The sequence below is a fragment of the Pseudoalteromonas sp. AOP31-A2-14 genome (assembly GCF_052378035.1).
In the GTDB taxonomy this organism is placed as follows: domain Bacteria; phylum Pseudomonadota; class Gammaproteobacteria; order Enterobacterales; family Alteromonadaceae; genus Pseudoalteromonas.
In genome coordinates, this window is the sequence record NZ_JBQSXI010000001.1 from 505,686 (window position 1) to 621,028 (window position 115,343).

General features: G+C 40.8%; 107 protein-coding genes, 2 pseudogenes and 1 riboswitch (2 of these 110 cut by a window edge). Of the genes and pseudogenes, 73 read left to right on the forward strand and 36 right to left on the reverse strand.

From position 1 onward, the window contains the following. Positions 1–327: the end of a glutathione S-transferase family protein gene (locus ACT3S9_RS02345; RefSeq protein WP_441835416.1), read on the forward strand. It extends 654 nt beyond the left edge of the window; 327 of the gene's 981 nt are visible here — the last part of the coding sequence; its start codon lies off the left edge, out of view; its stop codon occupies positions 325–327. A gap of 77 nt (positions 328–404) precedes the next feature. On the opposite strand, the gene ACT3S9_RS02350 is transcribed toward ACT3S9_RS02345, so the two are convergent. The 3 genes from ACT3S9_RS02350 to ACT3S9_RS02360 are packed head-to-tail and all read right to left on the reverse strand — an operon-like array spanning position 405 to position 1,479. Further along, entirely contained in the window at positions 405–659 is a 255-nt protein-coding gene (locus ACT3S9_RS02350) for a hypothetical protein (RefSeq protein ID WP_441835417.1), read from the reverse strand. Between the two features lie 29 nt (positions 660–688). Continuing rightward, on the reverse strand, positions 689–1,138 hold the full coding sequence (locus ACT3S9_RS02355) for a hypothetical protein (protein WP_441835418.1): 450 nt from the start codon (positions 1,136–1,138) through the stop codon (positions 689–691). 5 nt (positions 1,139–1,143) lie between these two features. Further along, positions 1,144–1,479, reverse strand: coding sequence for a DUF883 domain-containing protein (locus tag ACT3S9_RS02360; RefSeq protein ID WP_441994520.1), 336 nt, complete (start codon positions 1,477–1,479; stop codon positions 1,144–1,146). An 836-nt stretch (positions 1,480–2,315) separates the two neighbouring features. Here ACT3S9_RS02360 and mraZ point away from each other — a divergent pair. The 16 genes from mraZ (at position 2,316) to lpxC (ending at position 20,084) form a co-directional block, all read left to right on the forward strand. Beyond that, entirely contained in the window at positions 2,316–2,774 is a 459-nt protein-coding gene (gene mraZ, locus ACT3S9_RS02365; protein ID WP_441835420.1) for a division/cell wall cluster transcriptional repressor MraZ, read from the forward strand. A gap of 28 nt (positions 2,775–2,802) precedes the next feature. Further along, positions 2,803–3,738, forward strand: a complete 936-nt coding sequence (rsmH, locus tag ACT3S9_RS02370) for a 16S rRNA (cytosine(1402)-N(4))-methyltransferase RsmH (protein WP_441994521.1) — start codon at positions 2,803–2,805, stop codon at positions 3,736–3,738. Further along, positions 3,738–4,064 carry a cell division protein FtsL gene (gene ftsL, locus ACT3S9_RS02375; RefSeq protein ID WP_441835422.1) on the forward strand — a complete coding sequence of 109 codons (327 nt, stop codon included), beginning with the start codon at positions 3,738–3,740 and terminating at the stop codon, positions 4,062–4,064. The genes rsmH and ftsL overlap by 1 nt, the downstream gene beginning before the upstream one ends. After that, positions 4,061–5,878 carry a peptidoglycan D,D-transpeptidase FtsI family protein gene (locus ACT3S9_RS02380; RefSeq protein ID WP_441994522.1) on the forward strand — a complete coding sequence of 606 codons (1,818 nt, stop codon included), beginning with the start codon at positions 4,061–4,063 and terminating at the stop codon, positions 5,876–5,878. The genes ftsL and ACT3S9_RS02380 overlap by 4 nt, the downstream gene beginning before the upstream one ends. Beyond that, positions 5,871–7,349 (forward strand): UDP-N-acetylmuramoyl-L-alanyl-D-glutamate--2,6-diaminopimelate ligase, encoded by a 1,479-nt coding sequence (murE, locus tag ACT3S9_RS02385; RefSeq protein ID WP_441835434.1) that lies wholly within the window; start codon positions 5,871–5,873, stop codon positions 7,347–7,349. The genes ACT3S9_RS02380 and murE overlap by 8 nt, the downstream gene beginning before the upstream one ends. Beyond that, complete coding sequence (locus ACT3S9_RS02390; RefSeq protein WP_441835424.1) at positions 7,346–8,734, forward strand: UDP-N-acetylmuramoyl-tripeptide--D-alanyl-D-alanine ligase; 1,389 nt, start codon at positions 7,346–7,348, stop codon at positions 8,732–8,734. Before murE ends, ACT3S9_RS02390 begins: the two co-directional genes overlap by 4 nt. Continuing rightward, positions 8,728–9,810 (forward strand): phospho-N-acetylmuramoyl-pentapeptide-transferase, encoded by a 1,083-nt coding sequence (gene mraY / locus ACT3S9_RS02395; protein ID WP_441835425.1) that lies wholly within the window; start codon positions 8,728–8,730, stop codon positions 9,808–9,810. The genes ACT3S9_RS02390 and mraY overlap by 7 nt, the downstream gene beginning before the upstream one ends. After that, positions 9,811–11,148 (forward strand): UDP-N-acetylmuramoyl-L-alanine--D-glutamate ligase, encoded by a 1,338-nt coding sequence (murD, locus tag ACT3S9_RS02400; protein WP_441835426.1) that lies wholly within the window; start codon positions 9,811–9,813, stop codon positions 11,146–11,148. It abuts the gene before it with no gap. Next, positions 11,145–12,320, forward strand: coding sequence for a cell division protein FtsW (ftsW, locus tag ACT3S9_RS02405; RefSeq protein WP_444750708.1), 1,176 nt, complete (start codon positions 11,145–11,147; stop codon positions 12,318–12,320). The genes murD and ftsW overlap by 4 nt, the downstream gene beginning before the upstream one ends. Beyond that, complete coding sequence (gene murG, locus ACT3S9_RS02410) at positions 12,317–13,423, forward strand: undecaprenyldiphospho-muramoylpentapeptide beta-N-acetylglucosaminyltransferase (protein WP_441835428.1); 1,107 nt, start codon at positions 12,317–12,319, stop codon at positions 13,421–13,423. The genes ftsW and murG overlap by 4 nt, the downstream gene beginning before the upstream one ends. Before the next feature lie 39 nt (positions 13,424–13,462). Continuing rightward, positions 13,463–14,872: a UDP-N-acetylmuramate--L-alanine ligase gene (gene murC, locus ACT3S9_RS02415; protein WP_441835436.1), complete on the forward strand. Its 1,410-nt coding sequence runs from the start codon at positions 13,463–13,465 to the stop codon at positions 14,870–14,872. Continuing rightward, positions 14,869–15,789 carry a D-alanine--D-alanine ligase gene (locus tag ACT3S9_RS02420; protein ID WP_441835429.1) on the forward strand — a complete coding sequence of 307 codons (921 nt, stop codon included), beginning with the start codon at positions 14,869–14,871 and terminating at the stop codon, positions 15,787–15,789. Before murC ends, ACT3S9_RS02420 begins: the two co-directional genes overlap by 4 nt. Position 15,790: 1 nt before the next feature. Next, a complete protein-coding gene (locus tag ACT3S9_RS02425) occupies positions 15,791–16,570 on the forward strand; it encodes a cell division protein FtsQ/DivIB (protein ID WP_441992862.1) in 780 nt (259 codons plus the stop codon). Continuing rightward, on the forward strand, positions 16,567–17,799 hold the full coding sequence (gene ftsA / locus ACT3S9_RS02430) for a cell division protein FtsA (protein WP_441835431.1): 1,233 nt from the start codon (positions 16,567–16,569) through the stop codon (positions 17,797–17,799). Before ACT3S9_RS02425 ends, ftsA begins: the two co-directional genes overlap by 4 nt. Before the next feature lie 24 nt (positions 17,800–17,823). After that, positions 17,824–19,068, forward strand: coding sequence for a cell division protein FtsZ (gene ftsZ, locus ACT3S9_RS02435; RefSeq protein WP_441992861.1), 1,245 nt, complete (start codon positions 17,824–17,826; stop codon positions 19,066–19,068). Positions 19,069–19,172: 104 nt separating this feature from the next. Next, positions 19,173–20,084, forward strand: coding sequence for a UDP-3-O-acyl-N-acetylglucosamine deacetylase (lpxC, locus tag ACT3S9_RS02440; RefSeq protein WP_441835433.1), 912 nt, complete (start codon positions 19,173–19,175; stop codon positions 20,082–20,084). 164 nt (positions 20,085–20,248) lie between these two features. On the opposite strand, the gene ACT3S9_RS02445 is transcribed toward lpxC, so the two are convergent. From ACT3S9_RS02445 to gpmM, 4 genes are all read right to left on the reverse strand, one after another. Further along, positions 20,249–21,007 (reverse strand): divergent polysaccharide deacetylase family protein, encoded by a 759-nt coding sequence (locus ACT3S9_RS02445; RefSeq protein ID WP_441835556.1) that lies wholly within the window; start codon positions 21,005–21,007, stop codon positions 20,249–20,251. Between the two features lie 64 nt (positions 21,008–21,071). After that, positions 21,072–22,307: a S41 family peptidase gene (locus ACT3S9_RS02450; RefSeq protein ID WP_441835555.1), complete on the reverse strand. Its 1,236-nt coding sequence runs from the start codon at positions 22,305–22,307 to the stop codon at positions 21,072–21,074. A 35-nt stretch (positions 22,308–22,342) separates the two neighbouring features. Next, positions 22,343–23,479, reverse strand: coding sequence for a murein hydrolase activator EnvC family protein (locus ACT3S9_RS02455; RefSeq protein ID WP_441835554.1), 1,137 nt, complete (start codon positions 23,477–23,479; stop codon positions 22,343–22,345). Positions 23,480–23,485: 6 nt separating this feature from the next. Beyond that, positions 23,486–25,030, reverse strand: a complete 1,545-nt coding sequence (gene gpmM, locus ACT3S9_RS02460; protein WP_441835553.1) for a 2,3-bisphosphoglycerate-independent phosphoglycerate mutase — start codon at positions 25,028–25,030, stop codon at positions 23,486–23,488. 194 nt (positions 25,031–25,224) lie between these two features. On the opposite strand from gpmM, the gene ACT3S9_RS02465 reads away from it, so the two are divergent. The 16 genes from ACT3S9_RS02465 to glsB all read left to right on the forward strand — a co-directional run bounded on the left by ACT3S9_RS02465 (position 25,225) and on the right by glsB (position 42,537). After that, positions 25,225–25,656 (forward strand): rhodanese-like domain-containing protein, encoded by a 432-nt coding sequence (locus ACT3S9_RS02465; protein ID WP_441835552.1) that lies wholly within the window; start codon positions 25,225–25,227, stop codon positions 25,654–25,656. A gap of 31 nt (positions 25,657–25,687) precedes the next feature. Beyond that, the gene (grxC, locus tag ACT3S9_RS02470; protein WP_441835551.1) at positions 25,688–25,945 is read left to right on the forward strand and encodes a glutaredoxin 3; all 258 of its coding nucleotides are present in this window, start codon (positions 25,688–25,690) and stop codon (positions 25,943–25,945) included. A 52-nt stretch (positions 25,946–25,997) separates the two neighbouring features. Further along, positions 25,998–26,489: a protein-export chaperone SecB gene (secB, locus tag ACT3S9_RS02475; protein ID WP_441835550.1), complete on the forward strand. Its 492-nt coding sequence runs from the start codon at positions 25,998–26,000 to the stop codon at positions 26,487–26,489. 3 nt (positions 26,490–26,492) lie between these two features. After that, positions 26,493–27,500, forward strand: coding sequence for an NAD(P)H-dependent glycerol-3-phosphate dehydrogenase (gene gpsA / locus ACT3S9_RS02480; protein ID WP_441835549.1), 1,008 nt, complete (start codon positions 26,493–26,495; stop codon positions 27,498–27,500). Between the two features lie 134 nt (positions 27,501–27,634). After that, positions 27,635–27,810: riboswitch (cobalamin riboswitch) on the forward strand. A gap of 49 nt (positions 27,811–27,859) precedes the next feature. Then, positions 27,860–29,713 (forward strand): TonB-dependent receptor domain-containing protein, encoded by a 1,854-nt coding sequence (locus ACT3S9_RS02485; RefSeq protein WP_441835548.1) that lies wholly within the window; start codon positions 27,860–27,862, stop codon positions 29,711–29,713. Positions 29,714–30,009: 296 nt separating this feature from the next. Next, positions 30,010–30,759 (forward strand): pyruvate dehydrogenase complex transcriptional repressor PdhR, encoded by a 750-nt coding sequence (gene pdhR, locus ACT3S9_RS02490; RefSeq protein WP_441835547.1) that lies wholly within the window; start codon positions 30,010–30,012, stop codon positions 30,757–30,759. A 76-nt stretch (positions 30,760–30,835) separates the two neighbouring features. Further along, on the forward strand, positions 30,836–33,502 hold the full coding sequence (gene aceE / locus ACT3S9_RS02495; RefSeq protein WP_441835546.1) for a pyruvate dehydrogenase (acetyl-transferring), homodimeric type: 2,667 nt from the start codon (positions 30,836–30,838) through the stop codon (positions 33,500–33,502). An 11-nt stretch (positions 33,503–33,513) separates the two neighbouring features. Beyond that, entirely contained in the window at positions 33,514–35,451 is a 1,938-nt protein-coding gene (gene aceF, locus ACT3S9_RS02500; protein ID WP_444750709.1) for a pyruvate dehydrogenase complex dihydrolipoyllysine-residue acetyltransferase, read from the forward strand. Between the two features lie 184 nt (positions 35,452–35,635). Next, the gene (gene lpdA / locus ACT3S9_RS02505; RefSeq protein WP_441835544.1) at positions 35,636–37,063 is read left to right on the forward strand and encodes a dihydrolipoyl dehydrogenase; all 1,428 of its coding nucleotides are present in this window, start codon (positions 35,636–35,638) and stop codon (positions 37,061–37,063) included. Positions 37,064–37,341: 278 nt separating this feature from the next. Beyond that, the gene (gene rpsF, locus ACT3S9_RS02510) at positions 37,342–37,683 is read left to right on the forward strand and encodes a 30S ribosomal protein S6 (RefSeq protein ID WP_441835543.1); all 342 of its coding nucleotides are present in this window, start codon (positions 37,342–37,344) and stop codon (positions 37,681–37,683) included. 68 nt (positions 37,684–37,751) lie between these two features. After that, positions 37,752–38,054, forward strand: coding sequence for a primosomal replication protein N (gene priB, locus ACT3S9_RS02515; RefSeq protein WP_441835557.1), 303 nt, complete (start codon positions 37,752–37,754; stop codon positions 38,052–38,054). Positions 38,055–38,066: 12 nt separating this feature from the next. Further along, a complete protein-coding gene (gene rpsR / locus ACT3S9_RS02520; protein ID WP_006793721.1) occupies positions 38,067–38,294 on the forward strand; it encodes a 30S ribosomal protein S18 in 228 nt (75 codons plus the stop codon). 35 nt (positions 38,295–38,329) lie between these two features. After that, positions 38,330–38,782 carry a 50S ribosomal protein L9 gene (gene rplI / locus ACT3S9_RS02525; protein ID WP_441835542.1) on the forward strand — a complete coding sequence of 151 codons (453 nt, stop codon included), beginning with the start codon at positions 38,330–38,332 and terminating at the stop codon, positions 38,780–38,782. Positions 38,783–39,116: 334 nt separating this feature from the next. Continuing rightward, a complete protein-coding gene (gene dnaB / locus ACT3S9_RS02530; protein ID WP_441834474.1) occupies positions 39,117–40,496 on the forward strand; it encodes a replicative DNA helicase in 1,380 nt (459 codons plus the stop codon). Next, entirely contained in the window at positions 40,496–41,584 is a 1,089-nt protein-coding gene (gene alr / locus ACT3S9_RS02535) for an alanine racemase (protein ID WP_444750710.1), read from the forward strand. The genes dnaB and alr overlap by 1 nt, the downstream gene beginning before the upstream one ends. A 26-nt stretch (positions 41,585–41,610) precedes the next feature. Beyond that, complete coding sequence (glsB, locus tag ACT3S9_RS02540) at positions 41,611–42,537, forward strand: glutaminase B (RefSeq protein ID WP_441834476.1); 927 nt, start codon at positions 41,611–41,613, stop codon at positions 42,535–42,537. Positions 42,538–42,564: 27 nt separating this feature from the next. Here glsB and ACT3S9_RS02545 read toward each other — a convergent pair whose 3' ends face one another. Next, a complete protein-coding gene (locus tag ACT3S9_RS02545) occupies positions 42,565–43,869 on the reverse strand; it encodes an inosine/guanosine kinase (protein WP_441834477.1) in 1,305 nt (434 codons plus the stop codon). A gap of 387 nt (positions 43,870–44,256) precedes the next feature. Between ACT3S9_RS02545 and tadA the strand changes: the two genes are divergently transcribed. Next, positions 44,257–44,760, forward strand: coding sequence for a tRNA adenosine(34) deaminase TadA (gene tadA / locus ACT3S9_RS02550; protein ID WP_441834478.1), 504 nt, complete (start codon positions 44,257–44,259; stop codon positions 44,758–44,760). Here the strand turns inward: tadA and ACT3S9_RS02555 are convergent. Together ACT3S9_RS02555 and mltF are read right to left on the reverse strand one after the other, a co-directional pair. Beyond that, the gene (locus ACT3S9_RS02555) at positions 44,757–44,972 is read right to left on the reverse strand and encodes a hypothetical protein (protein ID WP_441834501.1); all 216 of its coding nucleotides are present in this window, start codon (positions 44,970–44,972) and stop codon (positions 44,757–44,759) included. The genes tadA and ACT3S9_RS02555 overlap by 4 nt on opposite strands. A gap of 504 nt (positions 44,973–45,476) precedes the next feature. Then, complete coding sequence (mltF, locus tag ACT3S9_RS02560) at positions 45,477–47,090, reverse strand: membrane-bound lytic murein transglycosylase MltF (RefSeq protein WP_441834479.1); 1,614 nt, start codon at positions 47,088–47,090, stop codon at positions 45,477–45,479. A 274-nt stretch (positions 47,091–47,364) separates the two neighbouring features. On the opposite strand from mltF, the gene purL reads away from it, so the two are divergent. The 5 genes from purL (at position 47,365) to ACT3S9_RS02585 (ending at position 56,470) form a co-directional block, all read left to right on the forward strand. After that, positions 47,365–51,249, forward strand: coding sequence for a phosphoribosylformylglycinamidine synthase (gene purL / locus ACT3S9_RS02565; protein WP_441994524.1), 3,885 nt, complete (start codon positions 47,365–47,367; stop codon positions 51,247–51,249). Between the two features lie 809 nt (positions 51,250–52,058). Next, entirely contained in the window at positions 52,059–53,333 is a 1,275-nt protein-coding gene (ltrA, locus tag ACT3S9_RS02570; protein ID WP_086960535.1) for a group II intron reverse transcriptase/maturase, read from the forward strand. A 139-nt stretch (positions 53,334–53,472) separates the two neighbouring features. Beyond that, positions 53,473–55,953, forward strand: coding sequence for an intermembrane phospholipid transport protein YdbH family protein (locus ACT3S9_RS02575; RefSeq protein WP_441992762.1), 2,481 nt, complete (start codon positions 53,473–53,475; stop codon positions 55,951–55,953). Beyond that, positions 55,946–56,128, forward strand: coding sequence for a YnbE family lipoprotein (locus tag ACT3S9_RS02580; protein WP_441992761.1), 183 nt, complete (start codon positions 55,946–55,948; stop codon positions 56,126–56,128). The genes ACT3S9_RS02575 and ACT3S9_RS02580 overlap by 8 nt, the downstream gene beginning before the upstream one ends. 9 nt (positions 56,129–56,137) lie before the next feature. After that, positions 56,138–56,470, forward strand: a complete 333-nt coding sequence (locus tag ACT3S9_RS02585; RefSeq protein WP_441834483.1) for a YdbL family protein — start codon at positions 56,138–56,140, stop codon at positions 56,468–56,470. A gap of 25 nt (positions 56,471–56,495) precedes the next feature. On the opposite strand, the gene ACT3S9_RS02590 is transcribed toward ACT3S9_RS02585, so the two are convergent. Both ACT3S9_RS02590 and waaA read right to left on the reverse strand, forming a co-directional pair. Beyond that, positions 56,496–57,056, reverse strand: a complete 561-nt coding sequence (locus ACT3S9_RS02590; RefSeq protein ID WP_441992760.1) for a DUF1415 domain-containing protein — start codon at positions 57,054–57,056, stop codon at positions 56,496–56,498. After that, positions 57,053–58,336, reverse strand: a complete 1,284-nt coding sequence (gene waaA / locus ACT3S9_RS02595; protein ID WP_441834485.1) for a lipid IV(A) 3-deoxy-D-manno-octulosonic acid transferase — start codon at positions 58,334–58,336, stop codon at positions 57,053–57,055. The genes ACT3S9_RS02590 and waaA overlap by 4 nt, the downstream gene beginning before the upstream one ends. 190 nt (positions 58,337–58,526) lie before the next feature. On the opposite strand from waaA, the gene ACT3S9_RS02600 reads away from it, so the two are divergent. Both ACT3S9_RS02600 and hldE read left to right on the forward strand, forming a co-directional pair. Then, positions 58,527–59,117, forward strand: coding sequence for a D-sedoheptulose-7-phosphate isomerase (locus ACT3S9_RS02600; RefSeq protein WP_441834486.1), 591 nt, complete (start codon positions 58,527–58,529; stop codon positions 59,115–59,117). Further along, positions 59,117–60,556, forward strand: coding sequence for a bifunctional D-glycero-beta-D-manno-heptose-7-phosphate kinase/D-glycero-beta-D-manno-heptose 1-phosphate adenylyltransferase HldE (gene hldE / locus ACT3S9_RS02605; RefSeq protein WP_441994525.1), 1,440 nt, complete (start codon positions 59,117–59,119; stop codon positions 60,554–60,556). Before ACT3S9_RS02600 ends, hldE begins: the two co-directional genes overlap by 1 nt. A gap of 103 nt (positions 60,557–60,659) precedes the next feature. On the opposite strand, the gene ACT3S9_RS02610 is transcribed toward hldE, so the two are convergent. Then, the gene (locus ACT3S9_RS02610) at positions 60,660–62,168 is read right to left on the reverse strand and encodes a capsule assembly Wzi family protein (protein WP_441834499.1); all 1,509 of its coding nucleotides are present in this window, start codon (positions 62,166–62,168) and stop codon (positions 60,660–60,662) included. 197 nt (positions 62,169–62,365) lie between these two features. On the opposite strand from ACT3S9_RS02610, the gene ACT3S9_RS02615 reads away from it, so the two are divergent. Both ACT3S9_RS02615 and ACT3S9_RS02620 read left to right on the forward strand, forming a co-directional pair. Beyond that, positions 62,366–63,439, forward strand: a complete 1,074-nt coding sequence (locus ACT3S9_RS02615; RefSeq protein ID WP_441994527.1) for a glycosyltransferase family 1 protein — start codon at positions 62,366–62,368, stop codon at positions 63,437–63,439. Next, a complete protein-coding gene (locus ACT3S9_RS02620; RefSeq protein ID WP_441834488.1) occupies positions 63,436–64,521 on the forward strand; it encodes a glycosyltransferase in 1,086 nt (361 codons plus the stop codon). The genes ACT3S9_RS02615 and ACT3S9_RS02620 overlap by 4 nt, the downstream gene beginning before the upstream one ends. On the opposite strand, the gene ACT3S9_RS02625 is transcribed toward ACT3S9_RS02620, so the two are convergent. Continuing rightward, the gene (locus tag ACT3S9_RS02625) at positions 64,514–65,233 is read right to left on the reverse strand and encodes a 3-deoxy-D-manno-octulosonic acid kinase (protein ID WP_441834489.1); all 720 of its coding nucleotides are present in this window, start codon (positions 65,231–65,233) and stop codon (positions 64,514–64,516) included. The two genes, ACT3S9_RS02620 and ACT3S9_RS02625, sit on opposite strands and share 8 nt — an antisense overlap. A 129-nt stretch (positions 65,234–65,362) precedes the next feature. On the opposite strand from ACT3S9_RS02625, the gene ACT3S9_RS02630 reads away from it, so the two are divergent. The 6 genes from ACT3S9_RS02630 (at position 65,363) to glpG (ending at position 70,706) form a co-directional block, all read left to right on the forward strand. Then, positions 65,363–66,421, forward strand: a complete 1,059-nt coding sequence (locus ACT3S9_RS02630; RefSeq protein ID WP_441834490.1) for a glycosyltransferase family 9 protein — start codon at positions 65,363–65,365, stop codon at positions 66,419–66,421. Then, complete coding sequence (gene gmhB / locus ACT3S9_RS02635) at positions 66,418–66,975, forward strand: D-glycero-beta-D-manno-heptose 1,7-bisphosphate 7-phosphatase (RefSeq protein WP_441834491.1); 558 nt, start codon at positions 66,418–66,420, stop codon at positions 66,973–66,975. Before ACT3S9_RS02630 ends, gmhB begins: the two co-directional genes overlap by 4 nt. A gap of 252 nt (positions 66,976–67,227) precedes the next feature. After that, positions 67,228–68,424 (forward strand): glycine C-acetyltransferase, encoded by a 1,197-nt coding sequence (locus ACT3S9_RS02640; RefSeq protein WP_441834492.1) that lies wholly within the window; start codon positions 67,228–67,230, stop codon positions 68,422–68,424. 52 nt (positions 68,425–68,476) lie between these two features. Then, positions 68,477–69,502, forward strand: coding sequence for an L-threonine 3-dehydrogenase (gene tdh / locus ACT3S9_RS02645; RefSeq protein ID WP_441834493.1), 1,026 nt, complete (start codon positions 68,477–68,479; stop codon positions 69,500–69,502). Between the two features lie 68 nt (positions 69,503–69,570). Continuing rightward, positions 69,571–69,888 (forward strand): thiosulfate sulfurtransferase GlpE, encoded by a 318-nt coding sequence (glpE, locus tag ACT3S9_RS02650; protein ID WP_441834494.1) that lies wholly within the window; start codon positions 69,571–69,573, stop codon positions 69,886–69,888. Next, complete coding sequence (gene glpG / locus ACT3S9_RS02655; protein ID WP_441834495.1) at positions 69,885–70,706, forward strand: rhomboid family intramembrane serine protease GlpG; 822 nt, start codon at positions 69,885–69,887, stop codon at positions 70,704–70,706. Before glpE ends, glpG begins: the two co-directional genes overlap by 4 nt. Here the strand turns inward: glpG and ACT3S9_RS02660 are convergent. Beyond that, positions 70,703–70,955 (reverse strand): annotated as a pseudogene (locus ACT3S9_RS02660) (hypothetical protein). The gene glpG and the pseudogene ACT3S9_RS02660 overlap by 4 nt on opposite strands. Positions 70,956–71,167: 212 nt before the next feature. Here ACT3S9_RS02660 and ACT3S9_RS02665 point away from each other — a divergent pair. After that, positions 71,168–71,710 carry a chorismate--pyruvate lyase family protein gene (locus ACT3S9_RS02665; RefSeq protein WP_441834496.1) on the forward strand — a complete coding sequence of 181 codons (543 nt, stop codon included), beginning with the start codon at positions 71,168–71,170 and terminating at the stop codon, positions 71,708–71,710. After that, positions 71,707–72,585: a 4-hydroxybenzoate octaprenyltransferase gene (gene ubiA, locus ACT3S9_RS02670; protein WP_441834497.1), complete on the forward strand. Its 879-nt coding sequence runs from the start codon at positions 71,707–71,709 to the stop codon at positions 72,583–72,585. Before ACT3S9_RS02665 ends, ubiA begins: the two co-directional genes overlap by 4 nt. Positions 72,586–72,608: 23 nt before the next feature. Here the strand turns inward: ubiA and ACT3S9_RS02675 are convergent. Next, positions 72,609–73,245 (reverse strand): annotated as a pseudogene (locus ACT3S9_RS02675) (2OG-Fe(II) oxygenase). 505 nt (positions 73,246–73,750) lie between these two features. Then, positions 73,751–74,158, reverse strand: a complete 408-nt coding sequence (locus ACT3S9_RS02680; RefSeq protein ID WP_441835926.1) for a DUF2721 domain-containing protein — start codon at positions 74,156–74,158, stop codon at positions 73,751–73,753. Between the two features lie 64 nt (positions 74,159–74,222). Here ACT3S9_RS02680 and ACT3S9_RS02685 point away from each other — a divergent pair, with 64 nt between their 5' ends. The 3 genes from ACT3S9_RS02685 to tsaD are packed head-to-tail and all read left to right on the forward strand — an operon-like array spanning position 74,223 to position 76,214. After that, complete coding sequence (locus tag ACT3S9_RS02685) at positions 74,223–74,579, forward strand: putative signal transducing protein (protein ID WP_441835925.1); 357 nt, start codon at positions 74,223–74,225, stop codon at positions 74,577–74,579. Then, entirely contained in the window at positions 74,572–75,162 is a 591-nt protein-coding gene (locus ACT3S9_RS02690) for a YjaG family protein (protein WP_441992758.1), read from the forward strand. The genes ACT3S9_RS02685 and ACT3S9_RS02690 overlap by 8 nt, the downstream gene beginning before the upstream one ends. A gap of 38 nt (positions 75,163–75,200) precedes the next feature. Further along, positions 75,201–76,214, forward strand: a complete 1,014-nt coding sequence (gene tsaD / locus ACT3S9_RS02695; RefSeq protein ID WP_441835923.1) for a tRNA (adenosine(37)-N6)-threonylcarbamoyltransferase complex transferase subunit TsaD — start codon at positions 75,201–75,203, stop codon at positions 76,212–76,214. Positions 76,215–76,233: 19 nt separating this feature from the next. Here the strand turns inward: tsaD and plsY are convergent, their stop codons facing one another. Next, positions 76,234–76,842 carry a glycerol-3-phosphate 1-O-acyltransferase PlsY gene (plsY, locus tag ACT3S9_RS02700; protein WP_441835922.1) on the reverse strand — a complete coding sequence of 203 codons (609 nt, stop codon included), beginning with the start codon at positions 76,840–76,842 and terminating at the stop codon, positions 76,234–76,236. Between the two features lie 232 nt (positions 76,843–77,074). On the opposite strand from plsY, the gene folB reads away from it, so the two are divergent. From folB to trmB, 8 genes are all read left to right on the forward strand, one after another. Continuing rightward, positions 77,075–77,431 carry a dihydroneopterin aldolase gene (folB, locus tag ACT3S9_RS02705; protein WP_441835921.1) on the forward strand — a complete coding sequence of 119 codons (357 nt, stop codon included), beginning with the start codon at positions 77,075–77,077 and terminating at the stop codon, positions 77,429–77,431. A gap of 11 nt (positions 77,432–77,442) precedes the next feature. Beyond that, positions 77,443–77,931, forward strand: coding sequence for a 2-amino-4-hydroxy-6-hydroxymethyldihydropteridine diphosphokinase (folK, locus tag ACT3S9_RS02710; RefSeq protein ID WP_441835920.1), 489 nt, complete (start codon positions 77,443–77,445; stop codon positions 77,929–77,931). Continuing rightward, complete coding sequence (locus ACT3S9_RS02715) at positions 77,928–78,728, forward strand: undecaprenyl-diphosphate phosphatase (RefSeq protein ID WP_441835919.1); 801 nt, start codon at positions 77,928–77,930, stop codon at positions 78,726–78,728. Before folK ends, ACT3S9_RS02715 begins: the two co-directional genes overlap by 4 nt. Before the next feature lie 156 nt (positions 78,729–78,884). Then, a complete protein-coding gene (gene mpl, locus ACT3S9_RS02720) occupies positions 78,885–80,222 on the forward strand; it encodes a UDP-N-acetylmuramate:L-alanyl-gamma-D-glutamyl-meso-diaminopimelate ligase (RefSeq protein WP_441835918.1) in 1,338 nt (445 codons plus the stop codon). Between the two features lie 17 nt (positions 80,223–80,239). After that, positions 80,240–80,863: a flavin prenyltransferase UbiX gene (locus ACT3S9_RS02725; RefSeq protein ID WP_441835917.1), complete on the forward strand. Its 624-nt coding sequence runs from the start codon at positions 80,240–80,242 to the stop codon at positions 80,861–80,863. Further along, complete coding sequence (locus ACT3S9_RS02730; protein WP_441835916.1) at positions 80,860–81,786, forward strand: ABC transporter ATP-binding protein; 927 nt, start codon at positions 80,860–80,862, stop codon at positions 81,784–81,786. The genes ACT3S9_RS02725 and ACT3S9_RS02730 overlap by 4 nt, the downstream gene beginning before the upstream one ends. Next, positions 81,787–82,554, forward strand: a complete 768-nt coding sequence (locus tag ACT3S9_RS02735) for an ABC transporter permease (RefSeq protein ID WP_441835915.1) — start codon at positions 81,787–81,789, stop codon at positions 82,552–82,554. It abuts the gene before it with no gap. Further along, entirely contained in the window at positions 82,554–83,225 is a 672-nt protein-coding gene (gene trmB / locus ACT3S9_RS02740) for a tRNA (guanine(46)-N(7))-methyltransferase TrmB (protein WP_441835914.1), read from the forward strand. The genes ACT3S9_RS02735 and trmB overlap by 1 nt, the downstream gene beginning before the upstream one ends. A 22-nt stretch (positions 83,226–83,247) precedes the next feature. On the opposite strand, the gene ACT3S9_RS02745 is transcribed toward trmB, so the two are convergent. Continuing rightward, positions 83,248–85,122: an EAL domain-containing protein gene (locus ACT3S9_RS02745; RefSeq protein ID WP_441835913.1), complete on the reverse strand. Its 1,875-nt coding sequence runs from the start codon at positions 85,120–85,122 to the stop codon at positions 83,248–83,250. Between the two features lie 257 nt (positions 85,123–85,379). Here ACT3S9_RS02745 and panP point away from each other — a divergent pair, with 257 nt between their 5' ends. After that, entirely contained in the window at positions 85,380–87,008 is a 1,629-nt protein-coding gene (panP, locus tag ACT3S9_RS02750) for a pyridoxal-dependent aspartate 1-decarboxylase PanP (protein ID WP_441993049.1), read from the forward strand. A gap of 43 nt (positions 87,009–87,051) precedes the next feature. Here the strand turns inward: panP and argE are convergent, their stop codons facing one another. Beyond that, a complete protein-coding gene (argE, locus tag ACT3S9_RS02755) occupies positions 87,052–88,203 on the reverse strand; it encodes an acetylornithine deacetylase (protein WP_441833804.1) in 1,152 nt (383 codons plus the stop codon). A gap of 214 nt (positions 88,204–88,417) precedes the next feature. Here argE and argC point away from each other — a divergent pair, with 214 nt between their 5' ends. The 5 genes from argC to argH all read left to right on the forward strand — a co-directional run bounded on the left by argC (position 88,418) and on the right by argH (position 94,264). Further along, positions 88,418–89,446 (forward strand): N-acetyl-gamma-glutamyl-phosphate reductase, encoded by a 1,029-nt coding sequence (argC, locus tag ACT3S9_RS02760; protein ID WP_441993048.1) that lies wholly within the window; start codon positions 88,418–88,420, stop codon positions 89,444–89,446. Next, entirely contained in the window at positions 89,427–90,188 is a 762-nt protein-coding gene (gene argB, locus ACT3S9_RS02765) for an acetylglutamate kinase (protein ID WP_441993047.1), read from the forward strand. The genes argC and argB overlap by 20 nt, the downstream gene beginning before the upstream one ends. A 7-nt stretch (positions 90,189–90,195) precedes the next feature. Continuing rightward, positions 90,196–91,116, forward strand: a complete 921-nt coding sequence (locus ACT3S9_RS02770; protein WP_441833807.1) for an ornithine carbamoyltransferase — start codon at positions 90,196–90,198, stop codon at positions 91,114–91,116. Positions 91,117–91,126: 10 nt separating this feature from the next. Continuing rightward, positions 91,127–92,329 carry an argininosuccinate synthase gene (locus tag ACT3S9_RS02775; RefSeq protein ID WP_441993046.1) on the forward strand — a complete coding sequence of 401 codons (1,203 nt, stop codon included), beginning with the start codon at positions 91,127–91,129 and terminating at the stop codon, positions 92,327–92,329. 69 nt (positions 92,330–92,398) lie between these two features. Next, complete coding sequence (gene argH, locus ACT3S9_RS02780; protein WP_441993045.1) at positions 92,399–94,264, forward strand: argininosuccinate lyase; 1,866 nt, start codon at positions 92,399–92,401, stop codon at positions 94,262–94,264. 630 nt (positions 94,265–94,894) lie between these two features. Here the strand turns inward: argH and ACT3S9_RS02785 are convergent. Continuing rightward, positions 94,895–96,301, reverse strand: coding sequence for a capsule assembly Wzi family protein (locus ACT3S9_RS02785; protein ID WP_441993044.1), 1,407 nt, complete (start codon positions 96,299–96,301; stop codon positions 94,895–94,897). Beyond that, positions 96,298–96,780 carry a pantetheine-phosphate adenylyltransferase gene (gene coaD / locus ACT3S9_RS02790; protein ID WP_441993043.1) on the reverse strand — a complete coding sequence of 161 codons (483 nt, stop codon included), beginning with the start codon at positions 96,778–96,780 and terminating at the stop codon, positions 96,298–96,300. Before coaD ends, ACT3S9_RS02785 begins: the two co-directional genes overlap by 4 nt. Before the next feature lie 216 nt (positions 96,781–96,996). On the opposite strand from coaD, the gene ACT3S9_RS02795 reads away from it, so the two are divergent. Together ACT3S9_RS02795 and thiI are read left to right on the forward strand one after the other, a co-directional pair. Further along, the gene (locus ACT3S9_RS02795; RefSeq protein WP_441993042.1) at positions 96,997–97,647 is read left to right on the forward strand and encodes a TetR/AcrR family transcriptional regulator; all 651 of its coding nucleotides are present in this window, start codon (positions 96,997–96,999) and stop codon (positions 97,645–97,647) included. A gap of 88 nt (positions 97,648–97,735) precedes the next feature. Further along, positions 97,736–99,193 carry a tRNA uracil 4-sulfurtransferase ThiI gene (gene thiI, locus ACT3S9_RS02800; RefSeq protein WP_441995350.1) on the forward strand — a complete coding sequence of 486 codons (1,458 nt, stop codon included), beginning with the start codon at positions 97,736–97,738 and terminating at the stop codon, positions 99,191–99,193. Between the two features lie 249 nt (positions 99,194–99,442). On the opposite strand, the gene ACT3S9_RS02805 is transcribed toward thiI, so the two are convergent. Together ACT3S9_RS02805 and ACT3S9_RS02810 are read right to left on the reverse strand one after the other, a co-directional pair. Continuing rightward, positions 99,443–100,339, reverse strand: a complete 897-nt coding sequence (locus ACT3S9_RS02805) for a ketopantoate reductase family protein (RefSeq protein WP_441995348.1) — start codon at positions 100,337–100,339, stop codon at positions 99,443–99,445. Beyond that, entirely contained in the window at positions 100,332–100,682 is a 351-nt protein-coding gene (locus ACT3S9_RS02810; RefSeq protein WP_441833815.1) for a VanZ family protein, read from the reverse strand. Before ACT3S9_RS02810 ends, ACT3S9_RS02805 begins: the two co-directional genes overlap by 8 nt. 151 nt (positions 100,683–100,833) lie before the next feature. Between ACT3S9_RS02810 and ACT3S9_RS02815 the strand changes: the two genes are divergently transcribed. Beyond that, entirely contained in the window at positions 100,834–101,316 is a 483-nt protein-coding gene (locus tag ACT3S9_RS02815) for a YajQ family cyclic di-GMP-binding protein (RefSeq protein ID WP_441993650.1), read from the forward strand. A 77-nt stretch (positions 101,317–101,393) separates the two neighbouring features. On the opposite strand, the gene ACT3S9_RS02820 is transcribed toward ACT3S9_RS02815, so the two are convergent. Then, entirely contained in the window at positions 101,394–102,155 is a 762-nt protein-coding gene (locus ACT3S9_RS02820) for an IS5 family transposase (RefSeq protein WP_089367531.1), read from the reverse strand. Between the two features lie 289 nt (positions 102,156–102,444). Further along, a complete protein-coding gene (trmL, locus tag ACT3S9_RS02825; RefSeq protein ID WP_441833817.1) occupies positions 102,445–102,909 on the reverse strand; it encodes a tRNA (uridine(34)/cytosine(34)/5-carboxymethylaminomethyluridine(34)-2'-O)-methyltransferase TrmL in 465 nt (154 codons plus the stop codon). A gap of 93 nt (positions 102,910–103,002) precedes the next feature. Here trmL and ACT3S9_RS02830 point away from each other — a divergent pair, with 93 nt between their 5' ends. After that, a complete protein-coding gene (locus tag ACT3S9_RS02830; RefSeq protein WP_441833818.1) occupies positions 103,003–103,908 on the forward strand; it encodes a cation diffusion facilitator family transporter in 906 nt (301 codons plus the stop codon). Here the strand turns inward: ACT3S9_RS02830 and ACT3S9_RS02835 are convergent. The 3 genes from ACT3S9_RS02835 to ACT3S9_RS02845 are packed head-to-tail and all read right to left on the reverse strand — an operon-like array spanning position 103,881 to position 106,930. After that, positions 103,881–104,825, reverse strand: a complete 945-nt coding sequence (locus ACT3S9_RS02835; protein WP_441833819.1) for an alpha/beta fold hydrolase — start codon at positions 104,823–104,825, stop codon at positions 103,881–103,883. The two genes, ACT3S9_RS02830 and ACT3S9_RS02835, sit on opposite strands and share 28 nt — an antisense overlap. 7 nt (positions 104,826–104,832) lie before the next feature. Next, positions 104,833–106,263 carry an ATP-binding protein gene (locus ACT3S9_RS02840; RefSeq protein ID WP_441833820.1) on the reverse strand — a complete coding sequence of 477 codons (1,431 nt, stop codon included), beginning with the start codon at positions 106,261–106,263 and terminating at the stop codon, positions 104,833–104,835. After that, positions 106,241–106,930, reverse strand: coding sequence for a response regulator (locus tag ACT3S9_RS02845; RefSeq protein ID WP_441833821.1), 690 nt, complete (start codon positions 106,928–106,930; stop codon positions 106,241–106,243). The genes ACT3S9_RS02840 and ACT3S9_RS02845 overlap by 23 nt, the downstream gene beginning before the upstream one ends. Before the next feature lie 180 nt (positions 106,931–107,110). Between ACT3S9_RS02845 and ACT3S9_RS02850 the strand changes: the two genes are divergently transcribed. After that, positions 107,111–107,602, forward strand: a complete 492-nt coding sequence (locus ACT3S9_RS02850; protein ID WP_441833822.1) for a Spy/CpxP family protein refolding chaperone — start codon at positions 107,111–107,113, stop codon at positions 107,600–107,602. Positions 107,603–107,723: 121 nt separating this feature from the next. Here ACT3S9_RS02850 and yacG read toward each other — a convergent pair whose 3' ends face one another. The 7 genes from yacG to ACT3S9_RS02885 form a co-directional block, all read right to left on the reverse strand. Next, entirely contained in the window at positions 107,724–107,954 is a 231-nt protein-coding gene (gene yacG / locus ACT3S9_RS02855) for a DNA gyrase inhibitor YacG (RefSeq protein WP_441833823.1), read from the reverse strand. A 105-nt stretch (positions 107,955–108,059) separates the two neighbouring features. Then, positions 108,060–109,736, reverse strand: a complete 1,677-nt coding sequence (gene pilB / locus ACT3S9_RS02860; protein ID WP_441995228.1) for a type IV-A pilus assembly ATPase PilB — start codon at positions 109,734–109,736, stop codon at positions 108,060–108,062. A gap of 160 nt (positions 109,737–109,896) precedes the next feature. Continuing rightward, positions 109,897–110,544 (reverse strand): dephospho-CoA kinase, encoded by a 648-nt coding sequence (gene coaE / locus ACT3S9_RS02865; RefSeq protein WP_441833825.1) that lies wholly within the window; start codon positions 110,542–110,544, stop codon positions 109,897–109,899. A 2-nt stretch (positions 110,545–110,546) separates the two neighbouring features. Then, positions 110,547–111,452, reverse strand: coding sequence for a prepilin peptidase (locus ACT3S9_RS02870; protein ID WP_441833826.1), 906 nt, complete (start codon positions 111,450–111,452; stop codon positions 110,547–110,549). A gap of 304 nt (positions 111,453–111,756) precedes the next feature. Further along, positions 111,757–112,725 carry an IS30 family transposase gene (locus ACT3S9_RS02875; protein WP_444750711.1) on the reverse strand — a complete coding sequence of 323 codons (969 nt, stop codon included), beginning with the start codon at positions 112,723–112,725 and terminating at the stop codon, positions 111,757–111,759. Between the two features lie 100 nt (positions 112,726–112,825). Next, complete coding sequence (locus tag ACT3S9_RS02880) at positions 112,826–114,055, reverse strand: type II secretion system F family protein (protein WP_441833827.1); 1,230 nt, start codon at positions 114,053–114,055, stop codon at positions 112,826–112,828. A gap of 18 nt (positions 114,056–114,073) precedes the next feature. Beyond that, a protein-coding gene (locus ACT3S9_RS02885; RefSeq protein ID WP_441833828.1) for a Wzy polymerase domain-containing protein crosses the window boundary here: on the reverse strand, positions 114,074–115,343 show its 3' portion. The gene runs 401 nt beyond the window's last position; the window shows 1,270 of its 1,671 coding nt (coding positions 402–1,671); its start codon lies beyond the right edge, outside the window — the gene reads right to left on this strand; the stop codon is at positions 114,074–114,076.

Below are 115,343 nucleotides of genomic sequence, written 5' to 3' on the forward strand. Positions count from 1 at the left end.
GTTGAGCAGCGTTTAACAACTTCGCGTTATTTAGTAGGAAGTGAAATAACCGAAGCTGATTGGCGTTTATTTACTACACTAGTTCGCTTTGACAGTGTATACGTGGGGCATTTTAAATGTAATTTACGTACTATTGAAAGCTATCCCGCGCTTAGTCAGTATTTAAGAGAGCTTTATCAAGTTCCGGGTGTGGCAGATACCATTGATTTTTATCATATCAAGCGTCATTACTATTATAGTCAGACAATGATTAATCCGACTCAGATTGTTCCTAAAGGACCTGATATTGATTATATGCGTGATCATAACAGGGAAAAATTGGGATGACTTTAAAGTAGTTTTTTATAGTGGATTGGTATTAATTTATAGATCAGTGTAACGGCTAAACCTCAGTGATTTGAGGTTTAAATTAGCCTGAGTAGCCAAGTAAACTTACTGAGATAATTTGATTTACTGCTTTTATCATCAGATTTAAGCGCTTGATAACCTACCCCCGCACTAAATGCACTGGCAAGCCCTACTTTGGTTAGCGCAAACCTTTTTAAACGGTAAGTAAATGCACTCTGATGCTGCCTTTTTAAACTTTGCTGTAAATCCATTTCTTTACTGAGTTGAGTTACTTTGTGATTTGGCTTTTTAATAAAATAATCAATTAACATGATTTTTCTCCGGTCTGGATATCTAAGTCTTACTTAATATTTAAAAGCTGTTTGAGGCTATGTAATGTTTTAGTAAAACCTATTTTATTACTAATGTAGCCAATATTCTTCCAAGTCCAAACTAAAAAAATAAGCTGTAAACATATTAATAACGCAGCGCTGAGCCAAACTGAGCCACTAAATGCAAACACCGCAAACCCGAGAGTCGCCAGCAACCCAGCCCAAAGTAACACTAAACCACCGGCAAAGCAGACCAGTAAAATTATGAGTAATGCCAATGAACGTGTTGATAAGCGCAATTCAGCTTGCGCTATATTTTTACATAGTCCCGACTGTGTTTTATAGTCATGGTAAATTTGTTGGCTGTAACCTGATAATTTAGCTAAATGCTCTTGCCATAGCTGCGCAGAATGTTCAGCAGATTGCTCTGCTGAACTTTGTGCTTGCTCATCCGATGTTTTATCGTCGGTATGCTGCATAGTAATTACTTTCTACGACCAAGAAGAGAAGTAACTAACATACCTGCCGCAAAAGCGATACCTGCGGTTGCAAGTGGATTTTCAGAGGCTAGCTGGCGTGTTTTTCCTGAATATTCAGCCATTTTAATACGTGCCTCTAATTGCTTTTCAGATAATGTTTGCGCTGAGCTTGATGCTCCATGACGAACTGAGCTCTCAGCTGTAGCTGCACGTGATGAAAGTGAGTCTACAGCCTCATGCGCAGCTGAAGTTGCTTTTTCAGTAAATGGAGCATCCACATCTGATTTTTGTGGAGCTGCTTTAGAGTTTGATGCTGTTTGCTTAGCTGTTGAAGTAGTCATAATCAATCCTTAATAGTTCATTTCTTTGAAAAGTAATATAACTAATGCAATCATCAAACCAGCCATTAAAAAACATTTAAAATCAGCCGTTTGATTTTTTTATATGTTTTTTAATATGATTCATATCTTTCCTTTCAAGTAACACTTTCGCGGTTTGGGTAAATTTTACATAGTCATCGCAAGTCATATCGTAATGGTTTAAGTGTCTTTGTTGTTGTTATTTTTTGAGGTTTAATTTTCAAGAAAAGCAGAGCCTATCTAGTGTTTATCCTCCGTAAAAAGGCGATAATCTAGTATGAATACCAAATACGTGGTGTCCGGAATACCCTGTTTAGGGCGATTGAACTTTTGCTCACATAAATATTTAGGACGCGGTAGCTTTATTCGGTTTTTATTCATTCTGATGGGGATATAAGCCAGTAGAATAAAGTCGAAGCTGTTATTGAGCACAAATATCGCGCTGCGATTAACCGCCCTTGATTAATAAGCTTTAGTCTTGATTTAGTATTGAAAGGTTAGCATCCCTAATCAAACAATATAAAAATAATGTAATTATTCACTAGGTATTCAGTCAGTGACAATTGTTCATTCTTAAAGCAATTTATAAAAAAATTATTTTTTTCTTCTTTATCCACTTTTTCCCACATAATTCAGTAGCTTTGCGTGAAGCCTTATTTTTTCTAGGTTTAAGAGCGCATTATAGGATCTTGCCGACTTGACAAAATAGCGTGTCAAGCCCTAAACTGGAGCACTGTGGTAAAAAGTGGTTTTTAGTGGATCAAATTGGATCAAGATGCCAATGTTGATGAATACCAACGATTAGATTAGGCATATTTATGTTTCGCGGTGCGAGTTCACTGAGTTTGGATGATAAAGGACGCTTTGCGGTACCTACCAAGTACCGTGATTCGCTATTGTCCGAAGATCAGGGCACTGTGATCTGCACAGTCGCATTAAACGAGCCGTGCTTGTGGCTTTATCCACTAGCAGAGTGGATTGAAATAGAAGCAAAATTGGCAAAGATCTCCAATATGAATCCCCGTGCAAGACGTATGCAGCGCATGCTACTTGGTAACGCCACAGAATATCAGCTCGATAAAAACGGTCGAATTTTGTTAGCGCCTTCATTGCGCGCACATGCAGAGCTTGGCAAAAAGATCATGTTGGTTGGTTTGATGAACAAGTTTGAAATTTGGGATGAAGCACGCTGGCAAGAGCAGATGCGTCAGGACACCGAAATAGAAATGCTCGGTGAATTTGAATCTACCCCAGACTTAGACAGTTTATCGCTCTAGTCACCAAATTTAAGGCAATAATTAGCTAATGACAGCGCAATTTGAACATATTTCCGTATTAATGGACGAAACCATCGAATCCCTTGCGATCAAGCAAGACGGTATTTATATGGATGGTACTTTTGGCCGTGGCGGACATTCTGGACAAATACTTGCGCGATTAGGAGAGCAGGGGCGCTTGCAAGCGATTGATCAAGACCCACAAGCAATTAAAGCTGCTGAAAAGTTTGCCGACGATAAACGTTTTAGTATTGCCCACACACGTTTTTCAAATATTTTAGAGGTTGCACAAGACAATGATTTAGTTGGTAAGGTTGATGGTATTTTGCTTGATATTGGTGTGTCGTCACCGCAACTAGATGATGCACAGCGTGGTTTTAGCTTTATGAAAGACGGGCCGCTCGATATGCGTATGGACCCAAGTACTGGTCGCAGCGCAGCGCAGTGGTTAGCGGAGGCTGAACTTGAAGATATTACCCATGTTATTAAAAAATTAGGTGAAGAAAAATTCGGTCGTCGTATTGCCCATAAAGTTTTAGAAACACGTGAGCACACACCTATCACTACAACTAAGCAATTAGCCGATTTGGTTGATGAAGCGGTGCCAGTAAAAGATAAATATAAACACCCCGCAACGCGTACCTTTCAGGCTATTCGTATTTATATTAATAGTGAGCTTGAAGAAATTCAAACAGCATTACAGTCGGCAATTACTGTATTAAAACCGGGTGGACGTTTGGTAGTGATCTCTTTCCATTCATTAGAAGATCGCATAGTAAAACAGTTTATTAAAAAACAGAGTAAGGGAGAAGCAGTACCCAGAGGTCTGCCTTTAACGGATGCACAAATAAATAAAAACCTAACGTTAAAAGCAGTGGGTAAAGCGATTAAACCTAGTGATACTGAAATTGCGGCAAACCCACGTTCACGCAGTTCAGTACTTAGAGTTGCACAGAGGCTGTAATGAAAGCTAAAGCGAATCATCGAAAGCCCAATTTATTCTATGAAATTATCAAAGGCCTAGGAGCTAATAAGCTAACCTCGGCCTTATTGCTTATGATATTCGTAACAAGTTTAGCGGTTGTGCAGGTAACTCACCTAGCACGCCAAGAGTTAATCGAACAAGATCAGTTACTACAAGAGCGCGATGAACTCGACTTAGAGTGGCGTTATTTACTGGTCGAAGAAGAGTTTTATTCGCAGCATGTGCGCATTGAAGAAATTGCCACTATGCAACTAGAAATGAAGCGGCCGTCAAGCCGAGATGAACAGGTAATTATTCTGCCATGAATAGTAGAGGCAAAAAGCCCGTTACAACTTTAATCACCTGGCGTTTTATGTTGGTGTGTACTGTGGTGTTACTTATTTTTGTAACGCTTGTGTCGCGTGCAGCCTATTTACAAGTAATAGAGCCAGATAAAGCTCGTTCAGAAAGCAATAAACGCACAGTTCGAGTAGAGAAACTTCATGTGCAACGGGGTATGATTTTTGACCGTAATGGTAAAGAATTAGCGGTAAGCGTACCGGTTGTAAGTGTTTATGCCGACCCTAAAGCACTAAATAAATCACTGGTAAGTAAAGTGCTTAGACAAGCGCGTAAGAATGGCGAAGATTATCAAACATTGGCAGAAAACCAATCCGAACTGACCAAGCGTAGTGCTATTTATTACAAAAACGACTTACGTTGGCGTGAACTGGCTGATGTGCTGCGCATTGAACCGAAAAAAATTAATAGCCGTTTACGGGATGATGAAACCCGCCGTTTTGTATACTTAAAACGTCAAGTAACACCAGCGGTTGCAAATTACATTGGCGATCTGCGCTTGCCTGGCATTCATTTGCTTGATGAGTCAAAACGTTACTACCCGGCTGGGGAAATAACCGCTCACGTACTTGGCTTTACCAATATTGATGGTAAAGGTATCGAAGGGATTGAAAAGCTTTATGAAAAACCGTTAACCGGGGTTGAAGGCCGTCGTACTATTCGTAAAGATGCACAAGGCCGTGAAGTTGAAGTGCTTGATGAACGAGAGCGTGTGGAGCCAGAAAATATTCAACTGAGTATTGATCAACGTATTCAAACCATTGCTTATAAAGCGGTTAAATCGGCTGTACTTACATACAAAGCTACCTCAGGGTCAGCGATGGTGGTCGATGTTAAAACTGGCGAAGTGTTGGCGATGGTCAATAGCCCTTCATTTAACCCAAATAATATGCGTAATGCCTCACCACACAAACGTCGTAACCGTGCAATCACTGATTTGTTTGAACCTGGCTCAACTGTTAAGCCGCTAGCCATTTTAGCTGGGCTAGACTACGGCTCAGTTAAAGTCGATGACACTATTGATACGTATCCAGGTTGGATGCGTTTAGGCGGCTCATTAGTACAAGATACCCGTAACCATGGTGAAATGAGCTTACGTGAGATTTTAAAGTACTCCAGCAATATGGGCGTTACAAAAGTCACGCAAACTGTGCCAAAAGATTATTTTGTTGGTTTGTTTCAAAAGGTTGGGTTTGGTAGCGATACCGGCACCAGGATGGTCGGTGAAAGTAGTGGTTTATTCTATCCAAATAGGCGTTGGTCTGATCATGAAATTGCTGCGCTATCTTTTGGCTATAATATTGCGGTAAGTACCGCTCAGATGGCACGTTTTTATGCCATGTTAGGTGCAGGCGGCATAAATCGTCCACTGACTGTATTAAAGCAAGAACATGCACCTGAAGGTGAGCGTGTTTTTCAACAAAAAGATGTTGAAGCCGTTGTTCATATGATGGAAAGCGTTTTTGAAGACGGCGGCACAGCGCGTAATGTTAATGTAGATGGTTACCGTGCTGCGGGTAAAACCGGTACTTCTAAAAAAGCTGCTGCGGGTGGTTATGGTGATGAATATGTTGGTTATTTTGCCGGCGTAGCGCCAGCGAGTAACCCTCGTTTAGCGGTCGTTGTGATGATTAATGAACCCGGTGGCGATGTTTACTCTGGCGGTGCTACCGCCGGACCTGCCTTTGCTGAAATAGTGTCAAATGCTTTACGAATTTTAAATGTGGCTCCAGACAAAGATGCTGTTGCCTATATGAAAGGTAAAGATAATGATGCGTGATTTACAGCCGATTCTTAAACAGATTGAAGTGGACGCTAGTAGCCTACAGGTGAATCAGCTGCGTTTAGACAGCCGTGAAGTTAAACCCGGCGATGTATTTGTAGCAATTAAAGGCCATCAACTTGATGGCGGACATTTTATAGAAAAAGCGATTGAAAATGGCGCTATAGCCATTGTAGCCGATAGACTGTGTGAGTTTGAAAGCGACTTTGAACCACTTTATTTAGTCACTGATTTAGATAAAAAGCTAGCCGTTCTTGCTAGTGCATTTTACCAGCACGCAAGCCAGAAACTTGAGCTTGTTGGTGTGACTGGCACCAATGGTAAATCAACAACGACAGCAATGATTGCCCACCTAGCTGAATATTGCGATACTCAAGCCGCTATTATTGGCACTTTAGGTTATGGTCAAACTGATAACTTAATACCACTTCTAAATACCACACCTTCAAGTGTTGAGCTGCAGCGCATTCTAGCTGACTTAAAAGCGAAAAATAATAAACTAGTTGCAATGGAAGTCTCATCCCACGGTTTAGTGCAGCAGCGAGTTGGCCAATGTCAGTTTAAAGCCGCCGTGTTTACTAACTTATCCCGAGACCACTTAGATTACCATGGTGACATGCAAAATTATGGTGATGCTAAGTTAATGCTGATGCGTGACTATAATGCTGAGCTTGTGGTGCTTAATCAAGACGATAACCAAGCAGAGCTATGGCTTGAAAAGTACAACTTTAATAATCTTATTTGTTACGGGCATAAAAATTTAGCGCCAGAAGCAGCCAAATATGTGTATTTTAGCGAGGTCAACTTTCATCAGGGCGGTATTGCTGCTCTTTTAAATACCAGCTGGGGTGATATTAAAATAGAGTCCCCCTTATTTGGTGAGTTTAACTTATATAACTTAGCTGCAGCGATCGCCACCTTATTAGGTTTAGGTTATCCACTTACGCGTTTAGCTGAGGGCTGTAAAACACTTGAACCTGTTGCAGGACGTATGCAAGCTTATAGCGCTAATGACAAACCAACCTGTATTGTTGATTTCGCTCATACTCCAGATGCACTTGCCTTGGCATTACAAGCACTGCAAAAACATGTTCCCGGCGGCGTAAGTTGTGTCTTTGGCTGTGGTGGTGATCGTGATAAAGGTAAGCGCCCGCTGATGGCAAAAGCCGCAGAAGATAATGCCGATAAACTTATAATTACCAGTGACAACCCGCGTAGCGAAGAACCTATGCAAATAATTAACGATGTTGCAGCGGGGCTTGCACAACCAGAAAAAGCGCATCTTGAAGAAAATCGTGGTGCCGCTATTAGTTACGCTATTGAACAAGCAAGCTCTGAAGAAGTAATTTTAATTGCTGGTAAAGGCCATGAAGATTATCAAATTATTGGCGATCAACGCATCGACTTTTGTGATCGCCAATATGTACAACAACAATTAACAAAAAAATCACGAGGATCACAGTTATGATCCCAATGGATTTTAATTGGCTTGCCAAAGTGCTAGCAACAGATTACCAAGGTGGTAATCAACAAGTAACGAACATAAATACTGACACCCGCAGCTTGTGCGCTGGTGAAGTGTTTTTAGCATTACAAGGGCCTAATTTTGATGGCCATAAGTTTGTGCAACAAGCTAAAGAAAAAGGCGCGATAGCAGCGATTGTTAGCCGTGAAGTTGATATTGATTTACCACAGTTTGTGGTAGCGGATACGCGTTTGGCGCTCGGTGAAATCGGCGCAGCCGTTATGGCTGAAGTGTCGCCAAAGACCATTGCAATTACCGGCAGTGTGGGTAAAACCACTGTAAAGGAGATGTGCGCGGCTATTCTATCGGGTCATGGCGAAGTGCTTGCTACCGAGGGCAATTTTAATAACGATATTGGTGTGCCACTGACTTTATTGCGCCTAGAAGCCAAGCATCAATATGCGGTGATAGAGCTGGGTGCGAATCATATTGGTGAAATAGCCTATACCGCAGCGATGACTAAAGCAGATGTCGCGGTAGTTTGTAATGTGGCCGCCGCGCATATTGAAGGTTTTGGCTCTTTACAAGGTGTAGCAACCGCCAAAGGTGAAATTTACGACGGTTTAAAAGAGCATGGCGTAGCCATTATTAACAGCGATAGTGATTATAGTGACTATTGGCTGGATAAATTGCAAGGTCGTCAAGTTAAGCGTTTTTCAACCAGTGAAAAGTTAGATATTTGGGCTGAAGAAGTTAGCCTAGATGAGCAAGCTCATGCCTCGTTTTACATGTGTACAGCCACTCAACGAGTGCCTGTGAAACTTGCTTTACCAGGTAAGCATAACGTGGCTAATGCGCTGATAGCTGCATCACTTACGCTTGAATTTGATGTTGATCTTAAGTGCATTGCTAGCGCTTTGGCTAATATGGCTGAAGTAAAAGGCCGTGTAAATATTATTAAAGTAGATGACAACCTAACGGTTATTGATGATACCTACAATGCTAATGTTGAGTCGGTAAAAGCGGCAATAGATTTACTCAGCGATATATCAGGCCAACGTATTTTAGCTTTTGGTGATATGGGCGAGTTAGGTGAAGATGCGCGCATGTACCATCAGCAAGTGGGCGAATATGCAAAATTAAAAGGTATTGATGAGCTTTATACTTTAGGGGTATTAAGTAAGTCCGCCAGCGATGAATTTGAAAAGCCGAATCGCCACTTTTCGAGTCGTGACCAGCTATTACAACAGTTACAAAGTGAACTGGCTAAATCTGGGCGAAAAACCACCATCGTAGTAAAAGGTTCTCGCAGTTCTCGTATGGAATTGCTTGTACAAGATTTAGTTAATAGCCAGCAACTTGGCAGCAATGGAGTATCATCATGTTAGTTTGGCTGGCTGAGTATTTAACACAATATTACAGTGGTTTTAATATTTTTTCGTACCTGACGGTGCGCGCTGTATTAGGCATTTTAACCGCGTTATTAATATCGCTTTATTTTGGTCCAAAATTGATTCGTGCTTTGCAAAGAATGCAAATTGGTCAAATAGTACGTGATGATGGGCCTGAGTCGCACCTATCTAAAAAAGGCACCCCAACCATGGGCGGGCTACTTATTTTAGGCGCTATTTTTACTAGCACATTATTGTGGGCTGATTTATCAAATAAATATGTATGGGCTACCTTGTTTGTAATTGGAACACTGGGGTTAGTGGGCTTTATTGATGATTACCGCAAGGTTATTCGTAAAGATCCAAAAGGCTTAATTGCTAAATGGAAGTACTTTTGGCAGTCAGTCATTGCTTTAGTGGTTGCAAGTGCACTTTATTTTACCGCTCAACAAGGCAGTGAAACATCATTAGTGGTGCCATTTTTTAAAGATGTCCTACCGCAACTAGGCTTGTTTTACATTGTAATGACTTACTTTGTAATTGTTGGCACTTCAAACGCGGTAAACTTAACAGATGGCCTTGATGGCTTAGCGATTGTGCCAACTATTTTAGTCGCAGCGGCATTAGCAATTATTGCTTATTTAACCGGTAACGTTAATTTTTCTGAGTACTTACATATTCCACATTTACCCCTTGCGAGCGAATTGGTGGTGGTATGTACAGCTATTGTTGGCGCCGGTTTAGGGTTTTTATGGTTTAACACTTATCCAGCACAAGTATTTATGGGCGATGTGGGTTCACTAGCTTTAGGTGGTGCGCTGGGAATTATTGCCGTGTTAGTACGCCAAGAACTCGTGCTTGTGATTATGGGCGGTGTGTTTGTAATGGAAGCGCTGTCGGTTATTTTGCAAGTGGGCTCATTTAAGCTTCGAGGACAACGAATTTTTAGAATGGCACCCATTCACCATCATTACGAATTAAAAGGTTGGCCAGAGCCGCGGGTTATTGTGCGTTTTTGGATTATATCAATCGTACTTGTACTGGCTGGTCTCGTAACATTAAAGATAAGATAAATGAAATATTTAAATGAGATAAAAAATAAGCGTATAACGGTGCTCGGACTCGGTGTAACAGGTCTGGGCATTGTGCGTTTTTTGTTATCTCATAATGTGTTGCCTATTGTTGCTGATAGTCGAAATACGCCACCGGGCGGGGATTGGTTACTTGAGCATGCGCCAGAACTGACAACTCAGTTTGGTGATTTAGATAATACTGCGCTTAGTGATAACGATATTATTATTATCAGCCCAGGGCTTAGCTTGAGCACAGATGCCGTTGCCAAAGCAATTGATGCAGGTGTTGAAGTGATTGGTGACGTAGAGCTATTTGCTCGCTTAACAGATAAACCCGTCGTTGCAGTGACTGGCTCTAATGGTAAATCTACCGTAGTGACACTGGCTTACGATGTATTAAAAACGGCAGGTTATAAAGTCGGCTTAGGTGGTAATATTGGTACTGCAGTGCTTGATTTATTAAATGATGGCTTTGATGTGTTTGTACTGGAACTATCAAGCTTTCAACTTGATACCACCACTAGTTTAAAACCAATCAGTGCCAGCGTATTAAATGTTTCTGAAGATCACCTTGATCGCTATGAAAATTATCAAGGTTATATTAATTCAAAGCAGACTATTTATCGCTATGCGTCTCTAGCTGTAGTGAATAAAGACGATAGTGCAACTTATACCGATACAGCAAATCAGGTGAGCTTTGGTTTAACCTCGGGTGATTACTGTTTGAAGAGTCACCAAGGTGAAGATTATTTTACCGTAAAAGGTGAGTCGTTATTGCCCGTCAGTTGTTTAAATGTTGTTGGTCGCCATAATCAGTTAAATGCGCTTGCTGTGATGGCTTTATTAAGCCCGTTCACTATCAGCGGTGAGCATTACCGCCGAGCTTTTAGTGAATTTACCGGTCTTGCGCATCGCTGCCAGTTTGTTACAAAGCTTAACGGCGTTAAGTATTTTAATGATTCAAAAGCCACTAATGTAGGTGCAACTATTGCTGCAATCGCAAGCTTAGCCAATCAAGCAAAGCAATTGGTTGTTATTGCTGGTGGCGATGCAAAAGGTGCTGATTTAAATGCTCTTAAACCTTACTTGCAAGAGCAGCTTAAAGCTCTGATCTGTTTTGGTAAAGATGCCAAAGCGCTGGTTGCTTTAACAGAAAAAGGCCACTTAACGGCTAACATGGACGAAGCAGTCAGTCTTGCTAAAGAGCTTAGCACTGAAGGCGATATTGTTTTATTAGCACCGGCGTGCGCCAGTATCGATATGTATAAAAATTATATGCAGCGCGGTGAGCATTTTAGCGAGTGTGTAAATAGCCAATGTGTTAAGGAAGACTCATGATCGCTTTTGCTAATATTAAAGAGTCTCTGACTCCGCGTCCATCAGCGCAGTTATATGATGTACCGCTATTATATTGTGTTGTTATGCTCATTGGCTTGGGCTTTGTGATGGTTATGAGTGCCTCAATGCCTACTGCTGAGCGACTATTCGATGACCCGTACCATATTATTATTCGCCACAGTTTATTTTTAGTTATGGCCTTTGTGCTTTTTTGGATCACGTCCTGTGTACCGATGACTTGGTGGAAGCGCTCAAACCCTTATTTATTACTATTGGGTTTAGCGCTATTAGTAGTGGTATTAATTGTTGGGCGCGAAGTTAACGGTGCAAAACGCTGGATACCAATCGGTCCTGTAGGAATTCAAGCGGCGGAGCTGGCAAAGTTATTCTTTTTTAGCTATATCGCGGGCTATTTAGTACGTAAACGTGAAGAAGTTCAAGAAAACTTAAAAGGTTTTGCTAAGCCGATTGCGGTCTTTGCGGTTTATGCGTTATTGGTTTTATTACAGCCCGACTTAGGGACTGTGGTAGTGATGTTTGTCACTACAGTCGGATTATTATTTTTAGCCGGAGCTAAGTTGTGGCAGTTTTTTGCGTTGATCTTAACTGGTATTGCTTTAGTGGTGTTGCTAATCATAGTTGAACCGTACCGGATAGCTCGGGTGGTGGGCTTTTTAGAGCCTTGGGACGACCCATTTGGCAAGGGTTATCAATTAGTACAATCGCTAATGGCATACAGTCAAGGTGGTTGGTTTGGTCAAGGGTTGGGTAATAGCGTACAAAAGTTACAATACTTACCTGAAGCACATAATGACTTTATTTTTGCCGTTATAGGTGAAGAACTTGGCTTTGTAGGTGTTGTTAGTATCTTAATTTTGTTTGGTACGTTAGTTTTTCGAGCATTACTGATTGCTGAGCAAGCACTTAAATGTGGTAAAGAATACGAAGGCTATTTTAGTTTTGCGATAGGTATTTGGTTTGCTTTTCAAACCATGGTGAATGTCGGTGCAAGTGTAGGTATATTGCCGACCAAAGGATTAACTCTGCCATTTGTTTCTTATGGTGGTTCCAGCTTATTAATAATGACTATTGCTGCTGGTATTTTGATGCGAGTTGATTTTGAAACCAAAATGGCTACCAAGCAAGCAACGTCACGAGGAGGTCGTCGATGAGTAAGAAAATAGTTATTGTTGCCGGCGGCACCGGTGGTCACATTTTTCCTGGTATTGCTGTTGCTGATTATTTAAAAAAAGCGGGTTGGCAGGTGAATTGGATTGGTACGGCTGATCGGATGGAAGCAGATGTAGTCCCTAAGCATAATATAGATATTGATTTTATTAATGTTAAAGGTGTACGTGGTAACGGTATTACACGTTTAGTTAAAGCGCCTTTTATGGTGATAAATGCTATTTTGCAAGCACGAAAAGTATTAAAAAAGCAACGCCCAGACGTGATACTTGCCATGGGTGGTTATGTTACTGGACCAACAGGTGTGGCTGCAAAAAGTTTAGGTATTCCATTAGTCATCCATGAGCAAAATGCAGTGGCTGGAATGAGTAATAAATACCTAGCTAAGTTTGCTAATAAAGTACTTGCCGCTTTTCCAGAGGCTTTTGAAAAGGGTCAAAGTGAAGTAGTCGGAAATCCTGTAAGGGCAAGTGTTGCTGATGTAAAAAAACATACAATTTCTAGCCCAATCAAATTGTTAGTCGTTGGTGGTTCATTAGGCGCTAAGGTGCTCAATGATACATTACCCACTGCGTTTAAGATGTTAGGTGAAACTTCTTCTGTAGTGATACGGCATCAAACGGGCAAAGGGCACCTAAATGCAGTGCGTGAAGCATATAAACAACAAGGCTTTACATCGGAGCAGGCAAAAGTAACCGAATTTATTGATGATATGGACAGCGCCTATGAGTGGGCTGATATTGTTATTTGCCGCGCCGGAGCATTGACAGTTAGTGAAATTGCTGTAGCGGGACGAATGGCGGTATTTGTGCCTTATCCGCATGCGGTGGATGACCACCAAACAGCCAACGCAAAATTTTTAGTCGATGGTAAGGCCGCGCTTATTATGCCTCAAGAGCAATTTAATGCGCACTCAGTAGTTGAGTTGTTAACGCCTTATTTAGAACAACCAGAATTGATCAGTGAGCATGCGACTGCAGCCTCGCAATTAGCAGTAATTGATGCGACTGCAAATGTCGCAAAGTATTGCGTAGCAGCTGCAAGCGAAAAAGAGCCACTGCAAGTAACAGAAAAAAGAGATAGCTAAGTGAAAGAAACGGCAATAGAGAAAAGTACTCGTCCAGCAATGAGACGTATCGAAACTATCCATTTTATTGGTATAGGTGGCGCAGGCATGGGCGGAATTGCTGAAGTGCTCGCTTTTGAAGGCTATCGTATTACTGGCTCTGATATTGCTCACAGTGCAATGACTGAACGGTTGATTAAAGCTGGCGCAGAGGTTTTTATTGGTCATCATGAAAATAATGTTAAAGATGCCAATGTGGTCGTGGTATCAAGCGCCATTGATGAAAAAAACCCTGAGATAGTGGCAGCTAAGGCTGCGCGTATACCTGTGGTCCGTCGTGCTGAAATGCTGGCCGAATTAATGCGTTTTCGTCATGGTATTGCGATAGCTGGCACTCATGGTAAAACCACCACAACTAGTTTAATTGCTAGTATTTACGGCCAAGCTGGGCTTGATCCAACATTTATAATAGGTGGCTTACTTAATAGTGCGGGCAGTAATGCAAAAGTAGGGAACAGTGATTTTTTAATTGCTGAAGCCGATGAAAGCGATGCGTCGTTCTTACATTTACAACCCATGGTATCAGTGATCACTAATATTGAAGAAGATCACATGGACACTTACGGCGGTAGCCTTGAAAAAATGAAAGACACCTATGTGGATTTTATTCATAACTTACCGTTTTATGGTTTGGCTGTTGTGTGTATAGATTCTGATGTAGCAGCAGAGCTTCTTCCTCGTTTTGGTCGTCCAGTACTTACGTATGGTGAATCGCGTGAGGCTGACTATCAAATGACTGAATTTAGCCAAACGGCAAATAGTTGTACGTTTACCGTCAATAGCAAGCAAGGCGAAAGCATTACTGTTTCGTTGAATATGCCAGGTAAACATAATGCATTAAATGCCACGGCAGCCATTGTAGTAGCTAAAGATCAAAACATTGCTAATCATGCAATTTTAGAAGCGTTACAAAAATTTGAAGGCATTGGTCGTCGCTTCCAACACTATGGCGATTTTGAAAATGAACGCGGTAAAGTGATGTTAGTAGACGATTATGGTCATCACCCATCAGAAGTCGCTGCAACTATTTCGGCGGTTCGCGAGGGGTGGCCAGATAAGCGTTTAGTGATGGTTTATCAACCACATCGTTATAGTCGTACGCGCGACTTATATGAAGATTTTGTTAAAGTGCTTGCTGATGTGGACCAGCTATTACTGTTGGATGTTTACGCTGCAGGAGAAGAAGCTATCGTTGGCGCTGACAGTAAAAGCTTATGCCGTAGTTTACGCTTAAGGGGTAAAGAGCCGTTACATGTAGCAAGTAGTACCGAGCTTGCTGGTGTGCTCGCTGATACTTTACAAGACAACGATTTAGTACTCACTCAAGGGGCTGGTAATATTGGTCAGTTGGTTAAAAAGCTCGCAGCGACTTCTTTATCTATTGAGCAGCTTAAGCAGGTGGACGTATGAGCCAGTTAGCAGCAACATTTGGTAAAGTTGCGGTACTTTTAGGTGGCGATTCAGCAGAGCGTGAAGTGTCACTTAAATCAGGTCAAGCGATATTAAAAGCGCTACAAAGTGCTGGCATTGATGCCATTGCGTTTGATCCGCAAATACAGCCTTTGTGGCAACTAAAAGAACTTAACATTGAGCGCGTTTTTATTGCGCTGCATGGTCGTGGTGGTGAAGATGGCACCATTCAAGGTGCGCTTGAATTTATGAACATACCATACACTGGCAGTAATGTTTTAGGCTCAGCCTTGGGTATGGATAAAGTGCGTTGTAAACAATTGTTTAAATCAGTGGGGTTGAGTACAGCCCCTTTTGCCGTAGTGGATGCTAAAAAGGGCTTTGATGCTAACGCTATTATGGGTGAGTTTAAAAAAGTGATGGTTAAACCTTCGCATGAAGGCTCAAGCATTGGTATGGCACAAGCAACCAATGCTGATGAATTAACTAAGGCACTGAATGATGCTTTTAAGTTTGATAGCCAAGTATTAGTAGAGCAGTGGATCACTGGGCGTGAATTTACCGTTGCAGTACTGGGGGATGAGATACAACCCGTTATTGAAATGACCACCCCGAATGGTTTTTATGACTATCAAGCTAAGTATCAGTCAACGACCACGCAGTATCATTGTCCGGCTGATTTATCAGCGATAGATACAAAAAAGCTACAAGCAATGTCACTCGAAGCGTTTGCTTTAGTGGGGGCTAGTGGTTGGGGACGCGTTGATGCAATGCAAGATAAAAGCGGTGAGTTTTATTTATTAGAAGTGAATACTGTACCAGGTATGACTGAAAAATCACTGGTACCCATGGCAGCAAAAGCAAATGGTGCGAGTTTTGAGCAATTAGTTGTTCGTATTTTGGAGCAAACACTTTAATATGCATCCTTTTTTAGAAAAAACACAACAACTTAAACAGCAACTAAATTGGTCGCTGATTTTTGGCGTGAGCTTTTTTCTATTTGTGGTATTTAGTTTGGTGCAAATAACCAGCGGTGTTACTCAGTGGCTTGTAGATAATAAAGATGCGCAAATTAAGCATTTATCGGTTCAAGGTAGCCCTATGTATACCGACGAAAAAGCCATTATTAGTGCTATCAAAAAAGCAGATCTATCGAGCTTTTTTGAGTTGGATGTAAAAAAAATTCAGTACCTAGTCCAAGAGTTACCTTGGGTAGCAACTGCTTCGGTACGTAAACAATGGCCGGATACCATTCAGGTTTATGTGGTAGAGCATCAAGCTAAGGCTATTTGGAATAGTGACTTTTTACTAAACCAAGACGGTAATGTGTTTGAGGCGAACGCAGAAGAATTAGTGGGCAAGTTGCCCCAATTATATGGCCCAAAAGGTAGCGAAAGTGAAGCCTGGGCAGCATTTAAACAGTTTGATGACATGTTGGCGTTAAACAGTTTAAAATTAACCAGTTTGGCCTTATCTGAGCGGTTTGCTTGGCAATTATGGTTAGATAATGGCGTGCGACTTAACTTAGGTCGCAAAAATAAAGCAAAACGAGTACAACGCTTTATTGATGTTTACCCGCGTATGCAAAAGCGCGAAGATGCACAACTAGATGTTGTCGATTTACGGTATGATACCGGCCTTGCAGTGAGCTGGAAGCCACTGCAAGAAGAGCAATTAAAAAATAAGAGTAAGGCATGACTAAGTCAGCAGAAAGAAACCTAGTGATTGGATTAGACGTTGGTACTGCAAAAGTAGTGGCCACGGTTGGTGAAATCACCGCAGATAACAAACTCAGCATAGTTGGGGTCGGCAGCCAAGTATCTTATGGTATGGATAAAGGCGGCGTTAATGACCTAAACCTTGTTTCTGAGTCGATTCGTCGCGCGATAGATGAAGCAGAACTTATGGCGGATTGCCGAATCAGTTCGGTGTATTTGGGGATTTCAGGCAAACATATTCAATGTCAAAACGAAAGCGGTGTAGTGGCGATTAATAACACTGAAGTAACCGAGGACGATATTGAAAATGTAATTCATATTGCTCGTTCGGTACCGATTTCTGCTGAGCGTAAAATGCTCCATGCTTTACCGCAAGAATATAGTATTGATATGCAAGAAGGAATTAAAAACCCTTTAGGAATGAGTGGCGTACGTATGGAAGCCCGCGCGCACATTATTACCTGTTCAAACGATATGGCAAAAAACATTGAAAAATGTGTTGAACGTTGTGGCCTTGAAGTGGACCAATTAATATTTACAGCTCTTGCTTCGTGTTATTCGGTTTTAACCGATGATGAAAAGGAGCTCGGCGTAGCGGTACTCGATATTGGTGGTGGTACTATGGATATCACCATTTATATAAATGGTGCGCTGCGTCATTCCGCGGTTATTCCTGTGGCGGGTAACCAAGTGACGGGTGATATAGCAAAAATATTTCGTACACCTATATCACATGCCGAGTCACTCAAAGTACAATACGCCTGTGCAAGTAGCCAAATGACCAGTAGTGAAGATACCATTGAGGTGCCTAGCGTAGGTGGGCGGCCTGCACGTTTAATGTCGCGTCACACTTTATCAGAGGTGGTTGAACCGCGCTTTAGAGAATTATTTGAATTAGCGATGGAAGAAATTCGTCGTTCAGGTTTAGAAGACCAAATTGCAGCAGGACTCGTTATTACGGGCGGAACTGCTAAAATGGCTGGCGCGATGGAAGTGGCAGAAGACATTTTCCAAATGCCAGTAAGAATAGGCAAGCCAATCGGGATGGTTGGTTTGACTGATTATGTAGATGACCCTTCATTCGCAACGGCGGTCGGCTTATTACAATATGGCCGTACGATGCAGTCGATGAATGCACAAAAGTCGAAGTCTGATGGGGATGTCAATTGGTGGAACCGCATTACTAAATGGTTCCAAGGCGAGTTTTAGTACTACTCAAGTCGGAGAGTAAACATGTTTGATATGATGGAACAACACAGCGAAGAAGCTGTAATTAAAGTAATTGGCGTGGGCGGTGGCGGCGGTAACGCTGTTGAGCACATGGTGAAACAACAAATTGAAGGCGTGCGTTTTATTGCCGCTAATACGGATGCACAAGCATTACGAAATTCATCTGCGGATGTAACCGTGCAGCTAGGTACACAAATTACCTCTGGGCTAGGTGCGGGCGCAAACCCTGAAGTGGGTCGCGAGTCAGCAGAAGAAGATCAAGAAACCATTCGCGCCAGCCTTGAAGGTGCGGATATGGTGTTTATCGCAGCCGGTATGGGTGGCGGTACGGGTACAGGGGCTGCGCCAGTAGTCGCTAAACTTGCTAAAGAGTTAGGTATATTAACGGTTGCTGTAGTAACACGACCATTTGACTTTGAAGGCAAAAAGCGTGCAGCAGCGGCTGAACAAGGTATTAATGAATTGTCAGAAATTGTAGATTCACTTATTACAATTCCTAACAATAAATTGCTTAAAGTTTTAGGAAAAGGGACTACACTTCTAGATGCCTTTGCTAAAGCTAATGACGTATTATTTGGAGCGGTACAAGGTATTGCAGAGTTAATTACTCGTTCTGGTTTGATCAATGTGGATTTCGCCGACGTACGTACAGTAATGTCAGCGATGGGTACTGCAATGATGGGGACTGCCTCTGCTTCAGGTCCGGACCGTGCGCAAGAAGCGGCAGAAGCGGCTATCTCAAGCCCTCTACTTGAAGACGTTGATTTAACAGGTGCTAAAGGTATCTTGGTTAATATCACTGCGGGTATGGACATCGCTATTGAAGAGTTTGAAATTGTTGGTAATCACGTTAAAGCACTCGCTTCAGAAAATGCAACCGTGGTTGTTGGTGCAGTTATCGACCCTGAAATGACAGATGAGCTACGTGTAACTGTAGTTGCAACAGGCCTTGGCGGCGAACGTCGTCCACAGTTTGGTATTGTTGATAATGGCTTTAAAAAAGCGTCGGGTTCTGATGTTAACGCCAGCAGCAATCAAGCAACTAGCAGCATGTATGTGCCAAGCTTTGCATCACAAGGGACTAGTTCTGAAGATACCACTACAAGCACGCAAACTGAAAGCAAAGAGCAAGCTTCAACAAGCAGTGGAAGCAGTAATAAAGCTGCTGAAAGTAATAAGAAATCTGAAAAGTCTGATGGTGGCGATTATTTTGACATCCCCGCTTTTTTAAGAAAACAAGCTGATTAAACAAAACGTTAAAACTGTTTTGTTTGAAAAGTGAACAAATTTGGCAGCTGGTCGTATTTATGATACAATTTGCCGCCTAACTGTAACTATAAGTGAGCGAACCTATGATTAAACAGCGTACGATTGCAGAAGTAGTCAAAGCCATAGGAATTGGACTTCATAAAGGTGAGAAGGTCACAATAACTCTCCGACCTGCGAGCGCAAATACTGGGATTGTATTTCGTCGTGTCGACCTTGATCCTGTTGTTGATTTTGAAACAACACCTGAAGCCGTTGGTGATACACAGTTATGTACTTGTTTAACCAATAAAGATGGCGTTCGCTTATCGACCACTGAGCATCTTATTGCGGCCGTTGCTGCAATGGGCATTGATAATCTAATTGTAGAATTAGACAGCTCAGAAGTGCCGATTATGGATGGTAGTGCATTGCCATTTATTTACTTGTTACAAAAAGGCGGCATTAAAGAGCAAGGTGCAGCCAAACGCTTTATTCGTATTAAAGAAAAAGTACGTATTGAAGAAGATGACAAATGGGCCGAGATTGAACCGTATGACGGTTTCCATATCGACTTTGAAATTGCCTTTGATCATCCGGCTATCAATGAAAGCCGCCAACGTATCGGTTTAGATATTACGGCACAAAGCTTCACTGAAGAAATTAGTCGCGCACGTACTTTTGGCTTTATGAAAGATATTGAGTATATGCATGCAAATAACCTAGCATTAGGTGGCAGCATGGATAACGCCGTGGTATTGGATGAGTTCAAAGTACTTAATCCTAACGGTTTACGTTATAGCGATGAGTTCGTTAAGCATAAGATTTTAGACTGTGTTGGTGACATGTTTATGACAGGCCACAATATTTTAGGCAAAGTAACTGCCTTTAAATCTGGCCATGACTTAAACAACAAGCTACTACGTAAAATTATGGCTACTGAGTCAGCGTGGGAATGGGCAACTTTCGATACCCCAGTCACTATGCCAGCTCCCGGCCTAGAAGTAGCGAGAGCTTAATCGCTGCAACACAAGTTTACAGTTATAAAAAATGACGCTTTCAAGCGTCATTTTTTTTGCCTACAATTTATTTTAAACAAGAGTGCTTTAGGCGCGCGAGTGGGAGCATTTTAAATAAAATAGATTTGATCATTTAATATAAAGCTCTAACTATAAAGACTATCTTATTTAGGCTTGTTTTGCTCGGCTTCTGCGAGTTGTATATATTTTCGCTCAACCAGTTCAGATAAAGGCACTAGTTCAAACCCTTGGTCTTGAAGCTCAGGCAGAGCTTTCTTTAAAAAAGCGATTGTTTCAGGGTAAGGGTGGGCAATGGCTATGGCAAAGCTGAACTTCTCAGCTTTATATTTAAGTTCATTTAGGCGAAGGTTAAGTTGCTGTTTAGTCAGTATATTATCTAAAAAAACATGGCGACTAACATTTTTTACGCCGTATAAGTTAGCCACGTGTTGGGCTTGGCTTAAGTTGGTTGTACGGCTATCTAAAAAATATAAGTTGTGCTTTTTAAGCACTTCCATAGTCCATTTCATGGGAAGGCTTTGCTGAGTCAGCCTTGATCCCATGTGATTATTAACGCCTTTGACTTGTGGCAGGCTTGCCAGCGCACTACCTAAAGTATGTTGTAGTTGTTCTTTATTCATATCAGTGGTGAGAGCTCCGGGACCAAGTGCTTTGCTACTATCAATTGATTGCATGGGAATGTGCAGCAATATCTCTTTATTAGATTGGCTGGCAAGATCTGCAAAAGCTTGTGAATATGGAGTATGTGGTAAAATTGAGTAGGATACTTGGCCTGGTAAATTCAGGATATCTAAATCACGTTGGTGATAGCCTATATCGTCAATAACAATAGCTACCTGCTTGGCAAAGCAAGTAGCAGGTAGGTAGAGTATAGCTATCAGTAGCGCTAGAAGTAATTTCACGTTTTATTATTATTTTCTTCTTGTGTGCTTGCAGCTACGCCAGCTATGTTTATCATAAATATAATCACTTTATGGTAAGTAGCTGTGTTGCTTTTAATAATTGACGATCAGGTAAGCTTTCTTGTAGTGACTGTTGGCTGACCATTCCTTGTTCATATTTTATTATAACGGCTTTTGCTGTTTGTGGAAGTGTTGTTTGATTAATCGTCACATCAGGCATAATACCCACCCCATCGATTGACTTACCTAGTGGGGTAAAATATTTGGCTGTAGTCAGTTTTAATGCCGTATTGCCATTACCAAGTGGGATGAGAGATTGTACAGAGCCTTTACCAAAAGACTGGTTGCCAACTAAGGTTGCACGGTCATTATCCCTAAGCGCTGCGGCTAAAATTTCTGCGGCTGATGCTGATTTTTCGTTGATGAGTACTGCTATCGGCACATTACTGAGAATATCACCGTGTTGTGCTTTATATTCCTGGTTGGCGTCATAAAAACGCCCTCGGGTAGTAACTATTGTGCCGCTTTGTAAAAATAAATCTGAAACCGCGACCGCACTTTGCAATGTGCCACCTGGGTTATCACGTAAATCCAGTACCAGCCCACTTAATTCATCACCGTTATTACTTTGTAATATAGTCACTTGGCGAGCTACATTGTGTAGCGTGTGGTTATTAAAGCTTTTAATGGCTATGTAACCAATACCAAACTCTGCCAACGAGCTAGTGACGCTTTCTATATTGATTTCTTGCCGCGTTACGGCAAGCTCAATATGCTGCTCATTACCACGCTTTACAGTCAAAGTAATAGTGGGGTTTTGGCTTTCGCGAATGAGCTCTGCAACCCGCTCAATCGAATGCTTGTTAATATTTTTCCGGTTAATAGCAATCAACATATCGTTTGCTTTTATGCCTGCTTTTGCCGCTGGAGAGTCTTTAATAGTACCCACAATGTAGATTTGGTTGCTTTGCTCTTTAACTTCGATACCTAGGCCTGTGTAGCGGCCGTTATTATTATTAAAAATAGCATCAAGTTCTTTCTCGTCAAGATACTTAGAATAAGGGTCAAGGCTGGCTAATAGCATTTCAAATTGGTTAATATCTTCAAAGCTTTGTTGTAATGCTAAATCTTCAACATAATAAGTATGAATATTAAAAATAATTTCGTTTCTTTGTGGGCTTTTTAAGTCTTTTATTGACGTTGCTGAGTGAGTAACAAAACTTAGAATTAGAAGCAGCAAGCACAGTGAGTTATTGCTTATGACTGTGCGTGGGTATGAATGGGTATTAAAATTTAGCATCAGCTGCTCCCAGTGGGGTGCAGCTGTTTAATCAATTAAATGCGTCTGCACCATTTTTCAGGGTTTACTGCGCGTCCTTTATGGCGTATCTCAAAGTATAGACCAGAACTTGATTGTCCGCCGCTTTTACCAACAAGTGCTACTGATTCACCCTGGCGAACCATATCACCTACGTCTTTTAAGAGTGTTTGTGTATGTCCATAAAGGCTCATAAAGCCATCGCCATGGTCAATTACAATAACCCAGCCAAAGCCATTCAACCAATCGGCATAAACTACTTGGCCGTTTTGAATGCTATTAACGTTTACCCCTTCGTTGGCATCAATCAGCACTCCTTTCCAATCAATTCCGCCGTGCTTTCGTTGGCCAAATTTATGGCTTAGTTTGCCTTTTGTTGGCCAGTCTAGCTTTCCTTTTGCTTTTGACAGGCCGATTAATTCAACCTTTTGATTTTTTGCTTTTTCAAGCTCGGCAAGCGTGGCGATTAGGGTTTGCTCATTTTCTTTTAAGTAGTTAATTGAGCTTTCGGTGCTGTTTAGTTTGGCTTTTAAACTTTTAAGATTTTTTTGTCTGTCGTTTTGTGCATTAACCAGCGCTTGTTGACGGTTTTTTTGTTCTTTATATAGAGCGGTTAAGTGCAGTTCAGTTTTTTCAAGTTCAGCTTGTACTTGTTTAATTTCGACTAACAGTGCTTTGAGTTCATCAAGTTGTTCAACACGAGCTTTATTTAAGTAGTTGTAATAGCTAAGAGTACGTTCGACTTGGGCGGTGTTTTGTTGATTAAGTAACATTTTTGAGTAGTCATGACTGCCAGCCATATAGGCACTTTGTAACTGTGCCGCGAGCGCTTTTTGCATTAGCTTTTGCTTATTAGTTAATGCATCGGCTTGTTGTTGTTGTTGTTGCTGTTGCTGCCGCGTTTTTTTAATCGAATTTTGGGCGATATTGAGTGCTTTGGCATTTTTAGCTATATCGAGCTCATGCTGTTTGAGGTTTTTATTTAACGTGACAATTTTTTGCTGTTGGGCTTTACGCTCTGTTTGACTTTTTTCAAGTGCACTTTGAATTTCTGATAGGTCTTTTTTAGTACGATCTTCGTTAGCTGTTACCGCAGTAACAGCTAACGAAGTAAGTATTAACGTACGACATAAGAATTTGTTAATACTATTCATAATACCTTACTTCAATTTCATGATAGGTTTGCCAGTCATTTCGCTGGGTTGTTCCATGCCCATTAAATGTAGCATTGTTGGTGCAACATCGCTCAACGCTTTGCCTTCACTTGCGTTTGCATCACGGCCAACATAAATAAAAGGTACTGGCTCGCTGGTATGCGCGGTGTGGGCTTGGCCTGTTTTAGGGTTTGTCATCTGCTCTGCATTACCGTGATCAGCTGTGATCAGTGCTTCGCCGCCGTATTCTTTTAAGGCTGCAACAACGCGGCCAATACAATTATCAACAGCTTCACACGCTTTTACTGCGGCTTCAAATACACCTGAGTGGCCAACCATATCGCCGTTTGGATAGTTACAAATAATGGCATCGTACTGGCCACCTTTAATCGCTTCAATAAGCTTGTCGGTAAGCATTTCTGAGTTCATCTCAGGCTGTAGGTCGTAAGTTGCTACTTGTGGTGAAGGAATAAGTTCGCGGGTTTCGCCTTTAAATTCGTCTTCACGGCCGCCACTAAAGAAGAATGTTACATGAGCGTACTTTTCAGTTTCTGATATACGAAGCTGTGTTTTTTCGTGTTTTTCAAACCATTCACCAAGCACGTTAGTTAGTGGCTCTGGTGAAAACGCCGATGGTGCATCAATAGTGGCGGCGTATTCGGTCATCATCACAAAACCACTGAGGTTTGGTGATTTTTGTTTTTTGAAGCCATCAAACTCTTTTTCGACGAAAGCGCGAGTAATTTCACGAGCGCGATCGGCTCTAAAGTTTGCAAATATAAGCGTGTCGCCATCATTTATTTGAACAGCTGACTTGCTTTTAGGAGTAATGGTGGTTGCTTCAACAAATTCATCGTTTTCGTCACGTTCATAGGCTGCGTCAATAGCTTCTACACCTGTCGTGTAGTTATACTCGCCTACACCACAAGCCATTACGTTATAGGCTTTTTCTACACGGTTCCAGCGGTTATCTCTGTCCATGGCATAGTAACGCCCCACTAATGACGCTAAACGACCGCAGCCTAACGTTGCAAATAATGCTTCGATACGCTCTATTGATGCTTTGGCGCTGCGAGGAGGAGTGTCGCGGCCATCTAAGAAACCATGAAAGTAAACTTCCTTAGCGCCACGCTTTGCAGCCAGCTCAATGGTTGCCACGATATGATCTTCATGGCTGTGAACACCACCTGGGCTTAATAAACCCATAATATGCACGGCTTTACCTGCATTTACAGCTTTGTCTATGTTTTCAACCAGTACTGGGTTGCTATCGAATTCGCCGTCTTCAATCGCTTTAGTGATGCGAGTAAAGTCTTGGTAAACTACGCGCCCTGCGCCTAAATTAACATGACCTACTTCAGAGTTGCCCATTTGACCATCAGGAAGCCCAACATCTAAACCTGAACCTGAAATTAGAGTGTGTGGACGAGTCGCCCAAAGTTCATCTAAAACGGGTGTATTAGCCGCTAAGATTGCATTGCTTTGCGTATCTTCACGGTATCCCCAACCGTCTAAAATCATTAATACTAAAGGTTTTTTATGTTGTGTCATTTTAGCTCCTGAAAATTGCCACCTGTTGGACGCTTAGCATACCGTGTTTTAAGTTCTGGATCAGCATGCAAAGGCCGATATTAAAATATTTCACTCACTGGTAATTTAAAACCAAGCACGTATACTTGCGTGGCAGTAGTTTAACACGCTTATTAATACCCATTTTATGAGCAAAACTTGATAGTGGAAAATACATGGATCAATACATTGAATTTATCGGCAATCACCCGATTTTAAGCATTATTTGGCTGGCATTGGTGGCAATGATCATCGGCGGCTGGTTTAAGAGTAAGTTTTCAGCCATTCGTCAAATAAATCCGCAACAGCTCACGTTATTAATTAACCGTGAAGATGGTCAGGTCGTCGATATACGTGCGCAAAAAGAATTTAATGCGGGCCGTATCTCAGGTGCTGAGCACCTTAGTCCTGAAAAAGCCAAACAATCTGACTTCTCAAGCCTTGAAAAGTTTAAGAGTAAACCCATTATATTGGTATGTACCACAGGCATGACTGCCTCAGGTATCGCAACCGCAATGCATAAAGCGGGTTTTGAGTCGGTTTATGTATTATCAGGTGGTATGGGTGCTTGGCAAAGTGCGAGCCTACCAACAACCACAGGTCGTTAATTTAGTTTAGCAGGCTGATTGAGGAATATTTATGAGTAATGTTGTACTGTACACCAAAGCATATTGCCCTTTTTGTCAACGCGCACTGGCGTTATTAACAAGTAAAGGTGTTGATTTCAAAAATATTGATATTGGTGTGCAACCTGAATTACGAGACGAAATGATTGCTAAAGCAGGCGGGGCTAGCACCGTGCCACAAATCTTTATTAATGATGAGCATATCGGCGGTTGTGACGAAATGATGGCAATTGAGGCACAAGGTAAACTTGACGCCAAATTAAACGCCTAAATATTACTAATAAAAATATTTATTATAAAAACGATTAAAGTTAGGAATTACAATGAACGAAGAAAATCAAACACCAGCAGCTGCACAAGAAAACGCCGGCGCACAATTTACTATTCAACGTATTTATACTAAAGACGTGTCTTTTGAAACGCCAAATTCACCGGCTATTTTTCAAAAAGAATGGACACCAGAAGTTAAGCTTGACCTTGATACACGTTCAAACAAATTAGATGAAGGCGTGTTTGAGGTTGTTTTAGCCTTAACGGTAACAGCTTCAATTGGTGAAGAAACGGCATTCTTATGTGAAATTCAACAAGCGGGTATTTTTACTATTGCTGAAGTTGAAGAAGTACAGCTGGCGCATATGTTAGGCGCATTTTGCCCGAACGTATTGTTCCCGTATGCACGTGAAGCGGTATCAAACTTAGTTAACCGTGGTACATTCCCACAGCTTAATCTTGCACCTGTAAACTTTGATGCGTTATTCGCACAATATATGCAGCAACGTGCAGCGCAAGCTGAACAGGCTCCTGCAGACGCATAAGCCATGAGTACAGCAAATTCAGCTGTTACAGTATTAGGGGCGGGGTCGTATGGCACCGCCCTTGCTATTTGCTTAGCCCGAAATGGTCACTACGTGACGCTTTGGGGGCGCAATAGCGACGACGTTGCCACGCTTGCAGCTGAGCGGAAAAATCAACGTTACTTGCCCGATGTCACTTTCCCTGACACGCTTCACCTTGAAGCCGATTTACATACCGCCGTTAGTGCCAGTAAAATTATATTAGTGGTCGTACCAAGCCATGCTTTTGGTGATACTTTACAGCAAATAAAACCCTCTCTTCGTGAAGGCGCTGAAGTTGCGTGGGCGACTAAAGGGCTTGAACCTGATACAGGACGTTTGTTACAAGAAGTGGCACAGCAAGAGCTCGGTGATGACGTGCCGCTGGCGGTTGTTTCAGGCCCGACATTTGCCAAAGAAATGGCAATAGGGCTACCAACGGCTATTTCTGTTTCATCAACCTCAACAGTGTTTGCTAAACAGCTTGCAGATTTACTGCATTGCGGGCGTTCATTTCGGGTGTATAACAATAATGACTTTATTGGTATTCAACTCGGTGGGGCAGTTAAAAATGTAATTGCGATTGGTGCGGGAATGTCAGATGGTTTTGGTTTTGGTGCTAATGCACGCACAGCCTTGATCACTCGAGGTTTAGCAGAGCTTTGCCGATTAGGCTGCGCACTCGGTGCTAAGTCAGAAACCTTTATGGGGATGGCTGGGCTAGGTGATTTGATTTTAACTTGCACCGACAATCAATCGCGTAATCGTCGCTTTGGTTTAGCGCTTGGTAAAGGTGAAGGCGTTGAAGCTGCTATCGAATCTATTGGTCAGGTGGTTGAAGGCTATCGTAATACCAAAGAAGTGTATTTACTTGCCCAGCGTGCCGGTATTGAAATGCCTATTACTGAGCAAATCTACCAAGTGCTTTATGAGAATAAAGACGTTAAGGAAGCCGCAATGGCATTACTGGGACGCGAGCAACGCTCAGAGTAATACACTGTAAATACTTAATGTTAATTATAAGCGCTACTTTTGTAGCGCTTTTTTTATGTTTTCGATTCTGGCTTTATAGCTGTATAGACGTCCATTGACATTGTTCCCTAAAATAATCACAATAGCGGCCTATTTTCAGGGTGCTTGTGGTTATTTATTTTTCAGGAGAGTTGATAAATACCATGAGATAATCGGGAAGTTGGTGAAGTTCACAGGATTGTGATACTTAATCCAGCACTGCCCCCGCAACGGTGATGGGTTTTATCTATTTTATTAATGATAATCCCTAAGTCCGGAGACCGGCCCTGAAGCAAATTTACTACTAGTACTTGTGCGGTGGGCGCGGGTTAGGGGAAATCATGTTAACTAAATCTACTTTAGGCGTAGCTGTGTCTGCTGCGTTGTCTTTTTCTGTGTCTGCACAGCAACCAATCGAACGTATTACTGTGTCAGCAAACAAATTTGAGCAGTCGATCACCGATGTACTGGCAAGCGTTGATGTTATTGAACGCAGTGATATTGAGCAAACCAATGTGCGTGACTTGCCTAGTTTACTAGCGACTCAAGTCGGTTTTCAAATCAATAATAATGGTGGTTTTGGGCAAAATTCAGGTGTTTCGCTGCGTGGTTCGGGCTCTCGCCATACACTTATTTTGATTGATGGTGTGCGAGTCGGCTCGGCCACCCTTGGTTATAAAGCGATTAGTAATATTCCGCTAAATTCAATTGAACGCATTGAGGTTATTAAAGGCTCTCGAGCGGCAGTTTATGGATCGGATGCCTTAGCTGGGGTTATCAACATTATTACTCGCCAAGCGGAAAACGTGATCCTTGATGCAACTTTTGGCTCTGATGCTTATCAAAATTATCAAGTTGCGGCGAGTACTCAGGTCGATGGATTTAGCGCCGGTGTTAATGCAGGCTTTGAAAAAACAGATGGTTTTGATGCCTTGCAAGGTGTTGCACCTGATGAAGATAGTTATGAGAATAAAAACATTGGCTTTAATGCTCGTTTTGATGCTGCTGCATTGGGTGTATTTAAAGCGCGTGGGCAATACAGTGAAGGCTATGCACAATATGATAGCGCTTTTTCACCAGCCGATAGCACCATTGAGCAGAATGATTTTGAAAATTACCAGGCATTGCTAGGGTGGGCTAAATCATTCAATAAGCAAACTCACAGTGTCGATGTTGCGTTATCTAGTGATAACTCAGACAACACGTATATTGCTTATACGGGTAATGCCACTACAGATACGTTTGATACAAAGCGTGAGCAAGTAGATTACAACGGCCAGTACTTGGTTTCATCTACTTTTAATATCAGCGGCGGTGTTAACTGGTATAAAGATAATATAGAAACAAACCCAGACTGTATTGAAACGGGCAGTTGTTATAGCAAAGATAGCCGTAAGGTTTTGGCGGGTTTTCTAGGCGGTTATTATGATAATGACGCGCTACTTGCAAACATCACCGTTCGTCATGACGATGATGAACAGTTTGGTAGTGAAGTAACTTATACGGCGGCTGCAGGTTACCACTTAAACGACCGTGCTACTTTTAGAGCAAGCCAAAGTACTGGCTTTAAAGCGCCTACATTTAATGACTTGTACTTTCCAGGCTCTGGTAATGCAAGCTTACAGCCTGAAATATCAAAAAACCAAGAGCTAGGCCTAGCTGTTAACTTTACGGATGTTGCGGTTGATGTGTCTATATTTCGAAATGATTTTGAAAATAAAATAGCGTGGGCACCTAACGATGCAGGACAGTGGCAACCGAGCAATATAAATGAAGCACGCCACGAAGGGGTCGAATTTAGCTTTGAGCAGCATATTTGGGGTTTTGATCACCTATTTAATTTTACCTACCTAACTGCCGAAGATACCGAAACAGGTCAGTCGTTAGTATATGTAGCACCGCGTACAGTCAACTGGTCACTTGCTAAGCAGTGGCAAGATTTCGATACTAGCCTCGATATGGTTTACCGTAGTGCTCGTGAGGGCAAAGTAACCACGTTGAGTTCTTATACACTGTGGAACTTAGCGGCTAACTATCAGCTAACTGACGAGTTGGCATTATCGTTACGCATTGAGAACTTACTTGATAAAGAATATAACGCTGTAGATGCCAATACTGATTTCACCACAGGACGGGTCAATTATTATAATACGCCCGATCGTCGCTTCTTTGTTGGTGCAAGCTACCAGTTCTAACCCCCAATACCCAAGTCCGCATCTTAAGCTGACTTGGGTATATTGTCTGGTCAGACCATTTGAATTTTGGCCCTAAACTACTCTCTATCTCTTGTGTTTATTGACCCTGTTTAATCTTTATGCAAAATACGTTAGTCTAGTTTAGCTGCGCTATAGCCTAGCTAAATTGACAGCAAACGGGCTTTTTGATAACGTATGGTTTAAATTTGGTATGACCAATTTACCTTTTGGTCTTGGCTATGCAGTTAAACTGATATTTATTTCTCTTTAAATGCATATTATATGGGCGTTGACGAATGTCTTTAAAGATTAAAGCAGCAAAACTTTCAGATGTTATTTTACAGCAACTTGAGAATATGATTCTTGAGGGCTCGCTAGCACCGGGAGAAAAGTTGCCCCCAGAGCGTGAACTTGCAAAGCAATTTGAAGTATCGCGTCCTTCTTTACGTGAAGCCATTCAGAAACTCGAAGCAAAAGGACTGGTTACTCGTCGTCAAGGCGGGGGAACTTTTGTGAAAAATCAGCTCGAAGAAGGACTCACTGATCCGTTATTTGATTTGATTAGCAAGCACCCTGAGTCACAGTTTGATTTACTTGAATTTCGTCATGCGTTAGAAGGTATAGCCGCTTACTACGCAACGATGCGAGGTACGCGTAATGACTTTATTAAAGTAAAAGCAAACTTTGATAAAATTGCTTTGGTTAATGATAACTTACAGCAAAAAGCCAAAGCGATTAATGCATTTCACTTTAGTGTTGCAGAAGCGTCTCATAATGTGGTTTTACTACATTTAGTAAGAGGTATGCAGGCACTGCTAGAACAAAATGTTTTACAGAATTTAACGGTCTTGTTAGAGAAGCAGCACATTAGTAAGCAGCTAGCAGAACATCGCCGTTTATTGATGGATGCAGTGATTGAAGGGAATCCAGAGCAGGCCCGTCTTGCTAGTAATGCGCATTTAGCCTTTATTGAAGAAGCGTTACTTGAAGCAGGCAAAGAGCATTCGCGAATTGAACGCAGTTTAAGACGCACCAAACAAAATTAAGCAAGTACTGTATTTGACACGCAATAAACAGTATTAATTAAAAACATTCGTATTTTAAACATAAGGAAACCTCCATATGTCTGAAGTCAATAAAATTGACGTAGACGCGCTAGAAACCCAAGAGTGGTTACAAGCTCTTGAATCAGTTGTGCGCGAAGAAGGTGTTGAACGAGCTCAGTTTTTACTTGAGCAAGTGTTAGAGCAAGCCCGTTTAGATGGCGTTGATATGCCAACTGGCACAACGACTAACTACGTTAATACTATACCTGTAGATCAAGAGCCGGCGTATCCGGGTGATGTGAATGTTGAGCGTCGAATCCGTTCAATCATCCGCTGGAATGCGATTATGATCGTATTGCGTGCGTCTAAAAAAGATCTCGACTTAGGCGGCCATATGGCATCTTACCAGTCGTCTGCAGCGTTTTATGAAGTGTGTTTTAACCATTTCTTTAAAGCGCCAAACGATGTTGATGGTGGTGACTTAGTTTATTATCAAGGTCATATTTCTCCGGGTATCTACGCGCGTGCATTTGTTGAAGGGCGCTTAACTTCTGAGCAGCTTGATAACTTCCGCCAAGAAGTAGATGGCAAAGGCTTACCGTCTTACCCTCACCCTAAATTAATGCCTGAGTTTTGGCAGTTCCCAACAGTATCTATGGGCCTAGGTCCAATCGCTTCAATTTACCAAGCACGTTTTTTAAAGTACCTAGATGGTCGCGGTTTAAAAGAAACTAAAAACCAGCGTGTATATGCGTTTTTAGGTGATGGTGAAATGGATGAGCCAGAATCACGTGGTGCTATCTCTTTTGCGGCTCGTGAAAAACTAGATAACCTTTGCTACCTAATTAACTGTAATTTACAGCGTTTGGATGGCCCAGTAATGGGTAATGGTAAAATCATTCAAGAACTTGAAGGTTTATTTAAAGGTGCTGGCTGGAACGTTATCAAACTTGTTTGGGGTAGTGGTTGGGATATTTTACTGGCTAAAGATACCACAGGTAAGTTATTGCAATTAATGAACGAAACCGTTGATGGCGACTATCAAACATATAAAGCTAAAGATGGCGCGTATGTACGTGAGCATTTCTTCGGTCGTTACCCAGAAACAGCGGCGCTTGTTGCTGATATGACTGATGATGAAATCTTCGCGCTTAAGCGTGGTGGGCATGAGTCATCTAAACTGTTTGCTGCATTTAAAAAAGCAGAAGAAACCAAAGATCGTCCAACTGTTATTCTTGCAAAAACAGTAAAAGGTTACGGTATGGGTGAAGCAGCTGAAGGTAAAAATATTGCTCACCAAGTGAAAAAAATGGACATGTCGCATGTGGCTCATTTACGTTCACGCTTAGGCCTTGATGATTTGGTATCTGAAGAGCAATTAAAAGACTTACCTTATTTAGAGCTTGAAGAAGGTTCAGAAGAGTACAAGTATTTACATGCTCGTCGTGAAAAATTAGAGGGTTATACACCAACGCGTATCCCTAATTTCTCTGAAAAGTTACAGCTACCAGGAGTAGAAGCATTCAAGCCATTACTTGAAGAGCAAAAGCGTGATATTTCAACCACCATGGGCTTTGTTCGTGCACTTAACGTGTTACTAAAAGACAAAGGCATTGGTAAAAACATCGTGCCAATCATTGCCGATGAAGCGCGTACTTTTGGTATGGAAGGTTTATTCCGCCAAATAGGTATTTATAACCCACATGGTCAAAACTACACGCCTCAAGATCGTGACACCCTTTCATACTATAAAGAAGCAACATCAGGCCAAGTACTTCAAGAAGGTATCAACGAGTTAGGTGCAATGTCATCATGGGTTGCTGCTGCAACATCATACAGTACTAACGATTTACCGATGATCCCATTCTATATCTACTATTCAATGTTCGGCTTCCAACGTGTAGGCGATATGGCATGGATGGCAGGGGATCAGCAAGCGCGTGGTTTCTTACTAGGTGCAACAGCGGGTCGTACAACGCTTAATGGTGAAGGTTTACAGCACGAAGATGGTCACAGCCACATTCTTGCTAATACGGTTCCTAACTGTATTTCATATGACCCAACTTACGCGTTTGAAGTTGCTGTTATTGTACAGGACGGTATTCGTCGTATGTATGGTGACGATCAAGAGAATATTTACTACTATCTTACATTAATGAATGAGAATTACGCGCAGCCAGCAATGCCTGAAGGCGCTGAAGAAGGTATTCGTAAAGGTATTTATAAGCTTGAAAACTACGAAGGTAAAAAAGCCAACGTACAATTATTAAGCTCAGGTACTATTATGACTGAAGTACGTAAAGCGGCAAAAATCTTAAGTGAAGATTACGGTATAGCTTCAGATGTATTCTCAGTAACATCATTCAATGAGTTAACGCGTGACGGTCAAGATGTTGAGCGTTTCAATATGCTTAACCCAGAAAGCGAGCAGAAAACGCCGTTTATCACAAGCGTATTAAGTGATGCAGTAACTGTTGCTGCAACGGATTATATGAAAAACTATGCTGAACAAGCGCGTTCATTCATCCCAAGCAGCAACTATAAAGTATTAGGTACAGATGGTTACGGTCGTTCTGATAGCCGTGAAAACTTACGCCGTCATTTTGAAGTTAACGCAAGCTACGTTGTCGTTGCGACGTTATCTGAACTTGCTAAACGCGGTGATGTTGAAAAGTCGGTTGTGGTTGACGCTATCAAGAAATTTGATATCGACACTAACAAACTTAACCCACTGTACGCATAAGAGGTTTTGCAATGAGTATTGAAATTAATGTACCAGATATCGGTGGCGATGAAGTTGAAGTAACCGAAATATTAGTAAGCGTTGGTGACAAAGTTGAAGTTGAGCAAGCTTTACTAACTGTTGAAGGTGATAAAGCTTCAATGGAAGTCCCTGCTGAACAAGCGGGTACGGTAAAAGAAATTAAAGTGTCTGAAGGCGATACGATCTCAACTGGCAGCTTATTTATGATCTTTGAAGGCGAAGCAACAGACGAAGATGCAGATGATAGCGAAGAAAAGCCAAAAAGTGATGATAAGTCAGCAGAGACCGCATCGACCGAGTCTACTTCTTCAAATAAAGAAGTGACCGTACCAGACATCGGTGATGATGAAGTTGAAGTCACTGAAGTGATGGTGGCGGTTGGCGATAAGGTTGAAGAAGAACAATCAATCTTAAACGTCGAAGGCGACAAAGCGGCAATGGAAGTACCTGCGCCATTCGCAGGCACAGTGAAAGAAATTAAAGTGAGTACCGGTGACACGGTTAAAACTGGTTCACTAGTCTTTGTTTTTGAAGTTGCAGGGGATGATAAAAGCGCACCTGCAAGTGATTCAAAAGCAGATGAAAAGTCTGCGACTGAAGACTCTTCAACTGAAAGTGATTCAGCACCAAGCTCTAAAGAAGTGAGCGTACCGGATATTGGTGATGATGAAGTTGAAGTGACCGAAGTGATGGTTGCGGTTGGCGATAAGGTTGAAGAGGAACAATCAATCTTAAACGTCGAAGGCGACAAAGCAGCAATGGAAGTACCTGCGCCATTTGCAGGCACAGTAAAAGAAATCAAAGTAGCCACGGGCGATAAAGTAAAAACAGGTTCACTAGTATTTGTTTTTGAAGTTGCTGGTAGCGGGTCAAGCGAAGCACCAAAAGCAGAAACAAAAGCCGCTGAAAAAACTGAGTCAAAAGCGGCTGAAAAAGAATCAAAGTCAAGTGATGCTCCAACTAAAGCAAGTAACGAAAGCTTTGAGAATAATAGTGCTTATGCGCATGCATCGCCTGTAGTTCGCCGTTTAGCACGTGAGTTTGGTATTAACCTTGCAAACGTTAAAGGTTCTGGTCGTAAAAATCGCGTGATCAAAGAAGACGTGCAAAACTATGTCAAAGACGTAGTTAAGCAAGTTGAATCAGGCAAAGTGTCAGGTAAAAGTAATGCGGGTGGCGGTGAGTTAGGCCTTATTCCTTGGCCAAAAGTTGATTTTGCTAAGTTTGGTGAAGTCGAAGAGAAGAAGCTTTCTCGTATCCAAAAATTATCGGGTAAAAATCTACATCGTAACTGGGTACAAATTCCTCACGTTACTCAGTTTGATGAAGCTGATATCACCAGCCTTGAAGCATTCCGTAAAGAGCAAAACGCTCTTAACGAGAAGAAAAAGCTGGGCGTTAAAATAACACCGCTGGTATTTGTAATGAAAGCAGCTGCTAAAGCACTTGCTGAGTTCCCTACATTTAACTCTTCACTTTCTAACGATGGCGAAAGCTTAATCCTTAAAAAGTATATAAATATTGGTGTTGCGGTTGATACGCCTAATGGTTTAGTTGTGCCAGTATTCAAAGATGTTGATAAAAAAGGCATTATTGAGTTATCACGTGAGCTAATGGATGTGTCAGTTAAAGCTCGTGACGGTAAATTGGCCTCGTCTGATATGCAAGGTGGCTGTTTTACTATTTCAAGCCTTGGCGGTATCGGTGGTACAGCGTTTACACCAATTGTAAATGCGCCAGAGGTTGCTATTTTAGGTGTGTCTAAATCTGAAATGAAACCAAAATGGAATGGCAAAGAGTTTGAACCAAAACTAATGGTTCCACTTTCAATGTCATACGATCACAGAGTGATTGACGGCGCACTGGCTGCTCGCTTTACTGTCACTCTTGCAAGTTACATGAGCGATATTCGCCAATTGGTGATGTAAACACTAATTAATATATAGAATCAAATCCCAGCCAGTCGTTTTTAGCTGGGATTTTTACCAATTGCAATGATACAATATTTACCTATCTTGCATAAATTTTTGATCTGCTCTGACTTTCTGTCTTGTAGAAATGGGGCAGTTAAACTTTGGGGCAGTGTCCCGTTCAAATAATTAAGGTAATAGCATGAGCAACGAATTAAAAACCCAAGTTGTTGTACTAGGTGGTGGTCCTGGTGGTTACTCTGCGGCTTTCCGTGCTGCTGACTTGGGCTTAGAAGTTACATTAGTAGAGTCTCGCGACACATTAGGTGGTGTATGTCTTAATGTTGGTTGTATCCCTTCAAAAGCGCTTTTACACGTAGCTAAAGTAATTGATGAAGCAGCTGATATGTCATCTCACGGTGTTACATTTGGTAAGCCTGAAATTGATTTAGACAAAGTTCGTGATTGGAAAGACTCTGTAATAGGCCAATTAACTGGCGGCCTAGACGGCATGGCTAAAATGCGTAAAGTTAAAGTGGTTTACGGTTACGGCAAATTTACTGGCAGCAATACTATTGCTGTTGAAGGCGCTGATGGCGAAACTACAATTAGCTTTGATAATGCTATTATCGCGGCAGGTTCTCAACCTGTAAACTTACCGTTCATCCCAGAAGATGACCGTGTGATTGATTCTTCAGGCGCGCTTGAGCTTAAAGACGTACCAGAAAAATTACTTGTATTAGGCGGTGGTATCATCGGTCTTGAGATGGGCACAGTATACCGTGCACTTGGCTCAGAAATTGATGTCGTTGAATTTGCTGAACAGCTTGTACCTGCGGCTGATAAAGACGTAATTAAGATCTACCAAAAATACGTAAGCAAAAAGTTCAACGTAATGCTTTCAACCAAAGTAACAGACGTTGAAGCAAAAGATGACGGTTTATATGTCACGTTTGAAGGGAAAAACGCACCTGCAGAGCCAGTACGTTATGATAAAGTACTTGTAGCAGTTGGCCGTACACCGAATGGTAAGCTACTTGATGCTGATAAAGCGGGCGTTAATGTTGATGAGCGTGGCTTTATTAATGTTGATAAGCAGCTTAAAACGAATGTTGATAACATTTTTGCAATTGGCGATATTGTGGGTCAACCTATGCTTGCTCATAAAGCGGTTCATGAGGGTCATGTTGCTGCTGAAGTTATTTCTGGTCAGAAACACTTCTTTGACCCTAAGTGCATTCCTTCAATCGCGTATACTGACCCTGAAATCGCTTGGGTTGGTGTAACAGAAAAAGAAGCAAAAGAGCAAGGCTTAAGCATTGAAACTTCGGTATTTCCGTGGGCTGCATCAGGTCGTGCTATTACATCTGCTCGTACAGAAGGTCAAACAAAGCTTATCTTTGATAAAGACAGTGGCCGCGTAATCGGTGGTGCTATGGTGGGTATTAACGCAGGTGAAATGCTTGGCGAAATAGGCCTAGCGGTTGAAATGGGCGCAGATGGCGAAGACTTAGCGCTTACTATTCATGCTCACCCAACATTGAACGAGTCAATCGGCCTTGCTGCTGAAATTTATGAAGGTTCAATCACTGACATGCCTAATAAAAAAGCAGTTAAAAAGAAAAAGTAATAGTTTTTAATTAATTGCTTATAAAACCCAAGCTTTGGCTTGGGTTTTTTGTTTTAGTCGCTGCCAATACTTCTATTGGCGCTTAAGGTTTAAATAGCAACGACTTTAGCTGATAGGACTTTTACTTTGATACTTTTTCCTTTAGCTAAACTTTATATTGCTTAATTATCCAACTAAGCGTAAAATGCGCCCTCATTTCGGCTTTTAAACTATTAATTCCTTGCCTTAAACCGACCGGCCGAAACGGTAGAAGGCTCTATTAACCGTAAGGAATATCCATGCGTCATTACGAAATCGTATTCATGGTTCACCCTGATCAGAGTGAGCAAGTTGCTGGTATGATCGAACGTTATACTGGTTCTATCACTGAAGCAGGCGGTACTATTCACCGTCTTGAAGACTGGGGCCGCCGTCAACTGGCTTACCCTATCAACAAGCTTCATAAAGCTCATTATGTTCTATTGAACGTTGAAGCACCTACTGAAGTAATCAGCGAGCTAGAAACTACTTTCCGCTACAACGATGCAGTGCTTCGTAACTTAGTTATGCGTACTAAAAACGTAGTAACTGAAGCGTCTCCTCTTGCAAGAGAAGAGAAGAAAGAAGCACCAGCTGCTTAATTGTTTTGAGTCCAAGCATGGCATTGTTCGGTTGAGTTATTAAGATGAGCCAAAAGCTTAATCCGTTTATGAATCAACTGACGATATCTGGAGTCGTTTGTAAAACGCCCAAATATAGCCAAAGCCCTGCTGGCATACCGCATTGTATTTTTGTTGTAGAACATAAATCGATGCAAACTGAAGCAGATCTTAACCGTAATAGTTACGTTAGGCTTCAAGTGGTTGCAAGTGGTAAGCAGATGCAACAACAGACTCAACATTTGAATGTTGGGCAGGCATTGCAAGTGAGTGGTTTTTTAAATCGCCACGAAGGTCGTAACGGCCTTAGCCAATTGGTTTTGCATGCTCAGCATATAGAAAGAATTAATTGAGGAATTTATCTCATGGCACGTTATTTCAGACGTCGTAAGTTCTGCCGCTTTAAAGCGGAAGGCGTACAACAAATCGATTATAAAGATCTCGCTACTCTTAGAAACTATGTTACAGAAAGTGGCAAAATCGTACCTAGCCGTATCACAGGTACTAGCGCAAAATTCCAGCGCCAGCTAGCAACAGCTATTAAGCGTGCTCGCTACTTAGCCCTTCTTCCATACACTGACTTACATAAGTAAGCAGCGGATTAACAGTTTTTAAAAGGTGTAGAAACATGCAAGTTATTCTACTAGATAAGATCGCTAACCTAGGCAGCCTAGGTGAACAGGTTGTAGTTAAATCTGGTTTCGCACGTAACTTCCTTTTCCCGCAAGGTAAGGCAGTTCCTGCGACTAAAGCTAACATTGAAACGTTTGACGCTCGTCGCGCTGAACTTGAAGCAAAAATCGCTGAGCAGTTAGTTGCTGCACAAGCACGCGCTGACAAACTTGAAGCATTAGCAGAAGTTACTTTAGTATCTAAAGCTGGTGACGAAGGTAAGCTATTCGGTTCAATTGGTACTCGTGATATCGCTGACGCTATCTCAGCTGTTGGTGTTGAAGTTGCTAAGTCAGAAGTTCGTTTACCTTTAGGCACTATCCGTGACACTGGTGAATTTGACGTATCAATTTCGGTTCACTCAGACGTAACGGCTACTATTAAAGTAATCGTAATCGCTGAAGCTTAATTTTTAGTTAAGTGATAAAAACCGCACTATTTAGTGCGGTTTTTTTATGTTTAAAAAGTGAATACCAGTAATTCTGAATTAGTGAATTATTTAATTTGTACAGGGAATTTAGGTTCACTGTTTACTGTCTAGCTAGTCGTTAAGCAGCGACTTTTATACATTAATTACACTATCTAGATTCAAATTTTAATTTCGTTACCGTTTTTACCTGCGCCTAATGCTTAAGGTTCATGAAAGTTGATTACCAGTACAGAAAAAGATTTCCCGCTTTGCTATTTGCACAGCTCTCGCAAGTCGATAGAATAGGGTTATTCACTGTTAGTATTGCGAAGTTATGGCTAAACCAGATAAACAAGTCGACACACTTAAAGTTCCCCCTCATTCCATTGAAGCAGAGCAATCTGTATTAGGTGGTTTAATGCTTGATAATCAAGCTTATGACCGTGTTGCAGAGTTAGTAGTTGCACAAGATTTTTATACCCGCACTCACAAGCTTATATTTGAAGCCATGATATCGCTTGCTGAGGCGAGTGACCCCATTGACTTGATCACTATTTCTGAAAGCCTAGAAGAAAATAATTTACTTGCCAGTGTCGGTGGTTTTGCTTATTTAGCTGAAATAGCTAAAAATACGCCAAGTGCGGCTAACATCGACGCTTATGCCACTATTGTTCGCGAACGTGCTGTAGTACGTGAGATGATTGGCGTAGCCAATGAAATTGCCGAAGCGGGCTTTAACCCTGAAGGGCGTACTAGTCATGACTTATTAGACTTTGCAGAAAGTCGTGTATTTAAAATTGCTGAACAACGCACTAAAAGTACCGAAGGACCGCAAAACCTACACAGCATCTTAGAAAAAACTGTTGATAAAATTGAAGAGTTATATCAATCCCCGCAAGATGGTGTCACTGGAGTAAGTACCGGTTATTCAGACCTTGATAAAATGACCACTGGCTTGCAGCCATCTGATTTAGTTATTGTTGCGGCGCGTCCATCAATGGGTAAAACCACTTTTGCCATGAACTTGGCTGAGCATGCGGCAATGACGCAAGACAAGCCGGTACTTATTTATTCATTAGAGATGCCCTCTGAACAAATCATGATGAGGATGCTGGCATCTCTTGGGCGGATTAATCAAACTAAGGTGCGCACAGGCCAACTGGATGACGAAGATTGGGCTCGTCTGTCTTCAACCATGGGCTTGTTAATGGAAAAAGGTAAGATGTATGTTGATGACGCGTCAGGGCTAACGCCAACTGATGTGCGTTCCCGTGCTCGTCGTATTGCCCGTGAACATGGTGGTATTAGTATGATCATGGTCGATTATTTGCAGTTAATGCGTGTGCCGAGCCTATCTGATAATCGAACGCTTGAGATTGCTGAGATCTCGCGTTCACTCAAAGCTCTTGCTAAAGAGCTGAAGTGTCCGGTTGTAGCGCTATCGCAGCTAAACCGTACACTAGAGCAACGTGCGGATAAACGGCCAATTAACTCAGACTTACGTGAATCAGGTTCAATTGAGCAAGATGCCGATTTAATTATGTTTATTTATCGTGATGAAGTTTATAACGAAGACAGCACCGACAAAGGCGTAGCTGAAATAATCATTGGTAAACAACGTAACGGTCCAATAGGGAAAGTACGACTTACCTTCCAAGGACAATTTTCGCGGTTTGATAACTATGCCGGACCTGCTGTAGATGATGATTATTAATGCGCCTAGCTGTAGCAAAAATTAACTTAGAAGCCCTTGCGCATAATTTGGCGCAAGTTAAGCAATTTGCGCCGCATGCAAAGGTTATGGCGGTATTAAAGGCAAACGCTTATGGTCATGGTTTAGTTAAAATAGCTCAGCACTTAAATGAAGCTGATGCTTTTGCTGTAGCGCGAATTGATGAAGCACTTGCGCTGCGTGCTGGGGGCCTAACGAAGCCAATTGTATTGCTAGAAGGTTTTTTCCATAAAGATGACTTAGCGATATTACTGGCTAATAACTTTCAAACAGTTATCCATGATGAAAACCAACTACAAGCTCTAGAGCAAGCAAACCTTGGTGCGTCCATTAGTTGCTGGCTAAAAATAAATACTGGTATGCACCGCTTAGGTATTGACCCTTCGCAATTAGATGATTTTTACAAGCGTTTGCAAACGACACCAAACGCTAAAAATACTCTTAATTTAATGACGCACTTTTCTTGCGCCGATGATGTTAATGATACTAAAACCGCTGAGCAAATTGCTTTGTTTAACTCCTTAGTAATAGGAAAAAACCAATCGCACTGCTTAGCAAATTCTGCTGGTATTATTGGTTGGTCTAAGGGGCATGGTGACTGGGTACGTCCTGGTTTAATGATGTATGGCGTATCGCCTATGTTAAACAGCACTGGTCGCAAGCATAACCTTAAGCCCGTAATGAACTTAAGCACTAAAGTGATTGCCATTCGTGATGTTGATGCCAAACAATGTGTTGGCTATGGCGGACGTTGGCAAAGTAATAAGGCCACTAAATTAGCGGTAGTTGCCATGGGTTATGGTGATGGTTACCCGCGCCATGCTAAGCAAGGCACACCAGTCATTATTAATAATCAGCGATATGGAATTGTGGGAAGTGTTTCAATGGATATGATAAGTGTTGATATTGGCGACAACGCCAAAGGGGTTAAAGTCGGTGATGAAGTCACTATATGGGGGGAAGCGCTTCCTGTTGAAGAAATTGCCCATTGCGCCAGCACCATTGCGTATGAACTATTGTGTAATATTACCTCACGTGTAAGTTATGAATATAGTGACTCACTCACCTAAACAGCGTTTATTTTTTGAGGTATAACTTGCCAACAACTGATTACCAACAAGTACTTACGGATATTGCCAATGAGGTAAAGCCATTATTGAGTCAAGGCAAAGTGGCTGATTATATTCCTGCGCTGGCAGAAGTGGATGCAAACCTATTTTCGATTGCTATTTATACCACTGACGGACAAACATTTTGTGCTGGTGATTGCTCTCAGTACTTTACCATTCAGTCAGTATCTAAGGTAATGACTTTAACCATGGCACTACAGCGCTATGGTAATGAGCTATGGCTACGAGTGGGTAAAGAGCCTTCTGGCACTGCCTTTAACTCATTAACCCAGCTCGAGTTTGAAAAAGGTGTACCACGCAATCCGTTTATAAATGCAGGCGCTATTGTAACTTGTGATGCGCTTTATAGTCGGCTTTCAGCGCCAATACACTCAATGCTTGAAATGTTTCGTATGTTGTCAGGCAATCCCAGTATCATGATCGATAAAAAGGTGGCGAACTCAGAGTACGAATTTCGCCATCGTAATGCGGCTATGGGGCATTTGATGAAGTCGTTCGGTAACTTTGATAATGAAGTAGATGATGTGCTATGGGCTTATTTTAACTTTTGCGCTATTGAGCTCAATTGTGTTGAGTTGGCTAAAGCGTATAACTTCTTAGCGAACAAAGGGATAAATAACGTCACCAATAAGCGGGTGCTTTCAAATCTGCAAACTAAGCAACTTAATTCATTATTATTTACCAGTGGTTTGTACGATGCTGCAGGTGATTTTGGTTATCGTGTGGGGATGCCTGGTAAATCTGGCGTTTCTGGGACTATTTTAGCCGTATTACCGGGAAAGTTTACAGTTGCAGTTTATTCGCCGGGACTAAATAGTTATGGTAACTCTGTGGCAGGCATAGCAGCCCTTGAGCTGCTATCGAGTAAGCTTGATATTTCTATCTTTAACTAACGCTTTTTGAAGTTAAGGCTTGGGAGCTTACTGCTCCCAATATACCTGTTCAAGGCAATCTTCTCGCTCTGGCAGTCCGCGTGACAATCGTGGTGAATGCTGTACCAACACTTCATAACTGGCGCGGTTAGCGTATTTACTAATTTGCGCAAGTGACGAGTAAGTCATCGCCGGTTGTTGGTGCTTCGCCGAGTTACCTACATTAAGCTTATGATAAACATTTGCTGATAAGTCATGTAATACCGCAGCTAATGCGCAATCTCCCGCACCATTGGTGTTTTTAATTGAATCTGGCCCGCCCATAAAAGGGGCTGTATGGCTGTACGCACGTAAGGCATTGTCACAGTCTTTTTTTCGCATTGCGCGAGAAAATTCGTAACGGTTAAAATCAGCAATTGCGCCCGGTAGAAGTGGGTACTCGGTTTCACGCTTGAATTGATCATCTACGTGACCTGCCATAAATAAACCTTTTTCACCGGCAGTGCAAATAACTAAATCAACCCAATCAAGAGCTTTATCCGCCGCGAGTAATGGATCTTCAAAACCAGTAATCGCAAAGCCTTCTTCTTCGTTCATTGCTAAAATATCAACATGTTCAGCCACAAAACTGGCCCACCAACTCGGATCTTGTTCAATTAAAAACTTTGTTCCTAGTGTGAGTACGACAGGCACGTCCGCATCATTGGCATATTTAACGGCTTGCATTGTTGCTTCGGTCATCGTTTCTGCGCCTTGGGTACGCATTAAGTAGGCGCTTATCACTAAGGCCGATGAGTTTTCAATCAAGTCTTTATCGATGGACTCAGGGCGAAGGTGATTCATTAAACCCGCACTGATCGCAAAAGTACGTTCACCTGTTTCATCAATAAGGGTAAAACATCGGCCAATGGGGCCATCAACCGGTTGTAGATAGTCTAGGTCAACACGGCTTGAGGTATTACATAAAAAGCGATAAGCGTAGCTACCAATTTTAATGTTTTCACTCATTACACCCAATAACACAGAGCGATCGTCTGCCAGCACTGAGTAGTTGTGCATGGTGTTACCTACTGTACCGCCAGCAAACTCATAATCGACCATGTCGTTAAGTTTTAAGCGATCGTAAAGTGCATTTGTGATATCACTATCGATAACTTGCGACATTCCTCGGCGCAGTTTAAATTCGTCTAGGAAGGCTTGATCGACTTTGGCTTCTATATCAACAACAATCTGATCTATACCAGTAATATAACTTCGCTGTAAGCGATCACTGGCGTTGAGTTGATTAGTAAGAGGGTCTTTAGCCTCTACTGGAAAATAGTGTTTATGCCTGCGGCGTCCAGGAAATTTCATTTGCTACCCGTGTGGTGAGGTAAATAAAAAAAGCGAGTGATTATAGCGTAAATTAACACTTTAGAGCCATGTTAAAGGTGTTTTTATTCGTTTTATTTTTGTTCTCCGGCACTCTATGTTTTTAAATTCACCGTCTAGAGATTAATATTTTCGTTTGTAAGGGGGTTGTACTTGATGAATTTAAGAAGATGCTTGTTCTTTTTACAGGTACTTGGTTTCATTAGAATAAGCTCAAACTGGATTGTTTTAGCTGATAGCAAAATGGCTATCTAGTTAGTCACATTGGTATTATTGGTTTATTCGTTTTTGTTGTTAATCGGTATGCTTGGTATTTCTACACATTAAGTTAATATACTTAGGAAATTATTTAAGTAAGTAATAAATTGAATGAGTAAAGATTTTAGTGATGAATACTGGATGGCAAAAGCGCTTGAATATGCAGCGCAGGCTGAGCAGTTAAATGAAATACCAGTAGGTGCGATACTTGTTAAAGATAATCAGTTGATTGCTACAGGCTATAATCGTTCAATTACGGATAATGACGCGTCTGCTCATGCTGAAATGATGGCTATTCGTGAAGGCGGTAAAGCACTTGATAACTACCGGCTAATTGATTGCACCTTATATGTAACACTTGAGCCGTGTTCGATGTGCGCTGGTTTGTTGGTGCATAGCCGAATTAAACGGTTAGTGTTTGGTGCAAAAGACGGCAAAACGGGCGCGGCAGGGTCGATTATGAATTTACTGCAAGAGCCTAAATTAAATCATCAAGTTGAGGTGCAAGGAGAAGTACTTGCTCAGCAATGCGGTGAGGTTATTTCGCTATTTTTTAAGCGTCGCCGCCAAGAAATAAAAGCTGCCAAACTGGCAGCACGTAACAAACCTGATTAATCTGAATTAGCTTTGTTTTTGTCGGGGGTAGACACTAAGTCTGGTTGCTGGGGAGCGATATTATTAATTTCGTCCATTTGCTGCATTGCATACATGCGACGACGCCAAATAACTTTTTTATGTAAATTACGTAACATAATACGCCGACGAGTCGCTGTTGAATAAATAATATTGCGTTTAAATTTGTGTGTGGGATGTCTGCGTTTTAACATGATGAGATGTCCTTGAGTGTGAGAGAAAGAAGGCACTGTTTTACCTAGGGACGCCTTACTCTTTGTTGTCTGTATAGATGTCGGTAAGGTACCTGAACAGGACCGGTAGCTTTACTCGGACTTTATTACATAAAGCAACGATAATACTATAGCGCCGCGATTAAAGTGCTTCTAAATCGAACTATGGTAAGCCTGTACACCCTTTATACGCAAATGTAATGATCATTTCATTACAAGCAAAAAACTTTTAGCTAAATAAATTTTAACCTGGATAGCCTGGTTGTATTTTTTGAAATACTGAACTTTCAATTGCATCACGTGCAACAGCGCACTGTTTACCGCCTTTTACGCACGTATAGCTGATTGATAAAACATTACTTTTAAGTTTTCCTATATATACGCCCATTTCAAAGTAGTCATTTGCATTCTCTTGAAACTTAAATTGTATATTCGACTTTTTAAAAATTGTTCCTGATATCTTAATATCCTCACTTTCATTAATTCTTACTTCTTTTTCGACTCATCTTCTTTAATTTGCTCAGTGCTTTTATCTGTTTTCGGTTTTTCGTCTTGCGTTATAACTTTTTCGGTATTCTTTTCCTTTTGGGTGTTTTTTGGATCGGCATTGCTTTCTAGAACAGCACTATTATTCTCGTCTTTTTGAGCTGCTTTTTCTGAATTATTGCCCTCGGTAGTATCTTCAGCAGTAGTACTTGCTTTAGTGTTTTGCTCTGAATCTTTTTGTTCAGTCTCACTTTTGTTAGTGGCTATCGCATTATTTTCGTCAAGCCAGACGAGTGCATCGTAATAACGGCGAATATTATCAACGTATTTAACCGCTACATCACCGCGCGCATAACCGTATTTGGTGGTGCGGTAATAACGCTTTTTAATAAGTAGGGGTAAGCGTTTTTTTACATCGGCCCATTTGTCAGGGCTGCCACCTTGAACTTCAGTAATAATACGCGCGTCATTCACATGTCCCCAACCAACATTATACGAGGCCAGTGCTAACCAAGTTCTATCTGGCTGTGGAATACGATCGGGTATGCGATTAACTAACGTTGTTAAATAATCGGCGCCACCGCGAATGTTTTGCTCAGGAGCTAAACGGTTTGTAACATTCACTTGTTTAGCTGTATTTAACGTGAGCATCATAATTCCGCGTACCCCCGTAGGCGATTTTGCTCGTGGGTTCCACATCGATTCTTGATAACTTAATGCGGCCAATAAACGCCAGTCTAAACTGCCTGCGTAATGCTCAAACCAAGGTTGGTATTTAGGCAAGGTGTCTTTTATCGCTTCTATATAAGCGAGGGTATTTACATAATTAAATTGACGCACGTGTCCAAAGTACTTTTCTTCGAGTACATAAAGTTGGTTATTTTGTTTAACGTCGCCAAAAAATGGCACCATCAGCGCGTATAGTGAATCGTCGCCATCTTTACGCAACAACCATGCAATAGGGTCGTTACGGGTAACTGAAAAACCAATACTTAAATTGGGGTGGTAGCGACGAAATAGCGAAAGGGTATGGGAGTCAGCTAGGGTGTAGTCAATATCGCCATCAATAACAGCTTGTAGTAATTCTTCTTCGTCAAATTCTTCGGTTTCTTGCCAGGTTAAATCAGGTTGATTTTGCTGTACTTTTTGCAGCGCCAGTGAATGGCTACTTTTTGAAAGCACCGTTAAATTACCTGTTAAATCGCTATATTCACGAGGGCGAACGCGACCTTGTTTATAAACGAGCTTTTGGCTTATGGTGCGATATGTTGGGCCAAAACGATAGTTTTGTGCGCGGACATTATCGTAAGTTAAACCCGAGGCAATAATGTCTAAGTCGCCGCTGTCCAATCGGGAAAACATATCTGATAAATTAAAAAACGGTACCATCTCAAGCTCAACACCTAAATGGTCGGCAAATGCTTGCGCTAGTTCGTATTCAAAACCTTGCTCGCCTTGTGGCGATTGGTAGTAGTTAGTTGCGCCTGCGAGAGTGCCTACACGAATTTTATTATCGGCTTTTATTTGGCTTAACTGCGACGGTTCTTCCTGCATATTGCAGGCACATAAAAGTGTTACTAACGTAATGATTATTATTAGCTTTTGTTTAAACATAATGCGCCCCATGAGTGCCATAATACCGTTATATCAAAACTTCGCTCTGGCGTCACTGCACGATTAGTTTTATTGGGGTGTATAATTACGCCCATGTGTTGGTTTAAAGCGACTTATACTACGTTATTGATTTTAAAAACAGAACCATTATTATCGCAATCAATGTCTTACTTAAATCACTTTTAACTTCAACTGAAACTCGCATTTTGAGGTGATTTGGGTATACTATGCGCCTAAAATATCGTTCAATCCCTAACCCCGGATGAAAATACCTATGTTGATCCTTCGTGGTGCACCTGCACTTTCCGATTTTAGAGTTCAGAAAATTTTAGCCCGTTGCCAACAAGCGCAACTTCCTGTCACTAATGTTTATGCCGAATACGCACATTTTGCTGATTTAACAGCCGAACTTTCTGCTGATGAGCATACTAAGCTTGAAAAGTTGTTAACTTATGGCCCAACGATTGCTGAGCACACACCTGCCGGCACGTTAATTCTTGTTACCCCTCGTCCAGGTACTATTTCACCATGGGCCTCTAAGGCAACGGATATTGCGCATAATTGTGGTTTGAGCCAAATTCACCGTGTTGAGCGTGGTGTTGCTTACTACATCGAGGGTAAATTAAGCACTGAGCAGTTAACAGCCGTTGCGGCTCAATTACATGACCGTATGACTGAATCTACACACAGCGCACTTGCTGACGCTGGACAGTTATTCCGTACTGATACGCCCAACAAAATGTCATCTGTAGATATTGTAGGTGGTGGCCGTGAAGCATTAGCGAACGCAAACATAGAGCAAGGCTTTGCACTGGCCGATGACGAAATTGACTACTTGGTAGAAAACTTTAAAAAGTTAGGGCGTAACCCAAACGACATCGAATTATTTATGTTTGCCCAAGCAAACTCAGAACATTGTCGTCATAAGATTTTTAATGCCGATTGGACTATTGATGGCATCGAGCAGCCTAAGTCTCTGTTCAAAATGATCAAAAATACCTACGAGTTAAACCCTGAAAATGTTTTATCGGCTTATAAAGATAACGCAGCGGTAATGAAAGGGTCAAAAGCAGGTCGCTTCTTCCCTAATTTTGAAGGTGAATATGCATATCATCAAGAGGATATTGAGATCTTGATGAAGGTTGAAACCCATAATCACCCAACCGCTATTGCGCCATTCTCTGGTGCGGCGACAGGATCTGGTGGTGAAATTCGTGATGAAGGCGCCACAGGCCGAGGTTCTAAACCTAAAGCGGGTTTAGTGGGCTTTACGGTATCTAATTTGCGTATTCCAGGTTATGAACAACCCTGGGAAACTGACTTTGGTAAACCTGCACGTATTGTAACGGCGCTTGATATTATGACTGAAGGCCCTTTGGGTGGCGCGGCATTTAATAACGAATTTGGCCGCCCTAATTTAGTGGGTTATTTCCGTACTTATGAAGAACAAGTAACCAGCCATAATGGTTTAGAAGTACGTGGTTACCACAAGCCAATTATGCTTGCTGGTGGTTTAGGTAATATTCGTACCGACCATGTGCAAAAAGGCGATATTCCCGTAGGCGCTAAACTTATTGCCTTAGGTGGTCCTGCAATGAACATTGGTTTAGGTGGTGGTGCTGCATCAAGCATGACTTCTGGCCAATCGAACGAAGATTTAGATTTTGCTTCTGTGCAACGTGAAAACCCAGAAATGGAACGCCGTTGCCAAGAAGTGATCGACAAATGCTGGCAGCTTGGTGATGCAAACCCTATTGCGTTTATCCATGATGTGGGCGCAGGCGGTTTATCAAATGCATTTCCTGAGCTTGTAAATGACGGTGGTCGTGGGGGGAAATTCCAACTGCGTGATATCCCAAATGATGAGCCGGGTATGGCACCGCATGAAATTTGGTGTAATGAATCTCAAGAGCGCTATGTACTTGCTGTAGCCCTTGAAGACTATGATCGTTTTGAAGCTATTTGTAAGCGTGAGCGTGCAGAGTACGCAGTAATTGGTGAAGCAACAGAAGAACGTCATCTAACCGTTGCTGACAGCCATTTTAATGATAGCCCAGTAGATTTACCGTTAGATGTATTACTAGGTAAAGCGCCTAAAATGCACCGCGAAGCACACTCTAAAAAAGCACTTAGCGATCCGCTTGATACCAGTTTAATTGATGTTGCAGAAGCGGCAACACGTTTACTGCGTTTACCAGCCATTGCAGAAAAAACCTTTTTAATCACAATCGGAGACCGCTCGGTAACAGGCCTTGTAGCTCGTGACCAAATGGTTGGCCCTTGGCAAGTACCTGTAGCTAACTGCGCAGTAACTGCAGCAACATACGACACTTATCACGGTGAAGCTATGTCTCTGGGTGAGCGTACGCCAGCAGCACTTTTAAATTATGGGGCGTCTGCCCGTTTAGCGGTTGCTGAGTCACTGACTAATATTGCGTGTACTAATATTGGTAGCCTTGAAAATATTAAGCTTTCTGCAAACTGGATGGCAGCGGCAGGTCACCCGGGTGAAGATGCAGGCCTTTATGAAGCCGTAAAAGCGGTTGGCGAAGAACTTTGCCCAGCGCTTGGTTTAACTATTCCTGTGGGCAAAGACTCAATGTCGATGAAAACCCAGTGGGACGAAAATGGCGAAAATAGATCAGTCACAGCGCCGTTATCGCTTATCATTACTGCGTTTGGCCGTGTTGATGATGTACGTAAAACAGTGACACCGCAACTACGCACTGATAAAGGTGAAACATCACTTATTTTAGTTGATTTAGGCGCCGGTCAAAACCGTCTAGGGGCATCAAGTTTGGCACAAGTGTACAAGCAGTTAGGTGATGTAACACCTGATGTTGATAACCCTGAGCTATTAAAAGGTTTCTACAACGCCATGCAAGCACTTGTCGCTGACAGTAAACTACTTGCTTATCATGACCGTTCAGACGGAGGCTTATTTACTACTGTAACTGAAATGGCTTTTGCAGGACACACTGGTGTCACTGTAAATCTTGATGGTTTAACCGGTTCAGACATCGAAGCACTTTATAATGAAGAGCTAGGTGCGGTAATTCAAGTTGCTAACAGCGACCTAGACGCAGTAAATGCGGTATTAGCTGAGCATGACATTGCAGCAATTAGCCACGAAATTGGTACGCTTAATAACGATGACGCAGTCATATTTAACCGCGCTGGTAACTCAGTACTAAGCAATACCCGTACTGAGCTTCGTACCATTTGGGCTGAAACAACGTACCAAATGCAAGCACGTCGTGATAATCCTGATTGCGCTAAGCAAGAGTTCGATGCCAAGTTTGATGCAAAGGACCCAGGCCTTAACGTTAAACTGAACTTTGACTTAAACGAAGATGTTGCTGCACCTTATATTGCAACGGGCGCTAAGCCTAAAATGGCTATTTTGCGTGAGCAAGGTGTAAATTCGCACCTTGAAATGGCGGCGGCATTTAACCGTGCTGGTTTTGCAGCTGTTGATGTGCACATGAGTGATATTCTTGAAGGGCGCTTAACGCTTGAACAGTTTAAAGGTCTAGTGGCTTGTGGTGGCTTCTCTTACGGTGACGTATTAGGCGCGGGTGAAGGTTGGGCTAAGTCAATTTTATTTAATGATATGGCACGCGATCAGTTCCAAAACTTCTTCCACCGTGAAGATACTTTCAGCTTAGGTGTGTGTAATGGTTGTCAGATGTTATCAACCCTTAAAGAGCTGATCCCAGGTACTGAACATTGGCCACGTTTTGTGACGAACAAGTCTGAGCGTTTTGAAGCGCGTTTTAGTCTAGTTGAAGTGCAAGAGAGTCCATCGGTATTCTTTAAAGGTATGGCAGGCTCGCGTATGCCGATTGCTGTGTCGCACGGTGAAGGTCATGCTGAATTTGCAAACGATGCTGCTGTTAAAGCTGCACTTGACTCAGGCTCTGTGGCAGTGAAGTTTGTTGATAGCTACGGTAACCCAACAACGCAATATCCTAACAACCCGAATGGTTCGCCAGAAGGTATTACAGGTCTTACATCAACAGATGGTCGTGCAACAGTGATGATGCCACACCCTGAACGCGTGTTCCGCGCTGTAGCTAATTCTTGGCATCCAGATGAATGGAAAGAAGATAGTCCATGGATGCGTATGTTCCGTAATGCACGTAAAAATGTAGGTTAATAGCTTTGGTTATAAACCATAGGTTAATAAAAACCGTTTAAAATAAAAAAGGCTGCATTGTGCAGCCTTTTTTGTTTGCCCAGCGAAGCTGGCAAACCCGATAGGCTGAAAGATGCCTTATCACCCTGACTAAGGGGAAGATAATCTGAATGGCAAGGGCGTCACTGGCCAACGGTGGGGTCTGAAGGAAGCCATAAGAAGTTAGAGGTACACAACTAACCGTAACCTGTTTCGGCAGTATTGGTGGGTCAGCGTGCAAAATAGCGCAACGCCCTATACTTAGTCAGACCAATACTGTGCTTGAGGGTGGGATTTCTAACAGGGAGCCAGTGCAGTAACTGGGGAAGCCTGGCATCTAAACTTAATGAGAGTAAGTGGCCTAAATTCAAGGTGAAAGCCAAGATTTAGTGTCGGTGTGAGGTGGCAGATGAACCCGTAGTAGTGAGTAAGGCTAGGCCGATGAAAGCCAGTAATGGTGTGGAGGGGAAAACCAAGCCGACCATCAACATTATGTTTGATGGGGTCAACTTTAGCCAAAAGCTTTAATTGATTGCGAAGGGGGGAAGTATTCTTTAAGCGTATGAAAGACGGGAACTTTTGTTTATCGGCTCACAAGTATTTCGACGGAAATAGCCAAAATATGACGGCCAAACAGGAATGTAGACGCTGAGAATTGAAGGGCGAGCAATGGAGTAATGACTGACCACTTAGGCAGATTGCCAAAAAAGGCTAGCACACCTAATGTCATCATGAAGAATCAGCGATAAGTAGAGTGACACGAGCAGACATACCGCAAGCAAAGGCAGAAAATGACAGTTTACTACAGCTTGTACGGACAATTATTAGACATTAATAACCTGTACAAGGGATTCAAAAAAGTGAAAGCAGCTAAAGGAGCGGCCGGAATAGATAGGCAGACCGTAGGCGCATTCGCCCTGAATTTAGAAGCAAACTTAAAACAACTGCAACTTGAGCTGCAAACCAAGCAATATAGGGCACAACCTGTCAAACGGGTGGAAATACCCAAAGATGATGGCGGTGTCAGAATGCTAGGTATCCCCGCAGTTCGAGACCGAATAGTGCAACAAACACTATTGAACATACTCCAACCGATATTCGACATCGACTTTCACCCATCGAGTTATGGGTATAGGCCGAAACGAAGCTGTCATGACGCTATCAGTAAAGCAAGTGTATTTATCCGTAAATACCATCGCGACTGGGTCGTAGACATGGATTTGTCGAAGTGTTTTGACCTGCTTGATCATGCTTTGATAATTAGGAGTGTTAGACGCAAAGTGACGGACGGTAGTATTTTAAAACTGATTAATCAGTTCTTAAAAAGCGGAGTAATGATAGGTGAACACTGGGAGGCTAGTACGATAGGAAGCCCACAAGGTGGCGTAATTAGCCCGTTATTGGCCAATATCTACCTAGATGCTTTCGATCAAGAAATGAAAAAGCGTAATCACCGAATAGTGAGGTATGCAGATGATATCTTGATTTTGTGCAGCACAGAAAAAGCAGCGCAAGAAGCACTTAAGGCATCCACCCAGATACTAGAGCGAGACTTGAAATTAACCGTGAACCAAAATAAAACCCATATTGCTCATAGCAGCAAAGGAGTGAAGTTTTTGGGAGTAGAGATAGGTAGCCAGTGGACACGGATACAAGCATCAAAACTCATCGGGTTTAAACAAAAAGTGAAGCAATTAACAAAACGTAACGGCGGCATAAATTTAGCAGAAGTAATAAAACGGCTAAATCCAGTTGTGCGCGGTTTTGTAAATTATTTTAGTATAGCCAATTGTAAACGAGAGCTAAAAGCCTTGGCAGGTTGGATCAGACGAAGACTAAGGGCAATACAGCTGAGGTTGTGGAAGAAGCCATCAAGGCTACATCGACGACTAAAACAGTTAGGAAAAAAGCCACCGTTTAAGTTCATTAAGATGAACTCGTGGCGTAACTCACTAAGCCCTTTATCTTGTGTATCGATGCCAAACCAATGGTTTGAGGAGCTTGGTTTATATCCAATAGAAAAAGTGAATACGGGATGGCTTGCTTTATCGGCGTTTAGGAAATAAGTTGATAAAATGTGAAGGGTACAGGAGCCGTATACGAGGTCCGTACGTACGGTTCTGTGAGAGGGATGAGGCATAAGCCTCACCCTACTCGATGTCTACACTGATTCTTCAAGATTCAAAAATTAATTTTAAGGATAATATGATCAAACGTGCTGCTTGGGGTTTACTGTTTTTAATACTAAGTGTTCTAACACTTGGCTATGTATTTCGTATGCCATTAACGCAGTGGTTCATTGCTCCCACGTTAAGTCAGTCGGGTATCGAGTTACATTGCTTGGACTGGTCAATTAATAGTGATTTAAATTTACATGTTGAGCGAGTGTGTATTACCTATTTAGACCACCAATTAGAGTTAGGTGGTATTGTAGCCAACAGCCAGAAAGTATCAGTGCACCGCGCTAACTTACGCTTAAGTGAGGACTCCTTTGCAGGGGGCAGCAGCGACGAAAAGGATACTGTTACAACCGCACAACTTAAAAAGCTTGCACTAGAGTTACCTGCAAAACGACCTCTTTTAAGTATAGAGCGGCTTGAGGTTTCTCACCCTCAGTTAAGTAAACCTTTAATTACTGCTATAAAAGAGCCAACCCTTAATATGTTTACGCTTAACGGCGATATCAATGCGACAATCAAGGCAAGCTCTGAGCTTATATCCGGTACTATTAAAGTTAACGATGAGCTACTTGCAAAAGCGTTCCCTATTGAACAGATTCAACTTACTGGTGAACACAACTTTAGTTTTGATGGTGTATCGGTTGATTTAAACAGCACAATTAAAGCTCGCTATACAAAAGAGCTTGATGAGTGCCCGTTAACTTTTAATATTAATGGTGATGTTAAAACACATTATGAGCTTAACGAAAAGCTATTAATCCTTGATGCCAGCCAATTAACGAGCCAAATTAAAGCACATGAAAGCTGTTTTGATTTAATTACCAATAATAAGCCGCAACGTAACTACTTAAGTAAGCAGCTTTCTCTGGATTGGCAATTATCGCTTCCTGAAAAAATCACTGTAAATAAACAGCAGCTAGCTACTGACAAAGTATTGCTTAAAGCTGAAAGTAACCAAACAATAGTTACAGCTGAAAATGTAAGTATAGCCTTGAATGATCCCTTCAATAGCGCTAAAGGGCAGCTTGCATTAGTAATGCAAACAGATGATATTAATAACTTAACGCTTAATGGAGCTTTAGAAGAAGGGGCTGTTGAGGGTGATTACTTACTAAAAATTGACACACTACCTGTATTTTTACCTGTGAACGGCGAGGGATTTAAAAGCCAAGGTAGCTTTAATATAGCTAATGTATTAACGCCGCTAACAGGCCTCATATTTAATACGCAATTATCTTTAGACTCAGCAAATTACATAGCAAACGAAAATGAACTTAAGTTAAAAAAATACCAAGCAACATTTTCAGCCAATATTGATAAAGCGAAAAAAACACAGTTGCAGCTTGATAGTAAGCTGGATTCTGTAAAGTTTAACGACTATCAACTAACAGGTGCCACTAATCAGTTAACGGCAAATACCACATTGCGTGTAGGTGAGCTGTTTATTGATTTAGTCAGTGAAACTAAGCTTAAGCAATTTAAAAGTGACGTGGTTAATTTAAATAATATCCGAGTTAGCTCTAAAGGTCTGCAAAGTCGTGCATTGCAAGCATCTCATCATATATTTATTGATGGAGTCGAGCTTCTTGCTAATCATAATGTATCGGCAGTAGCGCATCCATTTGAGGTGATTATTCCAAGCCAAGCGATGACAAAACTTAATCCGTTGATCCAACAGTTTTTACCTTCAGTGATACTCACTGATGGCACTTTAAATGGACAGGTTAAAGGTGATGTTAATTTACAGCGTGCTGATTTTAACGCCCAAATAAATAAAGCCAGTGGGCTGTACAATGATTATTTAGGTGATCACTTTAGCAGTCAGTTAAGTGGCCGTTATGATTCAGGAGAGCTTAATGTTGCACCTACTACATTTACACTTTTAGAGTTACGAGCGGGCGCTATAGTTAAAAATATCAGTAGCGAATGGCAGGTTAACAATACCGTACCTCAAGTGAGTAATCTGGAAGGTGAAGTAATGGGCGGCAGTTTTAAGCTAGATAAGTACCGCCTGTTTCATACTCCTCAGCAAGCTTTAGTGACTTTTAATAATATTGATGCTAGTAAAGTAATTACCCTAGACGATAAATCGGGTATTACCTTAACGGGTAGAGTTAATGGTACTTTACCTGTACATTTTAATGAGCAAGGCGTTGAAGTTAAAGAGGGCGAGTTACATAACCAAGGTGATGGTAAGTTAATTATTGCCGACAACGCCGCTTTTAATGCTGTTAAAGCGCAGCAGCAAGAGTTAGAACCTATTATTGGTTTATTAGAGAACTTAGATATTCAAAGTTTAAAAAGTAGCGTTAATTTAAAGCCCGATGGTTGGTTGTACTTAGGAGTTAGCTTACAAGGTTATAACCAAGTACAAAAACAGCAAGTGAACTTTAACTATAATCACGAAGAGAACGTATTTACTTTACTTCGGGCGCTCAGGTTAAGCGATGAAATCACCCAAAAAGTAGAGCAACAGTATTCAACAAAAGGAAGCAAGAATGACTAAATGGTTAGTAATAATATCAGTGCTTGGGCTATTGAGTGCTTGTACGCACCGTGTTGAAGTAGCCGCTAAAGAGCCCATTACCATTAACCTAAACGTAAAGGTTGATCATGAAATTCGTGTAAAAGTAGACAAAGAGCTTGATAGTCTATTTAGTGATGACAGTGAATTATTCTAAGGAGTTATAATGACTATTAAAAACAAAAAGCTAAATTTAATTACCCTATTAAGCGCTGTATGTTTATCGTTTTCAGCGTGGGCAATTAGTCTAGATAATGCAAAAGACCAAGGCTTAGTTGGCGAAGATAGCTCTGGTTATTTAGGTCTTGTAGTACAAAATGCAGAGGCAAAAGCAGTTGTTGACGAAATCAATGAAAAGCGTAAAGCGCAATATTTGAAATTAGCTAAAAAGAACGATTTATCTTTAGCACAGGTGGAGGCGTTAGCCGCTGCAAAAACTATTAAAAAAACCCAATCAGGTCACTTTATTGAAGTGAATGGCGAGTGGGTTAAAAAGTAATTAGTTGATTTATATAAGCCGAGAGTTAAGTTCTCGGCTTTTTACAGTTTGCTAATAAGGTATGCCAAAAATCAATCCCTTTACGCCTTGCTAGGCTGATATTGTGCTCAGGAATGGACTCGGGCTCGTTATAGTTTTCAAGTGCTTCGCTCATGCTCGCTTCACGAATTAAATGCAAAGTGGGGTAGGGCGCGCGATTTGTATAGTTGGCCGCGTCGGCGTCATCACTATCAGCAAATACGTAGTCTGGATGAAAGTTAGCTATTTGATATTTCCCCTCGAACCCCTGGGCAACCAAAAGAGCATGAGCTAAATCGACTAAATCTAGAAACTCATCAAAGTCACTAAACCCTTGCTCAAATATTAGTAATGTAGTTTCACGCATTTGTTGCTGATCAAGCTCGTTGCATTGCTCAAGCATTTCCATTACAGCATCATCAGCACGGGTAGCAGTACTTGTTTGATAATGAATACAGTTGTTTTCAACCTCTTTTCGGGCAAAAGGACAAAAGTTAAATTTTACAATAACACTAGATACCCATTCGCGGGTTTGACGCTCAGCAAGCGTTGAAGTTGAATTAGTCATAGTTTTAAACTTTGCTTAATAATAGAAAGTGTACGCGCAATTGCGCCTTGATTATTGTTGACGCACCTTGCGGCTTGCGTGCCAAGGTTTTCAATTTGTTCAGGTTGTTGGCAAAGTGTAATTAATTGCTTGCTAAGTTCATCGACATTTTTGACAATTAAACAGCCGCCAAGCGCAATTAGCTCTGGATAAACGTGATTAAAGTTATAAGTATGTGGCCCGCTTAAAACCCCAACATTAAAGGCCGCGGATTCTAAAGGATTATGACCACCGCGCTCAATTAAGCTGCCGCCAATATAGCTAATGTTAGCCATGCCATATAAGCATTGTAGCTCACCAAGGGTGTCAGCTAAGAGCACTTGCTCTTTCTTATATGGCAAGTGATTAGTACTTCTGCGGCAGTAAGTAAGTTCGGCTTCTTCAAGTAGCTTAGCGACTTTATCAAATTGCTCAGGATGGCGCGGTGCAATAACCAGTAATGCATTAGGCTGTGTGTTTAAAAGAGTTTGATGTGCGGCTAATATTAGCTCATGCTCAATAGGATGAGTTGAGCCTGCCACCCAAATAAAACGCTCATTTTTATACTGTTCTTTTAGGTTGGTAACTTTGTCTAGTTGTTCTTTTGAGGGGGTAATATCAAACTTTATCGAGCCGGTAACAGTTACTTTTGATTCTTTCAGACCAAGCTCAATAAAACGTTTTGCATCTTCTTCATTATGGCTGGCAAGAGTCGTTATAGAATTCATAATTACACGGGTTAGCGGTTGTACTTTTTTATACCCACGCTGGGATTTTTCAGATAGTCGTGCATTAAGCACCAGCACAGAAATTTGCTTCTTAAAAGCCTGCGTCATTAAATTTGGCCATAACTCAGTTTCTAAAATACATAATATCTGTGGATTAATGCGCTTTAAAAAACGCCAGGTCGCACAAGGAAAGTCTACAGGAAGGTAGGCTACTTGCACTGAGTCTTTAAAATTATTAATTACTTGCTCACGCCCTGTTGGTGTATTGCAAGTAATCATTATAGCTAACGTTGGCTGAGCTATTTGTAATGCTTTGATAAGTGGTGTGGCCGCTAAAACCTCACCTACAGAAGCACAGTGAAAAATAACGGGTTGAGTATTTTGTTTAGGTGTATTTTTAGTAGTCACAAAACCAAAGCGCTCAGTAAAGTGCTCCCGGTAAGCTGGGTTCTTTTTACCTCTGATCATATAAAGATAAAAAATAATCAACGGGCTGAGTAGATAAATAACGAGCGAGTAGAAAAAACGTGCCATCAGATACTTTTGAAAGTGTTAATTGTGCTAGTTTAACCTGATAAATGTATTTTCCAAGCATAGCGCTAAATAAATCGCTTTTTATCCATCATCAGTTCAGTAAAACACGATAAAATGCACACAAGTAAATAAATTTATGGAATAATGAATTTAATTTTTCCTGCCATTTTGATTCCAAAGAGGAACTTTCATGTCTGATATTGATTCTGTAGCAACCAGCTACCTAGAAAGCTTAACGCGCCATCAAGAATTATTTGAAACGATGGAGATCTATCATCCCGATGTTATGCAGTTACTTGAAGTATGCCACAGTGCATTACAAGCTGGTGGTAAAGTCATTTGGTTTGGTAATGGTGGAAGTGCAGCCGACGCGCAGCATCTAGCCGCTGAATTTGTAGTACGTTATAAATTAGAACGTGGTCCATTGGCATCTATAGCATTGACCACCGACACCTCTATTTTAACCGCGCACAGTAACGACTACCATTTTGACACGGTGTTTGAACGTCAAGTACAAGCGTTATGTAAACCAGAAGATTTAGTGATTGGCTTAACCACCTCTGGGACTAGTGTAAATATTAATTTAGCGCTGGCTGCAGCCAACGAAATTGGTGCTTACACTGTTGCATTTACAGGTCGTGATGGCGGTAAAGTGAAAGATATTGCCAAGTTACCTATTATTATTAAAAATGATGAAACTGCGCGTATACAAGAAGCACATATGTTTATTGGTCATTGGCTCTGTGAAGCCATAGATATGGTTGTGGCGGAGCAGCAATAATGGATTTAGCACTACTTAAAAACTTATCACAGGCAAAAATTCTTGTGGTGGGGGATGTGATGCTTGACCGCTATTGGCATGGTGACTCTGGACGTATTTCACCAGAGGCCCCCGTACCAATTGTTAAAGTCAGTAAGTTTGAAGATAAAGCCGGTGGCGCAGCGAATGTGGCAAAAAACATTGCTCGTTTAGATGGTAAAGTTGGATTGCTTGGGTTAATTGGTGAAGATGAAAGCGGCCAAATCCTGGAAGCTATTTTGGGCGATGAGTGTATAGACTCGCAGTTAGTTAGTGTTTGTGATTTACCGACTATTTCAAAAATGCGGGTGATCAGCGGCCATCAGCAAGTAGTGCGTTTAGACTTGGAAGAAACCTTCACAGAGCAACACAGCCAATTATTATTAAATCGCTTAGAGTTAGTGCTGGATGAGTATAATTTTGTATTGTTTTCTGATTACAGTAAAGGCTCTTTAACCCTGATTCAAAAAATGATTCAGGTGGCAAAAGGTGCTGGAAAAACAGTGTTGATTGACCCTAAATCTTCAGATCTAAACTTATACCGCGGTGCTGATTATATTACGCCTAACTTAAATGAATTTAAGCTTGCCGGTGGTAAAGCAGGTTCAGAGCAAAGCCTAGCTGACAGTGCGCGTGAGCTTATTAAAGATGCCGGTGTAGTCGCAATGTTATTAACACGCTCTGAGCAGGGGGTGTCACTAATAAGTGCTGATGAAAAGTATGATTTTGCAGCGCAGCAGTTAGAAGTAAGTGATGTAACCGGCGCGGGTGATACAGTTATTGCAACGCTTGCAGTGATGCTTGGTGCGGGCATGAAAGCCAAAGATGCTGTTGAAGTGGCTAATCTAGCAGCCGGTATTGCAGTTAGTAAATTAGGCGCTGCAACTGTATCGCCAGAAGAGCTTAGCCGCAAACTTGGTCAATACTTACAAAAAACGGGGGAGCATTATCAAACCCCATTTGATGATGTACTCCAGCATATTGACTTTGCGAAACAAAATGGTGAAACTATTGTTTTTACTAATGGTTGCTTTGATATTTTACATGCTGGTCACGTACGTTATTTAGCACAGGCAAAGGCGCGTGGCGATCGTTTGGTAGTAGGGCTCAATAACGATGAGTCAATCACGCGGTTAAAAGGCCCTGAGCGACCCATAAACCCGCTTGATGAGCGAGCGATGGTATTAAGTGCTTTAGCATCGGTTGATTGGGTGCTTCCTTTTGGTGCCGTAGATGAAGATGACACACCAGCTAAACTTATTGAAAAAATTAGTCCTGACGTATTGGTAAAAGGCGGCGATTATACCATAGAGCAGATAGCAGGTGCTGAGCATGTGCTTCGCCATGGTGGAAAAGTAGAAGTACTAGAATTCTTAAATGGCTGCTCGACTTCAAAAGTGATCAGTAAAATTAAACGTTAATTTTTAAAATTACTTAAATATAAAAAAATCGACCCACGGGTCGATTTTTTTATAGAGTTGCATTCAAGTTAAAGTTTAGAAACTAAGGACTAAAAGTTAAGGACTAAAAGTTATACTCATACTTGAGAAATCCAGAGGTGTCGGTGTTGCTCTCATTTGTTGCTTTATTTTTAGCCGTAAGTGCACCTAAGCTTAAACGACCATTAAATGCCAGCATTCTGTAGCGAAGCTCTAATTGCTTACTATCGAGTGCTTGTTTCGTAATGGTATTTCCTAAATCAGGGTTACTGGGGTAACGGTCTGCATTGTCGTTGTTGTAGTCAACTTGGCGAAGTTTAACTTGCCAGTCATCACCATTACTAAGCTGCCCTAATGCGGTAAAAACTAGAGACTGGCTGTCATTATCATAAGTCGAACCTATGGTTTTACCATGATAGCGGTAACCAGAGTTATAGTCTGAGTGCTCGTAGTAGCAGTTTTGATTCTCTAAGCCCGCAGTACAACTTACACCGGTATCAATATATTCAAGGTTAAACATTAGATTTTGGTCAAATAACCTAGCTGTAGTTTCAATACCTGCTAAATAAGCGCGATCGGCGGGTTTAAAGTAGCTACTAGCATCCTCACCTATAGCACTGATATAAAAAGCATAAGGTTGCTCAAATAAAGTGTCAGACCAACGTAAATCAATACCGGCTAATTGATTGCCTAATTTTGATTCAAGCTGACTATCACAGTTTTCCTCGCCATTAATGCAATATGTGCCACCGGTGATCATTTCAAAAAAGTCTTTTCCTGAGCTAGCCTGTCCTTCACCTGCCCATTGTGCTGACCAGCTAAATGCTACTTCAAGTTGTTGTAAAGGACGAAAGTTTAAACGGCTACTCCAAAGGAGTGCATCAGGGATGGCCCGATTAGATTCAAGCTCTGCCATCTGGCTAGTAAAGCTCCATTGGCCTATCCAGCTTAACCACGGAGTTTCAAAAGCGCTCGATTGCTCACGAGTAATACTCAGTGCAGGGAGTGGTTTTGCATTTGTTGACATAATTAAACTGTTATCAACACCTGGACCCCAGAACTGTTCAATAGCGCCAGCTCTTAGTATCCAATTTCCCAAACGGTAAGCGATATAGCTGTGATCAAATGAAGTATCATCGCAGTCTTCTAATGCTTGTTCGTTGCTTGCAATATCAGTTTGAGTTTTACCTGTAACATAGCATTTTTTGCCATTGTCACGATGGTTAACCGCAACCTTGGCCGCAAAATTTTCACCCATATAGCTGTAGGATGTTAGCAATTCCGTTTCTTGTGTGTTGGCTGCGCCAAAGCTGGTTACCGTGCGAGTATCGGAGCTCACATAAGCGTCAACGTGAAAGTTATGAGCACTGTTATTTTCTGAGCTGTAACGATTTTTTACGCGTAATATTGCATCTTGTAAGGAAGGTGATAGCTTCTCTAGTGGCATGCTGCGTACTTCGCCAATAAAGCTTTTCCACATCAGCGGGTAAGTGGTTACTGGGCTATTGATAACCCCGGCATCAGCGAGTCTTTGTATATCAGCTCTTAGCCCATAATCGTCTGGCTTAACCCATGGTTCAGCGACGAGTGGCATACTAAGTAATGATGTAAGCGTACAAAAAAGAAAAGTTTTATTATGCAATGCTCAATTCCCTGCAATTCAAGTTGCATTGAGTTTACCAATTTCTCGTTATGAATACAGTAAAATTTCAATTTATGGGTGGTTAAGTGTTATCGTAAAAAGGAGTGAATTTGCATACAATCCCCATTAAAGAGACATTAGAGATTAGCATGGAAAAAAAGCGGCTGTTATTTATTCCCGTATCATCACCAGAAGGGATTGGTGAGTACGTGCGCTCGTTATCAATCGCACAGGCATTAAATGAGAAATACCCCAACAATTTAACGATCCATTTTGTGCTAAATAAACATACTAGCTATGCTGCTTCATGCCCTTTTTCTGTGACGTTACTTGAGCACTCAGCGACTAAAGAACATCAACAAGTAAATGCATTAATAGATACTTACCGCCCTGATGTAGTGGTTTTTGACTGCGCAGGACGCTCTAGTCAAATGAAAAAAGCCAAAGCCGTGGGCGCAAAAGTGGTGTTTATATCTCAGCATGCTAAAAAAAGAGCGAAAGGGCTAAAACTTAATCGTATTAACTTAATAGATAAACACTGGGTGGTGCAGCCAGACTTTTGTTTAGAAGGCTTAAGTTTTAAAGAAAAGCTCATGCTGAAAATGCTGCCATTAACGGTACCTGAAAATGTTGGCGCGTATTTCAATGATTTAAATAAGCCGCAGGAAGGTGAGTTTTTAGGCCGTTTTCAACTGCAAAAAAATAATTATTTTTTAGTTAATGCTGGTTCTGGTGGACACCTTATTGGTAATCAATTGTGTGCAGATATTTACTTAGCAGCTGCAAGGCTAATTACTAAAAAAACAGGGCTCAAAGGTGTTGTTGTATTAGGGGCCAACTACCCTAAAAAGTTACCAGAAAACGATGAACTATTAGTGCTCAAAAGCTTGTCGAGTAATGAGTTTATTACTTTATTAAAAGGCGCTCAGTGCGCTGTGTTAAGTGCGGGAGATAGCCTATTACAAGCTATTATACTCAATGTGCCGACAGTTGCTTCTGCTATTTCTAAAGATCAACCTTATCGTTTAGCTAAATGTGAAGATGAAGGGCTTGTTGTTGTAGCTAAAACAACGGCGAATGACTTAGCCGAAAAAGCACAAGCCTTACTTTTACCCACTAATCTTAAGTTACAATTAACGCAGCTTGCTATACAACCTAATATGCAAGGGAAAGCGATTATGCTCAGTGCTTTAGAAACAATGCTATTTGGAGATAAAAATTGAAAGTAGCGATTGTTATTGATTCCTTAGTCGGTGGTGGGGCGGAGAAGGTTATGCTTACACTTGCGACAGAACTAGTACGCCAAGAGCATACAGTGACTATTTTATCTTTAGCTAATAGTATTGAATATGATATCGCAAGTACTATCCAAGTGGCTTTTTTATTTAACCATAGAGCTTCTAAAGTTGATCGTTTTTGGCATAAAAAAGCCAGCATCAAAAAACTTGAAAGTTGGTTTTCAGCAGAGCAACAAAACTATGGTGAGTTCGATGTTGTGTTGTCTAATCTTGACAGAAGTAACAATCTGCTATCACAAAGTAGCATTAAAAATGTGCATTATGTTATTCATAACTCAGTTGAGGGAGAGCTTGCAAGGCAGAAAAAATTAGGCCCTTTTGCTCATTTATACCTTAAAAAAAGTAAGAGAAATCTATCTGATAAGTCGCTTATATGTGTTTCAAAAGGGATTGAAGAAGAAATAACTCAAGGCAACATTATTGAGCCAAAATTTATTACAACAATTTATAACCCATTTGATATACCAGCAATTAGAGAGCTAGCAGAGCAAGAGAATAGTGCTATTCCTAATTCGCCTTATTTAATCCACGTGGGGCGGCTAGCAAAACAAAAACGGCACGATATATTGTTTGCAGCTTTTGCTCAGTTAGATAAGCGCTATAAGCTGGTTCTGCTGTGTAATAAGCCCGCGAAAGCACTTAAATTGGCGCAACAATATGGTATTGCTGAGCAGTTGGTTTTACCCGGTTTTCAACAAAACCCATATCAATGGATAAAAAGAGCCGATGCGTTGGTCCTCAGCTCAGATTTTGAAGGGCTACCTACAGTGTTAATTGAAGCGCTGGCAGTCGGCACTGCTGTGGTGAGTACTGATTGTAATCATGGCCCTAAAGAAATACTGACAAACGCTCTTGCTAAGTACTTAGTTCCTATTCAGTCACCTGATGAGCTAGCTAATGCTATTGAACAAGTACATAGAGATAAGCCTAATGTTCTTGATGCTGATATTTTAAAAAAAGTAACTGCCGAACCAGTTGTTAAGCAGTATTTGAAACTTGCTAGTTAATTTTAGACTGGTAATAGCTTGATAGCTGTTGCCAATTACTTTGTTGCCAATGCATCACTTCATTACGGCTTTGCTCTTTATTAAATGAGCGTTCAAGGCGGGCCATATTAGCTAGTTGCCATCGGGTATCGGGGGCTTTTATTTTGCCGCGGTCAAAATCAATAATGTAAACTACACCTGTTTCATCAAACAAAATATTATTAATATTCAAATCGGCGTGATAAATGCCATGGTTATGAAACTGCGCAATGGTGTTGGCAACTTTTATAAGCTCTTGCTCAGTGAGTGGACGAGTAACTAATACATCAAGCAGGCTTTGTGCACCATTAATTGCTTGCGTAATAATATCACCGCGATAAATTAGCCCTGATTGGGTGATTTTTGCTGCGATGGGTTTAGGTACATTCAGGCCAAGTTCGCAAAGTTTTACCATTAGCGAAAACTCACGGTAAACACGAGTTTTTTCAAGTCCTAAAAAAATATACTGATCACTGAGCAACTTACCAACTAGCCCACCTCGCCAGTAATGTCTGAGCACAGCGGTAAGTTCGTGGTAGTTAAAAAACCACGCTGTAGCACGGCCTTTTTTTGCGCCAACAATTTGACCTTGCTGTTGCCAGTAATCAGCGTCAAACCAGTTTAAGCTAATTTCGGCGCTATATTCGGGGTGGCTTAAAATGATGTGTTGATTAATAGTGTGCTGATTAAACATAATGAAATTCAATACCTGCGAATGTTAGCACTAATAGTATCGTATTTTTGAGATTAAGCATAAGTGCTTGCAAAAGTGAGTGGTTAATTTAAGATCAAAGCTTAGTTAATTACAATGCAAAGGGCGCCCGTGAGCCAAACACCTCGTTATTCAGATATTTGTATTTTAAGGCTTTCAGCTATTGGTGATGTCTGCCATGGTATTTCGGCTGTGCAAGCAATTCAAAAGGCCTATCCAGATGCCAAAATTACTTGGGTGGTTGGTAAAGTTGAAGCAATGCTACTTGCTGATTTACCGGGTGTTGAGCTGGTGGTCTTTGATAAAAAGCAAGGTAAAGCAGCTTATCAACAATTAAAACAGCAGTTTAAAGGGCATACTTTTGATGTGTTGCTGCATATGCAAGTAGCACTGAGGGCCAATTTAGTTGCGCGCTGTATTCCGGCAAAAATAAAAATAGGTTTTGATTGGGCGCGCTCAAAAGAGTTACATGGTTTGTTTATTAATAAACGCATTGCAGCGGAGCCTGAGTCACACGTGCTTGAAGGGTTTAAAGGTTTTGCCAAGGCGATAGGAGTCACCGACTATCAGCCAAGCTGGCAAATGCCATATACGGAGCAAGATCAAAAATGCGCCGATGAATTACTCGGTACAGAGCGCTTAGCCGGACGTATTTTTGTTATCTCCCCCGCAGCGAGTAAAAAAGAGCGTAACTGGTTACCTGAGCGTTATGCGCTACTTGCAGAGCATGCTCATCAGCAAGGCTTTACAGTGGTTATTACTGGCGGACCGACTCCACTTGAAGTTGAACTAAGTGAGCAAATTATTGCCAGCACTAAAATACCTATTTTAAATCTAGTCGGTAAAACTAAATTAAAAGAATTACTGTGTGTATTAAAGCGTGCGGCCTTGGTCTTGGCGCCAGATACAGGGCCTGCGCACATGGCGGTAACTGTTGGTACGCCGGTTATTGGTTTATACGCACATTCTAACCCAAAACGCACAGGTCCTTATTTATATCAAGATTATGTGGTTGAGGTTTATCATCAAAATCTACTTAAGCAAACTGGAAAAACCGCAGCCGAATTACCATGGGGGATCCGTGTTAAAGGCGCAGACTTAATGTCACAAATTACGGTTGACGATGTTACCTCAATATTTAATTTAGTCGTGAAAAAAGAGCAGTTATGAAAAATATTAATAAAGCCCTATTTTTAGACCGCGATGGGGTCGTTAATATCGACCATGGTTATGTTTATCAGCCTGATAAATTTGAGTTTGTACCCGGCGTATTTTCAGCTTGTAAAGCGTTTGTTGAGGCTGGTTTTAAACTAATCATCGTGACTAACCAATCTGGAATTGGTCGTGGGTATTACACAGAAGCGGACTTTCATGCATTAACTAAGTGGATGATTAGTGAATTTGTTAAAAATGATGTGCCGGTCACTGACGTTTATTTTTGTCCGCATCACCCTAAAAAAGCACTGCCTGAATATTTACAAGACTGCGATTGTCGTAAACCAGCGCCCGGTATGCTGTATCAAGGCATAAAAGAGCACAATATAAATCCTGCGCTTAGTATTATGGTGGGTGATAAGCTCAGTGATATGCAAGCTGCAAGTGCTGCAAATATAGCTACTCGGGTACTTGTTCGAACAGGGCAAAGCTTTGATGAGCATACAGTTAAAGTTGCGGATTATATTTTTGATTCCCTTGCTGATCTACCGACTATTTTATCTAGTTAATTGAGAATATACCGATAATTAATACTGCCATGCTTATAAGGCAACGCCTTGATATTTAACCCCTTGTGAAGCTATGAACTCTGTATCTTGAGGTGGGTAGGGTATAGACTGGCAGCTTAAGTTGTCAGTTTAACTATACCTACTTAGCTACAAACAGTGCATTTATTTGGCTAAACTCTTACAATAGACACAATGATGAGCCGCGAGCATTAATAATGCCTACTTACCCGTTCAATAACTTGGAGGTTACAGATGAGAGCATCTGCATTTTTTAACCAGCTACAACAGCAAATTGAAGAAATTAAATCCGAAGGCCTATATAAAAATGAGCGTATTATTACCTCGCAACAGCAAGCAAAAATTGAAGTTGCTTCTGGCGATAAGGTTATTAATTTTTGTGCCAACAATTATTTAGGTTTAGCAAATAGCCCTGAATTAATAAATGCTGCGCAACAAGGTCTAAACGATCACGGCTTTGGCGTGGCGTCTGTGCGTTTTATTTGCGGTACGCAAGATATTCATAAAACACTTGAGCAAAAAATATCTGAGTTTTTAGAAACTGAAGACACCATTTTATACTCTTCATGTTTTGATGCGAACACCGGCTTATTTGAAACAATTTTAGGCCCTGATGATGCAATTATTTCAGATTCATTAAACCATGCGTCAATTATTGATGGCGTACGTTTATGTAAAGCAAAGCGTTTTCGTTATGCTAATAACGACATGGGCGATCTTGAAAAACAACTAATTGCTGCCGATGAAGCGGGTGCTAAAACAAAACTTATCGCCACTGACGGTGTATTCTCAATGGACGGTGTTATTTGCAGTCTTGAGGCTGTGTGCGACCTAGCTGATAAATACGATGCGTTAGTCATGGTTGATGACTCTCATGCTGTTGGTTTTGTTGGCGAAAACGGTAAAGGTACGCCAGAATATTGTAATGTGATTGATCGCGTTGATATTGTGACCGGTACTTTAGGTAAAGCTCTTGGCGGCGCTTCGGGCGGCTATACCTCAGGTAAAAAAGAGATTGTTGAGTGGTTACGCCAACGTTCGCGTCCTTATTTATTTTCTAACTCACTAGCGCCATCAATTGTAACGGCATCAATCAAAGTACTTGAAATGCTTAATAACGGTGGTGAGCTACGCGCTAAATTGTGGAGCAATGTAAAGTATTTTCGTGAGCAGATGGAAGCCGTCGGTTTTACCTGCGCAGGTAAAGATCACGCTATTATTCCGGTGATGCTTGGTGATGCTAAAGTTGCATCGCTAATGGCTGATAAGCTATTGGCAGAAGGCATTTATGTAACTGGTTTCTCATTCCCGGTAGTGCCTAAAGGGCAAGCGCGTATTCGTACGCAGATTTCTGCGGCGCACACCATTGAGCAACTTGATACCGCGATTGACGCCTTTACCCGCATTGGTAAAGAAATGGGCGTAATTTAAATTTTTTTTGTAAGCCGCAGCTAGCTGCGGTTTGTTTAATTGAGTGTGACTGATGAAAGCATTATCTAAATTAAAACCAGAAACTGGCATCTGGATGACCGATGCGCCAAAACCAGAAGTAGGCCATAACGATTTATTGATTAAGATTCGTAAAACGGCTATTTGTGGTACTGACGTACATATTTATAAATGGGATGAGTGGGCACAAAATACGATTCCTACACCTATGGTTGTTGGCCATGAATATGTGGGTGAAGTTGTTGATATGGGTCAAGAAGTTCGTGGGTTTGCTATAGGTGACCGAGTTTCAGGCGAAGGTCATATTACCTGTGGCCACTGCCGTAACTGCCGCGCGGGCCGTGTGCATTTATGCCGTAACACCACCGGCGTAGGGGTTAACCGTGAGGGAGCCTTTGCTGAATATTTAGTGATCCCGGCATTTAATGCCTTTAAAATTCCCGACAATATCAGCGACGAACTGGCGTCAATTTTTGACCCGTTTGGTAATGCTGTACATACTGCATTATCGTTTGATTTAGTTGGTGAAGATGTACTTATTACTGGAGCAGGACCCATTGGTATTATGGCCGCTGCAGTAGCAAAACATGTAGGTGCTCGTCATGTCGTGATAACTGACGTGAACGAATACCGTTTAGACTTAGCGCGTAAAATGGGCGCAACACGCGCCGTGAATGTCGCTAATGAAAAGCTTGAAGATATTAGTAAAGAGCTCGGTATGACCGAAGGCTTTGATATTGGCCTTGAAATGTCAGGTGTTCCTTCTGCATTTAATAGTATGCTTAATAATATGAACCATGGCGGTAAAATTGCCATGTTAGGTATTCCACCGTCAGATATGGCTGTTGATTGGAATCAAGTAATTTTTAAAGGCTTAGTGATTAAAGGTATTTATGGTCGCGAGATGTTTGAGACTTGGTATAAAATGGCCAGCCTTATTCAATCTGGGTTAGATTTAAAGCCAATTATTACCCATCAGTACTCAATAGATGACTTCCAAGCTGGCTTTGATATGATGATTTCAGGTCAATCAGGTAAAGTTATTCTTAATTGGAATTAAACTTCCAATAGTAGGTAGCTAAAGGCGGCCGTTATGCCGCTTTTTTTATTTATTTTCAAGAGGCAGTAATGGCATTTAAACATATTTCGATTACACAAACGCAAGCATTGCTGAAACAAGAAGGTGTGGTGATAGCAGATATTCGTGATCCTAATTCTTATCAAGCAGGGCATATTTCAGGCTCTGAGCATTTATCAAACGCCAATATTGGCGAATTTATGATGAATAAGGATTTTGAACAGCCAATTATTATTGTTTGTTACCATGGTATGAGCTCGCAAGGTGCAGCTAACTACCTAGTAGAGCAAGGCTTTGAAGATGTGTACAGTATGGATGGTGGTTTTACTCAGTGGCAAACTGAATTACCGGAATTGGTTGAAAAATGATCGAGCTTGGTAGTATCAATAACCCCCGTGCTGCTCAAGGCTTTATCGATTATATTAAAAGTAAAGGCTTAGTAGGTGAATTGCGTTCTACAGATGGTCAAAAGGTGATCATTAGTATTACGCCAGAGCACTTTCATCAAGTAAAGCCGCTATGGCTAGAGTTTGCAGAAAACCCTCATCACGCTCGTTATCAAGAGGCTTCTTGGCAAGTTGGCAGTACTGAGTCTTCACTTAGTTATCAGGGGCAAGCGTTTAATATTAAAGCGCGCTTTAAAGCACTAAGCTGGTTAAACCGTACCGTTACACTCGTATCTATTGCTATTTTTGTAGCATTTCTATTGGGCGGGTTTGAAAAAATTTATGCACTATTGCAGTTTAACCCAGCTCAACCGCTTAGTTGGTTTACCCCAGCCATCGTACATTTTAGTGCTATCCACTTAATTTTTAACTTAATTTGGTGGATGACATTAGGCAATGACATAGAAAAATATAGTGGTAAGTTAACCTTAGTGGGATTGTTTTTAGTAACTGCTTTTATCAGTAATTGGGTACAGTTTTTACTGGTTGGCCCTAATTTTGGCGGCTTAAGCGGCGTGGTATATGGTTTGCTCGGTTTTTGTTGGGTATATAGTTTACTTAATCCTAAACAACCGCCATTAGTTACGAATAGTGTTGTAGGATTTATGCTTATTTGGCTTGTACTTGGTTTTGTAAATATGCTTCCTGTAAATATGGCAAATTGGGCTCATTTAGGTGGTTTAATTGGCGGTATGGCCTATGGGCTTACCACACACTTGTTTAATAAAAAACCAGCTTAGTGATACAAGTACTTAGTAAATAATACTTCGCGTTCTTTTGATATAATATTGACAAAGGCATCACGTAAAAATGGTGTGTGGTGCTCAATATTAGCGATTTTTTTCATATCAGTGAGCATAAGATCAACGCTAATACGTAAATGATCGAGCTTTTTATTATTGTTGCCAAGGTAATTGGCGATAATGTCAGGCTTAAAGCTTAAAGCCAAAGTAGTCTACAGTAGGCTTACTCTTCGCTGTAAAACTCATCGCGAGTAGGCAGTAATAAGTAATGTAGTGTAGGTGGTTTTCATCATATTTAATTCAAAGCCCAGTATTAATTGTAATATATGTATGAGTTTATACGTTAAGAATTGATACCAATTAAAAGCAGGCTGAGAATAGTATTTGTTTTAATCACCACTTTTTCAAGTGTCACCGCAATGGTATTATTTAGGTGATTGTTATTATAAAGAGTTATCGTGAACAGATTTCCCCTCTCTCTCAAAGCAAATTGGCAACTAGGTCATAGCGTCGCTGACTTATCAAAAGTCCAACGAGACTGGCTGCTTGAGCCGGGTTCTCTAACCGCTAAATTAAAATCAAACGCAGCCACTTTTGCTGTTGAAGTGCTCAGTGAGCAGCGCTTTGCTTTAAGTGAGCATCAACAGCGACTGCTTAATTGCTCATGCAGCCATGCAATGAATCGTGAGGTTTTACTATTATGTGATGATGTTGCAATGGTATATGCACAAAGTTGGCTACCAATAAGCTCTGCAATGGAGCAACAACGATTGTTGGGCTTAGGAGATAAACCGCTAGGTGATATTATTTTTCAACACCCAGAGCTTAGTCGAATCGATATTGAAATTGCTTATTTTGACAGCCAGCAGTTTCAGCAGTTTCAGTCCAGTTTAGAACAAAATACGACTCCCTTATGGGGGAGGCGCAGTATATTTTCATTAAAACAAAGCCAGTTTTTAGTTGCCGAAGTATTCTTACCTGGAGCATACATTTACTTATGAAATTCACTGCGTTAAAGATTAAAAATATTCCCTATTATAAGCAGCTCATGCGTACTGATAAGCCAATTGGCACATTGCTTTTGCTTTGGCCTACTTACTGGGCGCTTTGGCTTGCAAGCGATGGTATACCAAGCTTTATGCATTTTATTGTGTTTAGCTTGGGGGTGTTTGTAATGCGTAGTGCCGGTTGCGTCATCAACGACTATGCTGATCGAAAAGTTGATGGTGAGGTGACTCGTACCAATCAGCGACCTTTAGCGACGGGGCTTGTTAGTAGTGGTGAAGCGCTCAGTTTATTTATACTGTTAATTGTAATTGCATTTGGTTTAGTGTTGATATTGAGCTGGCAAACCGTACTTTTATCATTCGCAGCACTGGCATTGGCGTTTTGCTATCCATTTATGAAGCGCTATACAAATTTACCGCAAGTATTTTTAGGGGCTGCATTTAGTTGGGCTATTCCTATGGCATTTATGGCAGTAAGTAATAATGTGCCTGTCGTAGCCTGGTTTTTATTTTTAGCCAATGTTATTTGGACTGTGGCTTATGACACCATGTATGCCATAGTCGATAGAGATGACGATTTAAAAATTGACGTAAAGTCTACGGCTATTTTATTTGGCGATTATGATCGCCACATTATTTTTATGCTTAACAGCACGTTTATTGGTTTACTTGCCTATGTTGGGCATAGTTATACACTTGGTTATCCATATTGGTTAGGGCTTATTGTTGCGGGTGGATTCTTGGTATATCAGCAATACTTAATACATCATCGTGATAAAGCTCGTTGCTTTAAAGCATTTTTAAATAATCACTATGTCGGGTTGGTTGTGTTTGTTGGTTTGGCGGCGTCATTGCCACTTAGCTTATAATAAAAGTAAACTTTTATTATAAGCTATCTTGGCGGGTCGATAATCCCGCTGATTGAGGTGTTTTTTCTAAACCAGCCTGCAATAGAGTAACGCTCGTCCACCGCGGGTAATACTTCATGCATAAAGCATTCACTTTCAAACATTAGTAATGTGCCAGCTTGCGGGCTTATACTAATTTCTACTTCTTTACTTCTCTACTTCTCTACTTCTTTGTTTATAAATTATTAGCTTAACGCCAGAAGGCGGAGTGTTTAAATATAGCACAGTTGTAAAAACACGGTTAGAACGGCCTTTAAAAGCATCGTAATGCTTTTTATAAAAGTCACCTCGTTGGTATTTTGCATAATGACACTCGTAATCAAATAACCCTAAAAAGAAAGTACGGTTAAGGGTGATTCGAATTTGCTCCATCAGTGCTTGGTATTCAAGTTGTGCATCACTTGTACCGTCAAACCAAAAAGTTTTATCATTACGGATAGTTTTGTCAATTTGTAGCTCATTTTTCCGACCAATTCCCGCCAAACTAAAGTCAGGATTAATACGGTAACAGTCAAGCATTAACCTCGCTAATAGCGGTTTGTTTATGGCATTGTGTATGACGGTATAACCGCGGCTTTCAATATCATCTAAATAGATTTCTGAAATAGAACGGGCGTTCATCTAGGTACTTAATAATTGAGGGGTCGCTAGTTTAGCCTAAAAATTGATAAAAGCGAGTTTTATAAACCTCAATAAATCAGGTTTTTAAATTTATTTTTTCTGGGATATTAACTTTTTAATGATGATGCTGCTTTTTCTATTAGCCAAAGCAATTGCTTTGTCTGCTCTGTAGCAACGACTTGGTGACTGGTTTTTATGTTCAATTGCTTATTTATTAGACACCGGGTGTCATTAAATAGGGCATGCTTTTTTATATTCACGGTTTTCTCGCGCATCAAATATCAGCCAAAAAGCTATATGGTTGGCTAAACACTCCAGTAATTAGTGCTTCTAAGTAATGGCACTCATTGGATTTGTCTGTACGTAACGCTAAGCGCAGAGCTTTATTTTCAAAACTAAAGCAAGCTCTCCGATTTGTTAACTTGCTGAATGCCTCCATCACCAACGATTAATAGAATCCGATAGGCAAGTTTATTTATGCCTTTTGGAGTGTCGAGACTGTATTTTAGTCCGCCTTATTTGCGAGTGGTTTTTCTTCAATGTTTCTAAGCTCAATTTCTATAGCATCACATGAAATATGAATCTCATATAAAGATGTTAAAAGGGATAACGCCAAGCAGCCTAGACTTACTCCAAATAAAATAATTCCCGTTGTTTTGAACTCAATAAATAACGCGAACATAGAAATGGTGCATAATAAAAAAGAGGCAACGCCATAAACTTGCATGGTTCTGACAAGTTTAATGCGTTTTCTTAAATTAGTAATTTGCGCCACAACTAAGGGGCGAATAGTATCGCCTTCTCGGTCATTGAGCCCACGAATTAATTGTGCCAACACTAAAAAGCGGTTGGTGTAGGCTAAAAGTAATAACGAGATGGCAGGAAATAGTAATCCTGGAGTGGTGAGGGTCATGATTCTTTCCTAAATAACAGTTACTTTGCTTATACTAGCTTAGATATAGTAAAAGAGGTTTACTTTGAAAACAAATAATAATGAAGAGTCTGTAAATTCAGCTCCTTTTGCGTGGGTGACAGTTTATAGCGCTGCCAATGTGGTAGAGGCCAATATCGTTAAAGGGTTATTAATTAGTAATAATGTAGAGTGTCAGTTACTAGGTGAAACGCTGCAAGGAGCAGTGGGTGAAATCCCGCTTGATCAAACTGAAGTGAAAGTGCAGGTTTTTACGATTAAACAGCGCCAGGCGGCAGAAATATTGGTAAACTATAGACAAGTACAACAATCCGCTCCTGATTGGGTTTGTCCCAATTGTAATGAGCATAACGGGTCAACATTTGATTTTTGTTGGTCCTGTAGGACACCAAAGAATGACTAAAGCGAATAATTTCCAAAGAATTAGAGAGCTTAACTATTTACAGCAAGCGGTATTAGCAGCTGCGTTAATTGAACGTATGCTACCTAATTATGGCTTATTTAGTGAAGCGACCGAGTTTGGTGATGAAGCAACATTGCGCAGTGCTTTAAATTTATGCTGGGAAAAAATACTCCTACCAAAAAGTAAAATAAGCCTCGAAAAGCAAATCGAAAAAATTGAACCAAATGTGCCTGAACTCGCTGATTTTGATATGTTTGGTACATACCCTGCGATAGATGTCGCAACGGCTCTGTTAGGGCTATTGCATGGCTTAATGACCAAAGACGAGCAAGAATTCATCAGTATAAGTAAAATATCACAAGCGACTGTCGCACGTTTTATTGAGTATCAAATGACAGTAGAAGGTGAACTTGCTGATAACAAAGCCGTGCGCGAGCACCCGCTAATGCAATATGAAATAGCCGTACTCGGTGAGCTGATAGACTTTGTTGAACAAATGGGGCGCATTACCTCAGAAAATGTTAAAGCGCTAAAACAACACGTTATCGCGGATGGGCAGACTAATATAGGTTTAACACTTTAAAGTTTGCTAAGAATTAAAAGGTAGAAGGAGAAACAGCAGTGCGGATTTTAGGCATTGAATCGTCGTGTGATGAAACCGGTATCGCTATTTATGATGATGAACAAGGCTTGCTTGCTCATCAATTATATAGCCAAGTAAAAGTACATGCCGACTACGGTGGTGTAGTGCCAGAACTTGCATCGCGGGATCATGTGCGCAAAACGTTACCGTTAATTGATGCCGCATTTGCACAGGCGGGCTGTGGTCCTGAAGATTTAGATGGTATAGCCTACACCGCAGGGCCTGGCCTTGTCGGTGCTTTATTGGTTGGCACGTCTATTGGGCGCTCACTTGCTTATGGTTGGGATATTCCAGCGGTTGCCGTACACCATATGGAAGGGCATTTATTAGCCCCGATGTTGGAAGAAAATATACCTGAATTCCCTTTTATTGCGCTGTTAGTTTCTGGCGGCCACACCATGATGGTAAAAGTAGCCGGTATTGGCCAATATGAAGTGCTAGGGGAGTCTGTTGATGATGCTGCTGGTGAAGCATTTGATAAAACAGCTAAATTACTTGGCCTTGATTACCCAGGTGGCCCGCGTCTTGCCAAACTTGCAGAGCAAGGTACACCCAAACGCTTTATTTTCCCAAGGCCAATGACCGATAAACCCGGCCTTGACTTTAGTTTCAGTGGATTAAAAACAGCAGCTTCTATTTCGATTCGTAACAACGACGATGATGAGCAAACCAAAGCAGATATCGCCCATGCGTTTCAAACCGCAGTCATAGATACCTTAGTGATTAAATGTAAGCGTGCGCTTAAGAAAACGGGGATCAAACGTTTAGTTATTGCCGGGGGTGTCAGTGCAAATGTGCAGTTACGTGCACAGCTTGAACGAGTAATGCAAGGTATGCAGGGGCAGGTTTATTATCCGCGTACTGAGTTTTGTACTGATAATGGCGCAATGATTGCCTATGCAGGTATGCAGCGTTTAAAAGCAGGACAATTTGCAACTTTAGATATGAAAACTAAACCGCGGTGGCCAATAGATAGCTTAGAAGCTATATAGTTAATTTGAACTATGTAGCTTAGCTCTTTGTATCATCCTTCGAGGCTTTTTTAGCCTCGACTCGCGGCTCTTGACCCTGAAATAAGCGAGTGATATTAGCGCGGTGCCTGAATATAATCAGTATCGTTAAAAAAGTAACAGGTAGGGTATAAAGTGGCTTTATCCACCAAGTGTAAAGCGGCGCTAGCGAAACGGTTACTAAAGCAGCCAGCGATGAGTAACGCGTTATTGCAACTATAATAAGCCATGTTGAAATAAGTAACCCGCCAAGAGATAAGCCAATCGGCAATAACGCACCAAATGCAGTTGCGACTGCTTTGCCGCCATTAAAACTAAAAAATAACGGGTACATGTGACCGAGGCAGGCTGCAACACCGATTAAACCTAACAAAAGTGGATCTAATTTTAAAAAGTATGCGGCCCACACCGGGATCGTGCCTTTTAAAATATCAAAAATAAGCACCATTACAGCGGGTAGCTTACCACCAAGGCGATAAACATTTGTCGCCCCCGGATTATTAGAGCCATGAGTGCGTGGATCGGGTAGTCTAAATAGCCGAGATACTAGAATAGCCGATGAAATCGACCCCAGTAAGTAGGCTAAAACTAACATTAAAACAGCTATCACGCGCTTCCTTATTTTTTAATCTGCATTTTTCGGCTATCATTGGCCGCAAAAATAAATCTGGGCATTACTAGTTAACCAAAATAGTCGTTATCCAAACCTGTCAACACATGGGTGTACCGGTCTGCTATTGTATGGTTAATTTTTGTATAATAAAACACAGTATTCGTGTATAAAGATTATTTATTTAAATTATAGCTCGGATGTTTAAAACAGTTTGCAAGTTGGAGTCATCATGGACAAGGTTTTTATATCACAACTACAGGTTGACACTATCATAGGTGTTTACGATTTTGAAAAGCTCAGCAAACAAAGTTTATATTTTGATATTGAAATGCTTTGCGATATTAAACCCGCAGCTACAAACGATGACATTAATCTTGCGTTAGATTACGCCAAAGTGAGTGAGCGTGTTATTGACCATACCACCGCAAAACCGGTTGAGTTACTAGAAACGCTAGTTGAGCAACTCGCAGAAATTATTTTAACTGAGTTTGCTACCACGCAAGTGATGATTCGGGTGAGTAAACCGGCTGCCGTTGCTAAAGCGCAAACGGTAGGGGTTGAGATCACCCGTGCTAAAGCAAACTAAGGCTTATTAATATGGCACAAATTTTTATCAGTTTAGGCTCTAACGTTAATAAAAAACATTATTTACGTCAGGCGTTAATTGCCTTAAAAGAGCACCTTGCTGATTTTACTCATTCCTCGGTCTATGAAAGTGAAGCGGTAGGATTTGCCGGTAATAATTTTTATAATTCAGTGGTGGCTGCAACAACCGATATTTCACTTCCCGCACTGTGTAAGTTATTAAAAAAGATAGAGCAAAATAATGGCCGCACCGCAAGTGATAAAAAGTTTAGCCCGCGGACTCTTGATTTAGACTTATTATTTTATGATGAAATTATTTGTGATTCGCCCGCACAATTACCGCGTGACGAAATAACAAAAAATGCTTTTGTTTTACAGCCATTGGCTGAAATCGCCCCAAATTTTTATCATCCCACAGCAAAGCAAACGATTGCCCAGTTATGGAGTGCCTACAACAACCCCCAGCAAAAACTATGGAAGGTGGAGTTTACTAACCCATGAGTATTATCGAAATTATTGTTTTAGCCCTAATTCAAGGGTTGACTGAGTTTTTACCTATTTCAAGCTCGGCGCACCTTATTTTGCCGTCACAAATTTTAGGCTGGCACGACCAAGGCTTAGCGTTTGATGTTGCTGTACATGTTGGTACGTTAGTCGCCGTAGTGATTTATTTTCGTAAAGAAGTGGTCGAAATTCTTGGCGCGTGGTTTAAATCATTTGGCAAGCAGGGGACGACGGATGACAGTAAATTAGGCTGGTGGATTATATTAGGCACTATACCCGCTGCTGTGTTGGGGCTAATTTTTAAAGATTTAATAGAGCTGTATTTACGTAGTGCGTGGGTAATAGCTATAACTACTATTTTGTTTGGTTTATTGCTTTGGTATGCCGATGCGAAAGGTAAGCAAACCAAAACGATTTATCAACTAAATTGGAAGTCTGCGTTAATGATAGGGATGGCGCAAGCAATGGCTATGATCCCTGGCACATCTCGTTCAGGTATAACCATGACCGCAGGATTAATGCTGGGTATGAATAAACAAAGTGCTGCACGTTTTTCATTTTTATTAGCCATCCCTGTTATTTCGATGATGGGGCTATATTACACAATAGAGCTTGCTTTAGGGGATCACATAGTTGATTGGAATACGTTAATCTTGGGCGCGGGTTTATCTTTTGTGTCAGCGTATGCCTGTATTTTCCTATTTCTAAAAATTATTGAGCGCATGGGTATGATGCCGTTTGTAATCTATCGCTTGTTATTAGGAGCTGGCCTAATCGCATTTTTGATGTGGTAAAATAAGTATTTAAAACGCCTTTCCAGAGGTGTTTTAAATTGCCATTATGCAAAACACTATTGCCTACAGAGCATGGTAACACACGTTTATATTTGGCATCATAGTCATTAGTTGGTTTTATCTTTAAAGCTATCTTATTAACCTGCAAGGAACCCAATGCATATTCATATTTTAGGTATTTGTGGCACGTTTATGGGCGGGATAGCGGCTATTGCAAAATCACTCGGTCATAAAGTAACAGGCTCAGATCAAAACGTTTACCCTCCAATGAGTAAGCAACTTGAAGATCTTGGCATTGAATTAACCAAAGGCTACGATGTTGCACAGTTAACACCAGCCCCTGATATGGTGGTTATTGGTAACGCGATGAGTCGCGGAAATCCTTGTGTTGAATATGTCCTTGATAAAGGCCTGCCTTACACCTCAGGACCAGAATGGTTAAAGCATAATTTATTACAAAGCTCATGGGTGTTAGCTGTTGCGGGTACACATGGTAAAACCACGACCGCGAGTATGCTAGCGTGGATTTTAGAATATGCAGGTTTAAAGCCGGGCTTTTTAATCGGAGGCATAGTGCAAAACTTTGGCGTATCGGCCAAAGTAGGAGATACGCCTTTTTTTGTTATTGAGGCCGATGAATACGACACGGCTTTTTTTGATAAGCGCAGTAAATTTGTACATTACCTGCCACGAACTCTTATTTTAAATAATCTTGAATTTGATCATGCTGATATTTTTGACGATTTAAACGCCATCAAAAAACAATTTCATCATTTGATGCGTACATTACCTGCAAGCGGCAAAGTGATATGGCCGAGTAATGAACTCGCGCTGAGTGACGTTATAGCGCAGGGTTGCTGGAGCAATAGTGAAACCCTAGGTGATGATTGGGGTTATGATTTAATAAATGCAGATGGCAGCGAGTTTACAGTGTTATTAAATAATCAACCGCAAGGCGTTGTAAACTGGCAAGCAATGGGTGAGCACAATGTTAAAAATGCAATGATGGCTATTGCGGCGGCGCGCCATGTAGGAATAGCCATTGAGCATAGTATTGCAGCACTTAGGGAGTTTATTAGCCCAAAAAGGCGCATGGAACTAAAAGCACAGGTTAATAATATTAATGTGTATGACGACTTTGCTCATCACCCAACTGCAATTAAAACCACCCTTGCTGGGCTTCGTGCTAAAGTAGGTAATGATAAAATAATTGCTATTTTAGAGCCTCGCTCTAACACTATGAAAATGGGCGTGCATCAACATATATTATTAGATTCGTTAAGCGCTGCCGACGAAGTATATTTATTTGAACCTGATAACTTAAGCTGGTCGTTGAAAGAACAAGCCGAGCGTGCAGGTATGAATTGTTACGCTGATACTAATGAGATTATCAGTGAGGTGGCTGAACAAGCTGCGCCACAGCAACATATTGTAATTATGAGTAATGGCGGTTTTGAAGGAATTCACCAACGCTTAATCGATGCTTTAACATAAATAATGGGAAGGTTACCTTGCAATATAAAGATACAATAACTGTAGCCTTTAGCGGTGCGTCAGGTGCACCTTACGGGCTTCGCCTGCTTGAAGTATTACTTGCACAGCAATTTCAAGTGTATGTGCTTATCTCAAGCGCTGCGCGAGTGGTGCTTGATACCGAGTCAAACATTAAATTATCCGGTAATGAAGATAAAGCCACAGAGCAATTAAGTACGTTGCTTGATGCTCAGCCTGAACAATTAAAAGTATATGGTAAAGATAACTGGTTTAGCCCCGTTGCTTCAGGCTCTGCTGCACCTAAAAAGATGGTGGTGTGCCCGTGTAGTGCTGGCTCCGTTTCGGCTATTGCAGTAGGCGCATCAGACAACTTACTTGAGCGCGCAGCCGATGTAGTTATTAAAGAGCGTGGACAATTAATATTAGTGCCACGAGAAACACCATTTAATGAAATTCACCTTGAGAATATGCTCAAATTGGCAAGGTTGGGTGTAACTATTATGCCTGCAGCTCCGGGGTTTTATCATCAGCCACAGTCAATTAGCGATTTAGTCGATTTTATGGTGGCGCGTATTTTAGATCATTTAAATATAGAACATACCCTGACTAAGCGTTGGGGTTATGGGGAAGGTAAAAAGTGAGCGAACAGTCAATAGCATTAAATATCAAAGGCCTGACTAAGGTTTATAAAAACGGTGTTGAAGCCATTAAAGGTGTTGATTTAGAAGTACAAGAAGGCGATTTCTTTGCTTTACTTGGACCTAATGGCGCGGGTAAATCAACAGCCATAGGGGTTATTTCCTCACTAGTTAATAAAACCCAAGGTCAAGTGCAGGTATTTGGTCACGATATTGATACCGACTTAGAGGCGGCAAAATCGCATTTAGGCTTAGTACCACAAGAGTTTAATTTTAGTCAATTTGAAACCCTTAACCAAATATTAGTTAATCAAGCTGGTTATTACGGTGTGCCACGAGCACTTGCTCACCAGCGTGCTGAAAAGTATCTAAAACAGCTGGGCTTATTTGAGAAAAAAGATAAGCAAGCTCGGACATTATCAGGCGGTATGAAACGCCGTTTGATGATTGCTCGCGCACTTATGCATGAGCCTAAACTGCTTATTTTAGACGAACCAACTGCAGGGGTTGATATAGAACTGCGACGCTCTATGTGGGATTTTTTACGAGAAATCAATAAACAAGGAGTGACCATTATTTTAACTACTCACTACCTTGAAGAAGCCGAATTATTGTGTAAAAACATCGCCATTATCGATAGCGGTATTATTGTTGAAAATACCACTATTAAAGCGCTGTTAGCGAAACTTGATAAGGAAACCTTCATACTTGATTTAAAGCAACCAGTGCAACCAGTTGAACTTGATGGCTATAAATTTACGATGGTAGATGAGCATACATTAGAAGTTGAAGTTGCTAAATCGCAAGGCTTAAATGCGGTTTTTACAGCGCTTACAAAACAAAGTAATACGGTGCTGAGTATGCGTAATAAAGCAAACCGTTTAGAAGAGTTATTTGTTGGTTTATTAGAACAAGGGCGGGAATAAATGTTTAAATACGGCGTAGCCTTAAAGAGTTTATGGTACAAAGAGTGTATTCGGTTTTTACGTATTTGGGTGCAAACCTTGGTACCGCCAGCGATTACCATGAGTTTGTATTTTGTTATTTTTGGTAACTTAATCGGTTCACGAATTGGTGAAATGGGCGGCTTTAGTTACATGGAATTTATTGTTCCAGGACTGATTATGATGTCGGTGATCACCAACTCTTACTCCAATGTGGCCTCTAGTTTTTATTCTAATAAATTTCAAAAAAGTATCGAGGAGTTACTTGTAGCTCCGGTGCCTAATTACATAATTGTACTGGGCTATATGGGCGGTGGTATGACTCGTGGCATGCTGGTGGGCTTACTTGTTACCTGTGTGTCATTATTATTTGTGGATATTCAAATTCATAATATTTTTGTGATTGTGGCAACGGTTATTTTAACCTCTGCAGTGTTTGCTTTAGGGGGCCTGATCAATGCTATTTATGCTAATAGCTTTGATGATATTAGTATTATTCCAACCTTTATTTTAACGCCACTGACATACTTAGGTGGAGTGTTTTATTCAATTACTTTATTACCTGAACTTTGGCAGGGAGTATCGAAAATCAATCCGATTATTTATATGGTTAATGCTTTTCGTTATGGCTTTTTAGGGGTATCGGATGTGGGCTTAGGTGTTGCTTTTAGTGTGCTTGGGCTATTTATTGTTGGTTTATTTACATTAGCGCTTACGTTAATTAAAAAAGGTGTAGGGCTTAGACATTAATGAGCGATGCAAATTCACGCAGTATTGTATCTAATCAACCTGGTCTTCATGACAAGCTCGACGACATTGTTACTAAGCATTTAAATGCGGAGTTTAAAAAGCCGATTGCGGCACATACGCAAGCGGCATTTGACGAAGTTGATGCAAAGGTACGCGCCTTTAACGGGCCTCTTATTTTAGACTCTTGTTGTGGCGTAGGCGAAAGCACAGCCAATTTAGCTAAGCGACACCCAGATGCTTTGGTGATTGGTATTGATAAGTCTTCACACCGTCTTGAAAAGCACGATGTAGAATATAAGCAAACCGAGTCAGGCCAATACATTTTAGTCCAAGCTGATCTAAATGACTTTTGGCGCTTAGCTGTAGCTGCTAATTGGCAGCCAACGCACCATTATTTGCTTTACCCTAATCCGTGGCCAAAAGCTAAGCACATTCAAAGGCGCTGGCATGGGGCGGCAATATTTCCATTTATTGTGAAATTAGGCGGGCTTTTAGAAGTACGTAGCAATTGGGATATTTACGTTAAAGAGTTTGCTCATGCATTGCTGCTGACAGGTCATGAATGTGCCGTTGAGCTGTACGGGAGCGACACCCCAATTACTCCCTTTGAGCGTAAGTATTGGGCTAGTGGACAACAAAGCCATCGTTTAGTTATAGACTTAGGTGATTGATTAAAAATTATTAAAATATATTTTATTTAGTTTTTAAATTATATAAATTAGCCACATGAGGCATAGGCTCGGCAAAGTAATTACCTTGCATTAAGCTTACATTAGCTTTTTTTAAGGTGTTAGCAATCGCTTTACTCTCAACATGTTCAGCAATAAGTTGTAACTTTAGTTGTGTGGCAAAGCAGGCTATGTGCTCTACAAAAAGATAAATGTCATTGTCGTCGGTTATTTTTTTTATTAGCGTACCATCTAGCTTGATGGCATTAACATCAAGTTTCAGCACGTTAGATATATTTAAATAACCCGTCCCAAAATTGTCAATCACTACCCGTACGCCTCTGTTCTTAACCATAGTGATAAATGCTTTTACTTCTGAGTAATTGGCAATGGCTTGGGTCTCTAACACTTCTAAGGTGATATTACTTGGGTTGGGGTAGCGCTTAAGTTCATGGTCTAAAAACTCAGTTAAGCTTGGATCGAGTATATCTTGCGCGGTGATATTTAAACTCCAGCAAGTATCTGTCTTACGAAAGCGTTCAATGCACTGCATAAACATGGTTCTAGTTAATCGCCCGTCCATTCGAGACCGATTTACTACATCTAAAAATGCTTCCGGTATTAGCACCTTACCTTGGCTTGTAACCATACGTGCTAAACATTCATACTGGATAACGGTATTATTTTGGGTATCTATTATGGGTTGAAAATAAGCCACAATACGGTTATTTTCAAATGCTTCTAATACTTCTTTTGCCATAGCTACATTATATTGATATTGGTTTTTTACATCATGTAATGCTTTAGAAAAGTTAATAGCGATGTGGCGACCTTGCTTTGCTTGCAGCGCTGCGATATGTGCATTTTCTAGTAATAAAGATTTATTTCCACTGGCAATACCGGCGCACAATGTGACGTAAATAAATGGTTCTGTCATTAACGGGGTACTGCAATTATAGGCTTCTATTAAGTCACAAAACTGGTTGTCACTATCCGAAAATGGACCAATCATCACTATTTTATTGGTAGCTAAACGAAATAATTGACTACCTGGTGGCCGGCGCTTATCAAAGTGATTGAGTAAACTTTTAATCACGGTGTCACCAATTTCAGTACCATAAAAACTGTTTATATCTTCAAGTTCATTAACCCAAATAACGGCGAGTTGCATATGGTGAGTAGGTGATTTTTTTATGTAATACTCAAGAGCTATGTGGTTTGCAAAACCGGTGCTGGTATCACTTGAAATCGCTCGCTTTACCAAGTAAACATAAATACCAGCAAGGAGTAATGCGATAGCAAAAAAGAAGCTAGCCATTACCCCAGCCTTAGTCGCACTGTGCTGTAATCGCTGATTAAGGTCGTAAATTGTTATATCAGCACCTGTTAAATAAGTCGTCCCGTTTTTATCAGTAAAAGGCACAAAAATACTTTTAAAGTGCCCCCATTGATCTTGAGATACCTCGAATACTGGCTCGGTAGAATAAAAAGCACCTCTATTAGCTTTAGTTGCTTCTGGGTATAAATCCAGTAGCTGGGTTACTTTTCCTGTATGCTGATCGGCTTGGGTGTAGCTTGATGCGCTAAAGTGCACTTGTTCATCGCGTATTACCATTGCATACACATAGGCGATATCTAAGGCGTTAGCAAATTCAGAGAGTTTACGGCTTTTAGCTTGATACTCTAAAAAGCTAATTGCTTTTTTATCTAAGCGAGTATGATAGTCACTGCCTAAAATATGTTTAACGGTCACTGCGGCATTGAGCAGTCGAGTATCAACGCTCTGCATAATCTCAGCGCGAGCGGTATGGTAAGTGTAATAAACATAACTGAACAAGCTAATAAAAAAAGCAATAAATCCGGTGATGATCCAATTAGTATGTAAATTTCCTTTTATCATTGCTTTGCGTCTCTATAAATAAGCGGTTTATTGTATTGATATTTGAGAGTAACTGAATCACCATAACTTTTATGCTAACACTGCATAATTCACCAATATATCATTTTTTTTGTCATGTAGCCGTTAGCTTTTATAGCTTTTTACAAGACATTTTACCTCTATTACAGTAAAATTAAGCGCATTAATAGAAAACAATGTGGCCACGGTATTTTATATTAATGCGTATTTAACGTGGGTTACACTTAGTAGGTATGAAGATGGAACAAACGCGTAGTGCTGTCGCCTCTAAAGAATCCTTGAAGCGAGTTTTTACTGTACCTGAAGCCCCTGATTCAACGTTAAGTAAAATTGAGCTTGAAATTTCAAGTAATTTAGCGGGGTTTCTGAATGAAAATATTGCAGCGATTGAAAAGCCCTTACATGAAATAGAAAAAGACTTTCAATCAGCGGTGATCCCTGAAGATCCTACATTTGTGTCTGTCTATGCACAAGATATTATGGATCAGCTTGTGGCTCACTCAGTACATACCGCTGCACCAAGCTTTATTGGCCATATGACCTCGGCATTACCGCATTTTGTTCTACCACTTTCTAAATTGATGGTGGGGTTGAATCAAAACCTCGTAAAAATAGAAACGTCAAAAGCCTTTACCCCACTTGAACGCCAAGTACTTGGTATGATGCATCATTTGGCATATGGTCGTGAGGATCATTTTTATAGTAAATGTATGCACAGTGCTAAAACCTCTTTAGGGGCATTTTGCTCAGGTGGTACGGTCGCAAATATTACCGCTTTATGGATTGCCCGTAACCGACTTTTAAAAGCCGATGGTGAATTTAAAGGTATTGGCTCACAAGGACTCGTTAGTGCCATGCTGCATTATGGCTACAAAGGGTTAGCGGTATTAGTTTCTGAGCGTGGCCATTATTCACTCGGTAAAACAGTCGACTTGCTAGGGATTGGCCGCGATAATATTGTGGCAATCAAAACTGGTAATAGCAATAAGGTGGATGTCAGTGCGATGCGCGAAAAAGCATTAGCGCTGCAAGCCGAAGGCATTAAAGTATTGTCGATAGTAGGGGTTGCAGGTACAACAGAAACTGGCAATATCGATCCCCTTGATGAAATGGCAGACTTAAGTGAAGAGCTAGGTTGTCATTTTCATGTTGATGCTGCATGGGGGGGGGCAACGTTACTTTCACAAACTTATCGACCACTTCTTAAAGGCATTGAACGAGCTGATTCAATCACCATTGATGCCCACAAACAAATGTATGTACCAATGGGGGCAGGGTTAGTGCTATTTAAAGACCCGGCCGCAGCCGATGCTATTGAACACCATGCTGAGTATATTTTACGTAAAGGCTCAAAAGATTTAGGCAGTCATACCCTTGAAGGTAGCCGCCCAGGTATGGCAATGTTAGTACATGCTTGTCTGCGAGTGATTGGCCGTAAAGGTTATGAAATGCTAATAGATCGCTCAATTAATAAAGCGCATTATTTTGCCGACTTAATTAAAGGCGAGGATGATTTTGAGCTTATTTCTGAACCTGAGTTATGTTTATTAACCTATCGTTATGTGCCCAAGCAAATTAAGCAAAAAATAGCGCAAGCCGATCCGCAAACTCGCCTTGATATTTTTGCCTCCTTAAATCGCTTTACCGCCAGCATGCAAAAACGCCAACGTGAAGCAGGCCGATCGTTTGTATCACGTACTCGACTAACGCCTGAGCAATACGATTATCAGCCGACGGTAGTATTTAGAGTGGTACTGGCTAACCCATTGACATCGGGTCAAATTTTAAAAGACATATTAGTGGAGCAAAAAGAGCTCGCTAAATCAGACCCGGTATTTAAAAAGTATCTTAGTAAATATATGAATTAAAAATATTGGTGTCATGGTGACATAACACCAATAATGTTGTTATTTATTCACTAAAACAATTCGCTTTTATCATTTCACTAATAATAGCTTGCGATGGTTTAATTTTTTCCATCGCTAAAAACTCATCTGGTTGATGTGCTTGGTTGATTGAACCGGGACCCATAACAATCGTTTCACAGCCTAATTGCTGAATAAATGGTGCTTCAGTGCAGTAATTTACAGCAATTGCTTGTTCGCCTGATATTTTTTCAGCCAGTTTTACTAGTGCTGAGTCTGTGCTACCAGTAAAGGCCGGGATGGGTTCGTGCATATCGATAACACTCACCGCATCAGGGAATTGGTTGTTAATTTCGCTGGCTATATTAAGTAGCATAGCTTGTAGTTCTTGCACACTTAAACCAGGCAATGGGCGCATATCAATGTGCATTTCGCAGCAACCACAAATACGGTTTGCATTGTCGCCACCATGAATGTGACCCAAGTTTAAAGTCGGGTAGGGTATAACAAAATGTTCAATTGAATATTTATTCTTTAATTCTTCTTTAAGTATTAATAGCTTTGAAGTGACTTTATGCATCACTTCAATTGCGTTTAAACCGCGTTCAGGATCTGAGCTATGACCCGAACGACCAATTACCCGAATCGCCGAACTCATATGTCCTTTATGAGTGAATACAGGCTTCATATCAGTAGGTTCACCAATAATACAGCGCGCTGGTTTTAAGTTCGGGTGTTTACAAATTTGCTGAGCGCCTGCCATCGTGGTTTCTTCATCGGCGGTTGCTAAAATTAAAATAGGTTGGTTTTGTTCGCTTTCGTTAAGCTCGCTGATTGCTTGTAATACAAAAGCAAAAAAGCCTTTCATATCAATACTACCTAAACCGTATAATTTATTATCATGTTCACTTAACTTAAATGGATTGTAGTTCCAGCGGCTATCATCAAAAGGGACTGTATCAGTGTGACCGGCGAGCATTAAACCACCATCACCTTGGCCACGCTTAGCAAGTAAATTAAAGCGGCCTTTTGGGCCTGCTAACTCTGTAATTTCACACTCAAAACCAAGTTCGGTGCACCAACTTTCGAGTAAATCAATTACTCCTTTGTTGGTCATTGCTAATGACTCATCCATAGCACTAATTGAAGGCGCTGCAATTAATTGCTGATACATGGACAAAAAAGACGGTAAAGGCATAAAAAATTCCAAAATAATCATTCATTCTAATTGCATAACAATATAAAAGTATTTATGATGAATATCAATTCACTTTTTAAGCATAAATATATTAAGTAACGCTATGTTCACACAACGACGATAAACTGATTTCATTACTTAAGATAGCCTGTTTACGTGTTATCGAACCTGATTTGAATTTCTATGATGTAACAAAACCAAAAAAGAGTAACGAATGAAAGTAGTAATTATTGGCGCAAGTGGTTATAGCGGCGCAGAATTAGCCAGTTTAGTGGCTAAGCACCCACAATTAACGTTAAGTGGTTGTTATGTTTCTGAGCAAAGCTTAGATAAAAATAAATTATTAAGCGATTTGTATCCAGAGCACCTTGGTTTGCTTGATTCGCCTTTATTACCGTTGGGCGAAAGCGCATATAACGACATTGAAAATTCAGCTGATTTTGTATGTCTATGCACCGACCATAAAGTAAGTGTTGATTTAGCTCCACGCTTTTTAGCCATGGGTAAGAAGGTTTTCGATTTATCCGGTGGTTATCGTTTAAGTAGTAATGAAGATTATAAAACCTATTATGGTTTTGAGCATCAACATACCGAGCTACTCGCTGATGCAGCTTATGGTCTTGCTGAGTGGAACAGCGATGCAATTGCTAAAGCGAAGTTAATTGCAGTGGCAGGCTGTTATCCAACTGCAGCACTTAATGCTTTAAAGCCGCTACAACAAGCTGGTTTTTTGGCCGAACAGCCGATTATTATTAATGCGGTTTCAGGTGTTACAGGGGCGGGTCGTAAAGCAAGTGTAGGTACTCATTTTTGTGAAGTATCCTTAACACCTTATGGATTATTTAAGCATCGCCACAGTCCTGAAATTGAGCTACATCTAGGTCATAAAGTGTTGTTTACACCGCATTTAGGGAATTTCCCTCGGGGTATTTTAGAAACAATTTACGTGCAGTTAAAAGCAGGTGTAACAACTGAACAAGTTACGCAAGCTTATAAAGTATTGGCTGATGAACCATTAATTAGATTGCTCGGCAATAAAGTCCCGTCAATTAAAGGGGTGGCTAAACAACCTTTTGTAGATATTGCATGGCAGCAACAAGGAACGCAACTTATTGTAATGGCCGCAATTGATAACTTATTAAAAGGCGCTGCCGGCCAAGCAGTTCAGTGTATTAATTTAGCTATGGGCTTACCCCATAGCACAGGCTTAAAGGGTGTAAGTAATGCAAACATGGGTCATTAAGCTCGGTGGTGCGGTTCTCAATACAGAAGATGCCGCAAAAGCGTTGTTTGAAGTATTGGCTAAACAAACCCAAGCGCAGTTTGTTATTGTTCATGGCGGTGGATCATTAGTTGATAAGTGCCTTACTGATGCAGGTTTTGCTAGTGCTAAGCACCAAGGTTTACGTATTAGTCCAAAAGAGCAAATGCCTTATATAGTCGGTGCGCTGGCAGGCTGTGCTAATAAACAATTAATGAGCCAAGCAATTGTTGCAGGCCATAAACCTGTAGGACTTAGTTTATATGAAGCAGGAGTTATTGCTTCGCAAAAGCTAAAAGCATTAGGGCAGGTCGGTCAATGTACCAGTGGCGAGCCTGGTATTATTCCTAGCCTTTTAGAGCAAGGACGTTTGCCATTAGTTAGCTCTGTTGGCTTTGGTGAAGATGGCCAATGGTATAATGTTAATGCTGATGAAGCCTCGGCAGCAATAGCAAAGGAGTTAGATGCAGAAGTTATTTTTATGACCGATGTAGAGGCCGTGCTTGATGCTAATAAGCAACCGCTTCATCAATTGGATACAAATCAGATCAATACATTAATTGCAGACGGAGTCATTTTGGGCGGAATGGAGGTTAAAGTTAAGACTAGCCTTCTTGCTGCCCAGCATTTACGACGCGGTGTATACATTTCGAGTTGGCAAAAGCCAGAAAACTTAGCGGCTCTTCTTATTGGCGAGCACGTTGGAACAAAAATTACACCATAGGTTTTACATGTTTAATCATTTTTTATCAGGTCTAGAACTGGACCAACAAGGCGCACTTAAACTACTTGAGTTAGCGCAAAAAATTAAAGCAAACCCAGTTGATTTTAGCCAAGCATTAGCGGGCAAGTCAGTGGTTACTTTATTTGAAAAACCAAGCTTACGTACACGTTTGTCGTTTGATATTGGTATTAATAAGTTAGGTGGCCATGCGGTTTATTTAGACTCGCAAAATGGCGCCATGGGCGCACGCGAATCAGTTAAAGATTTTGCATTGAATATTGCAAGTTGGGCTGATGGCATTGTCGCGCGGGTATATCAGCATAAAACGTTAACCACGCTAGCTGAATTCTCAAGTGTCCCTGTGGTCAATAGCTTGTGTGACTTATATCACCCATGCCAAGCACTTGCTGACTTTTTAACCCTACAAGAAGTGTACGGTGATGTTAGTCAGTTAAAACTTGCTTACTTAGGTGAGGGTAATAACGTGACTCACTCGTTAATGTTATTGGCTGCGACATTGGGTACTGATTTTGTAGCGGTGTGCCCTAAAGGTAATTCACCTGATGCACAAATTTTAAAGCAAGCAGAACAAATTGCGGCAATGAATGGTGCATCAGTAATGGTAAGCGACCGTGTTGAAGCCGCCGTTGGCTGTAATGCGGTGTATGCTGATACGTGGGTGTCAATGGGCGATGAAACGCCACTTGATCTAGTTAAAGAAAAGTATATGCCGTATCAATTAAATACAGCATTACTTGAACAAACAGGAGCTGACACTGTATTGCATTGTCAGCCTGCACATCGGGAGTTTGAAATTACCTCTGAAGTAATGGATGGCCCGGCGTCAAAAATTATACAACAGGCAGAAAACCGTATGCATGCGCAAAACGCTCTGCTTGTTTCGTTATTAAATCCAAATTTTGTGTAAGGTATCACCAATGAGTTCTATTAAAAAAGTTGTATTAGCCTATTCTGGTGGTTTAGATACGTCGGCTATCGTGCCATGGTTAAAAGAAAACTACGGTTGTGAAGTTGTTGCGTTTGTAGCCGATGTCGGCCAAGGTGCTGAAGAGCTAGAGGGTGTTGAAGAAAAAGCTATCGCCTCAGGGGCTTCTGAATGTTATGTCGTAGATTTAAAGGATGAAATGGTCAGTGAGTACATTTATCCGACTCTTAAAACGGGTTCAATCTACGAAGGCACTTATTTGTTAGGTACCTCAATGGCTCGACCTATAATTGCTAAAGCACAAGTTGAAATTGCACGTAAAGTGGGTGCTGATGCGCTTTCTCATGGTTGTACGGGCAAAGGTAATGACCAAGTACGCTTTGAGTCTTGTTTCGCAGCGCTTGCGCCTGAACTTAAAGTAATTGCGCCATGGCGTGAATGGGACTTAACAAGCCGTGAGTCATTACTTGATTACTTAGCAGATCGTGATATTCCTTGTTCTGCATCCGCGACTAAAATTTATAGCCGTGATGCCAATGCATGGCATATTTCTCATGAAGGGGGCGAGCTTGAAGACCCTTGGTGTCAACCTAGTGAGCAAGTATGGACGTGGACTAATTCACCAGAACAAGCACCCAATGAATCAGAGCTAGTGACTCTTAACGTTGTTGAAGGTGAAATAGTTTCCGTTAATGGTGAGCAACTTAAGCCGTATGACTGTTTAGTTAAGCTTAATGATATTGCATCACCTCATGGCATTGGCCGTGTTGATATTGTTGAAAACCGCTTAGTGGGTATGAAATCTCGTGGTTGTTATGAAACTCCAGGTGGCACAGTAATGATGGCTGCATTGCAAGCTATTGATGAGCTAGTGCTTGATAAATCAAGCCGTAAGTGGAAAGAAGTACTAGGCGGCGAGTTTTCGCACCTTTTATACGATGGTCGTTGGTTCACACCGCTTAAAGATTCAATTTTAGCGGGAGCCGAAGCACTTTCAACCCTTGCAACAGGTGAGGTGGTACTTAAGCTTTACAAAGGTCAAGTGACAGCGATTCAGAAAAAGTCACCAAATAGCTTATACAGTGAAGACTTTGCAACCTTTGGGGCGGACGATGTTTATGACCAGTCGCATGCTGAAGGGTTTATTCGTTTATTCTCGCTTTCAAGCAGAATTTCAGCGATGACGAAAAAGTAATTTAATTTAGCTCCGCTGTGCTTTATTAATAAGGCGCAGCGGAGTCATTTAAGGGTTTGGAGAGATTTAATGGCATTATGGGGCGGGCGTTTTTCTACGGGTCCAGATGAGGCGTTTAAGCAATTTAACGACTCACTTCCCTTTGATTATCAACTAGCAGAGCAAGACATTATTGGCTCTGTCGCATGGGCTGGCGCCTTAAAGCAAGTTGATGTTTTGAGTAATGAAGAGCATAAAACGTTAGTTGCAGCACTTTATGAGTTATTAGACGAAGTAAAAGCGAATCCACAAGCGGTTGCGACTTCAGGTGCAGAAGACATTCATTCTCATGTTGAAGCTGCACTAATTGAAAAAGTCGGTGATTTAGCTAAAAAACTACATACTGGACGCAGCCGTAACGACCAAGTAGCGACTGATTTTAGACTGTGGTGTCGTGATACCGCGGATCACCTACTTGAGGCATTAGCACAACTTAAAGGCGAGTTTATTAGCCTTGCTGAGCGAGAGCTTGGCACTATTCTTCCGGGCTATACTCATTTACAGCGCGCCCAACCTTTACTATTCAGTCATTGGTGTATGGCGTACGTTGAAATGATCGAGCGTGATGAAAGCCGCTTAAGTGATGCCAAAGCAAGATTAAACTACAGCCCACTAGGCAGTGGTGCATTAGCGGGTACTGCTTACCCAATTGACCGTCAAGCACTGGCTACAGAGTTAGGCTTTAGCGGCGCAACTAAAAATAGTTTAGATGCTGTTTCAGACCGTGATTTTGTGGTTGAGCTTTTAAGTTGCGCATCGATTTCGATGATCCATTTATCGCGTATGGCCGAAGATTTGATATTTTATAATTCAGGTGAGGCCGGATTTATAGAGCTTGCAGATAATGTAACTTCAGGCTCATCACTGATGCCACAAAAGAAAAACCCAGACGCACTTGAGCTTATTCGTGGTAAAACAGGGCGTGTTTTTGGTGCACTCAGCAGCATGACCATGACCTTAAAAGCATTGCCGCTTGCTTATAATAAAGATATGCAAGAAGACAAAGAAGGTCTGTTTGACGCAATGCCAACGTGGCTTGCGTGTATACACATGGCACAAGCGTGTATTAAAGGTGTAAAAGTTAATGGCGAGCGTACACTTGCTGCGGCTAAAGGAGGTCACTCTAATGCGACTGAATTAGCTGATTACCTAGTTGCCAAAGGTATTCCGTTTAGAGAAGGCCATCACATTGTTGGTGTACTTGTACAAATGGCTATTGCTCAAGGGAATAACTTAGAAGATTTAAGTTTAGAACAATTCAAATCTGTGCATAGTATTTTTGAGAAAGATGTATATCCTGTATTAGAAATAGACGCTTGTATAAAAGCTCGCCAAGCATTGGGCGGCACATCGTTAGAGCAAGTGAGTTTAGCAGTTAAAAGCGCCAAAAAAAAACAGCAAATATTAGTGCGTGACGCTAACTTAGATGATGTTGAATCGATAGCTAAATTAATTCAGCACTGGGCAACCGCAGGTGAAAACTTACCGCGTGCTAAAAGTGATATGGTGCACTCGATTAATGAGTTTGCTATTACTGAGGTTAATTCTAAAGTGGCAGGGTGTGCATCACTTTATATATATGACACGGGACTTGCTGAAATACGCTCACTAGGCATCGACCCTGAAACGGGCGTCAGCGGGCAGGGTCGGCAATTAGTTGAACACTTATTAGGAAAAGCCAAAAAGCTGGCCCTAAACCGTATTATTGTTTTGACGCGAGTACCTGATTTCTTTGAAAAACAAGGTTTCACATTCTGCACTAAAGAAAGCTTACCTGAAAAGGTAATGAAAGATTGTGAACTGTGTTTACGCAAACATAATTGTGATGAAGTCGCAATGGAATATATTTTGAGGCCAAGTAATAGTACGGAGATCCCGTGTAAAAACGTGGCTTAAAATCCCTGGATATAAAAGACGTACGGTTATCCCTGTGCGTTTTTTTATATCTTTATCTGTCTGGTATGACCTGTTCTCCCGATCTAGTTTCATTTTATGCTTAATAGTTGGCCTATCTATTAATTCAGTTCTATATCTCTTAATGTATTATGCTATACATTTAATTAAAAATCCTGAACCTTGGATATTATGGGGTATTTATTCGTTTAGTATAAATACAGTTAAATGCTCGCTCACTTCATCACAATGAAAAAGTCAAAAAATACCGGCAAGTCAAAATATAGTGCTAGTAGCACGTTTACAAATCAGTCTGTGTAAATCTTTATTGGCGAAGTTACCGGCCTATGCGTTGGGACTTTCATTAAGAAGCTTTCTTAAAACCATCCTGTAAAACTCTACATAAAATTGTCACATGTTCTTATATGTAGCGACGTATATTGTTGATACTTAGTATCTTCTGCACTATCAACACGAGTGGTTTTGGGGGGGTATAGAGAAGCTATCAATTTTATGGGGTTCAGATGTTGATAGTGCTTTTAACCAACAAGAATTTGTTAGGGCTGACTAAAGCGTATAAGTGATTTCGAGGCTACAATAAAGTCAGCCTCGAATAACGTTATAAACAGATATTTAAAAGCGGTATTCCCAGCTGGTTTTAAGGGCTGTATCGGTGTTTGATTCATCACCTAATTCATCTTGATAAATTGAGCCAGCTACTTTCCACAGGCCATTAAATACACCTTGCTGATAGCCTGTTTCAAGTTGAAGGCGTTTAAAACGCTGTACTAAATATTGATTATTAAGATTACCTATTACTGACTCAGCACTTATATAGCGTAGCTTTGTATATGCTCCAAAGCCATCATGTGAGAAGTACTGTGCTCCTAGAACCCATGACTGACTATTTTGTGGTGTTGACGAGCCGATAAGGCGGCTTTTTTGGGTATAGCTACCTTGCTGTAATGTTTGATAGTTATTACCGTAAGTACAATCAAGCTCACATAGCTCTTGTGTATTTGAATATTCTAAATATGCTTTAGTTAATTGTGCAGAACTGCCAAAGTAACTTTCTACACCAAGGGTATAAAAAGGCGAACTGGGTAGTATGCCACTTTTACTTTTGCCCATTAATTCAGAGTAAACAGCAATCGGTTGATTAAATAAGCTCGTTGAATATTTAACATCAATACTACTGAGGCGGTGTTCTGTCTGTTGTATATTTTCATCGAGGGTTGCTTGCTTAAAAGAAGTCGTGGTTAAAAAATCCGAACCACTACTACTTATGGCAACTTCAAGACCGTTAATGGGTGTACTTGCAAGGCGCAATGCCCAATAATTACCATCATTTGTTTGATCTTGTATGGGTTTTTGTTTGGCATAAATGCCCGTAAGTTGCCAATTACCAATGAACGATAGCCAATTTGGTCCGGCGTACTGGCTATTTGCGCGGGTAAAACGCAGCCCTTCCATAGGAGCTGCATTATTTGAAAGCATGAGAGCATTATCGTTACTCGGTCCCCACCAGTGATCAACTTGTTCTACACTAACCGACCAATTACCAAATAACACGGCAAGGTAGCTACCATGATAGTTAATGTATTTTTGATCAAGCGCTTGGTCAGCATAATTAACGCTTACTTTCGCGCTAACGCGGTCGCCAGTAATCGAACCATAACTATTGATACCACTTTGTTGCTGGTTGCGTTCACCAAAGCTTTGCGATAATTCAGGCGCACTATTATAGTTAGCACGAAAACCAGAGCTACTGCCTTGTTTGGCAAATTCCAATGCGTGCTTCACATGTTGGTAAGCAAAAAACACCTGTTCATTTAGTTGGCTACTATCAAGTTGCGCTAAATCTCGGGCAATACCTTGCCACATTAGTGGGTAAGTATTTATCGGTTGATTAATAACGCCTTGATTAACTAACATTTCTATTGAGGCTCTAAGCATTGTATCATTACTACTTATCCACGGCTGCGCTAAACTTGAGGTAGAGAAAAGAGTAAGCGAAAGCATCAGCTTGTTAAATTTCATCCGTGGAACTTTTCCTGTAATGCGTTAACGACTAGCGGGTTGACAAACTCGCTTACATCACCTTTATGTCTGGCGACTTCTTTAACCAAAGTTGAAGAAATAAATGAATTTTTTTCTGCGGGGGTTAAAAATATACTTTCTAAATCAGGGTTGAGTCGGCGATTCATGTTGGCAAGTTGAAATTCGTAATCAAAATCAGAAACCGCGCGGATACCTCTGATCAATACATTGGCTTGATGGTCGCGGGCTAAATCAGCTAATAAACCTGAAAAACCAATAACACAGACATTATCTATATGGTTTAGTAGGGTATTTGCTAGTGCCACTCTTTCATCTAACGTAAAACAGGGCTGTTTCGTTGGATTATGGGCGATAGCAACAATAACAGTGTCAAACATTTTTGCTGCTCGCTGAATTAAATCAGTGTGGCCGTTGGTCAAAGGATCAAAGGTACCAGGATAAATAGCGGTGACTTTCATAAATTTCGGCTCAGTATAAATTTGCTTGTTATATTAACAGTGTTTTCTATTGAGGTCAGCAAATGAGGTTATTTCAATTATTCAGGTGCTTATCGTTTTTAAGTTAGAAATTTACAAGGAGGTGTTTTAATGGTTCTAATTTGTTTATACTGAATGTTCGACCTTTCTTGAACAAAGTTTGAACATCCGTATTAAAAACAATCTGAGTAAATCGATATGAGCACCAAGGATAAAATTATAAAAACTAGTATTGCGCTGTTTAATCAATATGGTGAACGGGCAATTACTACCAATCATATTGCTTCTCATATGGGGATTAGCCCTGGTAATCTTTATTATCATTTTAAAAATAAAGAAGATATTATACGACACATCTTCGCACTTTATAGTGAGCACTTACATACTCAGTTCGCTCCTGTAAATGAAAATGATGATCCTTTTGATTTATTAACTGGCTACCTCGATTCATTATTTGAACTAATGTGGCAATTCCACTTTTTTTACGACAACCTAGGCGATATTTTATCGCGTGATGAGGTCTTAAAAAAAGAGTATATAGAATTCCAATCCGCTTTGTTAAAGCAAGTGCGTAACATTGTTTTAGGACTGCGTGATGGTGGCGTTATTAATGTTGACGATGAAGATACATTGGAGCTTGCTCACATGCTAAAAATTACTGTGAGTTTTTGGACACCTTATGTAAAAGCACGGCGTTTAAGCGGTGAGTTATTCCAGCAAGATATTTACAATGGTATTTTAAAGGTTCTGATGTTGCTTAAAAGTTATTGTACGGAATCTAGCCTGCCAAAAATTAATCATCTAAAAAGCAATTATAGCCAACTTGCTAAGCAAGCAGAGTCGGCTTAAGAGGTTATTTCATAGCCGTTAGATTTTTGCTATAATCGCGCGCCCAGTACTGGGCGCATGAAATCTTAAATTGTCTAACGAGTGAACTATGCTTAAATTTATCGTCAAACTTCATCCTGAAATCGCTATTAAAAGCCGTTCAGTTCGTAAACGCTTTACTAAAGTGTTAGAAAATAATATTAAAATTGTTTTGCGCAAGCTTGACGATAAAGTACAAGTTAAAAACAACTGGGATAACATCTCCGTGCTTACCAAATCAGACGAGCCCCAATTGCGTCTTGATTTTATTGATGGCCTACAACGTATTCCTGGTATAGTGCAATTTATTGAAGTAACTGAAACCAACTACGAAAACCTGCACGATATTTACGAAAAAGCACTCGATATGATTGGCCACTCGGTTGTTGGAAAAACCTTTTGTGTACGTTGTAAGCGCCAAGGTAAGCATGAGTTTACTTCAACAGACGTTGAGCGTTATGTTGGTGGTGGTTTAAATCAACATGTCGATGGCGCAAGTGTAAAATTAAGCCGTCCTGAAGTAACAATTCGTATAGAAATTAAAGATGACAAAGCGTATATCGTTACGCATACACATTACGGTATGGCGGGCTTCCCTCTGCCGACTCAAGAAGATGTTTTATCGTTAATGTCTGGCGGGTTTGACTCGGGTGTTGCCAGTTATCAAATGATCAGAAAGGGCGCTCGTACGCACTTTTTATTCTTTAATCTTGGCGGCGCAGCCCATGAGATTGGTGTAAAACAGGCCAGCTACTATATTTGGAAGCAGTTTAGCTCCACCCATAAAGTTAAGTTTATCAGTGTTGACTTTGAACCTGTGGTAGCCGAAATTCTCGAAAACGTAGAAAATGGCCAAATGGGCGTAGTACTTAAACGTATGATGATGCGCGCAGGTAGTCAGGTAGCGGAAAAGCTTGGCGTGCATGCACTGGTTACTGGTGAAAGTATTGGTCAAGTATCAAGTCAAACACTAGCTAATTTGAGTGTTATTGACCGGGTCACTGAGACTTTAATTCTTCGCCCGTTAATTCAGCATGATAAACAAGAAATTATTGATATTGCCCGCAAAATCGGCACTGCTGAAATGGCCGAAACGATGCCAGAATATTGTGGTGTGATTTCGAAAAAGCCAACAGTAAAAGCGAAGTTAAGTGTAATTCAAGCCGAAGAACAAAAATTTGATTTTGATGTATTAGATACTGTTGTCGATAATGCTCGTATTATGGATATACGTGACATTGATGTACAGGCTAAACAAGAGCTTAAAGAAGCTGAAGCAGTAACAAGCTTACCTGCCGGTGCTGTGGTTGTTGATATTCGCTCGCCAGAGGAAGAAGATGCTAAACCGCTTAAAATTGATGACACAGAAGTTGTGCATTTACCGTTTTTCCGTTTAGCGACCAAGTTTGGTGACCTACCAACAGATAAAGACTATTATCTATACTGCGCTAAAGGTGTGATGAGCCAACTTCAAGCGCTTATTTTACACGAACAAGGTTTTGATAATGTTAAGGTTTACCGCCCATAACCATAACTAACGAGCTATATAAGAATAAAAATGCGGTTTAACACCGCATTTTTTTATGGTTATTTACCCCGAGAAAGCAAAAGGCACGCACAAACAAGTTCGCGCCTTGTATTACGCTAAATCTACGACATGATATTGATGTTTAAGCTTGCGTAAGTGGGACTTTACGCCACGCAAAAGGTTTGATGTTGGGCCAACAGCGCGAGATAACCTCATGCCTACAGAAAATCGGCGGAGCTCCTGTTAAAATTAGCTGTTTAGTACTTTATATAATAACTCATCATTGCATGGGGTCTTTATGGCTAATAATTTTCCTTGCTCGCTTATAAACCCACACATTGCCTCTATTTCAGTTTGGCGATTATGAGCCATATCTTGCTGCATTGACGAGTAGTTATCTTGGGTTTCAGCCATTACCAGGTAAGCTTGTTGAAGTGCTTCGCTAAGGATTACTTTAACACCTAGGGCGTTGGCTACATTACAGGCTTCATTTAAAAGGTTAAGAATTTTCCCGCTAAAATAAGGAGTGCGAAGTGCGCCGTTTTTTACGTTATATAAAGCACTCAGTGGGTTTATTGCTATATTGATAAGCAATTTTTTAAAACGTAACAGCTCGATTTGTTCGCTAAAGTAGAGCTCTGGAATGGCTGTCAATTGTTTGCTTACTGCTTCTTTTTGTTTTGTTGCTTGTTGGTTACAGCTGCCCAAAACACTTTCGCCTAACCCTGTATGTATCACATTGGTTGGTGAATTCTTAAAACCCGCCAGCCGAGTGGTTAAAAAATATAAACCTTGTTCTGTTTTTAATTGGCTTTGTAGTGACGATAAATCACTCATACCGTTATGAGACAAAACCACATTACAGGTGTTTGCTGTATAAGGTATAAATTGGTTAAACGCATCTACTAATTGGTAAGCTTTAACAGCGAAAATAATAGTATCGAAAGGGGTTTTTATAAGCTTATTGGGTATTTCGTTTGTTACGATATTAACCTTGATTGCTTTTTTTTCGAAGCCTGCCTGGTAAGTATACTTAGTTTGGCTATTTCTACTTCGGGTGGCAAGGGTTATCGTGTGCTCAGCACTTAAAAAGTGGCTGTATAACAAACCAATTGCGCCATCGCCAACAACTAAGATATTAGCCATCGCGGTTTTTTTTCCCTACATGAAAAGTTAGCTTAATGGCAAAGTAACTTGCTGCGCCTATAAAGTCGGCAACAAAATCAGCAAATGAAGCTCGGCGATATGGCAGCATATCTTGCATTATTTCAATAGCCGCACCGTAACCTGCTAAAACTAATATTTGTAGCCATAAAGGAATTTTAAATGCTTTGTCCATCACGACGGCTAGAATGAAAAAAATACCAAAATGCGCGACTTTATCTACGTGAGGAAATAAGTTTGCAGCGCCTTTGATCTCCTTGGCAAACAAAAATGTGAAGGCCACTATACTGAGTAAAAATAGTGCTTGGTAAATTCGCCTAGTCACAGAAAATCCTAAATAGCTTAAAAATGAACCGGCAGTATATCAAATATATTTAGTACCGCACCTGAATAACATTCACAAAGGTGCAAAGATTTATTAAATTACAGGTATAATCACTACTATATTAATTTTAAATATTTGCTAGGAGAAACTCATGCCTTCATTTGACATTGTATCTGAAGTAGAAATGAACGAAGCGCAAAATGCGGTAGATAACGCGAATCGTGAACTTGACACTCGCTTTGATTTTAGAGGGGTTGATGCCTCTATTGAGCTGAACGACAAAACCATTAAGCTCAAAGCTGAAGCTGATGCTCAAGTAATGCAGTTATTTGATATTTTAGCTAATAAAGTATCAAAGCGCGGAATGGATGTATCAAGTCTTGAGCTACAAGAGATCTCTCGTGCGGGTAAAAATGTATTCCGTAACGTGGCTTTAAAGCAAGGTATTGAAAAAGACGTGGCTAAAAAAGTAGTTAAAGCTATCAAGGATTCGAAAGTAAAAGTGCAAGCGGCTATTCAAGGTGAAGAAGTGCGTGTAACAGGCAAAAAGCGTGACGACCTACAAGAAGCAATGCAAGTTGTACGCGGTGCTGATCTAGGTCAACCATTCCAGTTTAAAAATTTCCGCGATTAATCGTTTTATGCTTATAGCTAATAAATACTACTTGTTATAGAAATGAGTAGGGGCTGTTGATCTTTGTAGTACATATATCAATCAGCCCACATTGGTAGCCACATCATAGTAAATGCTAAAGCGAGCATTGAATGATAATTTCGTTCAAGCTTTTCATACCGCGTGGCTATCCCTCTATATTGCTTAATACGGCCAAATGCATTCTCAACCAAGTGCCGATATTTGTACATGCACCAGTCAATATCTTCATTGCCTACTAAACTGTTGCCCTTACGTGGAATAACGGGTGTAGCGTTATTATCACGAACAAACGCTCTCAGTTTTTCACTGTCGTAGCCTTTATCTGCGACAACCATATTACTTGTTGGGCAATTAGCTACGAGTGACTCTGCATGGACGATATCATGCGTATTCCCACAGGATAATTCATAATAAACAGGCAACCCTCCGCTATCGACTGCAAGATGAATTTTCGTAGAATTTCCACCTCGGCTCTTTCCAATTGATTCATTGTCAGCAGTTCTTGCACCGCAACTATGTTGATGAGCCCTGACAATACTGCCATCAATGAAGACCCAATCCATGTCCGCATCACGAGATAATGCGCGAAACAGTTCATTCAAAATCCCTTTTTTGGACCATAAATTAAACCGTCTGTAGATAGCACTCCAACGGCCAAAATCAGAAGGTAAATCTCGCCATGGAATACCTGTGCGCATCTTATACAGTATGCCTTCGAGCGTTTTTCTATGGTTGGGCTTATTATAAATTCGACCACTTAAGTACATTACTTTTGATAAGACATTCCATGTCCCGTCTGTTAACATTAATCTTGGCATGTAGGTTCGGTGTAAAGTTTTCTGGCGAATTCAATTATACCTTATCTTCATGCTGTTTGTTTTTCATACCACAAAGATCAACACGCCCTAGTATTTATTAGTTCTTTTCTTCCTTTATTAATAATAGCCTTACATGCAACCACAGCAATATAAGTTTGCACATGAGCTTTTGTTTTTTCAGCCACCATGTCGATATTTAAGCACTTTTCCAAATTCTCCCTTGTGAGCCAAATAAAACATGAGTGACAATAGTCATTTTTTAGCACGTCAGTTAAGATAACGTGCATGATTATTGTGCGTTTGGGAAACCTAATTGACGCCACGATTCATAAACAAAAACGGCAACGGCATTGGATAAGTTCATGCTACGGCTATTTGCCTGCATTGGAATGCGCACACGCTGCTCATGAGGTAGTGACTGTATTAATTCGTCAGGTAAACCACGTGTCTCAGGGCCAAATACTAAGCAATCGCCTTGTTGATATTGTGCTTGATGATGAAACTGGCTGCCTTTGGTGGTACACGCATAAACCTTTTTAGGCTGGCATTTTGCTAAGTAAGCTTCAAACGATACATGGCGTTGTACATGGCTAAACTCATGGTAATCAAGGCCTGCGCGCTTTACGCGTTTATCATCCCATTCAAAACCTAATGGCTCAATCAAGTGCAAAGAAAACCCAGTATTAGCGCATAAGCGAATAATATTGCCCGTATTAGGGGGGATCTCTGGTTGGTATAAGACGATATCAAGCATGTTTTTCCTTATTAATAAGCCTTTTTAGCGCGCTTGAGTATACACGAAGTGGTATAATACTTAACTATCACAAACGTTAAAGCGAAAATTAATGTGAAAAACCGCAGTTATGAATTTTGGGTAAAAACAGCCAGCATAGTGACCATGGTAATGGTTAGTTTAATGATTGCAGCTAAGTGTTGGGCGTGGCTTGCTTCTGGCTCTGCGTCAATGTTGGGTTCGTTAACCGATTCATTAATGGATATAACTGCCTCCGCTATGAGCTTTTTAGTGCTTGGTTACGCGCTTCGCCCTGCTGATGACGATCACCGCTTTGGTCACGGTAAGGCCGAGGCACTAGCTGGACTTGGTCAAGCTGCATTTATAGCTGGTTCCGGGTGTTTATTGGCGTTTCATGGTGTTGAGCGCTTGTTTAATCCGGTTGTTTTAACGCACTCAATGTTGGGGATTTGGGTTAGTATATTTGCGATTGTATGTACTTTAGTGGTGGTTTTTGTGCAACAAAAAGTGATTGCACATACTGAGTCTATCGCCATAAAAGCTGACTCGGTTCATTATAAAGGTGACTTAATTTTAAATGCCGCGGTGTTGCTTGCTATTATACTAGCGCAGTCTGGAATGATGTTCGCAGATCCTATATTTGCTATTGGTGTAGCAGGTTATTTACTTTATAACAGTTGGGATATAGCGGGGCAAAGCGCCGATCATCTGATGGATAAAGAGCTTCCTGATGAAGAAAAAACTGAAATTATTTTAATCGCGAATGCTCATGATGATGTGTTTGGTGTTCATGATGTACGCACTAGGCAGGGCGGGAAAATTAAGTTTATACAACTTCATTTAGAACTTAAAGACGAGATGCCATTAATCAGAGCACATAACGTGGCAGACGAAGTGGTGGCTATGATCCAAAAAGGATTTGAAAGTGAAATGGATATTTTAATCCATCTCGATCCGCTTTCTATTTGTGATCAAGATAACCCAGTACAAAAAGCATAAAGCTGGCTAAGCACTTTGCGGCGAACGTTATCTTGCTCAAATAGTAATTCATGTTTAGCTGCGCTATAAGTTTTTAATTTAGTTTGAGTTAGCCGCTTAACTATTTTATGTTGGGCTTGGTTGTCTACAACGACATCTTGCTCGGCACTGGCAATAAAAAGCGGGATATCCACATTGAGGCTATCAACCTTACTAATAAAGGTAAAAGCCGCATTAAGCCAGCCGTAGGTTACTCCGCCAAGTTTTAAGCTAGGCGCTTGTTGATACACATCACGAAAATAAGCATACCTTGCAGCGCTACTCGTGAGTGTATTTATAGCAAAGTCGTCAGCATGATAGTCGCCTTGGCCAAACGCGTAACAGCCAGATAAACCTACTGATGAGGCCACTTTAGCTGCCAATTTAGCTAGTGGTTTGGGCGTACCTTTAGTGTAAATATCAAACATTGGTGCGGATAAAAACAAGCCATTATAGTTATGCTCAAAGCGGGCTAAATAATCATAGGCAATAGCCCCGCCCATTGAATGTCCTAATAACACTTTTTTTCCTTGCCAGTGTTTATCTACAACCTTTATATTAAACAGCGCTAAATCGGCGGCATAATCATTAAAGTCTTTTACAAAGCCTTTGTGAGGGTTTTTTAAGCCGCGATACGAACGTCCTTGCCCTTGGTGATCAACAATAAATACTGCAATGTTATTATTATACAATTCCCATAATAACTCTTTATACTTATCGAGCCCTTCAATACGCCCTGAACTGATTATAATGGCGGTGCTAGCATTACTTGGAATAGCGTAAGCGTAGTATAGCTGCCCATGTGAAGTAGCGAGGTAATGCTTAGCTAAAGTATCAGTAAAAAAATCATCAATGGTAGATATATTGTTTTTAAGGTTCGCTTCATTGCTATAAAACATTACATAGTCACTTTTTAGTTACTTGAATTTTACTGTTAATTGGCAGTGTTATACTAACGCATAAACCGCCTGTTGCTTGGTTTTTAAGTACTAGATTACCGCCATGCGCTACTACTGCATTTTTAGCAATAGCTAAGCCTAATCCTGTACCGCCACTGGTACGATCCCGTGCATGAGACTGACGAAAAAATGGCTCACATAGTTTGGTTAAATTTTCAGGCGCTACGCCTTCGCCATCATCACAAATTTCAATATAAACAGTTTCAGCTTGCGATAATGTTAAGGTAATCGTGTGCTTGGCATACTTGATTGCATTACGCAGTACGTTTTCAAGAGCGCTGGCTATTAAGCTTTCATCACAGTTTATCGTGACATTAAACTTGCCATTTACAAGCAACTGTTTATTATTTTGCTTGGCCTCAAATGTTGCATCATTCAATACGTGATCAACAATAACTTGTAAAGACTGATGATTTAAATGAAGAGCTTGGCTTTTTGCCTCTAGGCGTGAAACTTTAAGTACATCAGCGATCATTTTATCGAGCTGGTTAGCTTCTTTTTCAATCCGTAGTAGGTAACCTTGGTTAGCCTCGCTTGCTTGCATTTGTGCAAGGCCGGTTGCCATTTTTAAGCGAGTAAGTGGCGAACGTAGCTCATGAGAAATATCAGCCAATAAGCGTTTTTGTGCGCTGATCAGCTGCTCAAGCTGCTCAGCCATACTATTAAAGTCGCGTCCTAATACGCCTAGCTCATCTTGGCGTTCTGGGTTAAGTTTTGCTCTGGCGGTTAAGTCTCCTGCTGAGAGTTTAATTGCTGCTTGTTTTAAACTATTGATAGGCGCAATTAAATTACGGCTAAATATAAAGCTTAAAGTTAGCGAGGCTGCAAAAGCAATCATCACTTTTAGCCAAGTTGGTAATAATTTTAAACGGATAAAAAACGGGGGCTGGTGGTTTGCATCTATCTCGTATAAATAAAAATTTCCCTCAGGAGTGGTTATTTCAATTGGGCCAAATGCTTGGTAGTGCTCAGTAAAAATAACTTGAGCGGGCATGTTTTTGGTAAAGTTTAATAGGCTTAAATCAACATTTTCGGGAACTTCGCGACTCGTTAATATTTTATCGGGTTGCTCGGAGCTTAAATATAATAACTTACGTTTAGTTAGTCTAGGGTGGTTAAATACTTCGCTTAAAGATTTTTTGTGTTTAACGGTGCTGCGTTCGATCCCCTTTGCGGTATAAAGTAAATTTTTTTGCATTGGACCATGTAGCGGCTCATTGCTTACCGTGTTAGTAGCTAAGTTACTTAAAAAAAACAGTGCGCCCATGGTGCCAATAACGGTCAGCCAAAACCAACTAAATACTTTAAAAAATAAATAATGATGGGGTGACTTTAAGTAGCTCAAAAGGGTCAACTTAGGCTCCTTGAATAAAGACATAGCCGTTGCCCCTAATTGTTTTTATTCGTTCTAGGTCGTTAAATTCAGCTATTTTTTTACGAATATTACTGACATGCATATCAATTGAGCGGTCAAAAGACGCAAGGCGACGACCAAGTACTTGTTCACTCAAGACCTCTTTACTTACCACTTCACCAGCTTGTTGTATAAGCTTAACCAAAATTTCGTACTCAGTGCCTGTTAGGTTAAGTAGCTGATCGTTAATCAGAGCTTGTCTAGAGGCTAGGTTGATAGTGACGCTATTAACGGTAAGTATAGTGCTTTCTGAGTTATTAACGCTGGCAATATGTTCAATTCTGCGGGTAATTGCTTTTACCCGAGCAAGCAATTCACGGTGGTTAAAAGGTTTTGGAATATAATCATCAGCGCCTAGTTCTAAGCCAAAAATGCGGTCGAAATCTTCCCCTTTTGCAGTTAGCATTATAACGGGGGTTAACTTATGTTGGCGTAATTGCTTTAAAACTTCAAAGCCCTCGAGTGAAGGGAGCATTACATCAAGTAATATTAATGCGTAATCATCACTTAGCGCTTGTTGTAGGCCTTCCTTACCATCATGCTTTGACTCAATCTCAAACCCTTGTGCACTTAAGTACTCACTGAGTAATTCACATAATTCAATATCGTCGTCAATCATTAATAGTTTCATCAGCCAGCCTTAAGTGTTGTATGTCAGCTTATTTTAACCGCGAAATAGCCTAAAAGTGAACCTTTACACAACCTTTACACTCGTTTGCGTTACTTTGCACTGTAAGGGGTATAGTGAATTTACTGACTCAACCCAGTAATGGTAACTCAACGAGTAATCCAACAACCAAAGGTAATAATTATGACAATGACAACTAAACTTTCTAAACTTGTGCTAATTTGTGGCCTTGCTACAGCAACGCTAGGTGCTACTAATGTAATGGCTAAAGGTGGCATGGAACATCATCACGGTGACAGACAAGCACGCTTTTTATTATCAGAGCGTGGTGTTGAAAAATTAGCTTTAACACAAGCGCAGCAAGATCAACTTAAAGTTATCTTTGATGCCAATAAAGCGAAAAGAGAAGCTAAGCGCAGCGGCAATAAAGACGATTTTAAAGCGGCACGTAAAGCACATAAAGAAAAGATGGCAGTATTACTTAGTGCAGCTAAATTCGATGAAAACGCTGCGCAAGAGCTGCTTGATGCTCGCACCGAAAAAGGTAATAGTATTGCGATGGAAAAACTTAAAACGCAGCATCAAATCTGGCAGGTGCTCAATGAAGAGCAGCGTGAAAAGCTATCTGAAATGAAAAAGCATAAACGTAAAAAAGGCCATAATAAAAGCCGTTAATTTACCCATAAGCGCTAATTTATTTAGCGCTTTTTTTCATTAGGCAGTTAAACCATTAAACCAGTGAAAATCTAACTCCTGTATGGGCAAACTTGATTCGCGTATGTATTAACTTACATATTTATTTAAAAAACTCATCGTCATTTTTTGCAAGCATCGCTTCAATATCTTCAATCATATCTTGGCTTAAATCGTTTGCGTTGGTGACGGGGCTTGATATTTTATTGTTTTCAAACGACCACTCGCCTAAATCAATAAGCTGGCAACGCTTTGAGCAAAATGGGCGGTGCTCACTTTTATCGTTCCACTCGACTTGGTTTTTACAGGTTGGGCAATTAACAACGGTTGGCATAATATAAACTCATTAATCTTTTTGCGTATTTTATAGAATTCAGTGAATAGATCATAGGGTAGGGTAATAATACGTGCTTATATAAACACGTATTAACTTAATACTTTAAAAGCTCGTTACTCGGTTAATTTCAGCAAGGGATGTTACGCCATCTGCTGCTTTTTTAAGGCCAGATAAACGCAAGTTATTAAAGCCTGATTTAAGTGATACCTCTGCAATTTCTAAAGAATTACCACCACGCATAATAATTTGTGCAATTTCAGGGGTGACTTCCATTACTTCATAAATACCTACACGGCCCTTGTAACCTTCAGTACAACTATCACATCCTTTTGGTGTAAATAATGTTAGCTCGTCAAGTTTTGATTTATCAACCCCCTGGCGTAAAAGTTCTTCTTCAGGCAGTGTTTCGGGGGTTTTACATTTAGGGCATAAACGACGCGCAAGACGCTGTGCAATAATGAGGGTAATCGAACTTGCCACGTTGTAGGCGGGCACACCCATATTTAATAAACGGGTTAAGGTTTCAGGTGCTGAATTAGTATGCAGAGTAGACATAACTAAGTGACCTGTTTGCGCTGCTTTTATAGATATTTCAGCGGTTTCAAGGTCACGTATTTCACCTACCATCACCACATCAGGATCTTGACGTAAAAATGCTTTTAGTGCGTTGGCAAAAGTCATCTCTGCTTTAGGGTTTATTTGTACTTGGTTAACCCCTTCAAGGTTAATCTCTACCGGGTCTTCGGCGGTACTAATATTACGCTCGGGCTGATTAAGTATGTTTAAACCAGTGTACAGGGATACCGTTTTACCAGAGCCGGTAGGGCCAGTAACAAGTATCATGCCTTGTGGTTGTGCTAAAGCATTCATGTATAGTGCTTTTTGCTCAGGTTCGTAACCTAGTACATCAATGCCAAGCATGGCACTTGATGAATCAAGTATTCGCATAACTATTTTTTCACCCCACAAGGTTGGCAAGGTGCTGACACGAAAGTCGATACTTTTACGTTCGGTAATTTTTAGTTTTATACGTCCATCTTGGGGTTTACGTTTTTCTGCAATATCCAAGCGAGCCATTACTTTTAAACGTGCTGAAAGGCGTGTCGCTAAGCTATTTGGTGGGCTTGCCATTTCATGCAAAATACCATCGATACGAAACCGAACTCGGTATTTATGTTCATAAGGTTCAAAGTGTAAGTCTGACGCGCCTTTTTTAATCGCGTCCATCAAAATTTTATTGATATAGACAATAATAGGTGCATCGTCTTTGTCTTCTTCACCTGGGCTTTTAACGTCTTTTTGTTCGGTTTCTAAATCACCAAACTCTTTAAACTCATCGTCACTTAAATGTAAACTGCTGCTGGCATCTAATAATTGCTCTATTTTATTTTCGAGTTGGCGGTAATCAACTACCACCACTTCACAAGAGAGGCCGGTACTAAATTCAAAGTTCTCAAAAGCACCGTAATCGGTCGGATCAGAAGCGGCAATATAAAGTTTACGGCCTTTTTTGACTAACGGGAGAATATGGTGCTGACGGATCAGTTTTTCTTTAACTAACTCTTTAGAGATAAATTCAATATCAAAGTCTTTAATATCAAAATAAGGTACCCGAAAAAAATCTAGGCATTGTTCAGCCAGCTCTTGGCCATCAATACCACTGCAGGAGCTAATTAGCTCGGCAGTTGAACTAAAGTCTCGCTGTTTCAGCTTTACCGTTTCTGCGTCGATGCGGCCAAGTGTGATAAATTTTCGAAGTAGTGGTGAGTTAATATTCATTGCGCACCTTTAAATATTCATTCATAACTGCAACTTATCAGAAAAAAGTAGGGTATAACATTAGTCTTGGCGATTTAGGTTAATTTGCCAGCTAAAACACTAAATTTTTATTCTTATAGTAACTTTGCTTTAAAGTAAGTTAAATATTAGCTGAGTGTCGCTAACTTTTAACCGCTAGCTTTAAATAATGCTGGTGGTACTTTAAAACCTCAGCACTCACATCTTTAAGTGGTTGGTTATTATTAATTACGTCAATTGCACGGGCTTTTTTATCACTGCGAGACATTTGCGCATCAATAATTGCTTGTGCTTGCACTTTCGAAATATTGTCACGTTTTATGGTTCTAGTTAATTGCACTGCTACTGGCACATCAATCAATAATGTACGTTGGCAATATTTATCAAGGCCGTTTTCAAATAATAATGGCGCAACTAAAATAACGTATGGGCTGGTAGCGCTGTTTAAATCAGTTTGTATTTTTTTGCGAATAAGCGGGTGCAATAAGTTATTTAACCAGGTTTTTTGCACTTGCTCTGCAAATATAAGCGCACGCAGTTTACTGCGGTTTAGGGTTTGATCTTGATTTAAAATATCACTGCCAAAGTGCTCGATTATTGCATTTAAGCCATCACTTTTTGGTGCTACAACTTCACGGGCAATAATATCGGCATCCACAATGGTTATACCTTGTGCTTCAAATATAGCACTTACGGCACTTTTACCACAGCCAATGCCGCCTGTTAACCCAAGCGTCCATTTGTTTATACTTATGTTTTTAGTCGCACCATTAACGGTAGTATTAGCCATACTTAATAACCAAGCCAATTAAAATAGTAGGTTTTTAGTTGTGTCCCCCAAAGCATAGCAATCCAGCCTGCAATTGCTAAGTAAGGGCCAAAGGGAATGGGTGTGGTTTTATCTTTGCCTTGAATCGAAAGTAGTGCAATACCAATAATGGCACCGACAACGCTTGAGAGTAAAATAATCATAAGCAAAAATTGCCAACCAAGTAATGCACCAAAAACAGCCAGTAACTTAAAGTCGCCATAGCCCATGCCTTCCTTACCGGTCAGTAATTTAAATAACCAGTAAACACTCCAAAGGCTTAAATAGCCGCAAGCGGCGCCGATAATCGCATCACTTGGTGGTATGGTAATACCTAAAACTGCGGCAATGAGCGCAAGCCAAATCAGTGGTAAAGTGAGCTGATCGGGCAATAGCATATGATCAATATCAATAAAGGTAAGTGTGACTAAAAACCAGGTAATAACAATATAAAGCAGTGCTTGTTCGGTTGCGCCAAAAGTATAAGCAACGGTTAAACTTAAAATAGCAGTAAGTACTTCAATAATTGGATAACGCACTGTAATAGGATGCTTACAGCTCGCACAACGCCCTTTGAGTAACAGCCAGCTTAGTACCGGGATGTTCTGCCATGCTTTTATGGTGGTTTTACAGTTTGGGCAGGTTGAGCTAGGCGTAACTAAATTAAAGGGCTTAGTTGGTGTTGTTTGGTTATTTTGTTCATTACTTAGCTCATCGGCAAGTAAAGTACGGCACTCGGTTTGCCATTCACGCTGCATCATCAGCGGTATGCGGTAAATAACTACATTTAAAAAACTACCAATGCAAAGGCTAACAAGGCCTACAGTGAGTAAATAAAACCACAACTGGCTTTGCATTACAGTGGTTATATCGGATAAAAAATCGAGCATTACTTTCCTTAAAGTTATTCAAAAAATAAGTGAATTAGTTATTTAAAACTTTTTACCGGCGAGTTCACCGAGGTGCTACGCGCTACACTGAGGAGTCATAAAAGTTGAACAATCACTTTTGGCTTCTCTGTGGAGATCTGTGTTCTCGGTGGTGATATAATCATTGTATTGTTGCTCCGAGCCTGCAAACCCTTTTTACCACCGAGTTCACTGAGGCGCTACGCGCTACACTGAGAAGATTAACATAAAAGTAAACTATCACTATTTTTTAATAACGCGGATTCAAATCTGAAGTGCATAACGTTTAGGCGGCTTTAGCCGCCAAGTGATCCTGCATCAATTTTGCAGGCGTTTCAAATCCAAGTGTCTTCCTCGGACGATTATTAAGTTGCTCAAGTACTGGTATAACTTGCGCTGGTGTTACCGCCTTAAAATCGGTGCTCTTCGGCCAATACTGACGTAGTAATCCATTCGTGTTTTCATTCAATCCGCGCTCCCATGAGTGATAAGGGTGAGCAAAATAAACAGGAACACTTAAAGCCTCTGTGATTTGCTCGTGATAAGCGAACTCTTTTCCATTGTCAGCCGTGATGCTATGAAGCGCTGACCTATATGGCCTTAATAGCTCTATCGTCGCCGCAGTGACGGCTTGTGCTGTTTTGCCTGCCACCTGAGTTGATACAGTGAATTGGGTGACCCGCTCTACAATGGTAACAAAGGCGCCTCGATGACCTTTGCCTATGACGGTATCTATTTCCCAATCTCCGATACGACCTTTCTCATCAACTATTTGTGGGCGCTCTTCAATGCTAACGCGATTTTTTATTTGCCCTCGGTTTGTTTTACCATGACTGCGCTTGTGATATTTCTTACCGTGTCGGCGCAGATGTAGGTATAACTCACCACCTGCTTTTTTATCTTCCCAGATATACAGATAAATGCATTCATGGCTGACAGACAGTTCACTTTCTTTGCGTAACCATCCCGTTATTTGTTCAGGACTCCACTTCTCATTAAGCTTCTGGGTAATTAAAGCTATCATTTCAGGTGTCATCTTAAGCGGTTTTCTTACACTTCTTCGGCGAAACAAAGCCCGCTCATGAGCTTGTTTGTGTCTGTAACCTCGCTTACCTGTATTTCTAGAAAGCTCTCTTGAAATCGTAGATTGCGATAAATTAGTTAGCTCAGCAATACTTTGTTGCGTAAAACCGCTTTTCTTTAGAACGGCGATCTGGCATCTTTGCGCATAGGTCAGTTGTTTGTAATGTCTCATTGTAAAATCTCTTGCCGGAGAAAAAGCAGTTAGTTTATGAGCAACTGACCACTTAATCTAGCCAAAACAAGTTATGCACTTACAATTTGAATCTAGGTAATTAAATCACTGAGCCTAGTTGGAATATCGGTAAATACATGGCAATAATTAGGCCGCCAACTAATACACCAAGCACAACCATTATAAGAGGTTCAAGTAAGCTGGAAAGGCCATCAACGGCGTCGTCAACTTCTTGCTCATAAATAGTAGCCACTTTAGCTAGCATACTATCTAGGGAGCCTGACTCTTCACCAATCGCCACCATTTGAATAACCATATCGGGGAATATCTTTGAATTACGCATTGCCCAGTTCATTTGGTTACCCGAGCTTACCTCAGCTTTTATATCTAAAATAGCGTAACGATACACAGCATTACCAGAGGCACCAGCAGCAGAATCCAGCGCATCAACCAGTGGTACACCTGCCGCAAAGGTGGTAGAAAGCGTGCGTGCATAGCGGGCAACAGCGGCTTTATTCAAAATCATGCCAATAATAGGCAGTTTTAAAATAGCTTTGTCGTTGGCATCACGCAGTTTTTTATTTTTTAATAGCGCTTCTTTGTATGCCCAAATAAACACAACAATAGCGATGAATATTATCCACCAGTATTCTTGCATAAATTCAGAAATACCAATCACCATTAAAGTAAAAGCGGGGAGCTCTGCACCAAAGCCGGCAAATATATCTTGAAATTGCGGTACTACAAAAATAAGTAATATGGACGTCACAACTAATGCAATTACTAATACAGCGATGGGGTAAAACATGGCCTTTTTAATTTTTGACTTTAGCGCTTCAGATTTTTCTTTATAAATAGCGATGCGGTCAAAAATTTTATCAAGTGCGCCAGATTGTTCACCCGATGCCACTAAATCGCAATATAAATCATCAAAGTAGCGAGGGTGTTTACGTAGCGCGTTTGAAAGGGGGGCTCCTGCTTTTACTTCATCACCAATGGTTTCCATTAGTTTAGTGACACTTTTATTATCAGAGCCTGAGCCAATCATATCAATGGCTTGAATGAGCGGCACGCCTGCCATTAGCATAGTGGCTATTTGCCGTGTCACTAAAGCAATATCTTTAGCGGTAATTTTTTGTTTACTTTGAATACCAAAAAGGGGTTTTGCTTTACGTTTTACTTTAGAGGGGGTGATATTTTGTTTACGTAGCTGGGCTTTAACAAGGGCAATGCTTGCAGCCGTCATTTCGCCTTCAAGCTTTTTCCCGCGCGCACTAACGCCAATCCACTGAAAGGTATCATTGCTTGACTGTTCATTTTTCTTTGCCATATTAGACCTAATTCAGTATCAACTGTTTGATGGTTCCCAGGTGCCTGTATCCCAAGAGTTATTTTTTGGATATAGGTGCTTGGCTTCAATTGTTAGAGCATTCGCTTGCTTACCCATTGAAAGTGCTTTCATAGCTCTTATTGTTTCAAAGTAAATATAATCACTTGGGTAAGCTTTTAAAAAAACTTCTGACCAAGTTAAAAAGTTAATAACTTCATTATAGTTTTTTTGTTGAAGTGCGACTTCTAGTTTAATGGTGTTTATTTGAATTTCTTTAAACTTATACTCTACAAATGGGTTTAAAGTCTGAGATAGCAATATATGGTTATTCGGCTCTTTATAAATGTATTGTCTCAGTAACATTGAAGACTGTAGAGCTGTAAGTGAAAAAATGATTAATATTATGAAAAAAACTAAGTTTAACACTTTGATAATGCTAATATTTAGATTGATAGAGTTATTACCTAAATTGCAAAGCTTAAGCACGATAAAGATCAAAGTTACAAAAACTGCATAATGTAGAGTTGATTGGTAAAAAGGGTGTTCTGTTAGCGTATGTATCAGAATAGGTGTTATTAGCAGGAATAGGCCTACTTTATTGCTTGCCTTGCTAGAAAAGATTAGATAACAGAAATAGCTAAAAATTACTATTATCGGAAGTCCCGCAATAATACCACCTTCAACCACCCATAGTAATATTTCATTGTGGGGGTGTGTAACTTTAACCCCATAATTTATACCACCCCTTTCCGCTGCTTTTGTAGCCGAGTAATCTATGATCTTCCTGTGAAAGCTGCCATAACCATGGCCTAAAAGTGGTTTTTGTAAAAATAGTTCAAAACTATCTTGGTAGATGTACATTCTAATTTTAGGTGAGCTAATAATCTCTTTTTTTGTAACATAATCATTACCAGCGCTATAGGGGATGGTTTTAGCAAGCATTAAGCTTGTACCTACGAGTGCTATTAATAGGGTTAGTTTTTTTAGCTTTCTTTTTTTTATGAGTAACAAAAGATAGTACAGAGCAATAATAGCACCAGCTAAAAGGCTTGTTCTTGACTGGGTTAAAAATAGTACCCAGGAATTAATTAATGTACAGGCAAGCAGTAGATTGATGATCAATTTATTTTTTACAGAACCTAATAAATATAAAGAAACTGCAATGCCAGTGGCTGTATAGCTTGCCAGAACATTGACTTGTTGAAAAATACCTGTAGGACGACCGTACTCAATTTTAATTGCGAAGTAACTGTCGCTAGTCATTAAGTAATTTTGATAAAGTGCAAAG

What these genes read in the sequence shown, in the direction of transcription:
- ACT3S9_RS02575 (WP_441992762.1), top strand. Translation starts at nt 53,473, where the DNA reads ATGATCAAACGTGCTGCTTGGGGTTTACTGTTTTTAATACTAAGTGTT.
- ubiA (WP_441834497.1), top strand. Translation starts at nt 71,707, where the DNA reads ATGAAATTCACTGCGTTAAAGATTAAAAATATTCCCTATTATAAGCAG.
- hldE (WP_441994525.1), top strand. Translation starts at nt 59,117, where the DNA reads ATGGATTTAGCACTACTTAAAAACTTATCACAGGCAAAAATTCTTGTG.
- murD (WP_441835426.1), top strand. Translation starts at nt 9,811, where the DNA reads ATGAAATATTTAAATGAGATAAAAAATAAGCGTATAACGGTGCTCGGA.
- ACT3S9_RS02610 (WP_441834499.1), bottom strand. Translation starts at nt 62,168, where the DNA reads ATGCCACTCGTCGCTGAACCATGGGTTAAGCCAGACGATTATGGGCTA.
- grxC (WP_441835551.1), top strand. Translation starts at nt 25,688, where the DNA reads ATGAGTAATGTTGTACTGTACACCAAAGCATATTGCCCTTTTTGTCAA.
- ACT3S9_RS02690 (WP_441992758.1), top strand. Translation starts at nt 74,572, where the DNA reads ATGACTAAAGCGAATAATTTCCAAAGAATTAGAGAGCTTAACTATTTA.
- ACT3S9_RS02715 (WP_441835919.1), top strand. Translation starts at nt 77,928, where the DNA reads ATGAGTATTATCGAAATTATTGTTTTAGCCCTAATTCAAGGGTTGACT.
- lpdA (WP_441835544.1), top strand. Translation starts at nt 35,636, where the DNA reads ATGAGCAACGAATTAAAAACCCAAGTTGTTGTACTAGGTGGTGGTCCT.
- ACT3S9_RS02390 (WP_441835424.1), top strand. Translation starts at nt 7,346, where the DNA reads ATGATCCCAATGGATTTTAATTGGCTTGCCAAAGTGCTAGCAACAGAT.
- mltF (WP_441834479.1), bottom strand. Translation starts at nt 47,090, where the DNA reads ATGTTTAAACAAAAGCTAATAATAATCATTACGTTAGTAACACTTTTA.
- ACT3S9_RS02795 (WP_441993042.1), top strand. Translation starts at nt 96,997, where the DNA reads ATGAGCACCAAGGATAAAATTATAAAAACTAGTATTGCGCTGTTTAAT.
- coaD (WP_441993043.1), bottom strand. Translation starts at nt 96,780, where the DNA reads ATGAAAGTCACCGCTATTTATCCTGGTACCTTTGATCCTTTGACCAAC.
- tdh (WP_441834493.1), top strand. Translation starts at nt 68,477, where the DNA reads ATGAAAGCATTATCTAAATTAAAACCAGAAACTGGCATCTGGATGACC.
- ACT3S9_RS02625 (WP_441834489.1), bottom strand. Translation starts at nt 65,233, where the DNA reads ATGTTTAATCAGCACACTATTAATCAACACATCATTTTAAGCCACCCC.
- tadA (WP_441834478.1), top strand. Translation starts at nt 44,257, where the DNA reads ATGAGTAAAGATTTTAGTGATGAATACTGGATGGCAAAAGCGCTTGAA.
- ACT3S9_RS02425 (WP_441992862.1), top strand. Translation starts at nt 15,791, where the DNA reads ATGCATCCTTTTTTAGAAAAAACACAACAACTTAAACAGCAACTAAAT.
- ftsL (WP_441835422.1), top strand. Translation starts at nt 3,738, where the DNA reads ATGAAAGCTAAAGCGAATCATCGAAAGCCCAATTTATTCTATGAAATT.
- ACT3S9_RS02555 (WP_441834501.1), bottom strand. Translation starts at nt 44,972, where the DNA reads ATGTTAAAACGCAGACATCCCACACACAAATTTAAACGCAATATTATT.
- argC (WP_441993048.1), top strand. Translation starts at nt 88,418, where the DNA reads ATGAAAGTAGTAATTATTGGCGCAAGTGGTTATAGCGGCGCAGAATTA.
- ACT3S9_RS02875 (WP_444750711.1), bottom strand. Translation starts at nt 112,725, where the DNA reads ATGAGACATTACAAACAACTGACCTATGCGCAAAGATGCCAGATCGCC.
- ACT3S9_RS02640 (WP_441834492.1), top strand. Translation starts at nt 67,228, where the DNA reads ATGAGAGCATCTGCATTTTTTAACCAGCTACAACAGCAAATTGAAGAA.
- folB (WP_441835921.1), top strand. Translation starts at nt 77,075, where the DNA reads ATGGACAAGGTTTTTATATCACAACTACAGGTTGACACTATCATAGGT.
- folK (WP_441835920.1), top strand. Translation starts at nt 77,443, where the DNA reads ATGGCACAAATTTTTATCAGTTTAGGCTCTAACGTTAATAAAAAACAT.
- aceF (WP_444750709.1), top strand. Translation starts at nt 33,514, where the DNA reads ATGAGTATTGAAATTAATGTACCAGATATCGGTGGCGATGAAGTTGAA.
- murE (WP_441835434.1), top strand. Translation starts at nt 5,871, where the DNA reads ATGCGTGATTTACAGCCGATTCTTAAACAGATTGAAGTGGACGCTAGT.
- ACT3S9_RS02735 (WP_441835915.1), top strand. Translation starts at nt 81,787, where the DNA reads ATGTTTAAATACGGCGTAGCCTTAAAGAGTTTATGGTACAAAGAGTGT.
- ACT3S9_RS02580 (WP_441992761.1), top strand. Translation starts at nt 55,946, where the DNA reads ATGACTAAATGGTTAGTAATAATATCAGTGCTTGGGCTATTGAGTGCT.
- rpsR (WP_006793721.1), top strand. Translation starts at nt 38,067, where the DNA reads ATGGCACGTTATTTCAGACGTCGTAAGTTCTGCCGCTTTAAAGCGGAA.
- ltrA (WP_086960535.1), top strand. Translation starts at nt 52,059, where the DNA reads ATGACAGTTTACTACAGCTTGTACGGACAATTATTAGACATTAATAAC.
- ACT3S9_RS02785 (WP_441993044.1), bottom strand. Translation starts at nt 96,301, where the DNA reads ATGAAATTTAACAAGCTGATGCTTTCGCTTACTCTTTTCTCTACCTCA.
- ACT3S9_RS02770 (WP_441833807.1), top strand. Translation starts at nt 90,196, where the DNA reads ATGTTTAATCATTTTTTATCAGGTCTAGAACTGGACCAACAAGGCGCA.
- pdhR (WP_441835547.1), top strand. Translation starts at nt 30,010, where the DNA reads ATGTCTTTAAAGATTAAAGCAGCAAAACTTTCAGATGTTATTTTACAG.
- ftsZ (WP_441992861.1), top strand. Translation starts at nt 17,824, where the DNA reads ATGTTTGATATGATGGAACAACACAGCGAAGAAGCTGTAATTAAAGTA.
- mpl (WP_441835918.1), top strand. Translation starts at nt 78,885, where the DNA reads ATGCATATTCATATTTTAGGTATTTGTGGCACGTTTATGGGCGGGATA.
- ACT3S9_RS02775 (WP_441993046.1), top strand. Translation starts at nt 91,127, where the DNA reads ATGAGTTCTATTAAAAAAGTTGTATTAGCCTATTCTGGTGGTTTAGAT.
- ACT3S9_RS02465 (WP_441835552.1), top strand. Translation starts at nt 25,225, where the DNA reads ATGGATCAATACATTGAATTTATCGGCAATCACCCGATTTTAAGCATT.
- pilB (WP_441995228.1), bottom strand. Translation starts at nt 109,736, where the DNA reads ATGAATATTAACTCACCACTACTTCGAAAATTTATCACACTTGGCCGC.
- gpsA (WP_441835549.1), top strand. Translation starts at nt 26,493, where the DNA reads ATGAGTACAGCAAATTCAGCTGTTACAGTATTAGGGGCGGGGTCGTAT.
- ACT3S9_RS02840 (WP_441833820.1), bottom strand. Translation starts at nt 106,263, where the DNA reads ATGTCTTTATTCAAGGAGCCTAAGTTGACCCTTTTGAGCTACTTAAAG.
- ACT3S9_RS02745 (WP_441835913.1), bottom strand. Translation starts at nt 85,122, where the DNA reads ATGATAAAAGGAAATTTACATACTAATTGGATCATCACCGGATTTATT.
- ACT3S9_RS02880 (WP_441833827.1), bottom strand. Translation starts at nt 114,055, where the DNA reads ATGGCAAAGAAAAATGAACAGTCAAGCAATGATACCTTTCAGTGGATT.
- mraZ (WP_441835420.1), top strand. Translation starts at nt 2,316, where the DNA reads ATGTTTCGCGGTGCGAGTTCACTGAGTTTGGATGATAAAGGACGCTTT.
- ACT3S9_RS02455 (WP_441835554.1), bottom strand. Translation starts at nt 23,479, where the DNA reads ATGAATAGTATTAACAAATTCTTATGTCGTACGTTAATACTTACTTCG.
- ACT3S9_RS02845 (WP_441833821.1), bottom strand. Translation starts at nt 106,930, where the DNA reads ATGAAACTATTAATGATTGACGACGATATTGAATTATGTGAATTACTC.
- rplI (WP_441835542.1), top strand. Translation starts at nt 38,330, where the DNA reads ATGCAAGTTATTCTACTAGATAAGATCGCTAACCTAGGCAGCCTAGGT.
- ACT3S9_RS02870 (WP_441833826.1), bottom strand. Translation starts at nt 111,452, where the DNA reads ATGCTCGATTTTTTATCCGATATAACCACTGTAATGCAAAGCCAGTTG.
- priB (WP_441835557.1), top strand. Translation starts at nt 37,752, where the DNA reads ATGAATCAACTGACGATATCTGGAGTCGTTTGTAAAACGCCCAAATAT.
- ACT3S9_RS02420 (WP_441835429.1), top strand. Translation starts at nt 14,869, where the DNA reads ATGAGCCAGTTAGCAGCAACATTTGGTAAAGTTGCGGTACTTTTAGGT.
- ACT3S9_RS02360 (WP_441994520.1), bottom strand. Translation starts at nt 1,479, where the DNA reads ATGACTACTTCAACAGCTAAGCAAACAGCATCAAACTCTAAAGCAGCT.
- gmhB (WP_441834491.1), top strand. Translation starts at nt 66,418, where the DNA reads ATGAAAAATATTAATAAAGCCCTATTTTTAGACCGCGATGGGGTCGTT.
- lpxC (WP_441835433.1), top strand. Translation starts at nt 19,173, where the DNA reads ATGATTAAACAGCGTACGATTGCAGAAGTAGTCAAAGCCATAGGAATT.
- ACT3S9_RS02545 (WP_441834477.1), bottom strand. Translation starts at nt 43,869, where the DNA reads ATGAAATTTCCTGGACGCCGCAGGCATAAACACTATTTTCCAGTAGAG.
- ACT3S9_RS02815 (WP_441993650.1), top strand. Translation starts at nt 100,834, where the DNA reads ATGCCTTCATTTGACATTGTATCTGAAGTAGAAATGAACGAAGCGCAA.
- ftsW (WP_444750708.1), top strand. Translation starts at nt 11,145, where the DNA reads ATGATCGCTTTTGCTAATATTAAAGAGTCTCTGACTCCGCGTCCATCA.
- rsmH (WP_441994521.1), top strand. Translation starts at nt 2,803, where the DNA reads ATGACAGCGCAATTTGAACATATTTCCGTATTAATGGACGAAACCATC.
- argE (WP_441833804.1), bottom strand. Translation starts at nt 88,203, where the DNA reads ATGCCTTTACCGTCTTTTTTGTCCATGTATCAGCAATTAATTGCAGCG.
- yacG (WP_441833823.1), bottom strand. Translation starts at nt 107,954, where the DNA reads ATGCCAACCGTTGTTAATTGCCCAACCTGTAAAAACCAAGTCGAGTGG.
- dnaB (WP_441834474.1), top strand. Translation starts at nt 39,117, where the DNA reads ATGGCTAAACCAGATAAACAAGTCGACACACTTAAAGTTCCCCCTCAT.
- murG (WP_441835428.1), top strand. Translation starts at nt 12,317, where the DNA reads ATGAGTAAGAAAATAGTTATTGTTGCCGGCGGCACCGGTGGTCACATT.
- argH (WP_441993045.1), top strand. Translation starts at nt 92,399, where the DNA reads ATGGCATTATGGGGCGGGCGTTTTTCTACGGGTCCAGATGAGGCGTTT.
- ACT3S9_RS02380 (WP_441994522.1), top strand. Translation starts at nt 4,061, where the DNA reads ATGAATAGTAGAGGCAAAAAGCCCGTTACAACTTTAATCACCTGGCGT.
- aceE (WP_441835546.1), top strand. Translation starts at nt 30,836, where the DNA reads ATGTCTGAAGTCAATAAAATTGACGTAGACGCGCTAGAAACCCAAGAG.
- thiI (WP_441995350.1), top strand. Translation starts at nt 97,736, where the DNA reads ATGCTTAAATTTATCGTCAAACTTCATCCTGAAATCGCTATTAAAAGC.
- rpsF (WP_441835543.1), top strand. Translation starts at nt 37,342, where the DNA reads ATGCGTCATTACGAAATCGTATTCATGGTTCACCCTGATCAGAGTGAG.
- ACT3S9_RS02820 (WP_089367531.1), bottom strand. Translation starts at nt 102,155, where the DNA reads ATGCCAAGATTAATGTTAACAGACGGGACATGGAATGTCTTATCAAAA.
- coaE (WP_441833825.1), bottom strand. Translation starts at nt 110,544, where the DNA reads ATGGCTAATACTACCGTTAATGGTGCGACTAAAAACATAAGTATAAAC.
- ACT3S9_RS02450 (WP_441835555.1), bottom strand. Translation starts at nt 22,307, where the DNA reads ATGCTAAATTTTAATACCCATTCATACCCACGCACAGTCATAAGCAAT.
- ACT3S9_RS02835 (WP_441833819.1), bottom strand. Translation starts at nt 104,825, where the DNA reads ATGTTTTATAGCAATGAAGCGAACCTTAAAAACAATATATCTACCATT.
- trmB (WP_441835914.1), top strand. Translation starts at nt 82,554, where the DNA reads ATGAGCGATGCAAATTCACGCAGTATTGTATCTAATCAACCTGGTCTT.
- ACT3S9_RS02805 (WP_441995348.1), bottom strand. Translation starts at nt 100,339, where the DNA reads ATGGCTAATATCTTAGTTGTTGGCGATGGCGCAATTGGTTTGTTATAC.
- glpE (WP_441834494.1), top strand. Translation starts at nt 69,571, where the DNA reads ATGGCATTTAAACATATTTCGATTACACAAACGCAAGCATTGCTGAAA.
- trmL (WP_441833817.1), bottom strand. Translation starts at nt 102,909, where the DNA reads ATGCTTGATATCGTCTTATACCAACCAGAGATCCCCCCTAATACGGGC.
- purL (WP_441994524.1), top strand. Translation starts at nt 47,365, where the DNA reads ATGTTGATCCTTCGTGGTGCACCTGCACTTTCCGATTTTAGAGTTCAG.
- ACT3S9_RS02355 (WP_441835418.1), bottom strand. Translation starts at nt 1,138, where the DNA reads ATGCAGCATACCGACGATAAAACATCGGATGAGCAAGCACAAAGTTCA.
- ACT3S9_RS02680 (WP_441835926.1), bottom strand. Translation starts at nt 74,158, where the DNA reads ATGACCCTCACCACTCCAGGATTACTATTTCCTGCCATCTCGTTATTA.
- panP (WP_441993049.1), top strand. Translation starts at nt 85,380, where the DNA reads ATGGAACAAACGCGTAGTGCTGTCGCCTCTAAAGAATCCTTGAAGCGA.
- ACT3S9_RS02485 (WP_441835548.1), top strand. Translation starts at nt 27,860, where the DNA reads ATGTTAACTAAATCTACTTTAGGCGTAGCTGTGTCTGCTGCGTTGTCT.
- ftsA (WP_441835431.1), top strand. Translation starts at nt 16,567, where the DNA reads ATGACTAAGTCAGCAGAAAGAAACCTAGTGATTGGATTAGACGTTGGT.
- ACT3S9_RS02590 (WP_441992760.1), bottom strand. Translation starts at nt 57,056, where the DNA reads ATGACTAATTCAACTTCAACGCTTGCTGAGCGTCAAACCCGCGAATGG.
- ACT3S9_RS02615 (WP_441994527.1), top strand. Translation starts at nt 62,366, where the DNA reads ATGGAAAAAAAGCGGCTGTTATTTATTCCCGTATCATCACCAGAAGGG.
- murC (WP_441835436.1), top strand. Translation starts at nt 13,463, where the DNA reads ATGAGACGTATCGAAACTATCCATTTTATTGGTATAGGTGGCGCAGGC.
- argB (WP_441993047.1), top strand. Translation starts at nt 89,427, where the DNA reads ATGCAAACATGGGTCATTAAGCTCGGTGGTGCGGTTCTCAATACAGAA.
- waaA (WP_441834485.1), bottom strand. Translation starts at nt 58,336, where the DNA reads ATGGCACGTTTTTTCTACTCGCTCGTTATTTATCTACTCAGCCCGTTG.
- glpG (WP_441834495.1), top strand. Translation starts at nt 69,885, where the DNA reads ATGATCGAGCTTGGTAGTATCAATAACCCCCGTGCTGCTCAAGGCTTT.
- ACT3S9_RS02850 (WP_441833822.1), top strand. Translation starts at nt 107,111, where the DNA reads ATGACAATGACAACTAAACTTTCTAAACTTGTGCTAATTTGTGGCCTT.
- gpmM (WP_441835553.1), bottom strand. Translation starts at nt 25,030, where the DNA reads ATGACACAACATAAAAAACCTTTAGTATTAATGATTTTAGACGGTTGG.
- ACT3S9_RS02585 (WP_441834483.1), top strand. Translation starts at nt 56,138, where the DNA reads ATGACTATTAAAAACAAAAAGCTAAATTTAATTACCCTATTAAGCGCT.
- ACT3S9_RS02600 (WP_441834486.1), top strand. Translation starts at nt 58,527, where the DNA reads ATGTCTGATATTGATTCTGTAGCAACCAGCTACCTAGAAAGCTTAACG.
- alr (WP_444750710.1), top strand. Translation starts at nt 40,496, where the DNA reads ATGCGCCTAGCTGTAGCAAAAATTAACTTAGAAGCCCTTGCGCATAAT.
- secB (WP_441835550.1), top strand. Translation starts at nt 25,998, where the DNA reads ATGAACGAAGAAAATCAAACACCAGCAGCTGCACAAGAAAACGCCGGC.
- ACT3S9_RS02350 (WP_441835417.1), bottom strand. Translation starts at nt 659, where the DNA reads ATGTTAATTGATTATTTTATTAAAAAGCCAAATCACAAAGTAACTCAA.
- mraY (WP_441835425.1), top strand. Translation starts at nt 8,728, where the DNA reads ATGTTAGTTTGGCTGGCTGAGTATTTAACACAATATTACAGTGGTTTT.